Origin of the sequence: Lewinella sp. W8 (assembly GCF_004375085.3) — a bacterium.
In the GTDB taxonomy this organism is placed as follows: domain Bacteria; phylum Bacteroidota; class Bacteroidia; order Chitinophagales; family Saprospiraceae; genus Neolewinella.
In genome coordinates this window covers 57102-172444 of record NZ_SNAQ03000004.1, presented here as the reverse complement: position 1 = coordinate 172444, position 115343 = coordinate 57102, and the positions used below count along the sequence as shown (strand labels likewise).

The window sequence follows — 115343 nt, the reverse complement described above, 5'->3', positions numbered from 1 at the left end:
AAGCATGCAATAAGCGCAGCGCGTGGCTCCTTTGAGTGGCTCACGGGCTCATTACGCTTAGCCTTCTCCTTAGCCTAAGCCTTATTTTCGACCCTTTTCGACCGGCTTGCGGAGCAAGCCTCTTCCGAAGTCTTTTCGATGATTATCTAACGCCTGAATCCTAAAACCTCGCTCCTAAAACCTCGCTCCTAACCCTTACCTTCGGGCCATGTATTCTTCCGAAGACCAACGTCGTTTTTTCACTTCTTCCAAGGCACTCCTCGCGGGTGATATTCCCGCAGGAATGGAGACGCCCAAAACCCTGGTAGAAGGCCTGGGGCAGCTCCTGCGTTACCACGAGTGGCGCTACTACATTCAGGACGATCCCGTGCTGAGTGATTACGAGTACGACCAGCTCTACAAGCAACTGGAGGCGCTGGAAGCGGAGCATCCGGAACTGATTCGTGCCGACAGCCCGACCCAGCGGGTCGGGAGTGACCTCTCCGGTGATTTTCGGAGCGTTCCTCACCTGACGCCCATGCTCTCGCTGGGCAACAGCTACAACGCCGAGGATTTGGGGGAATTTGACCGACAGGTCAAGCGGATGCTCAACATGGACGAAGCCGCCCAATTGGCCTACGCCGTGGAGCCCAAATACGACGGGGGCACTATTGTGCTGGTTTACGAGAACGACCAGCTGGTGCGAGCTGCGACCCGCGGCAACGGTACGCTGGGTGAGGAGATCACCCACAATGCCCGGGTAATCAGATCGATCCCCCTTACCGCGGCTTTTTCCCGGTACGGGCTCTACCGTGTGGAGGTCCGGGGAGAAGTGATTATCCGGAAGGATCGTTTTGCGACGATGAACGCCAAACGGGCCGAGGCGGGGGAAACGCTCTTTGCGAATCCCCGCAATACGGCTACGGGCGGGTTGCGAATGAAGAGTCCGGCCGAAGTGGCGAACCGTCAACTGGAAGCCTTCATATACAGCTTCGGTTACGGCACGGACGAAGCAGGAAATGACGCCGTGCAGGCCCTGGGTACCCACTCCCGGGCACTGGACGTGCTTACCGAGTTAGGGTTCAAGGTCCCCGCCACGGGCTACGAACGGGAGGCATTGCCAAACATCAGCGAAGCGGCAGAGTTTTGCGCTCGCTGGGAGGCCCAACGGGAGGAGTACCCCTACGAGATTGATGGCATGGTGGTCAAGGTCGATGATCTGGTCTTGCAGGAGCGGGCGGGCTATACGAGCCATCACCCCCGTTGGGCTATCGCCTACAAGTTTGCCGCCAAGCAGGCGACCACCATGCTGGAGAACGTCGAGTATCAGGTGGGTAAAATTGGCACGATCACCCCCGTGGCGAAAACCACTCCGGTAGCGCTGGCGGGCGTCATGATCAGCAGCGTCAGCTTGCACAACGAAGACTTCATCCGGGACAAGGACCTGCGACTGGGAGATAAGGTCCTGCTCGAACGGGCCGGCGACGTAATTCCCTACATCGTCAAGCCGCTGGAGGACCTCCGCGACGGTAGCGAGCGGCCCATCGAATGGCCAACCCATTGCCCCATCAACGATACCGAAGAACCCGTAACCCTCGTGCGGGCCGAAGGGGAGGCCGCCTGGCGCTGCCCGGCCTGCGTGTGTGGCGCGCAGAACCTACAGCGAATCATCTTCCACGTGTCGAAGGTGGCCATGGACATCGACGGCATGGGCCGCCGGTACGTGGAGCAGTTTTACGAACTGGGGTGGCTACGCACCATCGTGGACGTCTACCGCCTGCCCTACGAGCAGATCGCGGAGCTGGAGGGCTTCGGAGAAAAGTCGGCCCAGAACCTCCGCAAGTCCGTGGAGGCGGCGAAAAAGAACCCCCTGTGGCGGTTGCTGCACGGTCTGAGCATCCATCACCTGGGGAGCAAGGCCAGCCGCCTGCTGGCCCAGAACGTTGACCACGTGTTGGATCTGGCCGACTGGACGGAAGAGCAATTCACCAACATTAAGGACATTGGCCCAACGGTGACCCAGAACGTCATGGAATACTTCTCCGTGCCCCTGCACCGGGAGCAGCTCCGGGAACTGGAAGCCCTCGGCGTAAACGTACGCCCTACGGATGAGGACCGCCCCGCCGCGGAAGTAACCGAAGGTCCCTTTGTGGGCAAGAGCATGTTGTTCACGGGATCTTTGCAGCAGATGAGCCGGAAGGAAGCCCAGGAACGGGCCAAGGCCGCCGGTGCCCGCATAGTTTCCGCCGTCAGCGGAAAACTGGACATCCTCGTCGTGGGAGAAAAGCCGGGGTCTAAGCTGAAAAAAGCCCAGGCCTTGGGCACGGTGGTGGTGATGACCGAGGAAGAATTCCTCGGCCAGCTGGCTGACTAATTCCTGGCCTTTTCGGAAGGAGGCTGCACCTGCGGTGATCGCCCAAAGTAATTTCCTCCAATAGAAAAGGGGACGAGTTATGACCCTCGTCCCCTTTTTATTTTCGCATTCAATCTACCGGACCACCGCAATGTCTCCCCGGTACAGCAGGGTCGTATTGTCGAGGAACTCCACTTCGATCATGTAGACAAACACGGCGGGGGAAACCGCCTTGCCGTCGTTGCGGGTGCCGTCCCACAACTGGATGCCGTCGAGACAGTTGGGCGGCAGGTTTTCGTTTTCGTAGACCAGTCCTCCCCAGCGGTCAAAGACCTTGACGGAGTTGACGACGCGCACGCCCTGGCAGGCGAAAATGCGGAAGTCTTCGTTGCGCCCGTCACGGTTGGGACTGAAGGCATTCGGAATGTATACGTTGCGGTTGGCGTCGACCTCCACGAAAATGTCGGCGAAGGCCTGGCAGCCATTGGCGTTGGTTACCGTCAGGGTATATTCTTCACTTTCAAAGGGGAAGATGGTGGGGTTGCGGACGGTATCGGAACTCAAAAATTCAGCCGGCGTCCACTGGTAGGTGTAGACGTCGCCGGCGGGACTAATGATCGGGTTGAGTACGGTCAGGCTGTCGCCCAGTTCCACCACGATCTCTTCGGGCAGGTCCACCAAAATCTGGGGGGGCTGATTGACGCTGAAGGTCTGGCTGGCGGGGCACCCGACGCTGTCGAATACCGTCACGACTACCTCGCCGGCAAAGGCGCTGCCGACCTGACCAACCGGGATGCGGAAACCGTCGTTGTTGACCGAGAAGGTAAAGTCTTCGATGCCGTTGGACGTGCCGCCAAAGGCCGTGTCAATCAGCACGGGGGTTAATTCTCCGAAGCAAAGGGGCTCCTCAATGGGCAAAACACTGAAGGTGATGGCCTCGGGTTCCCCGATGGTGTAGCTCAGGCTGTCCTGGCAGCCCTCCACGTCGGTAACAGTGACGCCGTAGGTGCCCGGCTGAAGGTCATTGGCGATGGCCTCGTCAGAGCCGGCTACGTTGCCGGACCAGGTGTAGGGATTGGCCGAAAGCGGGTTATTGTTGACACTGCTGATGAACACGCTGATCCGGCCGTTGGCGTCACCGGCACACTGGACGGTGGGCGTGGTCTGAACGTCATCAATGGACAGCGTCAGCGGATCGGGTTCCATGATCTGGAAGGTCTGCTGTTGCGGAGAACATCCGTTGGCGTCGGTGATGTCCACGGTGAAGCCCGTTCCCGCCGCCAGGCCGGTGATCATGTTATCGGTATCGGTGGAAGCCGACCAGGCGAAGGTATAATTGGCCGTCCCGCCCGTCACTTCCACGGTAGCCGTTCCGTCCATGAGGCCATTACAGCTGACCGGAGTCGTCTGAACGGTTACGGCGAATTCTTCCGGACTCCGGATGGTGTCCCGGAAGGTTTCGGTACAGACACCGTCCGTTACCCGGACGGAAACCGGGCCACGCGTCCGACCCATCACCGTAGATTGCGAGGCGCCGAAGGTCGGGAAGCCGTCGTCCCAGAGGAAGTCAAAGGTGCCGGCCGTGCCGTCGGAAAATTCGGCCTCGAAGGTGGCCGCTCCGTCCGCCGTCATGTCGTCCGGACAGCTCACGTTATCGATCGTAAAGACGCCGGTAATGGCGGGTGGGTCCGTCAGGACGAAGGTGGTGTCGAAGGGGGGCTGACAGCCGTTACCGTCCGTGATGGTTACCGTGTAGCTGCCCGCCTCCAGATTCGTAAAGGCGGGGTTGGTGGTGGGAGCGCCAAAGGGGTCCGTAGACCAAACGTAATTGTAGGTTCCGTCTCCGTTGGGTGTACCGCCGTTGGGATTCAGGAAGATGCTGCCGTTGGCGTCTCCCGGACACTGCGGATCGTTGATCACGAAGGACTCCAGGAAGACGTCACCGGGGCTCACCACCGAGCCCGCACCAAAGACGATACAGGAGTTGGAGGTGATGATCTCCACGGCGTAATCGCCGACCGGGAGGTTGTTTTGGGTGGAAGCACCGTTGGCCACCGGACTACCCAGGGTGCCGTCAGCGTTCAGGCGGTACCAGGTAATTGCCGTAATGGTTTCCCCCTGCGGAGGCGTAGCGACCACAGAGAGCTGCCCGTCAACGTCTCCCGGACAGGAAACGAAACTGGTGTCAATGGGCAGGAAGGTGGCTCCACCGGGGGAGAGTATCTCAAAAGTGTCCCGGGCCGTACAGCCTCTGGCGTCGGTAATGATCAGGACGTAGTTCGTGTCCGCGCTCAGGCCCGTGAGCAGCGCGCCCGGGGTGATGGTGTCCAGGGGCGTGTCGAGGCTGTCGTTCACCCAACGGTATTCATAAGGGGCCGTGCCACCGCTGATGGTGGGCGTAGCGGTACCGTCCATCCCGACCGTACAGGTTTCATTCGTGATGGCGATGTCGTCAATCACCAGCAGGTCGGGTTCAACGACCTGAATGGTGTCCGTGGCTTCACAGCCGGCGGGGTCCTGGTCGCGGAGTACGAGGACGTAAGTTGCCGGACCGAGGTTCGTGAACTCTACGGGAATGCTGATGTCGTTGATCGTCTGGAAGGGAATCACGGCACCGTTATCCAGGTTGATCAGGCTGACCTCGAAGGGCAGGTCCGGTGCCGCTCCGGTGGCGCTTCCGGTAGCCCGTATGATGGCGTCGTTTTCCCCGAAACAGGTGATGGAGTCCAGTCCACTGACGACCTCCAGAATTTTGGTGGCGTTGACCACGAAGTTGGACGTATCCGCGCACCCGCGGGTGTCGGTGACGGTCACGGCGTAGGCGCCGGGCAGGAGATTGGTACGTGCGGAGTTGGCCACCATGTCGTCCTGACCGAGCGTCATGCCCCAGTCGAAAGTGTAGGGGGCCGTTCCGCCGGCAGCGTTGATGGTAATCGACCCATCATCGGATCCGGTACAGGTGGCATCAACCACGGCATCGGCGGGGACGTCGGGCAGGGTGCGTACGGCATCGGGATCGCGCAGGGTTTCCGAGTCCGGTAGGGACGTACAGAGTCCGTTCGGTCCCACTACTTGCACCGTATACGATTGCCCGGGCTGGTTTGCGGGTAGGTTGAAGCGGTTGGGGCCGGAAACGGAATCCGTATCCGACCAGATGAATTCGTAATCGGCCAGTCCCGCTCCGGTCACCTCGCTGCCGTTGACGAAGACCTGCACGGTAAGGGAGCCATCCGTAAATCCTGAACAGCTGGGCCGCTGCACGATCTGTAGGTCAATGCTGAGGTCTAACCCGGAGTTGATCGTTGTCGTATCAATCACGACGTCCCCGTTGGCCGCCGTGGAACGCACGGCGTAAATGCCGTCGGGCAGGCCGTTGAAGGTTGCTTCGGCGGGGTTGCCCAGCCGGGTGATGGCGTTGCCGAAGATGGTTTCGGGCATCTGACCGAGGAGGCGGATTTCAAAGATGTAGGGGTCCGGACCTCCGTTCGCCGAGGCGGTGATGCTTCCGTCGTTTTCACCGAGACAGTTTTCGTCCATGGGCGTCAGGTCCAGGAAGAAGGGTTGGCTGCTCACCACGATGCTGCCCGGAGAGGAAATGGGCGTCTCGGGGGTAACGCCATCGCGGGTAAATTCAAAGGCGGCATTGTCGTCCACCTCCAGGGGGGTCTGATCGCCGATGTTACCGATGACGGTGAAACAGATTTCGAAAACGGTGTCCCCGTCGGGGATGTCTGCGGAAAATCCGATGGGGTTGAAGACGAAGCGTACCCGCCCTTCCGCCAGGGTACCACCACTGCTCACGGGGCCGTTAACGAGCAGGGCGCCGCCGAGCTGGGCGTTCTCCATGGCGATGTTGTTGAACTGCAAGACGGCGGGGTCAAAATTCAGGTCGAACTGGAAACCCTGGATGCTGTTGAAGTTCTCCACCGTTACGGGGACACAGAAGGTTTCCCCGGGTAGCGCGTTCTCGAAGGGGAAGTTGAAGGACAGCGGTTGCTGGCAACCTGCGGGATGGCCCACGAGGATGCCACTACTCATGGCGCCTTCGTTCAGCCCGCAGCTGTTTTCGTCTTCAATCGTAATGCGGTAGGTGCCGGCGGTGGGGACCTGGTACCGTACCAGCGCATCGTGCACAATGTCTTCCGGTGCCGTTTGAATCGTCGCCAACTCGCCGGTCATGGTATTTTCAATGCGGATGGTGTAGCCCGTTCCTCCCCGTAGTTCCGGCGTGCCACCCCGCACGGCAAAGAAGCCATCACAACCGGCGAAACCAAAGCCGTCGTTTACGTCAACGGTCACGGCGTTGAGGTAGGCGACGCTGAAGGTTTGGTCCGTGGATACGTTAACGCACTGCCCCGAGGGGGTGCCTTCGTAGTCGGCTTCTCCGGGAGAATTCAGGTTAGCCGCATCGAAGGTGATGGGCGCGAGGGTCAGGACCACCGGCGAGGGGCTGCCGTCCATGTTGGGGAACAAGGACATGATGGTGGCCGTGGTGATGTCATCACCGCTGTTTTCCACCATGAGGGTGTAATCCCCCATTTCGTAGTTATTCGGCACGGCAATGGCCAGGGTGTCGAAGGGGTCCAGACCGTTATCCGCCACGCAGGGGTCGTTGGCAATGTCCGTCAGGAGTGGGCCGCTGACGGTGGGTGCGCAGCGGTAAAAGGCGTAGCCGATGCCGGGAGTCGTGCTTCCGTCGGGGTCTCCGCCGAGGTCGAAGGATCCGGGAACAATGTCTACGTTAAAACCGTCGCCGGCGCAGAGGAAGATGGTGTCCGGCCGTGCGGCAAAGGGACGAACGTCACTCACCTGAATGTTGTCGCCGAAGCTGTTGCTGCGCATGGCAAAGCCCGAAAACTCATTGATGTCGCCGGCGTCATTACAGTCCATTTTGACGTTAAGGGCCGGCCCGCTACTGGCCTTGGGCAGTTTGACGCTAACGGGTCGTTGGGCGAGCAGGGCCGCCGGAGCTAGCAGAAATAACAAACAAAGGCAGAGGAGGGAAGAACGTAGCAGGGAGCCGTTGTGCATACCGGGCATATTCAGTTCGTGGGATGGTGAGGATTACTTCCTCGAAGGATCACCATGGTTTTTTAAGGACCGCAAAGGTACAGCCTAACGAACGCAGTCACTAGTACTTAAAGTGCGGAGACCGGTGTTAAAAACGGGCCCAGTGGCCGAAATGAGCCGAGGAGTAGCCTGATTGACGCCATCAGATCAGGAGAATTGGGCGCAGACGCGGGTGCCGTGCCAGTGGGACTGGCCGGGTAGGTCGGTAAAATCGATTACCGCCCGGGTGATGCCGGCATCCTGGCTAAGCACGGGGATTCCGCTTCACTGCACCTGCACGTCTGTGCCCATTATCCAACGGTTAGCCGCATAGTCTTATCCGACTGACCAGGCGGACACGCCGCTGCAATTTCCTGAAATCAGCGATCCCGACGAGCGGAACGGAACTCGGGGCCGTGGCGACTACCGCTCGTCACTTTCCAATACGATCGGCCGGGCCGCAGGTGGGTTCGGATGGAATTTACCCTACCGTAGCATCCAACTCCGCGTACAACGGGAAATCCTGCATGAAGCCGTGGACTTCCTGCCGTACCCGGTCCAGCACGCCATCATCAGTGTGGTTCATGATCACTTCGTCGATCCACTCCACCGTCTTGACGCAGTCGGCTTCCTTGAAGCCACGGGTGGTGACGGCGGCCGTACCGATGCGAATGCCGCTGGTGACCATGGCGGACTTTTTGTCGAAGGGTACCATGTTCTTATTCAGGGTGATCTCCGCTTTGCCCAGGGCGGCTTCGGCCTCTTTACCGGTGATGTTCTTGTTGCTCAGATCGATGAGCATGCTGTGGTTGTCCGTTCCGCCGGAAATGATGTGGTAGCCGCGGTCTACGAGTGCCTGGGCCATGGCCTGGGCGTTGGCGATCACCTGCTGTCCGTAGGCTTTCCACTCGGGTTGGAGGCACTCGCCGAAGGCCACGGCCTTGCCGGCAATCACGTGCTCCAGGGGGCCACCCTGCATGCCGGGGAATACCGCGCCGTTGAGGATCCGGCTCATTTTGATGACGGTACCTTTTTTGGTGGTGCGGCCCCAGGGGTTATCAAAGTCCTTGCCCATCATGATGATGCCGCCCCGCGGACCCCGCAGGGTTTTGTGGGTGGTGCTCGTCACGATGTGGCAATGGGGCATGGGGTCGTTCAGGAGTCCGGCGGCGATCAGGCCGGCCGGGTGGGCGATGTCGGCCAGGAGCAGGGCTCCCACTTCGTCGGCAATTTCCCGGAATCGTGCGTAGTCCCAGTCGCGGCTGTAGGCCGAGGCCCCACAGATGATCATTTTGGGTTTCACTTCCTGGGCTTTTTCGGCCACCTTGTCCATGTCGATCCGACCGGTGGCTTCCTCCACCCCGTAAAAGTGGGCGTCAAAGTGCTTGCCGCTGAAGTTGGCCGGATGACCGTGGCTCAGGTGGCCGCCGTGCGCGAGGCTGAAGCCGAGGGTCGCGTCGCCGGGCTTGAGGCACCCCAGAAATACGGCGGCGTTGGCCTGGGCGCCGGAGTGGGGCTGCACGTTGGCGTATTCGGCGCCAAAGAGTTTACAGAGCCGGTCAATGGCGAGCTGCTCCACTTCGTCAACGACCTCACAACCGCCGTAGTAGCGTTTGCCGGGGTAGCCCTCGGCGTACTTGTTGGTCAGGCAGCTACCCACCGCTTCCATCACGGCCAGGGAAGTGAAGTTCTCGGAGGCGATCAGTTCGATGCCATTGCGCTGGCGGTCGAGTTCGCGGTTGATTCGATCAAAAACGGCTGTATCTCTGGCCATGAAAGCAAGTATTTGGGGTGAACGCCGGGAGGCATTGTTAGCAAAGTGCAAAATTACACCATATTGTAAGCAGGACCGCAATTACCCTTAGAGAAAATTTGTTAGACTATCACCATTTTTACGGTCAGTATCGTTTACCTAACCGGTTACTTACTTGCAAACATTAGCTTAGCCCCAGTCGATTTCATGCAGCTACCTTACGTACAGGACGAACAAAAAACGCGCAAAACCGGGCTATCGACCACCCGCTTCGGGAACCTCGCTTGCCCACCTTCGGTCGCCGTCCATCCCTCGGAAATCGCTAGTCGCTTACCCGGATTCCGGTATTCGTTCCCGTTGCTGGTGCTCTTATTGCTGACGCTCTGGACCCCCGCTGACCTGGAAGCCGGCACCCGCCGCTACCGCTGTACCTGGCGCGATGATCCGGCCACCACGATGGTGATCGGTTTCGAGCATTTCTCCGGTGCCGCAGTACGGGTAGTCTACGATACCCAGGACCACGGCCGCAGCTGGCGCGACTACCGCTGGTCGGCCACTCCGGCCCGTACGGTCAACCACGCCGGGATGCGCAATGTCTTCGTTCGCCTCAAGGGACTCCGCCCTGCGACAACCTATAATTTTCTGGTGGTCGACTCCGAAGGAGTGAGCAAGCAGATGAAATTTGAAACCCCACACGCGACCCCCGACCTCCCCCTCAGCATCATCGCGGGGGGCGATAGCCGGAACAACCGCCCCACGGCCCAGGCCGCAAACCGGCTGGTGAGCAAGTTGCGCCCTCATTTCGTGATGTTCGGGGGAGACATGACCAACGGAGACACCGACATGGAATGGCAGCAGTGGCTGGACGACTGGCAGCTTACCATGAGTTACGATGGCCGTCTGACGCCCATCGTCCCCGCCCGGGGCAACCACGAACGTGCCAACGCATCGATTTACAATCTCTTCGACGTCCCCAATCCAGACGTGTACTACGGATTAAACTTTGCCGGTGGTCTTCTGCGGACCTACACCCTCAATACCCTCTTCCCCCCCGGAGGCGATCAACTGTCCTGGCTGAGTCGGGACCTTTCCCGGACGAAGGCGATGTGGAAAATCGCCCAGTACCACCACGCCATGCGCCCCCACACCCTCTCCAAACCCGAGCGGGACGAATTAATTACGCTCTGGGCCACGCAGTTTACGCGCTACGGCATGGACCTGGTCATCGAATCCGATGCGCATACCGTAAAACAAACGTATCCCATCCGGCCGAGCCGGGAACCGGGGTCCAGCCAGGGCTTCATCCGGGACGACCGCCGGGGAACCGTCTACATCGGCGAGGGCTGCTGGGGAGCCCCCCTACGGGCCAATGATGACGACAAAAAATGGACCCGCGCCAGCGGCCGCTTTAATCAGTTCAAATGGATTTGGGTCGGACTGCGGCAAATTCAGGTGCGTACGGTGCGTATCGACCGGTCCATGGGAACGGCCAGTGAGGTTGATCCCATGGCGCGCTTCCGCACGCCTCCCGGCATCTACTACTGGGACGCCGACAACACGGGCGACGTTTTACGGATTCCCCGGCGTCCCGATGACGTTCTGGCCTTTTCCTCCACCTCCAATCCGCCCGGAGGACCCGCGGGCAATACGGTCATTCAGGCCAGTAAAGCCCCGGCCATCCTGCGGCGCGATGCCGCCGGTAGGGTGCGCGTTGGGTTTCAACTTTCCGAAACGGGTCGCCCCGTCATTTTGGTCGTCGACAACAATATGCGATTGCTCTTCAAACAGGAACTATCGATACGCGGACCGGGCCCCTACTCCGAAGTCATTCAGCTACCGACCATGCCGCCGGGGCAACGCCTGGAGCTCATCGTCAAGGGAGCCGGCCAGGTGCTCGGGAAGTACCGGCTGGAGTAGGGATGAGGTGGTTAACCCTTGTAATTGCCTCAAATTATGGTTATTTTTGAGGCAATTACCAAGCTCAATTGCCTCACTGTGTATAATTGGCAGCACAAGGATTGGCGCGTTGGTTCTTACAATCGCGACAAGGTCGTGGAAACACTCAGCCGCACCCCAAAATCTTCGTACTCAAAGTCCCGGAAGCTGGTCACGAATTCCAGCCGGAGTATCCGGAAAATATTGTCGATGGAATAGCCCAGCTCCGTGTAGTTTTCCGATGCCGGTGTGTAGAGGTAGTTGACGAAGAGGTCTTCCTTAAGCCCCATCAAGTGGAGCTTCCAGATGCGGGAGAGGAGGAATTTCCGAAACTGGTAGTGTCCGTAAAATTCCACATATTCCTGCTGGGTGCTGTTCAGGTAATAGGGCAACAGCCGGTAGGAGCCGATGGGGTCCAGGGACGTCAGGGTGATCTCCGAGGTGGCGAAGTGCTTGAAGTCGGGGAAGTCCACGGATGAATTATTCAGGAAGGTACCGCCCCGTACGAGGAGGTCCACGAAGCCCTTGCGGCCCATGGCGAAGCGATGCTCGTAGGCGGCTTCCAGCAGCGTGAAGTCGGCCGTACTGTTCCCGATTTCGGGGATGCCGGACCGGAAACCGAGGCTCACCGTCGGTGCCGAAAGCTCAATTACCTCCTTGCGGCCGTTTTCAATCCGGTACTCGAGGCCTGGCCGCCAGGCCAGACGGAAGTCGACGGTGGCCGCCGGCGCCACCGTGCCCACAATGCCCCGCTCGGCACTGATGGGTAAATTGGGGGCGTAGGGTTCCTCATCCTTCGAGAACCATTGGTTCTCGGCGTTATTCCTCACGGCGCGGCGGTCTTCGTAGGCCAGGCTGAATTCCGTCCGCCAGGCCGGTCCGTAATTTCTGCGGTAGTCAAAACGGCCGTAGGCCCGCTCGTAGAGGCGGATGAAGTTGTTCCCGTTAAAGAGGTTGGCGAAGGTGCTGATCCAGGGGTCGATGGCCGGCTGGTCGTTGAACTGCCGCAGGTACCGTCCCCCACTAAAGCGGAAGCGTTTTTCGGAACCCTTACCGCTGCGGCCGATCCAGGTGTCTACCTCCCAGCTCAGCCGGTCCCAGGCAATCCCGTAGCGGGAGCGCAGCCCGAGCCCGAAACGGTTCTTGTTGGCGATGCCCAGCCGCCCGCCCAGGGTGTAGCCCTCCACGGGGTTGAAGAAGGCGTCCGGCAGGAACTGCCGCCGCCAGGGCGACCGCTTCCGGCGAACCCGACTGGTGTCGATGGCGGTGCTGTCCGGCAGGTTGGCGTCGCCGTCGTTAATCTGCACCCGCACCATGCCCTGCTCTTCCCGCTCCAGCCGCTGAATGCTGTCGGCAATGGCGTAGCCGCGCTTCTCTTCCGCGGTGAGGGGCACCGGGCGGTTGGCCGCCCAGTAGGCCGTGTCAATGACGGCCTTGGCGCTGTCGTTGGTGAGGGTGTAGTTGCTCACCACCTCCGGAGCGTCGGATTCCTTGCGTTCCTGCTTTTCGTATTCCCGCATCAGGCGACGCAGCTCCTTACGCGTCAGCTCTCCACCCTCCGCCAGGGTCTGCTCGTAGCCGGCCACCTGGTTTTCCCGCTTGGTTTTGTTGGCCAGGTCCGGTTGCGTTTTTTCGTCGATTACTTCCACGTATCCACCGAGCTCTTCGTTCAGCTCCAGATTGTAATTACTGACCGTGCTCAGGTAGTGGTACTCAAACCCCACGCCGATGATCTGACCGGCTGCGTCCATCTTGGTCGTAATGGGCATCCAGATGTGCTCCTGCACTTCCGCAAAATTCTGGGCCACGTCAATCTGAAAGCCCAGCTTGTAGGTAGTCAGGTCCAGGCTGTGCAGCGACCAGTCGTCCTGTACGATGTAAACGTAGCCCTCAAAGACGTCCTCCCCGCGACTCCGGGGAATCACCCGGATTTTATTGATGAGCTCATCCTGGTCGACGAAGACCCCCTCGTGTTCAAAGCGGTAGTAGCCGAAAGATTTCGGAGAGAGTGGACTGACGATCTCGTCGGCAATCATGGGTTCGTAGAAGGAAGCAAATACGTAGGGCGCCGCGTCGAAGGTCTCTTCGCCGATCTTGTAGACGGACACCACGTCCTGCTTGAAGGTGTTGGGGCGCTCGTAGGTGATCTTGCTGGTGCTTTCGGTGGTAAAGGGACGCCCCACGAAGGCGTCGATTTCCTCGCGGTCTTCCTTGTCGGCCATCATCCGGAGGAGTCCGGGGATTTTGTTGACCTTCCCCGTTCCTTTGATGTAGACCTCCGCGTCGTAGCGCTCGATCTGGTTGCGGTGGTAGTCGGCCTTTGCGATGGCCCGCCGGATGACGCTGTAGCTCAGGTCTTCCCCGCTACTCAGAATTTCAACCTGCTGGAGGTCCAGGGCCTCGGGTTGGAGGGCGACGTCCAGACGGCCGGTGGAGGGGTAGACGGTTTTGACCACCGCCTGGTAGCCGAGGAACTGAAAGATGACCCGGTTGGCTCCTCCGGACAGGCGCAGCTGATACTGCCCCTCGGCGTTACTGGCGGTACCGCTCTTCGTGGTCTCCACGTAAATCGAGGCGAAGGGCAGGGGCTCCCCGGTCTGGGCGTCGGTAATGGTGCCCGTCAGCGTTTGGGCGTGGACGCAGGTGCAGAGGGCCAGGGCAAGGAGCAGGGTAAGGCAGCGGATCATGCGGGAAGGGGTTTTCGGACGGTAAAACTAGTTCGTAAGCGGTTTGTGCGGCGAAGGTTTAACGGTTCTTTATAAGAATGATCGACACGGCCCGACAAAGGTTGCCAAAACGTCCGCCAATTAAGGGCTGCCCGTCATAATTCGCGGGCAAATTTTTGTGGAAAAGAACGGGAATGATTCCCGGGCTCTGCGGGATCGGCTACCTTTGCCACCCCCAATTGATTGTCCGTGATTTACCAGCTCAGCCATCCCGGTGGCCCCCTCCGGGGACGCGTTGCCCTGACGGGCTCCAAATCCATCGCCAACCGTGCGCTCATCATTCGCGCCCTGACGGAGGGCGGTTTCCCCATCCACCGCCTGGCGGCGGCCGACGACACGGTACGCCTGGAGCGTCTCCTGGCTTCCGACGACGATACCCTGGACGCCGGCCCGGCCGGCACGACCTTCCGCTTCCTGACGGGCTTCCTCTGCCGGCGGCCGGGCCGCCAGCTGCTTACCGGCAGCCAGCGGATGAAGGAACGGCCCATCGGAATTCTGGTGGATGCCCTGCGACAACTCGGGGCCGACATCACCTACGCCGAAAAGGAAGGCTACCCGCCCCTCTACATCGGAGAGAGCGCCCTCGATGCGGCCAGTGAGCTGAGCATCGCCGCCGACACCAGCAGTCAGTACATCTCCTGCCTCCTGATGCTGGCACCAACGCTGCCCAACGGATTGCGGTTGCGGTTGGAAGGGGACATCGTCAGTCTTCCCTACATCAAAATGACCCTCTCCCTCATGGCCTACTTCGGGGTGAGCCATCACTGGGAAGAGCAAACGATCGTGGTGCCCCCCCAGGCCTACCGGGGAAGGGCGTTTACCGTGGAGGCCGACTGGTCGGCCGCCAGCTATTACTACAGCCTGGCGGCGATCGCTCCCGAAGCGGACTTGCAGGTGGACGGACTGTTCGCCGAAAGCGTACAGGGAGACTCCGTTGTGGCTAAGTTATACGAACGCTTCGGGGTGCAAACCACCTACAACGACGGTGGCGTACGGATCACCAAAGCGGCGGCTACGCCGCCACCGCCCCTCTTTGAGCAGGATTTCGTGGAGTGCCCCGATATCGCCCAAACCCTCATGGCCACCTGTGCCGCCCAGGGCGTACAGGGGCTCTACAGCGGCCTGCAGACCCTCTTCATTAAGGAGACGGACCGCGTGAAGGCCATGAAAACCGAGCTGGGTAAGCTCGGCGTAGCCCTCTACAAAATTCCCATGAAGCTGAGCGACGGTAGCGGTCTGCAGTACTTCGGGCAGGACGAAAAAGCCAACTTTTCCCTCGGCACCCCCACCTTCGCTACCTACCATGACCACCGGATGGCCATGGCCCTGGCCCCGCTGGCCCTCCTGCACCCGGTACGCATCGAAGACCCCATGGTCGTCGGCAAGAGCTATCCGGATTTTTATCACGACCTGGAATCACTGGGCTTCGTGGTGGAGAAAGTGGAGTAGACATACTTTAGCGGGACCAGGTCGACCCTAGCAGGGCTTAATCTTCTGATCAGGCGGAAACTTCGAGGTTGCCGAAATAGCTAAATTTTGCGGTAGCGCCGGATTTATCCGGCGAAGGGGCTGAGTCCACGGCTGAAGCCGTCGCTACTGAATTTGTTGGTGCCTCCAGTTAATGGTGGGTTGGTTTCCCTGCGAGCTTGCCCTGCATGGAAGCTTATATAATTAGGGAACTATTAGATCTCTTCCTTCTTTCTTCTTCCTTCTCTCCACTGCATCCCGGCAGAGCACGAGGATTCCGTTTCACTGCACCTGCGGTGATCGTCTGAAAAATAGCGGTCATACTGAAAAGAAAACCCTGCCGGATCTCTGAGCGTCCGGATGGGCGAGGACGCGAAGAAAGCCACTTGCTAATCATGCTGCCATTTGCGGTAGCGCCGGATTTATCCGGCGAAGGGGCTGAGTCAACGGCTGAAGCCGTCGCTACTGAATTTGTTGGTGCCTCCAGTTAACGGCGGGTTGGTTTCCCTGCGAACTTGCCCTGCATGGAAGCTTATATAATTAGGGAACTATTAGATCTCTTCCTTCTTTCTTCTTCCTTCTCTCCACTGCATCCCGGCAGAGCACGAGGATTCCGTTTCACTGCACCTGCGGTGATCGTCTGAAAAATAGCGGTCATACTGAAAAGAAAACCCTGCCGGATCTCTGAGCGTCCGGATGGGCGAGGACGCGAAGAAAGCCACTTGCTAATCATGCTGCCATTTGCGGTAGCGCCGGATTTATCCGGCGAAGGGGCTGAGTCAACGGCTGAAGCCGTCGCTACTGAATTTGTTGGTGCCTCCAGTTAACGGCGGGTTGGTTTCCCTGCGAACTTGCCCTGCATGGAAGCTTATATAATTAGGGAACTATTAGATCTCTTCCTTCTTTCTTCTTCCTTCTCTCCACTGCATCCCGGCAGAGCACGAGGATTCCGTTTCACTGCACCTGCGCTCCGTCGCAATCTTTAAAGCATCGACGACCCCGACGAGCCAACGGAAGTCGGGAGTGTCTTCCTGCGGTGAATTTTCCGGAAAAACCTCAAGTCGGGAAAAATTGGACAGCCACCGGGAAGAATGGGTCGGAAGATCGCGGGCGTCTGCCCCCAACTTTGCCAGGTCACCGAAAGCAAGTGACTTCAATTAATCATCCATAAAAATTTAATCATGGCAAATTTTCAAGTTCCCACCCGCAACGACGTCAGCACGGACAATCAGCAAATTTTTGACCAGCTCGAAAAGGGGCTGGGATTCGTGCCCAATCTATACGCCACCTTCGCCTACTCCGATCGGGCGCTGGGAAGCTACCTGGCCCTGCAGAACGCCAAGAGCAGCCTGAAGGCGAAAGAAAGAGAAATTATCAATCTGGTGGTGAGTCAGGTAAATGAATGTGCTTACTGTCTGGCGGCCCATACGGCGCTCGGAAAGATGAACGGCTTCACGGACGAACAGATACTGGAACTCCGGGAAGGCCACGCCTCCTTTAATCCCAAATTTGACGCGCTGGCCCGTTTTGCCAAAGCAGTGACGCTGGAGCGTGGCAAACCCAATCCGCAGGTGATCGATGAGTTGCTGGCCGCCGGCTACACCAAAGAAAATCTCGTTGACGCCATCGTGGTCGTTGGCGATAAGATCATTTCCAATTTCCTGCACGGCGTAACCCAGATTCCCGTTGATTTTCCCGCGGCCCCCGAATTAGCGGAGGCGACGGTCTAGTCTCTTTCCCGAAAAACCAAAGAAGGGTTTAAGTGGTACGGCCCCCGGCGACGTCAGTTGACCGGGGGCTTTTCCGTGCGGGCCGTATCTTGGCGGCCATGGCGAGCAGGCCCAAAAAAGTGCACGAAGAACGAGACGTCTGGGAGGTCGGTGACCTCCGGATTCCCGTCAAAATTATCACCGAGCGGGGGCGCTACGGTACGCGGGCGTCGGTTACCTCGCGGGCGCTCATCATTCGGGTGCCGGCCGCGCTGCGGCCGGGTGACCGGAGCGGGCAAATCCGCAAGATGCTGGACTGGGCGCGGGGCGTCCTGCGGGATAAGCCCGAAGCCTTCGCGCACTTCAAGACTGCCGCTTTGGCGGAGAACTACCGGTTTGCGCTGCGGGGCAAATCTTACCGCATCCGGCTGGAAACTCACGGAGCCCGTAGCCACCGCATCAAGGTGACGGGCGAGGAGGAGTTGTTGGTGAAGGTCAATGCAGACGACGACCGGTTGCGGTCGGGGCAGCTGCTGCCGCGGCTGCTGGCCAAACATTTCGGGAAGCAGTATTTACCGATGATCAGCGAGCGGGTACATACCCTCAACCGGGAGCACTTTCGTCGGCCCATCAACTCCGTTAAGCTCTCGGACACTTATTCCCGCTGGGGAAGTTGTTCGGTCAAGGGAAACATCAATCTGGCTACCCGATTGCTGCTGGCTCCGGATCCGGTCCTGGATGCGGTCATCGTCCACGAACTGGCGCATCTGGTGGAGCATAACCACTCGCCCCGCTTCTGGGCGGAGGTGTCACGGGTGCTGCCCAATTACCGGGAATACGACGCCTGGCTAAGAGAGCACGGCAAGGAATTGGTGTTTCGTCCGGAGCCGGTGTAGTTTTGTCGCTCATTTCTCCCAGCCACTATGCGCATTATTACCTTTTTCGCCCTACTCCTCGTCATCACCAGTTGCATCGCCCCCAAGAAGCTGAAGGAGGCTTCCGCCCGCTACGAACGGGCGCTGGACGCCCGGGACAGCATCATGAGCCTGCAATCGGACAGCATCCTCACCCTGGCCCTCGCGCTGGAGCGTATTCGCGGAGGGAACGATATGTTGTTGCTTACCCAGGATAAGCTGCAGGCAAAAATCATGGAACAGGACGACGCCCTGGAGGCGCTGCAGGGAAACCTGAACTCCACCAGCTCCCAGATGAGACGGCAGATGGCGGACCTGCGCGAGGAGCTCGAAGGTTCCGAAGAGAAGTACCGGCAATTATTACAGGATCAGGGTGCCCTGATCAAGAATTTCCAGGAAACCGGCCTGCGGGCCGGGCGCGTCATCACGGATTCACTCGACGGTAAAATTCCCGACGCCAGTTTTTACTTTACCGAACGGGCGGGAGAGTTCATTATGAGCATTCAAGAGGATTTGCTGTTTGCGCCCCGCTCCGTGGACCGCCTGACGCCCGCCGCCGAATACGTGTTAGAGGCCGTTATGGGAGCGTTGAATGACGATCCGCTCCTCAAGTTAACGGTGGTCGGACATACGGATAACCAGCCAAGTCCACGGCGTAACACCAACAACTGGGAGTACGCTGCCCTGCGGGCCACCCACATCGCCAACGAACTGGCCCAGACGTACTACCTGAGCCCCAACCGGGTGATCGCCGCCAGCCACGGAGAATATGGTCCTACCTCCAGCAACGCTACCGAAGAGGGACGCAAGAAAAATCGTCGGATCGACTTTATCTTCCGCAACAGCATCAGTACCCTCATCCGGGAATTAGAGCGGTTGGGTAAGGAAAAATAATGTACTTTATTTGGTTATTTTAAGGGTTTTAATAAACTTTTTGATAATAATATCGTATATTTAGTTACCTTTCAGCCCGCTTGGGTTATCTAAACAGCAGGGGGGAATCCTCCACGAAAATTATTCCCATGATCGACCAGATTGACGTCACCAAAGTTCTCTTCCTGGATATAGAAACGGTGAGTGGGCGGGCCACTTATGAGGACCTGGACGAAACCTTTCAGTATCTGTGGGCGCTGAAGGCGCCCGGAGCCATGCGCCGCTTCGGAGAAGAGATGACGGAAGAAGAAATTGCCGCGAGCTACGAAGACCGGGCCGCAATTTTTGCGGAGTTCGGTAAGATCGTCTGTATCTCCGTTGGGGCGGTATACCGGGATAAAGATAAGCGGCTGAAAATCCGGTTGAAGTCCTTCGCCGACCGCGATGAAGCCACCCTTTTAAAGGGCTTTTCGGCCATGCTGGACCAATATTACGGCGACGTAAACCGGCAGTTCATCTGTGGCCATAACATCAAGGAGTTCGACGTGCCCTACATGTGCCGGCGTCTGGTGACCAACCAGCTTCCCCTGCCCAAGATGCTGGACATCGCCGGGAAAAAACCCTGGGAAACCAAGCACCTGCTGGACACCATGGAGCTCTGGAAATTTGGCGACCGTAAGTCCTATACCTCCCTCAAAGTACTGGCGGCGGTGCTGGGCTTCCCCAGTCCGAAGGACGATATCGACGGCAGCGAAGTGGGACGGGTGTTCTGGCAAGAAGATGATCTCGACCGGATCGCCCATTACTGCGAGAAGGACGTTCTGGCCACGGCACAGCTTTTTTTCCGCTACCAGCGCAAACCGCTGCTGGAAGAAGACCAGGTGCAGGTGGCTTCGTAGCCCTTACGTTCGGTTCTGAGATCCGGATTTATTCCTACCCTTATTCTCCCTTTTTGCCGTAGACCCCCGGGTCAACTTCGCTGACGTCCATTTGGTCGAAGGACTCCCAACTCGCGTCGGGCGTGAGGGCCTTGCGGTAGGCGAGGTGTACGCGGTGGACGTCGGTGTTCATTTGGCGGCAGGTGTCGACCATGACCTTGTTGTGGCCGCGGATGGTGGCCATATCCACGTAGCGATAGGTTCGGGAAGTGTGCTTGTTGCCGCTGTGAAACATGGCGCTCACCATGAGGGGGTAGACCCCCATGCGTTGGTAGTCCTGAGCGATGCCAAAGGCAATGCCCTTACAATTACGGGGCTGCTTCTGGAACTTCAATCGGTAGAGAAAGCGGGGGAGTTCCAGCCAGTTCATTTTACCCTTCATTCCGGGCAGGAAGCAGTTTAAATCGGGAATGAGCCCCGCGAGGCCGATGGGCCGGTCTTCCTTGTTGTAGGCCAGGCAGGTCAGATGCGGGTCCATGATGGGCTTCATCTGCTGGAAAGTGGGGTAGATGTCGTCGCCCGTCAGGGGCTTGAAGTAGGGCCAGTGATTAAAGGCGGCATTGTACGCCTGGGCGAAGTGATCCGCTCCCTCCCGCAGGTTATCCTTGGTGATTTGCTTCGTGTACAGCCCGTAGCGTTCTCCCACGCGTTCGGCGAGTTTTTTCAGGCGATCGCCGGGGAATTCGGCGACTACTCCACGCATGGTCAGGCACTGCTCGTGGGGGCGGTAGCCCCGCCCCTCAAAGTAGGCCTGGTAATAGGGAGGGTTGTAGGTCTCCTGATAAATGGGCCGGTACCAGCCCCGCACGAGGAGGCCCCAAAATTTATCCCGCTCTCCGAAGTTGATGGGGCCGTCCACGGCTTCCATACCCGCTTCCCGCAACCAGTTTTCGGCGGCGTCAAAGAGCAGGCCGGCCACTTCTTCGGATTCAATGGATTCGAAAAAGCCGATGCCCCCCACGGGGAGGTCCAGTTCTTCGTTGCGGGCCTTATCGATAAAGGCGGCAATACGGCCCACGGGAGTACCTTCCCGCAGGACCACCCATTTACGCAGATTATCTCCGTCAAAGGCTGCATTCTTTTCGCTCAGAATTCCTTCGATGTCTCCGCGAAGCGGATACACGTACTGGGGGTTGTTCCGGTAGACCTCGTCGAGGACGGCGTGCCACTGGCCCCAATCGGTCGATGCGCGTAGTTCGTATTTTGCCATGGCCGGCAAAGATAGCGCCTCATGGCAGAACCTACCCGGGGAGAGTGCGGTTCCCAGAGTACGTTACCAAAATTTGGGAACAACGCATAAAAACATAGCTTAACCAGCAACCAGCAACCAGCAACCAGCAACCAGCAACCAGCATGAAGAATCTCTTTCAGGAATTCAAAAAGTTTGCCGTCAAGGGTAACATGATCGACCTTGCCATCGGCGTCATCATCGGGGCATCGTTTAATAAGATCATTGATGTCCTCGTAAAAAAGATCATTACGCCTCCTCTGGGCTTTCTCACCTCCGGGACGGAAATGTCTCAGTGGGAATGGGTGATCAAAGCCCCCGTGGTGGCGGAGGACGGCACGGTGACGGACCCGGGAGTCGTTATCGGCTTTGGCTACCTGCTGGAAGCCATGATTGATTTCTTCCTGGTCGCCTTTACGCTCTTTGTGGTCATCCGGTTTATCAACAGCCTCAAGGATAAGGCTGAGGATGAAGGAAACAAGGAAGTACCCACCCCGAAGGACATTCAGCTGTTGTCCGAAATTCGGGATGAAATGAAGAAGATGAACGGTGGGGAAGCTACCGCTGGCTAGTGTTTTTGTCGCGGTAGAGGTTACGGTCCAGAAACAGTAAGATCAGGAACAACACCAACCCCACGATCAGGTAGGGAGAAATTGTCACGGAGGTTTCGAACCCCTCGCCGTGGCTACCGATAATTCTTTTCGTGGCGGGGAGGCTTTGAAAAAGTCCGATCATGACCAGTATTGTGGTCACTACCCAAGCTATATGGAATGGCGTCTTCGGGAAGTTCATTGTTGCTGAGGCTTAGTTCCGGCGCCCAACCAGGTTCAAATAGTAGTAATTCACCGCATCCGAATTGGCCTCGATGATGTCCAGATACTGATCCTTGTTCAGGTGGGCGAACTGAATGTTGTAGGTGTCGAGCTTCTGCTTACTGAGCTTTTTTTCTTCGAAAAGGACGCCATTTCCCGAATTGACGTACAGCAGGTTGGGACGCCGGGAATTGCCGACGACGATGTCCACGTCTCCGTCCAGATCAAAGTCACCCACGTCCAGGCTGTAGGTGTTGCGACGGGAGGTGCCGAGATCGATGACTCGCTGGAAGCTCAGGTTAGGCCCTCCGAAACAAATCTGGTTGCGGCTCGATAAGTTGCCCGTAATGATGTCCGGATAACCGTCTCCGTTGAGGTCCGCTACGGCAATTGAGCGGGTGTCGTCGTCACCGGAGCCGAAGGGAATCTTCTTGCCGAATTCCATCCCCTCGTTCAGGTAGATATAATTCTGTTGTTGGTTGCGGTTCCCCACAATGAGGTCCACGTCGCCGTCCTGGTCCACGTCGTAGCAGATGATCTGTAGGGTGGCATCATTCTTTTCCCCGAAGTAGCGGACGTCCTCAAAGTTCCCCGCGCCGTCGTTCAGGCAGATTTCATTCTCAAAGAAGCGGTTACAGACGATGATGTCCGTGTCTCCGTCCCCGTCAACGTCCCCCAGGGTGAGGTTGCGGGTGTTGGAATACGGCGCGCCAAAGGTGCCGTATTCCTCAAATTGTCCGCTACCGTTATTGCGGAACAGGCGGTTGGGCGCCGTGTCGTTGCCCACGGCGATGTCTAGGTCGCCGTCGCCGTCAAAGTCACTCAGTTTGGCGGCGTAGCTGGTGGAGGAGTATATCCCGAGATCATAGGAAACCCGAAACCGCCCGTTACCGGCGTTCAGGTAAATTTCGTTCTGTCCGGGCCAGTGGCGCCCGTTGGTAACGACCACGTCCTGGTCTCCGTCACCGTCGAGGTCGCCGGCGTTGATGGCCGCCGATTTTTCTTCCCCCAGACCAAAATTGAAGGCCCGGGCATTGTGGGCGAACAGGCCCTTAATCTGACCCGGAAGGGCCGCGGCAGAGAACAGGAGGGTAAAAAACAAAAGCGCTTTCATGGGTAGGTTGGGTTTCCCTTGAAAGGTATTCATTTTTTTTTGACGGAGCGGGTGCCGTGACCATCCGGAAGGGCCAGGAAGGTCCGAAAGTAGCCGGGGAGAAGCCTCCCAGGCGAGCATGATTTTCCCGTAGTGTGACCGATTACATCCAGTCAAATTCCCCCGGAGCGGAACCGGCATCGGGGTGCGGGCCCTGCCCGTGCGGCCGGGCAAAATCCCAGTCGTAGCTGCCCAGCTGGGCGATTCCCGCACTGAGCAGGTCGATGCAGTTTGCCACGTCCTGCTGGTGGGCCATCTCCGTGCTCTGGTGCATATTGCGCAACGGAATCGATATGGCACCTGCGATCGCGCCCTTCTGACCATAGCGCTGCAGCGCGGCGGTGTCCGTTCCTCCGGCGGGCAACAATTCCAGCTGGGTCTTAATGTTTTCCTTGGCCGCTACCTCCTTGAGGTAATTGACCATCCGGTAGTCGGAAATGACGCTGCCGTCCAGCACCTTGATGGCCGCCCCTTCGCCGAGGTTGGTGACGGACTCGTGGGCGCTGGATCCGGGCACGTCGTAGGCGATGGTGACGTCCAGGCCGAAACCAAAATCGGGGTCGATGTGGCCCACGCTGCCCATGGCGCCCCGCAGGCCCACCTCTTCCTGCACCGTGAAGGTGGCGTAGAGATCGTAGGGGAGCTCCTGCTCTTTCAACTTACGCATGGTCTCCAGGAGGATGAAGACCGAAATGCGGTTGTCGAGGGATTTACTCGTCACGCAGTGCCCGATCTCAATCATCTCCCGTTCCCGGGTGATGGGGTCTCCCACGGCCACCAGTTTTTCGACTTCCGACCGGGGCAGGCCGAGATCAACGAAATATTCGTTGAGGGGAACGACCTGCTTGCGTTCCTCCGGCTTCATGATGTGGATGGGCTTGCACCCCAGTACCCCAATCAGGTCCCGACGCCCATGCACGATCACCCGTTGAGCGGTCAGCGTCTTGGGGTCGAATCCTCCCAGCGGGAGGAAACGGAGAAAGCCCTTCTCGTCAATGTGGTTGACGATGAAACCGATTTCGTCCATGTGCGCAGCCACCATGACGCGCTTGGGCTGCTTACCCTTCATGACGGCAATGACGTTGCCCATGTTGTCCACCGAAACCTCATCGGCCAGTGGACGTACTTCCCGGAGTACGAGATCACGAATTCTGCGCTCAAAGCCGGAAACACCCGGCGCTTCGCAAATGGCCTTCAGTAAGGGGAGGTTCAACATAGGTAGCCTGCACTTTTGGAGGCCTAAAAGTACGGTCTCTGGACAAAAACTGGTCGTTCCCTGCGGGAATGCTTCCCGTGGGGTGATTATTTAACCATCTTTTTTCTCCGGCCATCCCCTTTCTCCGCGGTATTCATCCGCCCTGGGTCGGGGTTTAACGTATTGCTCCTTGTGTAGACCATGTCTTCAACTTACTTTTGGACTGCTCCATGAAGAAACCTATACAAGTTTGATATGGGTTCTCATTTCACCTGTTCGATTTTCTGAGGCAGGTACTTTCCAGAAATAAGTTGGCCCATCATCAAATGGTCGTCACTACCCAGTGACGGTCTTTAGGTTTTTTCGTCTGCAGGAGTAACTGTCTTACGGCGTAGTGTCCGCATTGTCATCTCATATTTCCCAAAACTAAAGTGGAAGCTTGCTTCCATTCGCTTTTTGAATAACACTACGCAACAACATGAAAACTCTCTTTACCGCCCTCTTCCTGTTGGGAGGAGTGGCCGCCTACGGGCAAACTACGGTGACGCTCACCGAAGACCTGGTGCTATCCGAAACCCTGGTCATTTCTGAAGACACGAATTACGAAGGAAACGGCTTTAAGATTATCTGTGAAGGCTGCCTTCCCGCCATTCGGGTGATCAACGGCGCCAAAGCCTCCTTCAAGGACGTGATCTTTCCCCGCAACTACGCCAAGTGGCTACAGGTAGACGTCGGTGCCGGGAGCGAAGCTTCCTGGAACAGTCGGCGGATGATCGGATTTATCCGCGCCGGAGAGAATGAGTAAGGTTCCCCCGCCGGAGGCGGGTCAGAACCAGTAGCCCAGGTTAAAGTACAGCTGCCCCCCGGTGTTTCCGTGGGCGTAGGTCAACTCCACGGGCCCCAGTGGGGAGTCGAGCCCGTAGGTGAAGCGTCCGGCGCCGAGCCAGGCGCGGCTCACGGAGCTGGGCAGGTCTTCATCTTTACCCAGGCGTGCCCCCCGGCCGCCCAGGGTAAAGTGGTGCCCTCCACCCAGGTGCAGGCGCAGGAAGAGCTCTCCCAGGAGCAGGAAATTGCCGGAAGCTTCCCCCAGGTCAAGACTGGGGAATGGCCGGAAGTTGTTCATCAGATTCCGGTTGTTACTGCCCAGGTAATACCGGAAGGGGAGGGCCGACTCGTCCAGAAAGCCCCCCGCGGCCAGCTCCAGCCCAAAGCTGGTGTTGGCCCCGGCGGGAAACAGGAAGAGGGCCTCCAGGTCACCGTTGTAGGCCCAGGGGGAATCGCTCTCTAAACGACGGATCGCCCGCGCCTCGGCGTTAATGCTGAAACCCCGCATGGGAAAGTTTTTGTCGTTCAGCTTGTCGTAGAGGAAGTATAAGCGGGGAGCAAAGTAGAACTCGTTACTCAGGTCAAAGAGGCTCGAGGAGTCGACCCGTGCCAGTTGGTCAGACAGCGTCTGGTAGTACTTCATTTCGGCCGCAACCCCCGTGAAGGAGTTCTCCGTTTGGCGGAAATCCCAGTACAGCTCTCCGGAGAGGTCGGAAAAGCGGAAGTCAAGCTGGTCAATGATGAGCCCCGCCGGGCCACCCATGGTTTCGGGGATGTCAAAGCCGACGTCGGCAAAGTGCAGTTGACTGCGCACTCCGAAGGCCGAGCCATCTACGCGATCTACCCGGAACTCCGCGCGGTACCGGAAACGGCTGCCGCCAATCAGGTCGATGGTGGCGATGGTATTGTCAATGATGAGGTCGCTGGCCCGGAGCCCCACCAACAGGTTGGCACGATATTCCTGATCGTAGTGCAACCCGATCCGGAGGCGCTGACCAAACTCCGGACGCCGCGTAAACTGAAGCGTGAGGTCGACTTCCCCGTCGCTTGATCCCGGCAGGGGCTCCCAGTCATAGTCAATGTTGGCGTAACGCCCCGTGGCGTAAAGGGCCACCAGGTCTTCGCGGAACTCCTCCCAGCTGATCCGGCCGGGGAGCTTGCCGTTGAAAAAGGCCAGAATTTGCCGGCGACTGAGGTCCACGTTCCCCTCGATCTTAACGGTTTGAGCGTTCAGGTATTCGGGGAATTGTACCGCCGAAGTGTCGGGTTGTGGCCGTGGGGCCCCTTGTTTTTGGGCGACGGCGCGCAGGGTGCCGAGTTGTTCCCGTGCGGCCGCGCGGCCGGCCTCCATGATGGCGTCGATGGCTTCAAAGCTGAGTTGTGAAAAATCCCCCAATTCCGGTTTGATGTCGATATCCGTCGTAGCGTATTGCTCCAGGTTCCTCCGGGTCGCCTGAAAAAAGGCGATCTGGAGCAGGAGTTTGTCCAGAGAGTTGATCTCTTCGGCCAGATAGGGGTCCTGCTCCACGGTAATGCCGATGATGTAATCCATCCCCTTGGCTTTCACCTCCTCGGCGGGATAATTGTTGGAGACGCCCCCGTCCGTCATGACGATACCGTCAATTTTGTAGGGGGTGATGATGCCCGGCAGGGCGGCACTGGCCCGCATGGCTTCGGCCAGCCTTCCGCTTTCCAGCACCACGGCGTTGCCGGTTTCAATGTCCGTGCCAATGGCCAGGTAGGGAATGGGCAGCTTGCTGAAATCCTTGACGTCGTTGACGTGGGCCGTCCAGTGGCTGAACAGGTCGTGAATCCGCTGCCCGTCGGAGAGCGCCGTGGGTAATTGCAGACTGAAGTCTCTCATGGAGAGGTCCACCAGATAATGATCGTTGTAGAGCTTGTCGTAAATCTTCTGGTTGTCCCGGCCAACCGCATCCTGGAGTTCTTCCATGATGTTGGTGGACCGGAGCATTTCTTCCAGTTGGTGGGCACTGTAGCCCGCAGCGTAAAGTCCACCGATGATGGACCCCATGCTGGTGCCGCCGATGTAGTCAACCCGGACGCCCGCTTCCTCCAGTACCTGAAGGGCACCGATGTGGGCGTAGCCGCGAGCTCCACCTCCACTGAGTACGAGGCCCACTTTCAGGTCTTCTTCCTGGGCGGAAAGGGATAGGGAGAAAAGGAGGATGAATAGTACGGTGAGCGTGCGCAAGGTCAATGTTGTTATGGCGGGTTGGCCGGTAAAATTAGGGCAATCAGCTTTAGGGTTTCGCATGGAAGCCTGCCCCGATGATTATCGTCTGCGGGGAGGGCGAAAATTGGGTGCCTGTCCCCTACCTTTAACCCATGGCTTTACGCACCTTGATTTGTCTGATCGTCCTCCTGTTGCCGGCAATCGCCGCGGCGGATTGCGGACCCTACTTTGGATTTTACGGATATCAGTTTCTCAACCCTAAGGTGGTTGATTATGACAGCAGACTGGCCCCCTTTTTCCTGGCTTTCGGGGATACCTATGAGGGGGAGGCCGTGAGTGCAGCGGCCGTTCAGTTGGAAGATAATCTGGCCGAATGGCACGAACGCTACTGTGAACAGGTAGACCTGCTGGACATTCAAAACCTGATCTACGGGAATACCGAAAACCGGCTACAGCGGCTGCTGCGACTCATCGGGCAGCCCCAGGCACGAACGGCCGACCTTCCCCCCAACCTGCGCGCGAACTCCTTCGCGCAGCACCTTTTACGGCATAAGTGCGATGAGGTCGTGGAATACCTGCTCTTCGCCAAACGCTGCGAACCACTGGTCAGCTCCGATGCCCTGGCCTTTACCACGGACAATACCCGTCGGGAAGACATGGAGCGTCTGATCGATGACGGACTTGATCGATTCAAAACGCTTAAAAGCCATTACGTGCGGTTGCGCTATGCCTTTCAGATTATTCGGTTGGCGCATTATCTGAAGGAATACGATTACGTCATCGAATTGTACAATTATCTGATGCCCAAAATTGAGGCGGAGGAAAGCATCATTTATGACTGGATTGAAGGACACCGGGCGGGAGCCCTTCAGGCCAAAGGAGAGTATGCGCAGTCGGCCTACCTTTTCAGCCGGGTCTTCGAACGTTGCCCCAGCAAGCGGGAGAGCGCCTATCTGAGTTTCCGAATCCGGACGGATCAACAATGGAAAGATGCTTTACTACTTTGCGAAAGCGATCATGAGCGGGCCATGATGCACGTCCTGCGGGCCCAGAATAGCAAGGCCCAGCTGGTGGAGGAGATGCGGTCCATTTACCGGTATGACCCCCAGAATGCGGCCCTGACTCCGCTGCTGATGCGGGAGCTGCTGGAACTGGAACGTGACTTGCTCGGCCTGGATTTCAACCCTTACCGTCAGCGTAATGAGCAGGCGTTCGGGCGCCCCCGGCGGGGGGTAACCTCCCGGGTAGTGGCCCTGCAGGAATTCATCAACGAGGTGATTCGGGACGGCAAAAGTGGGAATAAGGACTTCTGGATGTTCGCCCGCGGAGTCGTCGAGTTACTGGCCGGTGACTATTTCTACGCGGAAGAAACCTTCGAAGATCTTCGGGTCATGACCGAGAACGACAGTATCGTCAAGCAACTCGATATTCTCGATGAGGTACTCCATGTCCTGGCCCTCAACCGGATCAGTGATTCCATCGAAGTTTACTACTATCAGTTACTGCGGCAGAATTCCCTAAGGAGACAGTATCCGGATTTGCGGTCGCTGGTCAACGATAAACTGGAAGCCGTTTACCGGCAGAAGGGAGCAACCGGGAAAGCTGCGCTTCTACAGTATGGTTTTGACGCCCTGCGGATCAACCCCCAGCTTCCGCAGATACAGGAGCTGGAAAGTATGGCGGACTCCATACTGGGTAATAGCTTTGATCGCTTACTGCTGGCGGAGCGGGTGGGCCCTAATGCAGAGGATGACATTAACGACCTTCTGGGAACCTATTACCTTCAGCAGGGGCAGTGGGAAACCGCCCTGGAGATTTTTCGGCGGGTTCCCACCGCCCGGAGAGATACCTACGGGACCTACGCTCCCTTCGTTAAGCAGTTCAATGACCGGGTCAATTTCCGGCCCTCCGCTACGGCTACGGAATACAATAAGGTCGATTTGCTGGAGCGGTTGCTGGAACTGGAGGAAGAGGCCCGGGGGACGACCAACGATACCCTGGCCGCCAGGAACTACTTCAATATTGGTCTGGCCCTGTACAACATGAGCTACTTCAGTTATAACTGGAGGATGGCGGATTACTTCCGGTCGGGGAGTAGTATGCAACAGCTCCAGCGGAGCCGTCGGAACGGTAACTTCGTGTTTTCGCACCCGGAAGCGCCGCTGGGCAACCGCGAAGACATGAACATGGAGCGGGCCCGCTACTACTTCGAGCGGGCACTTACGCGGGCCCCTAACCGGGAAGCCGCGGCGGAGGCCGTCTTTTTTGCGGCCAAAACGGAGCGCAACCAGCACTACACTACCGCACCCCCCGGGGCTACGCGACCCTTCCGCTATTTTCAGCTGCTCAGGACCAACTATGCGGGCACTCGTTTCTACCAGAAGGCCATTGCTGAATGCCGCACCTTCGCCTGGTACGTTGACCAGTAAACAATAGCACGGAAGGATATTTAGGGGGCTTACCCGTTCTCCGGAGCCGGCTCCGGTAGGGTCACCAGGATTTCCTCTACCCGGCGGTTCGTCATGGCCATGACCTTGAACCGGTATTCCCCGCACTCGATTTCTTCTTCGGGCTGGGGGAATTGTCCGAGCATTTCCAGCAGCAGGCCCGCCAGGGATTCTGCTTCTCCTTTGACGTCGTCAAAGGTATTGGTGGGCAGATCCAGTACCCGACAAACATCGCCCAGTAGTGTTTTACCGTCGAAGATGTAGTTCAGGTTGTCAATGCGCTGATAGATGATGTCGTCTCCTTCGTCAAACTCATCCTGGATGTCTCCGATGACTTCTTCGAGAATGTCTTCCAGCGTTACTACGCCTTCCGTCCCACCGTATTCGTCGACGACAATCGCCATGTGCATTTTCTCCTGCTGAAACTCCCGAAGCAAATCGTTGATCTTCTTGTTGCCCGGCACGTAGAGGACTTCAGTTCTCACCAGTTTTTGCCATTCAAAATCGGGTGGTTCGTGGCGGTGGCCCAGCAGATCCTTGACGTACAGTAGGCCCTTGACCTGGTCAAAGTCTTCTTCAAAAACCGGAATTCGGCTATAACTGCTTTCCCGGATGACGGTGAGCAACTCCGGGTATCCGATTTTCTGGTCTACGGCAATGACGTCTCCCCGCGACCGCATGATCTGGCGTACGGTGACGTTGCTGAACTGGACGATGCGTTTCAGGATGCCGACGTCCTGGGGGCCTTCCTCTCCGTGATCCTCACTGCTCACGGTTAGCTCAATGGCTTCGTCAATTTCTTCCTGGCTTGCCGTAATGCCGTCCTGACTGTGATTCTCCAGTCGTCGTTCCACCACGCCGGCTCCCCGAACCAACAGAAAGGCCAGGGGGCGAAAACACCAGAGCAAAAACTTCAGTGGCCGAGCCATTTGTAGCGCCAGTTTCAACCGGTTATAGCGGGCGTAAACTTTCGGGGCGACCTCGCCGAAAAGCACCAACAGGAAGGTGGCGGCAAGTACCGTGATCAAAAAGCTGATGCCTTGAGCCATGCCATCCTCGCTGATGAACTGCAGGAAGGGCAGCGTATCCCGGATGTTGGTGGCCCAGGTGATGAACACCTCGTTGGGGAATGCCCGGCGAATGATGAAGTCCGACAACAGGACGATGGCAATATTGATCAGGTTGTTGGCGATCAAAATGGTCGCCAATAACATTCGGGGCATGTTGCGGAGCTGCAGTAGCTCGCGAGCCGAGGAAGAGTCGTTCCCCTCCAGTTCCTCATAATCGTTAGGCGTGAGGGAAAAGAAGGCGACTTCAGATCCGGAGACGAGTCCGGATAGAAACAGCAATATCATCACCCCTCCCACACCGAGGCTGATCTCCAGGAGGGCGTTGAGTAAAAGGCCGGTGATTTGAAAAACTAGTAGTGGTTCAGCTATGGTCAAAGAGCACTAAGTACTGATCGATACAAAGATAGGGTGAAGGCCTTTAGTAGCCGTCACCCTATCCCGAAACAATTGATGCTTACCCTTAGAAGGGCAGGTCGTCGTCATCTCCACCGGCCGGTGGAGTGGGGGTGTCATCGCCGGAAGATGATGCCTCTGCCTTGGGGGCCGGAGCCGACATCGTCGGGGCGGGTTCTTCGTTCGGGAAGTAGTTTCCACCACCACCGCCATTCGATTGACGACTGCTGAGCATACGGAAATAACTCCCCACTACTTCTGTGGTTTTGCGGGGATTGCCGTCTTTGTCCTGCCACTTGCGGTGGGTGAGTTTGCCTTCCAGGTACACCAGACTGCCCTTCTTCAAATATTCCTGTGCCCGCTCGGCTAAGCTGCGCCAAACGACAACGTCATGCCATTCGGTTTGCTCCTGCCATTCCCCGTTGCGGTCCCGGTAGTTTTCCGAGGTGGCCAGGCCGAATTTAGCGACCATCGCGCCGCTTTCCAGGGTTCTTACTTCGGGGTCGGCGCCCAGACGGCCGACCAGGGTTATCTTGTTTACCATGATCTCTTAAATTTTGTGGTTAGAACAAATCTAAATGTAGCCTATTCTCCGATAAGAACCTAGTAATCACCCTCGGGAAGGCCATTTTGGCCAACATTTTGTAGTTAATCAGTTGATGGGCCTTCAAAGCTGTTGGTAAGTCAGCAGCACTGAATTCATGGAACACCGCGATAATGGTTTGGTGGGTTAACTGCTGTTTGTAGGGGGGGCTGCTGCGTAAGAATTGAAGTTCCCGGGCGGGAATGGAGCCGGGCCAGTCCGGGTGAACCGCCAGGTCACTTGCCTGAAGAATAGGCCCTGTGGTTTCAATTAAGGGGAATTCATACAGGCCCCGCCAGATGTCCTTTTCTTCCCTTCTCCTGATCAGGCAGCGGTCACCTTGGTCCCGCAGCACGAGGTAATGAAAGTGGCGGGTGGTGCGCTTCAGGGTTTTCCGTTTTACGGGTAACTCATAAACGGTTCCGGCCGAACGTGCGCCACAGGAGAAGGCGAGGGGGCACTGAGTACAGTAAGCACGTTTGGGCGTACAAACGGTTGCCCCGAAGTCCATAATGGCCTGATTAAACTTTCTCGCGGATGCACTACCCAGTGCTGCTTCCACCAGCTCTTTGAAGTACCTTTTACCCGCACCGTCATCGATGGGCTGAAAGGAATTGGTGTAGCGGGCCAGAATCCGAAAAACGTTACCGTCCAGGACGGGGGTCGGCAGATCGAAGGCGAATGACCCGATGGCCGCTGCGGTGTAGTCTCCAACGCCGGGCAATGCCCTCAACCCATTGTAGTCACGGGGAAATTCGCCACCAAGCTCCTGGCTTACCATCCTGGCAGCCTTGAGGAGATTGCGTGCTCGGGAGTAGTACCCCAGGCCTTCCCATAGTTTCATCACCTCATCGTCGGGGGCCGCGGCCAGGTCCTGGACCGTAGGGTATGCGGCTACGAAGCGGTTATAGTAGGGCAGGCCCTGCTCCACCCTGGTTTGTTGCAATATGACTTCGCTCAGCCATATTCGGTAGGGGTCCCGGATGCCTTTCCAGGGCATGGGGCGGTCCTCCGGATTGTGCCACTTCAGCAAGGCCGTTCGAAAAATTGACCAACTAATGTCCATGATCCATAAATAAAAAATCCGCCGCAGAAGGTTCTGCGGCGGAAGGTAAGATTTTTGCGGGCAGTGATAGTTTACTAGCCTCAAGAAGATGGGGGGGCAATATCCTTTAAGACTTACTGTTCCCGCAACTTACCATATTGTCTTGCAATCTGTGATTTGAGATCTTTACGGGCAAAGAAAATCCGACTTTTCACCGTTCCCAGTGGAAGGTCAAGGTGATCCGCAATTTCCTGGTACTTGAAGCCCTGGTAGTGCATCAGGAATGGCACCCGCGTACTGTCATCCAGTGACTCGATCATCTCGGTGAGCTCCTTGATGAGAATGTTACTGTCTGCATCGTTTTCGATGGTATTACGACCAGAATTGATGTAATACAGATTATCCGTATTGTCCATGATCGTATTGGCTTTAACCTTCTTACGATAGTTGTTGATGAAGATGTTCTTCATGATGGTAAAAAGCCATGCTTTCAAATTTGTGCCAGGACGAAATTTATCGCGGTTAGTCATGGCACGGAAGGCCGTTTCCTGGTATAAATCTTTAGCATCCTCTGAATTTTTCGTCAGATTATAGGCGAAAGAGTGGAGCAGCGTGGATAGCCGGTCAAATTCTTTAAAAAACTCAGATTGGGACATGGCAATTTGGTTGTGGGTGGTTTTTTTTGTTGAACCAAAATTAGGTAAAAGTTAGATGTTTGACAAGCCCCTGGGCAAAAGTTGGTCCATTTTTATTCACACTCCTGTTCTTTTTTTGCACAAATCCTTCGTAAATGCCTGTTTTTCAACACTGGTCTTCCGGACGACGAAAGGAAAATGATTTTTTATTTTTCAGTAAAAAATGAAAATAAAGACGTTTTGTCTAAGGTTTTGGCCCCTTTTGGGGGGAAATAGTTAAACAAAAGAGTGCATTTCCCCGTCTGCGGGCACTTATACCCGCCTTTTTCCTCAACAATATGTTTGCGGGCGCACTACTTTGTCCTTAAGTACGCAGACCGACATTTATACCCTGATTTCACCCCCCTTTTGTCCAATCAGGGTGGTTGGGTGCCGGGTGATGGAAGATTTTCCGGGCGTCAGCGCTGGGCGGTAGCCACAAAGTACATGGCAGCCCCAAAGAAAATGATGTTGGGCATCCACATGCCGAGGTACACGGGCAAATTAGCGTCCGTGCTGATGGTAGAGGCAAACTGGCTCAGGAAAACGAAAAGTGCGCCGATGAGAATCCCCAGGGCAAGCTGAATACCCATACCCCCACGGACTTTTCGCCCCGCCACCGAAACGCCGATCAGGGTGAGGATGAAGATGGTGAAAGGCTGCGAAGACCTTCGAGCCAGTTCGATCTCGTATCGCCTGACGTTCCCGGCCCCCCGGGCCCGCTGCTGCTGGATGAATTTTATGAGCTGTGGGGTGCTCAGGGCGGTCCGCCTTTCCCGGAAATCAAAAAAATCTGCCGGCTTCAGGTTGAGCACGGTATCGAGGCTACTCCGACTGCCCCCAATGATCAGCTCCTCGTCGTCGCCGTCAAAGTTTCGGATTTCGTAATTATTGAGCCTCCAGCGTGCGGTGTCTCCCGGAATGTATTCTGCCGTCCTGGCCTTGGTCAGACTGACCAGCTTATTGTCGACAATGTGTTCGATCCGGAAATTTCGTGCCGAACTGTCCCGCTTGCTGTAGTGGGTCATGAACACCTTGGTGTTTGGGGCCACAAACATGTGTACGTTGGCGGTTTTGCCGTCGTCTTTATTCCGGCCGAAGTACACCCGTTCCAGTTCCGTGCGGTGGGCATTGCCGATCGGGATCAGGAAGTTAACGCCGATCACGTACAGAATCGACAAAAAACCGGCGGTGACCAGATAAGGACGTAGCAGCCGCCGGAAGCTGACCCCGGCGTTCAGGATGCTGATGATCTCGGAGTTGTTGGCCATCCTGCCCGTAAAAAAGATCACGGCAATCAGGGTAAGCATTGGCCAGAGCAGCCCCAGGATAAACAGGAGGAAGGTCGGGAAGTACTCGAAGGCAATCTCGTACTTGGTGATGTCCGATTCAATGAATCGTTCTACCTTTTCACTGAAGTCAATGATCAGGCTCACCATCGAGAAGATCAGCACCGTAAAGAAAAAGGTGCGTAAAAACTTCCCGATGATGTACCAATCCAGTTTTTTCAGCATGCGTCCCGCGGGCTTGTTTGCTTATTGCTTAACGATGCGACGGACGGCTCCGTCCACTCGCAGCAAATAAACGCCCCCGGGAAGTTGACTGGTATCTACCGTAGCCGTACCGGTTTGTGACGGAATACGCTGGACACTGAGCGCACGACCGTTGAGGTCAAACAAGATCACGGATAAGGTCCGTGCCTCTTCGGTATCCCAGCGAACGTTCAGCTGGTCGTTGACCGGGTTCGGGAAAACACGTAGGCTGGCGGCCAGCGGATTCCGTTCTTCGTTGCTCACCACGGCGTCTTCCGTAATCAGAATGTCGTGGTAGGTTACCGGAAGGTAACCACCATCGGGCGTGGTAACCACGAAGCCAAAGTCGTCGTTTACCGCTACCTCGTCGGTGTTCTCGTAGAAGAGACCGTTGCCGTTGATGTCGGACTGGTCAAAGGTATCGCCCACCCGTAGGGTTCTGCCGTAGAGGGTCAGGAACCCAGCTTCCGGCAGTGCGGTCAGCGTATAAAGGACGTCGCCACTGGAGAAGACCGAACTTTCTACCCGCAGCTTGTCTTTGGCAATGCTGTTACGACCCAGCGGGGGAACTTCCGTAACGGAACTGTTCACAATGGAGGGGGGTACGGAGTTGATGTCCGCACAGAATTCAACGGACCAACTTTCCAGCTGACCGGCCGAACCTCCCGTCTCACTCACCTCAACGGAAAGCACCCAGGTGCCGAAGGTATCTTCTCCGTTAAAGTCGGCCAGGGAGCCAACGGGTACGAAGACCCGCTGGTCATCGGGTGGGCAAACGATGTCTCGCGGAGCATCATCGTCAAAACCAAGGTCGATGGCGTTGGTCGAAAAACAGTTCTCCAGGTAAAGTACGACGCTGGTGCCCGCGGGGCTGGTCAGGGTCAGGGTAACCTTCGATGCGAAGTTGTAGCGCATCTTGATGTTCGGAATGTTGAGGTCACTGATGGAGCCCTGCTGGTCGACGAACACGGAAGATTCCCGGGTGAAGGAGGGGCCGGTACCCGGAAGGGCAATCGGAGTGTCTTCCCCCGAGTAGGTAATACACTGACTGTTTACCGTGCGGAAACTGGCGGGATCCGTCCACTCGGCGGGGCCACAGTCATTGACCGGGCGAATGCGCCAGTAGTAGAGCGTATTGGGCTCAAAGAATTCAACGGGAGTATATTCCGTTTCCGTTAATCCGGAGGCCACTTCAAAAATGGAGGCCTCCACGAAGTTTGGCCGAGTGGCGATCTGGATTTCGTAGCTGTCGGCGTTGACGGCGTCCGTCCAGTCAAAGTCCGTAGAAAGAATAATGCCGCTGGTGCCTTCCGCCGGCGCGGTGAAGGCCAGGTCACTGAAGTCGTTGTCGGTAACGTCCAGTACGATGATCCGCCGAGCGGTGTCGAGCCCGGGCGTAACGGCCAGGACGGTCAGTTCAAGGGTGCCATCGAAGCGGACCTCGCTGAGGTCAACCCCCAGCGTAGTATTGTCTCCGGGATTGATGACGTCATTGGAGAAGGTCGTCAGTAGCCCGTCGGGCATTCCGGTGGTGTCTACCGAAAGGGAAATGGGCGCGGAAAATCCGAGCACACTTCCCGAGCTGAAGTCAAAGGAAAGCTGATCGGGAAGACATACTTGCTCATAACGGTCGCTAGCCTCCAGCGTAAAGGTGGGAAGGCTGGCACCGGTGATGGTGAAATCCGTTTCGTTGACGTTCAGGAAAATGTTGTCGGCGGCCTTCACCATAATCCGTGCGGCGTCGGTTAGGATGCCTTCGGGGATGGTGACGAAGGCCCGTCCGTTGTTGGCGACACCCCTGGCAAGCGTGTCGGAGTAGGTGAAGCCACCGTCCTGGGAGAGGTAAATGTCTACCTGCCGGCAGTTGACCGGAGCTTTGTCGGTGTTCGCTACGTCCCAGGTGACTTCCTGGTGGTCACCGGTCTCCCAGACGGGATCGACGGGATCGTTAACCACGAAGGGACCGGCGGTTTCCTCGGCGAAGAAATGCATGGTTTCCCAATCTACGCCCCCCGCTTCGGGGTTGTTGTCCCGGGCCACCAGCCGGAAGGTCAGGTCACGGCTGTAGGTCGGCAGGACCTCCTGCAGGCTACTGATGTTATTGACGATGCGGTCGATGCGGGGGAAATACCGCACGTTGCCGTCGGGAGAAGGCGGCACGGACCGGAAAAGCGGTGCGTTGCCGGAGGGGTCACGAATGTCTACGGCGGGACCGAGGTCAAACTGCTCCCAGTTGTAGGTGAGCTCGTCGTCGTTGGCGTCCGTTGCGGTTCCGCTCAGGACAAAGGGCGTACTGATGGGGATGAAGAAGTCTTCTGCATAGTCCAGTTCCACGTCGGGGGTGAAGTTATCCGTCTCCACGATCGTGGCACAGGCCCGGGCACCGGTGACCCGGGTGAAGGTGAGAAACTGTTGCAGACTGCCCACGTGGTAGTAAGAATCGTCCGCGCCGATATTTTGGTTGCCACACGCGCCGGCGTAAGACATGATGGTGGTGCCGGAGCCGGGCTCAAAGGCCGCACCGCCAGCCCGCTGGCCTTCGCTGCCGGGGCAGTTGTTCCAGCTGTGGGACACCGCAAACTGGTGCGCTACTTCGTGCGACATGATGCGCAGGGCAGCACCGACTACGGAACCGCCAACGCAGGTAACTCCCCGGGTCTTTCCACCCGTACAGGCGTTGCCACTCACTACACCGCCAACGTCCGTACAACGGGAAGTGAAGATGTGTCCGAGGTCGTAGGCTTCCGGCGGAATGTTGGCATCGTTAAAGGCCGGCAATACCTGCCCCAGGAGTGCACCACCCGTATTGGCGTTGCTGTAGGGGTCGTTGTCCGGATCAAGAAAAATGACGTTGAGGGTGGCGTCCAGAAGGTTCATCCGGATGCCAACCTCGTTTTCAAAGATGCCGTTGATGGTGGATACGGCCGTGTTGAAGGCCTCCAGAACGTCGAGCGTGTCTCCGCCCACCCGCTGGGCGAATTCACCCGTACAGGTCATCACCAGATCGTAAATCCGAAGTTCCCGGGGATCATTGCCCGCTTTGAGGGGAAGCTCGGCACCTGCGACCTCGCCATGATCCAGCATGTCCGGATCAAGCTCCAGGTCCTCCAGGCCGGTACCCTGGTGATCGTCGTACCCACAAGACAGGGGAGCTCCCTCCGTGCTCAGCTGCCGGAGGTAGTCGGTGTGCTTGATGACGCGATACTGTTGGTCGCTACCCGCTTCGTCGGGCTCAATGACGTAGTATCCGTTGGGACCACGAAGGACGGCCGACATGCCGCTGGGGCCCACCGAAATACGCCCTCCACCCCAGGGGCCGGCCACCTTGTAGCTGTTGATTTCGGGGTAGCGTTCCTGGATCGAACGGCCAATGAGCGGACTGTTGACCACCTCAAACTCCGCAAAAGTGCCCGTGGGCAGGGGCAGGACCAGGCGCTGTCCGTGCTTGGCGCCGGAAAATTCCCGGGGAGCGCGTTTGAGCGTGGACAGAAACTGCCGTTGGTCGAGTTCAACCGTCCGTTCCTCGGCGCCGGAAGTTGGCGAGCTGATAAATTGGAACGAAGAATTTTGTGCGGAAAGCAGCAACCCACCGCAGCAGGCGATGAGAGTGAAGAGTAGTCGTGTCATTAGTCTTGATGATATATCGAACGCAAAGATAACATTAGCAACCTCCCTAAGTATCGAGCCCCGCAGCCGAATAATGTCGGCTGCGGGGCGGGAGATAAATAATTGTCCGGGGAGATCGGGACGTAAACCCTAGTACTTCGCCGAGCGGGATCCCGGTAAACTCCGCTTAATGAAATCCCGTACGTCCTGATTGGCGTTCTTCAGGTCTTCCCGACGCAGGTACATCATGTGGCCGGAGTAGTAGCCCTTGAAGCTCAGCCGATCCTTCATCCGGCCACTGGGATCCAGGTGCCACATATTGTACTTCGCGTCGTAGTAGTTCGTCGCTCCGTCGAAATAGCCGGACTGAATCATCACGTTCAGGTAGGGGTTTTCGGCCATGGCCTGGCGCAGATTCGGGCCGGTACGGTCACCACTGCGGTCCCAGGGACGTACGGGGCCGAACATATTGTACTGGAGGTCCGTCTTGAAGCCCAGTTCCTCGCGCAGGTAATAGTTGATGGCGGGAGTGAAGGAGTGCAGCCAGCTGGTGAGTTCGCTGTTGTAGTCGGGGCGTTCTCCGGCGGCCCTTCCGTCAATACCCTTGTAGCGGGAGTCCAGTCGGCCAACGGTGAAGTTGCCGTCCTCGTCGCCCCGCAGAAGGTTCTTCCAGAAGTAACTGGTGGAAGGCATGAGGTTATTGTCCAGCCATTCCTGGGCGTCCAGGCCGGAATAGCGCGCCGCGGCTTCGGCGATTTGCTGGCGGTCGGCATCCGACAGCATGGCACCGGCGGCCAGGGCGGGGAGGAGTTTATCCCGGGTGAAGGCCTCTACTTCGGGCAGCATGTCCACGAGGTCTTTGCCCTGTAAATCTGCCGGTAATTTATTGTGGTACCAGGCCGCGGCGGCAAAGTAGGGGAGGCGGTTGGCGGCCTTCACGATGCCGTTGCGCTCAATACCGATGTCGGTGGGGGAGACCAGGATCACTCCGTTGAGGTACATCCAGCGCGCCTCCTGCAGTTCCAGCGCCAGGCCGGACACCCGGGTGGTACCGTAGCTCTCTCCGATCAGGAATTTGGGCGAACGCCAACGGTTTTTGCGGCTGACGAAGTTACTCAGCCAGTCGGCCAGGTACTGAATGTCCTGGTTGACGCCGAAAAACATTTCCCGCTTGGCGCCTTCCACCATGCGGCTGAAGCCGGTGTTGACGGGGTTGACGTACACGATGTCGGAGACGTCCAGCACCGAATAGGGGTTGTCGCTGACGCCGTAGGGCTGAACGGGGTAGCCCTCGTCGTCAATGTTGAGCACCTTGGGGCCCGTGTAGGCCAGGTGCATCCACACCGAGCCCGAACCGGGACCGCCGTTAAACGAAATCAGCAGGGGACGGTTGGGGTCGTTGACGCCGGTACGCTTATAGTAGGTGTAGTGCAGGCCGGCCACAACCATGCCCTTATCGTCGTACACGGGTTGCACCCCGATTTCGGCCACGTAGTTGACGGTCTGGCCACCAATCTTGACGCTGTGTTCGCTGGTCTGGGCCATGTCCATGTTCAGCTCGCGGTTCAGCTCCTGGGCGTGGACGCAGGTGCTAAGAATTGCCAGCAGGGCAATGATCATCAGGGGAATTCGCATTTGGTTGTGCTTTTTGGTTGTTGCGGCAAGATAAGAGCTTGTTTGGATTTTGGTCATCTGGCCGAATTTGAGAATTTTTTAGTGGTAGCGAGGCGGGAAAACCGGAGTTTAGCAGCGCTAAATGAGGATTTTTCCAACGAAACTAGCGCTAAAAAAGGCCAAATGGAGGTCGATTATTAAATTTCAAACAAGCTCTAAGCAGTGGCCGCGACCCAATGGGCGCCTCCTAAAATTCGGTCCGCAGCGGTCTGGCTTATTAGGTTATCTTATGCCTGCTCTTTGTCCCAACCGCTTATGCCCAACAATTCTCCCCCACTCATCATCCGCCTGGACGGCACCGAAATTGCGGTGCCCGAACTGGATGCTTGCCTCCGGGAGCTCGTCCGCCGCGCCGACCTTGCCGGACTGGCCGTGATGGTCCTCGACCGGGAAGGGGTTTGCTTCCGCCGGGCCTACGGCCAGGCCAACGCCGAGACCGGCGAAGCGCTGCGCACCGACCACCTCTTCTACGGGGCTTCCCTGAGTAAGTCCGTCTTCGGTTACCTGGTGGCCCGCCTGGTGCAGGAAGGTGTGCTGGAGCTGGATCGCCCCCTGCAATCCTACCTGGACGTCCCGATTCCCGAACTCCCGGCGGAGAAAGAGTGGCAGCACTATCGGGACCTAGCCGGAGACGATCGCTACCGTCAGCTTACGCCAAGAATGTGCCTGGCGCACACCACGGGTTTCCCCAACTGGCGCTTCCTCGTCGATGAGGGGCGGGAGCCTACGGGGAAGCTCTACTTCAAATGGGCGCCCGGTCAGCGCTACGGATATTCCGGCGAAGGCATGCTGCTCCTCCAGCGCGTAATCGAACGTACGACGGGCGGGGAACTGGAATCCCTGGCCCGGGAAATCGTCTTCGATCCGCTCCAAATGACCATGAGCAGTTACGTCTGGCGGGACCATTTCGCGGGCAAATACTGCCACGGTCATACCGCTGACGGAACGGTGCTGAAGAAAAAGATTCGCCACCGGGCCGGTGCCGCCGGTTCCCTGGAAACCACTCCGGAAGATTACGCCAGGTTTATGCGGCACGTTATGAAGCTTACCCGGGCCGGGCACCCCCTCACGGAGGTGCTCTTCCAGCCCAACGTGCGGATTCGCTCGCGGATGCAGTTCGGGCCGTTGGCCCGGGAAGACGATCGCTCGCTCGAAGCCATTGACTTAAGGTACACGCTGGGGTGGGGAAGACTGAGCAGCCCCCACGGCTTTGGGTACTTCAAGGAGGGGCACGATCACGGCTTTCAGCATTATTCCATCATCTATCCCCAAGCCGCCAAAGGCCTGCTGCTGATGAGCAACAGCGACCGGGCGGAAGGAATTTTCAAATACGTGCTGGAAGCGGCCATCGGCGACGTCTACACCCCCTGGCAGTGGGAAAACTACGTGCCCTTTGACCGGCCCGAGACTGGACTGCTCCCCCCGGAATGACCGTACCTTCGCAAAAAAAGCAATGATCGTTAAACTCGCCGAGGGAGATTTGAAAACCAGGTTCGGCACCTTTCAGGAGGCCCTGTACTACGACGGACAGAAAGAAAGCATCGCCCTTTTTCTCGGAGATTTGCGGGGGAGAACCGACGTGCTCTGTCGGGTACACTCCTCCTGCATCTTCGGCCACTACTTCAACAGCATCGAATGTGACTGCCAGGAACAACTGGACGTATCCCAGCAGCTCATCGCCCGGGCGGGAGCGGGAATCATCATCCTGCTGGACCAGGAAGGGAAGGGAAACGGACACTTTGCCCTGCTCAACAGCGTCGCCCATAAACGCCTGGGCGAGGCCCAGGCAGACGCCTACGAAGCCGTGGGCTTCCGGCGCGACGCCAGGGACTTTGCGGCGGCCGGAAAAATCCTGCGGGACCTGGGCGTCGCTTCCGTGATCATGCTGACCAACAACCCCCAAAAGGTAAACACCCTGGTGGAGCAGGGAATCCGGGTCACCGGTAGCCAGGAGATCAAATTGCCGTAGTCCACTAGGGATAGGCTGTTCCGTGAATTAACCCTCTGGCCATCAAGTCATTGAATTTACTAGTAGCGGCAAGGCATGTGTGGGATGGCATTAGCGTTATACCCCTTCTAGAAGCTATAATTTGTCCCGTAATATTTAAGTCCAAATTTTCTGGGTTCTGGGGTTCTTGAAAATCTTGATCACCTGAAAGGCGAAATCATCCACCCTAGGGGTAAATGCCTGGTGTCGCCTTTCCCCGAAAGGCGACCACTCCATCAAAGAAGGAAGAATTGTACAAGATCGATTGGCCTCATTCTTTCACGGAAGGTCCTTTAGTTATCCCAGTCTGATTCGGTTTCCTTTCGGTGAAAGGAAACACCACCTGCCTCCAATCATTTGACATTTCCTTAAGTGGGAGTCAAGATAAGTCTGTAGTCTGTCAGACTACTGGCCACAAACCTAAAGGTGAAAAAGGTATTCGTGGGGCACAGAGTACAAAGCATACTACGGCCGTAACTCTACGCCACGGTAAGGGTTATAACTTTGTGCTAACTGACACATGCCTTGCCGCTACCATTTGCCCCTCTGAACTGCCGCGATTCCGCAGGAATCGCTGATGAAATCTCACGGAACAGCCTACCACTAGGGAGCCTCCTAACCCTCCTGATCTTCTTCTTCCTGGATCCGCTTGTAGCGACCAAACCCGGTAAGGGTAAGCACGGAACCAATGAACAGCATGCCGTAGGCTTTCGGATAGGCCAGCCCCTGGATCAACTCGTACAGACCGAGTTGAATACCCATGATGCCCACCAGCCCAAAGCAGACCATCGTCACCTGTTCTTTAGTTCTCACCAAGGGTAAACGTGCCCAATTTGTTGGGCGTTGCCCGGGCCGGCAGAAAAACTTACCGTTTGGGGCCATGGCCACTGGCTCAACCACCGGTCTTACGGGAGCCTACTTCCGCGGCGTAATCCTGATCCGGACGGACTTACTGATCGGCGTATTGCTTCCCCGTGCGGTGCGGGTGATGGGCACCAGTGGGTTGGCCTCCGGGAAATAAGTGGCCACGTTACCGCGCGGAATCGGGTAGGGGACAACCTGGAATAACGGAGCCTCCCGCACCTCACCGTCGTATTCACTGCTCAGGTCCACCAGGTCGGTAGCCTTGAGCCCCGCTTCGGCCATGTCGTCCGCGTTCATCATCACCACCCGGCGCTCCTGCAGGATGCCCCGGTACCGGTCGTCCATTCCGTAAATGGTGGTATTGTACTGGTCGTGGCTCCGGACGGTCATCATCAGGTACTCCCCGGCGGCCAGGTCCTGGTGTTGCATAGTGCTGACGTTAAACTGGGCTTTCCCGTCGGCAGTATCGAACTGGCGGTTGCGCGGACCGTTGGGGAGGTAAAATCCGCCGGGTTCCCGTACCCGCTCGTTGTAGCGCTCAAAGCCGGGGACGGTCGCCTCGATGGCGTCCCGGATGTGGTCGTAGTTGGCGATCATGCGTTCCCAGTTGACCGTACTCCGGTCCCCGAGGGTCGCCCTGGCGACCCCGGCAATGATGGCGCATTCACTGCGCAGCTGCTCGCTCGCGGGGTTTAGTACACCTTTGCTCATCTGCACGACCCCCATCGAGTTTTCGCAGCTGACGAACTGCTCTCCTTCTTCTTGTTGATCGACCTCGGTTCGCCCCAGGCAGGGAAGGATCAGGGCCTCTTTACCGTGCACGACGTGACTGCGGTTGGGCTTGGTGGAAATGTGTACCGTCAGGGAGCACTGCCGCAGTCCCTCCGCGGTGTAGACCGTGTCGGGGGTAGCGGAGAGAAAATTGCCGCCCAGGGCAAAGAATACCCGGGCGCGGCCTTCGGTCATCGCCTTGATGCTGTCTACGGTGTCGTGGCCCTTCTCCATTGGGGGCTCGAAGTTAAATTCCTTGCGCAGGCTTTCGGCGAAGGCCGGTTTCAGGATTTCCCAGACGCCCACCGTCCGGTCGCCCTGCACGTTGCTATGGCCCCGCACCGGACAGATGCCGGCACCCTGCTTACCGATGCTGCCCTTGCAGAGCAACAGGTTGACCATTTCTTTGATGACGTCCACGCTGTTTTCGTGCTGGGTCAGGCCCATGGCGTAGCAAATCACGATCCGTTCGGAGGTGGCGATCAGCTCCGCGGCCCGCCCCGCTTCCTCGGCGTTGATGCCGCTTTTTCGCAGGCATTGTGCGGCGTCGGTGGCGTCCAACATGGTGGTCCAGGCGTCGTATCCCGCCGTGTATTCTTCGATGAATTCCCGGTCAAATACGCTGCCGGGTGTGGCGCGTTCCCGGTCCAGTAGCATTTTGCAGATTGCCCGTATGAGGGCGAGGTCTTCGTTGATTTTTACCTGGAGGAACAAATCCGAAATGGCCGTTCCCCCGGTGGCAATTTTGAGCGGACGCTGCGGGTTGGTGAATTTATGCAGGAAGGCTTCGGGCAGGGGGTTGATGCCGATGATCTTCCCGCCGTTTTCCTTGCACTTCTCCAGGGCCGTCAGCATCCGCGGATGGTTGGTGCCGGGATTTTGCCCGACGCAGATGATCAGGTCGGCGTCGTGAATGTCCTGCAGGGTGACCGATCCTTTGCCCAGGCCGAGACTTTCGGACAGGGCCGTCCCGGTGCTTTCGTGGCACATATTGGAGCAGTCGGGCAGGTTGTTGGTGCCGTATTGCCGCACGAAAAGTTGGTAGAGGAAGGCAGCTTCGTTACTCGCCCGGCCGGAGGTGTAAAAGATGGCCTCATCCGGAGAAGACAGCGCGTTGAGGTGGCGTCCGATTATCTGAAAGGCGTCCTCCCAGCTGATCGGGGTGTAGTGTTGGGCGCCGGGGCGCAGGTGCATGGGATGCGTGATGCGGCCAGACTTCCCCAGTTCATAATCCGTCAGCTCACCGAGGGCATCAATGGAATGCTCCGCAAAAAACTCCGGAGTGGCCCGGCGTTTGGTGGCTTCCTCCGCGATGGCCTTCACGCCGTTCTCGCAGTACTCGGCCATCGGGGTGCGGTGCCCGTCGGGATCGGGCCAGGCGCAGCCCGGGCAGTCGAAGCCCCCCTTCTGATTGAGCTTGGCCAGCGTCTTTAGTCCGTCGCCGTAATGCATGTATTCGTTGACATGGATGGCCGAATAGCGCAGGGCGGTAAGTCCGGCGGTGTTTTCGCTGCGCTCCTGTAGTCGCAGGTCGCTCAGTCGTTCCGGGGTGAGTTCGTTTGGCATGACGGTGAAGTTAGGGTTGCCCTAAAGAACGGGTTTTCGACGGAGTTGGCAACCTCGGTGATCTCCGTCTCCTTACGACAGGAGCGGGCCGTCAATGTTCAGCCTTAAGGAAATTTAGATATCCTTATTTTCCCAGTACCCGGGTGGCCTCCTGGCGTACGGCTTGTTGGGCCAGTGCGATGGCATCCTGCGGCTGCCGGCTGCTCATGAGTCGGAGGCGATCCACGATCTGCGGAGCGGATTCGGCCCCCTCGGCGGCCCGGACGATGAGCTGACTGACGTTGTCGCGGGCCTGGTTGACGACGGACCAGAGGGCGTCGCTCACGTAAATCTGCTGGGTGACGTTATACTCGAATTCTTCCCGGATGCCGAGCAGCAGCGAGGCAGTGTATTCCTTGGCGGTGATGCCCGCCGCCGGGGGCTGGCGCAACAACAAATTGGGCACCGCAATTCTTTCCAGCATCAGCGTCAGGCGTTCACAGGCCTGCAGCCGAAGGGCACTCAGATTTTCTTTTTCCGCGCCGCTGACGGCTGCCGGCCGGGCCATTTCCCCCACGGCTTCGAGGGTTTTGTCCAGCTTGTCCAGGCTTTCCTTAAGCCAGTAGGCCAGTACGCCGGCAAAGATCATCAGGGCAAGAATCAGCAGGAGAGCGGTGGTTAATTCCATCAGGTTCTGTTTGGCTAAGGCAACCATGTTGGTGCCCCCGTTGTTTATCGGACAACAAAGGTAATTGTAGTATTTTTACCCCGTTAAATTTAAGCCATGAGCGCTGACGTTAAGCCAACTACCTCCACTTCCCCCATCAAGATTACGGACTCTGCACTGGAGCAACTCTCCAGCCTGCGCCAGGAACTCGGCGTAGGGGACGATCATTTCCTCCGGGTGGGTGTTCGCGGCGGCGGATGTTCGGGCTTTGAATATCAGCTGGGCTTTGACCTCCCCGAAGACGATGACCAAACCTTTATGGTGGGAGACGAAAAAGTATTGATGAAGGCCGGTCACGCCCTTTACCTCATCGGGATGGAAATTGACTGGGCCACCGGACTGGATAACCGGGGCTTTACCTTCAACAACCCCAACGCCACGGAAACCTGTGGCTGTGGGTCTTCCTTCAGCGCCTAAGCCGCGCAACGTGTCTGATCTTCCTTCGGGTCAATTGCTTCCCGCACCAATCTCCTGGCGCCGGGACATACCCCTGTACTACAACAAGACCGCCGCCGAATACCGGGCGGACGTTTACGAACGCTACGATGAACTGGTGAGTCGGCAGATGGCCCTTCACCTGACCGACGAGCTTCGGGGAGACTACCCCTTTCAACCGGTACTGGATTACGTACTGCGACAGCTGCCGGACCAGGACCGGGCGGCCCTGACGGACGTGGGCTGCAGCCTCGGGCGGATTGCGGCGGAAATCGCCCAACGCAAACCGGGGTGGGACGTATACGGACTTGACTTCAGCTACCAGATGCTCCGGCACGCCCACGACTACTGGAAAAAGGGCGTGACGCTCACGCCGCATTTGGCGCGGTATGGCTGGGAAAACCCCTCGTTGAGCGGTCCGCAGGTAACTAATCTGCATTTTGCCCTGGCCTCGGGCCAGGATCTTCCCTTCGCCGACGAAACACTCGACGTAGTCATCAATACCTTCCTGCTGGACCGCCTGCCCAATCCCGCCCGCGGGCTGGCGGAGTGGCGGCGGGTGCTCCGCCCCGGCGGAAAACTCATCATGGTTACCCCGCTCAATTTTTTATCCCCCGACGGCTGGCGCAACTGGAACCCGCCGGTAAAACTACTGGAGCACTTGCTCCAGCAGGGATGGACGCTGGAAGATTGGGTCGACCCTCTGGAAGTGAGGGAGCCCATGGACGAGCGCGGCAATGCCGTAGTCTGGCAAACGGTGGCCGGTGTCTTTACCAAAGATGGGCAATGAAACGGCTGGTTAAGGGGATACTGATCAGGCCATAAAGTTCAGGGTTAAACCATGAGCGGGACCCACGGTAATACCGAAATCCCCGAGGGAACGTAACTTTCCGTCAGTATCTACTTACCCCACGGCATGTTGACCCTACGTAATCGAGCCTTAAGCATTCTGGTGTTATCGGCGGTTTTCTTTCTTACCGCCTGTGGTGGCCCCCGGTCCGTTGCCGGTCCCGAAGCGGAATCCCTTTCCTACAAACAGCTCATCCAGCAGGCGGAGGCGGAAGAGCAGGCCGGGCGTTTTGGGGTGGCTGCGGAATATTACCGCTCCGCCTATTCCCTTAAGCCCCGTAACCAGGCCATCCTTTACCGGGCGGCGGAACTGTTCACCCAGGTCAAGGATTACCGGAAGGCGGCAGAAGCGTTCCAGTTCATGGAAAAGGACGCCGATGACTATCCGCTGCTGGGCCTGCAGTTTGGGCGGGCGCTGAAGCAGGACGGCCGCTACGAAGCGGCCCAACGGGAGTTGGCCCTCTTCCTGGAAACCTACAACGGAGCCGATCGGCCAATCGTCTCCGAAATCGTGCGAAACGAACTGGCGGGCATCCGACTGGCGCAGGAAAGCATCGGTCGGCCAGCGACGGTGGACATTGACCGGCCGGGCCGGGGGATCAATACCGGAGCCGATGAGATCGGTCCGGTGGCCGTGGCGGGCGATCAACTGTTCTTCACCAGTACGGCTGGTGGGCAGAGCCGCCTGTACCAGAGCCGGTACGAGGCCCGGCAGTGGACGAAGGCCACCGTGCCACCGGGTTTCCCGGTGATTGCGGAAGGGGAATTCGGGACGGGAAGCATCAGCCCCGACGGGCGGGTGTTTTACTTCACCATCTGCAGTGGCCTCACGGGCGAAGACGCTACGAACCGCTGCGAAATTTTCCGGGGGGAACGTACCACCAACGGTAACTGGACCCAACCGGAAGCGCTGCCCAGTCCCATCAATTTAGCCGGAGCAAACAATGCCTTCCCCCACGTGACCTTCGAGGATGGTCGGGAGCTTTTGTTCTTCAGCAGCGACCGCGAAGGCGGGCGGGGAGGTATGGACCTTTACCTGACTTCCCGGCAATTGAACACCAACGTCGGTGGTTTTTCGCCACCTACGAATCTGGGGCCCGTCGTCAATACGGTCAGTAACGAAGTCAGTCCCTTCTATGCGGTGGAGGAGCAAACCCTCTATTTCTCGAGTGACGGTCATCCGGGTTTTGGCGGACTGGACGTTTTTATTACCCGCGGCAGTGGCACCCGCTGGAGCCAGCCGGAGAACCCGGGGCAGCCCATCAATTCATCGGCGGATGACGCGGGGCTCACCATCGACGAGACCACGGGCGTTGGTTACCTGAACAGTAATCGGACCTACGCGGGGGGTAAGGAATCCACCCGGGAGAACGATATTTTTTCCCTCAACTTCCGGGCCGGTCGCGCACGGCTCAAGGCCACCATTTACGATAACACTACCGGAATGGAACTGGGGGGCGCGGAGGTCAGTTTACTGGAGTTAACCGACGGGCGGACCCAGCTGCTGGAAAAGCGGGTGTTTCCCACGGGGGTGTACACGTATGATCTGCGCCCCGGGCGCAGGTACCGGGTGGAAATCCGCCGGGAGGGCTATCAGGGGGTGGAATACGCGGTGGAGACCAGCACCACGGGCTCCTCGCTGTACGGACAGCCCGTTTTCTTGCGGCGGTCCTCCCAGATTCCTGCGCCCCCGGTTCCCGAGCAGCCCGTGCGGCCCTCCGTTCCGAATACATCCCCAACCACATCGCCTGAACCCACGTCCCCGGCACCTGCGCCCGCGCCAACTGTATTGCCCCTCAGCTACCGGATTCAGGTAAGCGCCCAACGGAATTTTCGGGAGGAAGACGCAAAGTATGATCCCATTCGGAAGATCGGAGCCATTCGGGCCGAAGCCATTCCGAACAGTACGCTCAAACGCATTACCGTGGGGGACTATCCCTCGGAATCAGCGGCCAAAAGCGCCCTGCGGAAGATTCGGGCCGGCGGATTCCCCTCCGCCTTTGCGGTGCTCTACCGGAACGGCCGTCGGGAGGGGCAGGTCAACTTATGAGCCCCCCGAATGGTTTTCCAGAGAAAAATCATGAGCAAGAAACAGCAAACCTCCTTCCGCGACCTGATCAACGGGGAAACGCCGGTATTAATTGATTTTTTCGCTACCTGGTGCGGCCCCTGCCACGCTTATTCTCCCATTCTGCAGCAACTCAAAAGCGATGAAGGGGACGATCTGCGACTGGTGAAAATTGACGTCGATCAGAACGAGGCCATCTGTCAGAAACTGGGCGTTACGGCGATGCCCACCACGATGATTTTTCAGCGCGGAGAACTCAAGTATCGGGCTGCGGGTGTGCAAAGCCTGGGCACCCTGAAGGCAGAGTTGGACAAGCTTCGGGCCTAAGCCTTTAGGGTAGTTGCCGGATGTTGGATCGGGCGCAATTTTTTTGGTGATGAAGCGACTAAAATTTTGCAAGTCGCGTTCCTTACATAAATTGCGGCAGTCTATATGAACGCATCCCTTAGTCCAATTGCCATTTTGGGGATCATTGCGGGGTACTTTGCCGTCCTCATTCTGGTCTCTTACTTCACCAGTCGTCGCGACAGCGATAACGCCGCGTTTTTCCTCGCGGGTCGCAAGTCGCCGTGGCCGCTGGTGGCCATCGGTATGATTGGGGCCAGTCTTTCCGGGGTGACCTTCATCAGTGTTCCCGGAGCGGTGGGGGCGGGAGGCGTCAACCAGGCGTTTAGCTACATGCAGGTGGTTTTGGGCTACTTGCTGGGCTATCTGTTCATCGCCCTCGTGTTACTGCCCCTTTATTATCGACTGGGGCTGACGAGTATTTATGAGTATCTGCGGGAGCGCATCGGTCCACAATCCTACAAAGTCGGCGCCTTTTACTTTCTGCTTTCCCGGACCATCGGGGCGTCCTTTCGCCTCTTTCTGGTGGCCATCGTCCTGCAGGAGTTCGTTACCGGGCCACTGGGTATTCCCTTTGCCGTGACGGTAGCCAGCGCCATTGTGCTGATCTGGCTGTATACCTTTAACGGAGGGATTAAAACCATTGTCTATACCGACGCCCTGCAAACGGTTTGTATGCTGCTGGCGGCCGGACTCACGGTCTATTACGTGGGGCAGGCCCTGGAAACGGACCTCAGCGGAATGGTCAGTCTGATTCAGAATAGTGAGTACGGGCAAATGTTCTTTTTTGAGGGAGGGTGGACGGACCCCAATAACTTCTTCAAGCAGTTCCTGAGTGGTGCCCTGATTACCATCGTGATGACGGGACTGGACCAGGACATGATGCAGAAGAACCTGAGCATGCCCAACTTCCGCGACGCCCAGAAGAACATGGCGACCTTCAGCATCGTACTGATTTTTGCCAATCTGCTCTTTCTGGCCCTGGGGGCGCTGCTGTACATCTACGCGGCCAACGTGGGCCTGGAAATTCCGTCCGCTTCGGATCAGCTGTACCCCACGGTTGCTCTCCGGCACCTTCCTCCCGCTGCGGGGATCGTGTTTGTCCTCGGACTGATCGCGGCGGCTTACTCGAGTGCCGACAGCGCCCTGACGGCCCTGACTACCTCCTTCTGCGTTGACTTTCTGGGGATGCGGGAAGAGGAAGTGACCGGTGACGGTGAAGCAGATGCTGCCCGGGCTTTAGATAATCGACGCAAGCGACTGCTGGTACACGTCGGGTTTTCGGTCTTGTTGTTTTCGGTCATTATGGCCTTTAGCCTGATTGGTGACCGGGCGGTGATTAACAGCCTGTTCAAGGCTGCCGGATACACTTATGGCCCGCTTTTGGGGCTTTTTGCCTTCGGATTGTTTACCCGGCTCCGGGTACGGGAACAGGTACGGATTGGAAACTTCGAGCTGCCGGCCCTGCTGTTGGTCTGCCTGGCCGCCCCCATCATTTCCATGCTGGTAGATTTTTATTCTGAGCAGTTACTCCGGGGCTTTCAGTTTGGTTTCCTGATCCTCGCCTTCAACGGCTTACTTACCTTCCTGGGCCTGCTGCTGTTGAGTGACTTCAGTGAGCTGGGTACTCCTGAACCACCAAAGGAGGACGCAGCCTAGTGCGTCTCCCTTAGCCAGTGGAGGTTGGGGGATATGAGGGACTGGATTTCGTGGTTACGTTGCCCGAAGGTGGAGCTTTAGTCGTCAGATTTAACCAGATTTTCCGGTTCGGTTCCGGTAATATCCCACGCTAGCCGTCGGCATTAAGTTGGGTAAATCCTTTGTTTAGGGAGTTCCTGAACGTGTATCTTGCGCGCCCTAACAGAAAGTATACCAAAATGAGCCAAGTTCGCGCGGCCATCACTGGGGTTTTCGGCTACCTGCCGGATTATATCCTGACCAACGATGAACTCGCCACCATTGTAGACACAAACGATGAGTGGATCACGACCAGAACCGGAATCAAGACCCGCCACATCCTGAAGGGAGAGGAGCAGGGTACTTCCGTCATGGTAGCAGAAGCCATTAAGGGGCTGCTAAAAAAGACCAATACTGCTCCGGAAGACGTAGAGTTAGTGATCTGTGCCACGGTCACCGGAGATGCCATCTTTCCCGACACCGCAAACATTGCTGCTTACAAGGCGGGCCTGACCAACTCCTTCGGCTTTGACGTCAACGCGGCCTGTAGTGGCTTTTTGTACGCCCTGACGGTGGGGGCCAAGATGGTTGAAGGTGGAAAGCACAAAAAGGTAATCGTAGTTGGGGCAGACAAGATGTCTTCCATTATTGATTACACGGACCGGACGACCTGCGTAATCTTCGGCGATGGCTGCGGAGCGGTAATGCTGGAGCCCACCACCGAAGACACGGGGATCATTGACTACCAGCACCACGCAGACGGTAGTGGTGAAAAGTTTCTGTACCTGGTTGCGGGAGGCTCCCGTAAGCCCGCCACGGTTGACACCGTAATGGCCCGCGAGCACTTCGTACGCCAGAACGGCCGGCCGGTCTTTAAGGCGGCCGTAACCGGCATGACGGACGTGGTGCAAAAGGTGATGGCCCGCAACGGCCTGGACAACGATAGCCTGGATTGGCTGGTTCCCCATCAGGCGAACATCCGGATCATCCAGACCATCAGCAAGATGGTTGACTTTCCTTTGGACAAGGTGATGATCAACATTGAGAAGTACGGTAACACCACCGCCGGGACACTTCCCCTTTGTTTGTGGGATTATGAATCCCAGCTTAAGAAGGGTGATGATATTATCCTCACGGCCTTCGGAGGAGGATTTACCTGGGGGGCGCTTTACCTGAAGTGGGCCTACGACGGAAGTGCGGTAGGAAAATAAAATTTGTCGCGTGTAAGTATTGTTGAAAATGGGCCGAATTCCGTTCCTTTGGGGTGTAGAATAGCCTGATTTTCACAGAATCTGCCGAAAGTGAGCTTTTAGGGGAACAATTTGTGCTTGCTTTGTTATAAGTAGTGAAGCGCAGCGTTCTATGCCGCGATTCGACCAATACCAACGACTTCAAAGTGGCTTAACCCCTAATGAGCAGCGAAGAACTCAAACGAAGTGGACTGTTAGAGCAATACGTACTCGGACTTACGGACCGGGACGAAAGCAATCTCATCATGAGAATGGCGGAGGAGCACCCTCACATCAAGCAGGAAATTGCCCGGCTGGAGGCAGAAATGAGTGCCTACGCGGAAGCCAAGAACATCTTACCTCCCGCCCGGGGGCGGAAGACCCGCCACCAGGAAGAGTACGACAACCTCGATCACGAAGTGATCATGGCCATGACCGAGCGGAACCATACGCTTACCATCTGGCGGTACGCGCTTTCGGCGGCTTGTTTTCTCTTATTACTCCTGTCGGGGTACCTGTTTCGGTCCAACCAGCTTAATCATAGCGAACTGGTCAAAGAGCGCGCGCTCCACGCCCAGGACGAGAATACTCACCAGATTGCCCTCCAGCATTTGGAAGAAGGCGCACTGGACTGGGCTACGCTACAAACCTTACGGAAGGACGCCAAGGTCGGGCACCTTCAGGTGCACCACTTTCCCAACCGAAAGACCGTGTTGATTGACCTGTCGGATTTCAATCCCCCAGCCGACGGACACGCTTATTTCATTGTGATGGGCAGCGGACGGGAAGTCATTCCCGCGCTTGAAATCACCCACGAAGGGCAGCATACATTGTATCCCCTGGAACTGGATGGGGGCAACGACACGTTGCGGGTTTTTCACTGGCCGATTGGCCAGCCGGTGCTGCCGGCGGTACCCTCTGAGGACCTGGTGGCGGAGGCGCAATTCGTCATCAACGAGTAGCGACAAACGCACGGGGCGAACCTCCCCAAAGGTTAAGCTGGAATAAATTTTCGGCTAAATTATTTACGCCCTTGGAAAAGTGTATTGACTTTCAGTACATTGAGGGCCTTCCCATGGACAAGATCGTCAACTGTCACTTTTTAATCTACGTACCACATGACAATCTTGTATGCCTTCCTGGTAGCTTGTGCAATTGCTGGTGGACTGTGTTTGTCCTCCGCTATCCTAGATGGAGCTCGCTACTATTAAGGGGAATATTCGGATAATCAGACGGCCAAATCCTGAAGTACACCCATTTATTCTGAATTGACCCCGTTGTAGAATTAGTCTGAGTTTCGAAAAAAATCTTCCCGCTTCGGCCACTTGCGAACGCAAGTGGCCGTCTTTTTTTGGTAGGGAACGCCGAATTGGATCATCTTCCCCGCCATGATATACGCCCATTGGCGGTTGCGGCCTGGATGTTTCTGAGCATTTTTCGACTTGCCAAGGCCCAAAACCCTAATTTAGAGGGGTGCATATCCTATCTTTAGCCACCTCAATTTAGCTTCCCGACGCTTTGCAGTCACTAGTTCCCTTATTCATTCAGCAGCGCGTAGAATCCGAAAAATGGTCGGGTTCACTTAAGGGCTTTACGCTCAATATTGACCTGTCGGGCTTCACGGTACTCACTCAATCCCTGATGAACCAGGGCCTGAGCGGTGCCGAAAGGCTTTCCATGATTCTGAATGAGGTATTCGAACCACTCGTAGGTTTGATGTACGATCGTGGGGGATTTATCCCCTACTTTGCCGGCGACGCCTTTACGGCCATCTTCCCCCTGGAAATTAACCGTAAACACGCCCTCCACCTGTTGCGGACCGCCGACGAAGCCCGGGCCCTGTTCAAAGACCGGGAGCAGCAGTTTGACGATCAGTTTTCCATTGCGGTAAAGGCCGGTCTGGCGGCCGGAAACGTGAACTACGGCATCGTGGGGGAAGAACTCAAGGCGTTTTACTTTCGGGGGGAAGCCATCAACAGTGCCGCCAATTGTCAGATGCTGGCTGACGAACAGGAAATACTGATTGACGAACTGATGCACACCCTGCTAGAAGGGCGGGGAATGGTGTTGGAAGAAGTCAAACATACCGCCTACCGCGTGGTTTCGGACATCCCCCGGCTGGACCCGAAAGAAGTTCAGGTTCAGCGGCAGTTCACGGGGGAGGAGAACGAAGGTATGGGAGAGCAGTTCCTCCCGGCGGCCGTCCTGCGCTACGACCTTCCCGGGGAGTTCCGTACCGTGGTGAGTACCTTCATTTCCTTCGATCAGGTAAATACCCACGAAGAATTAGATCGGTTTGCTTCCATCATCCTGCAGCATGTGCAGGATTTTGGCGGGTACTTCAAGGAAGTCGACTACGGTGATAAAGGATCCCTGATGGTGGTCTTTTTCGGCGCTCCCGTTTCTTACGAAAACAACTCTGCCCGGGCGATGGAATTTGCCCTGACCATCCAGGAGAAACTGGATGTGCTCCGGGAAGACGGCGACGCCAACTTCCGTTGCCGGATCGGGATGACCGTGGGGACCGCCTATACGGGCTTCATCGGTGGGGAAGAACGCCGGCAGTACGCCTGCGTCGGTAACCACGTAAACCTTGCGGCCCGCATCATGAGCAATGCTGACTGGCAGGAAATTCTGGTGGATGGCGAGCTGGCAAAGACGGCCCAGTTTCGCTTCCGGCTAAAGGGTAACATTCAGTACAAGGGGATACCGGACGCCGTGCCCACCTTCACCCTGAACGGGAGACGACAAACCCTGGGGAAACCCAACTATGGTGGGGACCTCATTGGCCGTGACCGGGAAATTGAGGAAATGGTCAAATTTGCTTCGCCGCTGTTTTCCGGAGACCGCGCGGGGATCATTTACGTCGTGGGGGAAGCCGGAATCGGTAAGAGCCGCCTGACGCATGAGGTAAAACGGCAGCTAGACGAACGGCAAACCATCAACTGGCTGCTCGGAAGTTCGGACCAGATTCTGCGCAAGGCCTTCAATCCCTTCGTATACCTGCTGCGGCGCATGTTCCGCCAGAGCATCGACCTGGGAAGTACCCAGAACCTGAGGCGATTTCAGTTCCGCCTCAGCCAGATCAAACAATCTTTGCGTCGTACGGACCACGAACAGGTTGAAGACGTTCTGCAGGAACTCGACCGTACGGAATCGGTACTGACGGCCCTGCTGGGTATCACCTTACCCGGCTCCCTCTGGACCCAACTGGACGCTCAGGGCCGTTACCAGAACACCGTGGCGGCGATCGTTAATTTGCTCGTTGCGGAGTGCATGATCTCCCCCACGGTACTGGAACTGGAGGATATTCACTGGATCGACGAAGATAGCGTGATGGTCGTACGGGAATTGATTCGCAGAACCCAAAGCCTTCCCCTGCTGATCATCGCCACGGCGCGTCGCTACGACGACGGAGAGCAACCGCGGCTCATCAATGAGTTTGCCCGGAGCCAAATGGGGCTCAAGGAGATTTCGCTGGAGATCACGGCCCTCACGACGGAAGCGGTGCGCCGGATGGCGGAAACCACCCTGGGAGACACCATCGCGGATGATTGCCTCGAAACCCTGCTGAGCGCTACCAACAGCAATCCTTTCTACCTGGAGCAGATTTTGGCGTACTTCCGGGAGAATGATCTCCTGGTCAGGAACCGGTCGGGGGAACTGAGCATCAGTGACGAAAGCATCAAGCTGTCCACCAGCATTACGTCCATCCTGACGGCGAGAATTGACCGGCTTTCGGACATGGTGCGGGAAACCGTGAAGGCCGCGGCGGTCATCGGGCGGGAGTTTGAAGTGCCGGTGCTGTCGGAGGTCATGCGGCAGGAGTCGGGCTACGACGATACGGAGGAGATCATGGTACTACTGCGGGAACAGATTGCCGCCGCCGAGCGCGGCCAGATCTGGAGCGCCATGAATGAACTGCGTTATATTTTCCGACACAGCCTGTTGCGGGAAGCCGTGTACGGCATGCAGCTCACCACCCGCCTCCAGCAACTGCACAAGCAGATTGCCCACGCCATCGAAAAGCTCTACGGAGAAAGCATTGAGGAACGGTACGTCGATCTGGCTTTCCACTACGAGCAATCCGGAGACAAGGATAAAACGATTGAGTACCTGGGCAAAGCTGCCAATTTTGCCCGAGCCAATTACCAGAACCAGCAGGCGCTGGATCTCTACGAGCGCCTCATCGAGAAGATCAGTCAGCAGTCGGACCAGGAAGTAACCGTCAATACCCACATCAATCGCGGGAAAGTGCTGGAGATCGTCGGCAGGTGGGAAGAAGCCCAGGAAGCCTACGAACAGGCCCAGGATCTGGCCAAGTCCAGCCGCGACATCATCCTGCTGGGACGGGCCAACAACCACCTGGGGCGCCTCCACACGCTGAAGGGCGACTACGAGAAGGCCATGGACTACCTCACCGTGGCGGCGGGCCTCTTTGAGTCGGTAGACGATATTTTCGGCCTGGCCAAGTCCTACAGTAGCATGGGTAACCTGTACTTCCGAACGGCCCACTACCAAAAGGCGCTCACCTACTACCAAAAATCGCTAGACGATGGCTTCAGCCAGGCGGGAACCTCCAGTGCGGCGGAAACCATCAGTCACCTCGGGCTCACCTACATGAACCTCGGGCGCTACGCCGAAGCCATTCGGGTAGTGGAAGAGCAAATTCCTCGCCACGAGATCAACCACGACAGCATGGGGCTGGCCAGTCTGTACACCAACCTCGGGATTATTTACTTCGAGAGCGGTGGCTACGAAAAGGCGATGGAAAACCACCGGCGGGGACTGGCCCTGGCCGAAGAGTTGGGCAATAAGCGCCTCCAGGCCATCGGCCTGGGGAGTATGGGCAGTGTCTACGAGCGCCAGAGCCACTACGAGCTTGCCCTGGAGTATTTTGAGCGGGACCTGGAAATTTGCCAGGAACTGGGAGACCGGCAGGGCCTTGCGGTGGTAGAAGGGCTAATCGGTGACATCAACAGCGTGGTCGGCAACTTCACCAAGGCCATTCAGCACCTGGATCGCAGTCTCCGGATCAGCCGCGAGCTGGGCTACCGGAAGGGAGTGGCCAAGGCCGTCAATACGCTGGGGGATATCTACTACCTGCAGGGGCAACACGACGTATCTCTGCGCAATTACAACCAGGCCATCGAGATCGCCCGGGGCACCAATAATCGTTTGGTACTGGCCTCCAGCCTGGAAGAAAAGGGCCGGGTGTTACTGGCGGATGGTCAACTGGAAGAACTGCGGGCCGTGGAAAGCGAGGCTCTGGCGCTGGCCGAAGAGCTCGGAAACCCGGACCTGCTGTTTGGCGCGCGCCTGCTGCACGCGCGCTACCTGGCGGCCCACAATCCGGCCAAGATCGAAGATGCACTTCACATCATTGAGGAACTACTTTCCGAAGAAGACATCACCCTGGAGCAACGCGCGGATGCCCTGCTGGGGCGTTACCGCATCAGCGGCGGCTTCGATAAGGAAGCCAAGCAGGAGGCCCTGGATATGTACGCCAAACTATACGAGAAGACCCCAAAATTCATCTACAACTACTACCTGGAAATGCTGCGGGAAGACCGGGTGGTGGATTAAGTGGAGACGGTCCCGCTGGCCCGTCGGTGTTTCCGATAAACAACTGATTACATGTTTGTTTTAACGGATAAAAGACAAAGCAACAAATTACATTAAATATGGATTTTCAGAATACATGGATGGATTTTCGTAAGGTCTTGTTATCACTTTCTACCTTATTATTTGCCTTAAACATCAATGCTCAAATTATAAATGGAAATTTTGATGAGTGGGTAATTATTGATACCGCAGAAACCTACCTGGATTTAATTGGATGGAAAACTACAAATCATAACATCTTTGGCGGATTTAAGAATGTTTCGGTTGAAAAACTTAACCTCGATAGTGCTAATTGTCAAGTTGTTATTGAAAGCAAGCAAGGTACCTTTGACGCTCTAATTTCTGGTTCGATAAGCCAAGAAATATCCTCTGATAATTTATCCTCTATTCGCTACAAGTTTAAATGTGATAGCTTGGCAGGGTTGGGGTATTGTTTGGTTAACATTACCAGTGAAGATATGAGTATGATCTTTACCGATACAATCCGAAATACTTCGGATTCGCTTATATCAAGAGAAGTAATTATTGATTCAGGAGTCATTGGCGATAGCGAAAAGGTTAATATCTATTTTGAAGCATATGGATACGTTTTTGGGCTGTCTCCCGAAATGATGGCTTATTCAGTGTTTGTTCTTGATGACGTATCCGCCGATTACATGACCAATACTCACGCACCAATTAATGATGAAGATATAAAAGTATTCCCTAATCCATCCGGTGGTTTGTTACGTATCGATTACCCCGATAATCAATCTTTAAATACAATACAAATTATCGATCTAAATGGAAAAGTTCTAGCTTCCTACAGTGGAGACACAAGAGAAATTGATGTTAGAAATTTCAGTAGCGGGCATTATATTTTGAGACTTATTAAGGAGGGCAGAGGCTTAATAGCAAGAAAATTCATTATTAAGTAGCCGCCCCTGAAAAACATATCGAGGCTCATTTAAGTATTTGACAACCAGTTTATATTTTGGGCCTGTTGCCATTGTTGAGATATTAGTTTCCCGCCAAAAACGGCCGTGGAGAGAGGTGGAGTTGCGTTTACTTTTCCCCTCGATCAATGTTTTCTATACTTGAATGGGGGATCTATGCCATTTCCTAGGATCCGGCTCAGCCGTGGACTGAGAGAGAGGGCTTAAAGAAGTGGTCAACAAGCAATCGCAAGCCTCAGTAATTCGTCTTCACTGGGAAAAATCATCGTGGAACATTAAAAACACTAGAGCGGTACCGGGTTTACCCCGATACCGCTCTCTAGACTTTACACGATCATTCCGGATAGACCCCCTGTATGGTGAACGCAAAATCCTGGAGGCATCGCGTTGATGTTTGATGGCGGTTAGGTCACCGATCAAACGAGATTCATTCTCCCGCCTAGTTGCCGCCGCCCAGGATGAGGGGAAGTCCCCCGCCTTCACCGCCGACGACGATGACCTTGGAATTGGGCGACTGCGCCAGTTCGAGGGTGGCTTCAATGCCCTTATCCTGCAGAATCTTGTCCGAAAGGGAGGCATTCAGGATGCGGTTGGCGTCCGCCTTGGCCTGCGCCTCGATGAGGCGACGCTCGGCTTCCTGGGTCTCCCGCTGAAGAATGTACTCGTACTTCAGCGCCGACTGCTCGGCCTCCAGTTTCTCTTCGATGGCCATCCGGACTTTGTCCGGCAGTTCGATGTCGCGGATCAGGATGGCCCGCAGGTCGATGAAGTTTTCGCTCAGCTTGCTGGACAGGTCTTCCGTGATGAGGGTCTGTACCTCGTCGCGCTTGGTGGAGTACAACTCTTCGGGCGTAAACTTACCGATGACCTGACGGACGCTGGACCGGACTTCCGGGCGGATGAGCCGCGTCATGTAATCCCGGCCGAAGGTCTCGTGAATCTCGCCGATCTGGCCGTAGTTCGGCCGGATACGGGCGGTGACGTCCACCTTAATGTTCAGGCCGTTGCTGGAGAGCACCTCCATTTCTTCCTCTAGTTGTTGCTCCCGTACCTCGTAGACGTACATGGTGTTCCAGGGGGCAACGATGTGGAAGCCGGGCTGGTAGATATTCTCCTTGTCTAGGCCACCACCGAAGCGGTAGAAGAGCACGCCCCGTTCACCGGCGTCGATGGTTACGAAGGTGGCGTTGCTGAAGATGATCAGGGCAATCAGGATAATGAACCCGAAAATGCCCAGGGTCATAAATTTTTTCTGTGTCATTTTTGCTTATTCCGTTAGCTAGGTCAAGGTAACAAATAAAGACGTGCCCGGATGCACGGCCGACCCAAACTTCGACGGAAGGATGACGGACAACGACGGATGAAGGGTGCCCGGGCTAACTCAGTCGGCCATCAGGACCACGGTACCCGAGGCCTCCTGTCGTTCGCCAGTCGTCAGCTCGTAGGTGGCCACCCACACGTAGGCCGACACGGGCGCACGCTGGCCGTTGAGAAATCCGTCCCAGCCGCGCTGGGTGATGTTTGGCAGGAAGTTGTAGTCTTCCCAGAGCAGTTGCCCCCAACGGGAGAACACCTGAAAGGACAGGATGGTGGCTACCTGTTGGTCGTTGGCGAAGACGGACACGAAATCGTTTTTCCCGTCGCCGTTCGGAGAAAATGCCGTGGGTACGTACAGGGGCACCCGCCCGTCTACGGCTACGAAGGTGACGAGACTGTCCGTACAACCATATATATCGTCAATGGCCAGACTGATGGGCTGGCTACGCGGAGCGGCCAGCACCGGCTGCGGACAGCTGGCGCAGTCAAAATATTCGGCGGGGTGCCAGCGGTAGGCGGCAATCTGGTCCGTAGGGACGAGGTAATCCGGCACCACCTCCACGGAGCCGGCCACTTCCTGGGGAATGAAGGTCGGCAGGCGTGCGGAGCGCGGGCTCGCCCGGGGATAAAAGAAGTCGGGCTGTTCGAACTCGCAGCCCGCGGCGTCCCGGATGCGGAGCCGGTAGTAGGCACCGTCCTGCAGCCGGTCGAAGTCCTCGGCGGGCCAGTAATCCTGGCCGTTGATGCTGTACTCGTAAGGCGGCCGGCCGCCGGCCGCCGTGAGCCGGAGCGGCGGCCGACGAATCTCAAGGCAGTTGATCGCTACCCCCATGAGTGGATCGGGCGCCCGGAGTTCCAGTTCGCGTTCGTCAAAACACCCCAGCCCATCCGTAACGCGGAGGGAATAGGTGCCCGCAGCCAGGTCGGTGGCCAGTAAGCTGTCCGGGCTGACCCCGGTCCAGGAATAGGTGTAGGGCCCCTCCGTGGGCAGGTGGGTGACTTCGATGCGACCATCTTCCGTGTCGGCGCAGCTGGGGTTGGTGAGCCGGGGGTTGATGGTGGGTTCGTAGAAATCGGCCCGGATGACTTCGTTGACGGGCGTCCGGCAGGCGCCGTCCTGCACGGAAATGATGCGGTAGTTGCCGCCCCGGGTGATGGGCCAGGTGCGCCGCCCGGCGCCGGCAAAGGACTGGGTCTCGATCGGGCCGTTGTTCAACTGGTAGGTGACCTCGATGTTGCCGTTGCCCACCAGGTCCAGGGTGATGGACTGCGGCTCGTTACGGCAGGCAGTCAGGTCCTGCGGGGGGAGGGTCAGCTCGGGGGGCGCACTGCTGAAGGTGGGGATGGTCCGGGTGACGTTCTGCCCGCAGGCGTCCGTCACGTCCAGCCGGATCGAGTTGGGTAGGGGAGGCGTCAGTTCGGGGGACGTTTCCGTACTGCCGAAACTCCAGTTATAGCGCAGCGGCGGCACGCCGCCGGTGACGGCGGGTTGCAGGCGCACGTTCTGATCCGGGCAGAAGTAGGCCTCGTCCAGCCCCACCACCAGGGGCTCCGGCTCGGTGATGACGAGTTCAATGGAGTCGGTGTAGCAGGCGCAGGGGATGTCCAGCACCAGCCAGAGGCTCTCGGGGCCCTCGACGGTCCCGTCGGCTCGCGCGGAGACCGATATTTCGGCAAAATTCTGTCCCGCCGGGATGGTCACCTGCCCGGTGCCGGCCGTGAAGTCATCGCCGGAGACGGCCACGGAGGTGCTGCCGACGCGGTAGGCGATCGTTTGGTCCAGATCCGGATTGCTGTCTTCCCCCCGCTGCACGCGCAGGGTAGTAGGGGCACAACCCTCATAAACAATCAGGGCGCTGGAATCGGGGCTTTCTCCCTCCAGGCTGACGCTGCCACCCAGGTCAAAACTCCCGGCTTCGAGAAATACGGCGGAATCCAGGTCGGGGTCCTGCACGTCACCAACCACGAGGCGAATGTGGTAGGTGGCGCAGGTTTGCAGGTTGATGGTGGCCGTCAGGATCACCGTCTGCCCGTCGTATTCGATCGTGGCGAAGCGGGGCCCCGGCTCGGAATTGCCGCCACAGCCCGCGACGTCCCGGACGGAGGGCGACTCATTGTCCAGGTAAAAGGAAGCGTTGCGGCTGAAGTTGACGTTGTTGATGCTGACGGGCTGGTTGGTGCCCGGCACGAGGGCCAGGTTGATGGCTCCGTTGCTGAAGGGGCCGTTGATGCCCGGGCCGCTGATGAAGAAACCGAAAATGTCGTTGAAGGGATCGTTGACGAATTCGCAGTACTCTTCGGAGGCGAAAACGTAGCGGAAGGTTACCGTGGGTTGCAGAGGAATGAAGTCGAACTCGATCCCGCTGGGGTCGAAGATGTTGCCGGTGGAGGCCAGGCTCAGGTCGGGATCGTCCTGCCGCCCCTGGAGCTGGGTGGATATATTCGTGGCGGAGTTCGGTCCGGCGGCATCCCGGATGTCGCCCGTAGACAGGATGATGCCACGGTCGAAGCCCACAATATTGGAGGGCCCGCTAAAGAAGCCGATCCCGTCCGGATTGCTGCCGATGGGCTGAATGTTGAAGATCGTTTCGCAGTTACCGGACGCAAAGACGTCCCGGACCAGCTCCTCGGCGGTCAGGTCGGCGTCCAGTTCCAGGGTAGGGGAGTCGGTTTGGGCGGTAACCAGGAGGGGGAATACCAGCAATGTGAACAACATCCAACGCATCGAAAGCACTATCGTTTTTGGGAAAGGGGCACTCGTTCAGGATAATTCAGGGAGAAAAAAAGCGGGAATTCGTAAAAATTAAGGGGGTGGTTTAGGTGCGGGGGCGGGGCGAGGGTCCCGAGTTCCGTAACCCTCGTCGGGATCGCTGATTTTTAAAAAATGCAGCGGTCCCGAGTTCCGTAATCCTCGTCGGGATCGCTGATTTTTAAAAAATGCAGCGGCGTGCGGGTGCCGGGGACGTTGGTGAGGGCCGTGTGGAGAGCAGAAAAACCCGGTCTCTACGTGGCCCAACCAAAAATTTTTGCACCTGCGACCTCGCCAAAAAAATGTTTTTACCCGCCGGAGAACAAAAAATGCAGCCGTCGAGCGGCCAGAAAACGGGAAAAAAGGGAGAATGAAGGTTAAATCTTGGGCAAAAATACATTCATCTCAATGGTGAACATATAAATTTTATTGTGATCGGAGGCAATTGACTAAATTTACGGAATAATCTCACGCGCGTGCCTTCTTCTCGATCACGCTGGATCATTTTCTCAAAACCTGTTCTATGCTGAAGCACTTTTACTCCGGCCTATTGCTTTCTGTTTTTTTTGCTCTGACGACCCAAACTGCTCTTGCTCAAACTCCCTCCTCCACCGGCACCCGTTCCTGCCAGGATGATTCCGAGATCAGCGTTGCGTTTACTGGTGAAACAGAAATCGCCACTTGTACCGACGATGAGGTCATGGACCGCATCCGGTTTCAGGTTGTCCCCTTCCGCCAGGCGTTCGCCTACGTCGTCGTGGACGCCAACGACATCATCCTCTCCATTGACTTCAGCAACCGGATCAACTTTGATCTGCTCCCTCCCGGCCAACTCCGGGTCTACGCCTTTTCTACCTACGGAAGGATCACGGCCGACGTAGGGGACGTTTTCTCTACCGCCACCTTATCCACTCCCTGTTTTGGCCTGACGACCAATTTCGTCAGCGTCAATAACGGACAAACCGGGGAGGCGACCATCGCCACCGACACCGGTGAAGAAGAAATTACGGTGTGCCCCGGCGACGGGGAGCCGGACATCGTCAACGTGACCTCCACGACGACGAGCACGAATACCGCCTTCGTCGTTACCGACGAAGCCGGGGTAATCCTGGACCTCAACGACACCGGCGCGATTGACTTCGACGGTGCCGGCGCGGGCGTTTGCCGCATCTACGCCTTTGGCTACGAGGGCGACCTACCCGTCACCATCGGTGATAACGTTTCCGCACTCGTCGGTCTCGGCACCTGCGGCGGCGGCCTTTCCCCCAACTTTATCACCGTAACCCGCCTGGAGATCAAGGGCGGTACGGTGTCGACTACCGAAGGAGAATCCATCGTGCGGGTGTGCCCCAACGATGATATTCCCGACGTCGTCAGCTTCATGACCACCGGCAACGTCGGATCGAACAGCGGCTACATCATCACCGATGAGGCCAACGTGATCATCGGTCTGCCCACCGGCAACAGCGAGGACTTCAACGAGGCTCCGGTCGGCATCTGCCGCGTCTGGGCCGTCTCCTACGAAGGAGAACTTACCGCCACCATCGGAGAACCCGTCTCCGGTGCGGTACTGGCCACCAGCTGTTTTGCGCTCTCCTCCAACTTCGTGGAGGTCCGCCGGGAAATCCCTGAGGGGGGCACCATCGCCACCGTGGACGGAGAAACGGAAGTCCTGACCTGCCCCGGTGACGGCAACGCCGACATCGTGGACGTAGTGGCCACCGGCGCGACGGGCGGCGACCTGGTCTACCTGCTGACCGACGACAACAACAATATTCTCGGCTTCTCCGAAGAACCCAGCTTTGACCTCGACGGCGCCCCCGAGGGCACCTGCCGCATCTGGACCCTTTCTTACCAGGGTAACCTCACCTTCGAAATCGGCGACAACGCCGCCACGACGGACCTGTCCGACAACTGCTTCGCCCTGAGTGACAACTTCGTTACCGTGGTGCGCATCGTTCCCGTGGGGGGCACGGTGGCTACGGCTGACGGGGAAACCTCCGTGCGGGTCTGCCCGGGCGACAACAATGCCGACATCGTAGAGGCCGTACTGACCGGCTCCGTCGGCGGCGAGGTGGTCTACCTGGTCACCGACGAAAACAACGTGGTGCTGACGATTTCCGAATCGGCAACCTTTGACCTCGACGATTCTCCCGTTGGCAACTGCCGCATCTGGGCCCTGACCTACCAGGGTAACCTCACCGTAAGCGAGGGCGATAATGCCGGAGAAGTTGACCTGGCCGACGATTGTTTTGCCCTCAGTGACAACTTCATTGCCGTTGAGCGCATCACCCCCGTGGGCGGCACGGTGGCTACGGTAGACGGTGAAGACGAAGTCCTCATCTGTCCCGGCGACGGCAACGCCGACATCGTGGAAGTCGTCGTGGACGGCGCTTCCGGAGGTGATCAGATTTTCGTGATCACCGACGACAATAACCTGATTCTCGACTCTTCGGAGAGCCCCATGATCGATCTGGACGGCGCTCCCGAAGGCACCTGCCGCATCTGGAACCTCACCTACCAGGGCAACCTGATCTTCAGCCCCGGTGGCCTGATCACCTCCCTGGCGCTGGCCGACGACTGCTTCTCCCTCAGCTCCAACTTCGTAACCGTGGTGCGGGAAATCCCCCGCGGTGGTACCATCGCCACGGTGGACGGAGAAACTGAAGTACGCACCTGCCCCGGCGACGGTAATGCCGACGTAATTGAGGTGGTGGCTACCGGCAACAGTGGTGGCGAGTTGGTCTACCTCCTGACCGATGAGAACAACATCATTCAAGACTTCTCCAATACGCCCAGCTTCGACCTGGAGTCCCTGGGCGTTGGCGTTTCCCGCATCTGGGCTCTGACCTACCAGGGCAGCCTCATCTTTGCTCCGGGCGACAATGCCGGCGAAGTTGATCTGGCCGACGATTGCTTTGCCCTCAGCGATAACTTCGTCACCGTAGTCCGGGCGGTACCCGCCGGAGGAACGGTGGCTACCGTCGACGGAGAAACCGAACTGTTCACCTGTCCGGGTGATGGCGTAGCCGACGTGTATGACTTCGTCAGCACCGGAGCGGACGCGACCAACTTCATCTTCGTAATCACCGACGCGGAGAACAACATTCTGGACGTTTCCACGGACGGCACCATTGACTTTGAAGGTGCCGGAGTCGGCGTGTGCCGCGTATGGGGCCTGGCCTACGAAGGCGAGCTGCTGGCGGAAGTTGGCGACAACGCGGCCGGCACCCCGCTGGCCACCGGTTGCTTTGCCCTCAGTGATAATTTCGTGACCGTCCGCCGGGAAGAACCTACCGGAGGTACGGTGCGTCTGGAAAGCGGCGCGACCGCTACGACCCTGTGTCCCGGTGACGGGATCGCGGACATCCTGACGTTCGTGTCCACCGGCGCTACGGCAACGAATGAGTTTGCCTTCATCATCACGGACGAAAACGGCGTGGTGATCAGCCTGCCCGCCAGCGGCACCATCGACTTTGAAGACGCCCCCGTTGGCCTCTGCCGCGTCTACGGCCTCAGCTACTCGGGAGATGTCCTCCTCAACGAGGGCGACAACATCAACGAGGTACAGCTGGCCACGGAGTGTGCGGCCCTGTCCGACAATTTCGTTACCGTAGACCGCATTGAGGCGACCACGGGTCCCATCAGTCTGGAAGACGGTGGCCTGGAGGCCCTGATCTGCCCCGGCGACCTGATTCCCGATCCGCTGTTTTTTGACTCTACGGGCACCAGCCTGGAGCGCTTCAACTACATCGTGACGGATACGAATAATGTCCTGATCCAGGTGGCCTTCACCGACCGGATCAACTTCGAAACCTTCCCCGAAGGCGTCTGCCGCGTATGGGGACTGGGCTACAACGGACTGATCTCGGCCAACCCGGGTGACGTGGCCGGCGTCGACCAACTGGCCACGGAGTGTGCGGCCCTGTCCGAGAACTTCGTTACGGTCGTCAAAGAAATTCCCGACGGCGGTGAAGTAAGCCTGGCGGACGGGACGAACGAAATTACCGTTTGCCCCATGGACGGCGTGCCGGATCTGGTGGAAGTAGTTTCTACCGATGCGGTGGGGGCCCGCTTCATTTACGTAGTGACGACCTCCGAGAACATCATCCTGACCGTATCCGAAGAGAACACGTTCAATTTCGACGAAGCCGTCGAAGGCCGTTGCCGCATCTGGGGCTTGTCCTACCAGGGCACCCTGACGGCCGGCCCCGGAGACGATGCCACGGCGGTTGACCTGGCCACCGGCTGCTTCGACCTCAGCGATAACTTCGTGACCGTGATTCGGGAAGAAGTGATGGGCGGCACGGTCAGCCTGAACAATGGCGCCACGCAAACGGCTACCTGTCCGGGTGACGGAGTGGCGGACGTATTGCGCTTCCGCAGTGAGGGCGCTACCGGCCCCAGCTACACCTACGTCATCACGGACGAGAATAACGTCATTCTCGATTTCCCCGCCGACGACTCCTTCGATTTTGAGGGTGCGGGCGTGGGCGTCTGCCGGGTGTGGGGACTGGCCTTCGCCGGTGATCCGCTGGCCCTGGTCGGCGACACGGCCTCCACGGCCCAGCTGGCCACGGGCTGTTTCTCCCTCAGTGAGAACTTCGTGACCGTCATTCGGGAAATTCCCGTGGGTGGTAGCGTGAGCCTCGACGATGGCACCAACGTTATTGACGTTTGTTCAGGAGACGACGAAGCCGATGAACTGGTGTTTACCACCACCTCGCCTTCCCAGAACTACGTTTACCTCATTACCCAGGAGGGCTTTGCGTTGCAGCCGATTGAGGGGAACTCCTTTGACTTCAACAACGCCCTTTCCGGCACCTACGAAGTTTACGGTCTGGCCTACACGGGAGATCTGAGCATCATCCCCGGGCAGGACATCTTCAACGAAGATTTGGCGACCAGCTGCTTTGAACTCAGCGATACGTCCATCACCATCAACGTGACGCAGGTGGATGGTGGCGAAATCACCGCGGAGAACGGGGCGACTGAGGTTTACCTCTGCCCCGACAACCTCGAAGACGGCTTCGTCTCCTTCTTCTCCAACAGCGTCGTACAGGATACGAACTACGTCTACGTGATCGCCACGGCGACCGACGTGATTCTGAACGTCATGGACAGCGCTTCCTTTGACTTTGGTCCGCTTCCCCTGATGGAACTGAGAGTCTATGCTATCAGCTACACCGGAGACCTCCTGGCCGGTCCGGGAACCTCCATCCTGTTCAGCCAGTTGGCCACGGGCTGCGTGAGCGTTTCCAATTTCGTGACCATCTTTAACGATAACCCCGAAGCGGGAGAAATCAGCTTCGTGGACGTACCACCCACCAACGTGTCCTGCTCCGTTGACGGCGACGGCACCATCGCGGTGGCGACCACCAGCACCAGCGTGGCGGGTTACGCCATTCTGGTTACCGACGAAAACAACATCATCCAGCTGATCGCTACGGACCCCAATGAGGTGGACCTCGGCAGCCTTCCGGAAGGCGACTATCGCGTCTGGGGACTCTCCTACACCGGAAACATCATCGCTCAGGTGGGTGACGATGCGGCGGTGGTGGCCCTGGCCGATAACTGTTATGAATTGACCTCCGACTTCCTGACCGTCCGTCAGGGAGGAAGCATTACGGCGGGTAGCCTGAGTGTGGTAGGGGCCGACAGTGATACGCTTAGCTTCTGTATTCCCGCCGGCAATAATCCGATTGTGCTGGTGGAAGCCAGTGTTTCGGCGGCCAATTACCGTTACGTCGTTACCGACGAAAACGGCGGCGTACTGGTGGCGAACCTGCCCAGCGGAATCATTCCCTTCACGGCCTTCCCCGCGGGAACTTACCGGATTTACGGCACCAACATCACCGGACAACCGACCATCTCCTTCGGGCAGAACATTGAAACGGCCTTCCTGAGTACGGAGTGTTACGCTATCTCCAGCAACTTCATCACGGTCACCAAATCCGACCCCGACGGCGGTATGGTCACCACCGAGGATGGAATGACGGAGGTAACCGTGGAAATTGACCGGAGTGGGGAAGAACCTACGGCCGTGCTGTCCTTCATCTCTACGGCCAGCATGGACGATGAGTATCTCTACGTGGTCACCGATGAGGAAAACGTGATCCTGGGCACTTCCGCCGACGGAACGGTAGACTTCGGTCCCGCCGGCCCCGGCGTTTGCCGGGTGTGGGGACTGGCCTACACCGGAAACGTGACGGCCATGGTTGGCGATGACGCCGACGACACCGTCCTTACCGACGGTTGCTTTGCGCTCAGCGACAACTTCGTAACCGTCACCCGTGCGGAAATGATGGAAATCGGGGGCGGCGTCTTCCAGGATCACCTCCAGGATGACGTGAGAAGTTCCGTCTCCCTGACGGCTTACCCCAACCCCGTTTCCGGAGGAGAGGTCATGCTCACGCTCGAAAGCGACCTGCCACTGCCCCGGGGTACGGTGTCGGTTCGCGACCTTAACGGACGTTCCTACGACGTACAGCCACTGCCCGGAGGTACGACTTCCGCGCAGCTTCGCCTGGACATCAGCACCCTCCCCGCCGGCATGTACTTTGCCCAGTTCCAGACGGAGCAGGGCATCCGTTCCGTGCGGTTCATGAAGCGGTAAATACAGGCGTAAATAAGGATTGGTGAAACGGGGCCAGAGGACATCTCTGGCCCCGTTTTCAACTATTCCCGGGACTGAATCCTTTATTGGACATGCGCATTCTTCTCTTGTCAATCGTGGCCATCCTCTTCGTGGGCATGCTGTTCGTCAATCTCTACTTTCGGGCAAAGGTCCTGAAGGCCTACCGGGTGTTGGTCAGGAACCGGGTAGAATTCACGGCGGGGCAAATTTTCAGTAGTCGGAAAATTGAGGAGGAAATTATCCCCAGTTATCCCGACCAGGAAAGCGCCATCCGCGATTTCAGCAACAACCTGAGGCGCAGTATCTCCATGACTACGGTGCTGCTGGCGCTGATCACCCTGTTCGGGGGCATTCTCATGTGGTACCGGTTTGAGTAATCCCGGACGCTTTAAACCATCTGCTGGAGTTAGCTGAAGTGGCCTTTGGCCGGAGGCAGGTGCCAGGTTGTTGGGGGTGGCAAAGAATCGGGCTTCGCCGGGCATTTTCCGTTGCGGGAAAGTACATGCCAGGAAATTGTACTACATTTATTCCGTAGACACTCAACTCTTTAGCGTAAGCATGTTTTTTAATCGCCCACGAAAAGTGGCGGTGGTAATCCCTCAGATAGCAATTGATTTAATGTTTCGACTGCAGTTAGTGGTTCTCCTCGTTGCGTTCCTGCCTGCTTCCTTCCTCCTTGCGGGGAATCTGGACAGCCTGCAGCGGGCCTATGCCGTGGCCGAAGGGGAGAAAAAGTATAAGCTGCTGGAGGCAATCTTTATCGAAGATTATCGGGTCGTAACCATCGAAGAACTGAAACAGGGCGCCGCAGAAGCGGAGCAACTGGGCTTTCACGAAATGCACGGGAGTCTATTGTCTGACGTAGGCTTTTACTACAATTACCTCGGTAAGTTCTCCGAAGCCGTACCCTACCATCTGGAGGGGATGAAAATCCTCAAGGAGTACAGTACGCCGAAAATCTGTTTTAACAGTACGCTTGGCTTGTTTGATGCCGTAGTCTACACTCAAGAGTATGACCTGGCGCTGGAATACGGGCTTTATCTTGATAGTTTATCCAAAGTGCTGGACACACCCTACGCCCGTTTTGAATCGATCTACACCTTAGGCTGCCTGTATCAGGAAATGCAAAACTGGGACGAAGCGAAGCGTTATTTCAACAGTGCTCTTACTTTTCCGGATACCGTCAGCTATGATTACGGGGTTGTTCAGTACTTACTGGGAACTATACACCTTCATGATGATAAGTTGGATAGCGCCCTATTGCTGAACCAACGGGCCGTTGACCCATACCGCAAAAAAGAGTTGGGGGAGGATTTTCCCCATCACCTTCCCCTGGCGATCTATAATCTGGCGGAGGTCCACTATGCCCTGAAGAATTACGAGCAGGTAATCTCTCTGGTGGAGGAAGCCCTTCCACTGGTTTGGTCGGGAGATCCCTATACCTTGTCTTCTCTGATCGGTATGGCCACCAAGGCGGAATTGGCGTTGGGGCAGGTCGATCAGGCCCGGGAATCGCTGTTGTCCATGGCTCCCCTGATGGCTGAACTTGAAGATTTGGATAGCTGGACGGTTTATTACCAACTACAGCGCGACCTCGCCCGGGCCGAAGGCAACCATCCACAAGCCTGGCATTACGATAGCCTGCACACGATTTTCGAGGATAGCCTGTACTACAACGAGCGGGAAATCGCTCAGTTGGGCGTAATGGCACAGTACGAAGTGCGTAAGCGGGAGGAACAAATTTCCTTGCTACAGACAGTAAACCGCAGGCAAAAGGAAGTGATCACCCTGGGGATTGTGTCCGCCCTGCTGATGATTTTTGGGGGCTTATTGTACTACCGGCAATCCCAGTACAAGTCCTACCATAAAATTGCCCTACTGGAACAAAAGAAGGCCGCGGAAGTAGAGGTTGCCGAGCTCAAGGCGCAGCAAAATGTGGAGAAACTGGAATACATGGCCCGTACGCTAAGTTCCAACACTACCTATTTGCGACAGAAGAATCAGGTGCTGGCCGGTTTGCGGGAGGAGATCCTTGCTCTGACCAAAAAACAACAACGAAATGGGGAGTTGAAGGACCTTCAGGCCATTGTCCGGAAGATTGACCAGAGCATGGAAATGGACAGCGACTGGAAAGACTTCAAAAAGCACTTTGAGATGGTTCACCCGAACTTTTTCTCCCGAATCATCCAGCACTATAAGGTTAGCAATAACGATCTCCGGTTGCTGGCCTACCTGAAAATGAACTTGGCCAATAAGGAAGTCGCGAGGTTGATGAACATCACCCCCCAGAGCGTACTCACCGCAAAGTATCGGTTGAAGAAAAAGCTCGGCATCCCAAAGGGGGACGATCTAATGGAATTCGTCCAGTCCTTTTAAAATTAAACTAAGGTTGGGGTTTACGGGTGGAACGAAGCGGAGTCCTCGCGCGCTGCCGTTGGGGCGACCCTCAGCGTAAAAAAGAAAACCCGCAAGCGGAGCTTGCGGGTCCTTGGAAAATGATGTTGTTCATAGTCTTCGAAACTAAAGTTGTAGAACTCTTCTCAGAATAAAAACAAAGAATTCTAGGTTCCCGTGTGCGGGGAACTAGAGTTAATAAGCGTTAGTGTTGTTGATGGAAATTAATGTGTTGTTCAAAGTGTAAAGTCTCTCTCTAATTACATTCTCAAATGTCGTTAATCTTGGCCGGAATACCAATAGACCTACCCTAGACATTTTGAAAAAGAGTATAGACAAACCATAGACAAGCCTAGGTTTTACTAGGGGTTCAGCCTTAACAGCCACCACAATCGGGACAACAAGCCCTCAAATTGGACAGATTAGCAAAAAACAATTATCTCCCGAGGTGGACGAGCAGCACACTGACGTCTGCGGGGCTTACGCCACTTATCCGGCTGGCCTGCCCGATGGTCCTCGGTTGTAGCTCATTAAGCTTCTGCCGCGCTTCTTTGCTGAGGCTGGTCAGTTGGGAGTAGTCGAAATCGGCGCCGAGGCGAATCCCTTCCAGGCGGTTCATTTTTTCAACCGCCGCCTTTTCTCTTTCGATGTAACCTTCGTACTTGGCCGTGACCTCCGCCAGGTTTTGGGTTTCGGCGTCGTGATCGGCCAGCAGGGCGGCAAAATCCGGTAGGGCCGCGGCGAGTCCCGACAGGGAAACACCGGGACGGGTGATTACGGAGTCCAGCTTCACGCCTTGCTTCAGGGCGGCGGAACCGATGCTTTCCAGGAAACCATTCAGCTGGTCCGGGCTAACGCTGTAATTGGCTAGTGCCCGCCGAATGGCGCTGACGCCCGCTTGCTTTTCTTCTACCCTTTCCATCCGGGCTTCCATGCCGTGCACCCCAAGTTTTTGGGCCAGGGGGCTGAGGCGTAGATCCGCGTCATCCTGCCGGAGGAGGATGCGGTATTCTGCCCGGCTGGTGAACATCCGGTAGGGTTCCTTCGTGCCCTTGTTGATAAGGTCATCGATGAGCACCCCGATGTAGGCTTCGCTACGCTTCAGTACGAAGGGTTCCCGTTCCTGCACGGCAAGGGCCGCGTTGAAGCCGGCCATCATACCCTGGCATCCCGCCTCCTCGTAACCGGTCGTGCCGTTGATCTGCCCGGCGAAGAAAAGCCTGGGCACCAGGCGGGTCTCCAGGGTGGCAGCCAGCTGGGTTGGAGGGAAGAAGTCGTACTCGATGGCGTAGCCCGGGCGGAACATTTTCATGTTCTCGAAACCCGCAATTTTTCGGAGCGCCTTATACTGTACGTCTTCCGGAAGGGAAGAACTGAAGCCATTGACGTAAATCTCGCAGGTGTCGCGGCCTTCCGGTTCCACGAACAACTGGTGACGGTCACGGCCGGCGAATCGGTCGATCTTGTCCTCGATGCTGGGGCAGTAGCGTGGCCCGAGGCCACGAATTCTACCGTTAAACATTGGGCTCCGGTCAAAGCCCTCCTTCAGGGTGTCGTGAACGTCCTGACTGGTGTAGGTGATGTAACAAGGCAGCTGGTTTTCCAGGGCCGGGGTTTCGGTATAGCTGAACCGCCCGGGATCGTCGTCACCGTGCTGGATCTCCATTTTGCTGTAGTCGAGGGTACGCCCGTCAAGGCGTGCCGGCGTACCCGTTTTCATGCGGCCGCTCTCGAAGCCGAGTGCAACGAGCTGTTCGGTCAGTCCTCCGGCCGCGCGTTCTCCGGCCCGGCCACCACCAAATTGCTTTTCACCGATGTGAATTTTCCCGTTCAGGAAAGTTCCGTTGGTGAGCACGACGGCCTTCGCGGGGATTTCCAGGCCCAGGCCGGTGTACACACCCGCCGCCCGACCGTCCTTGATGATTACACCGGTAATCATTTCCTGCCAGAAATCAACGTTGGGGTGGGCTTCCAGCTTGGCCCGCCAGTTGAGGGCGAAGGCCATGCGGTCACTTTGCGCCCGCGGGCTCCACATGGCGGGACCTTTACTCTTGTTGAGCAACCGGAACTGGACCATGGTTTCGTCGGTCACGATTCCAGAGTATCCCCCAAGGGCGTCAATCTCACGTACGATCTGTCCCTTACCGACGCCGCCCATGGCGGGGTTGCAGCTCATCTGAGCGATGGTCTGCATATTCATGGTGGCGAGCATAACTTTTGCTCCCAGGTTAGCGGCCGCAATGGCTGCCTCACATCCGGCGTGGCCGGCACCAACAACGATCACATCGTAAGTAGGAAACATAACGAAAGGACTTAAAAAAATAACCCGGAAAACCATCCCGTGAAATCGGATCAGGTTCAGGATCAATGAGTTTAACTAACGCATTCAGGGGCCGCAAAGTTACGGGATTAATTTTTTTGAAACCTGGGAACAAGCGTTGGGGAAATCCGTCAGCGTATCAGGGGACTGCCATTTCCTTCTTGCGGGTATTTAGCGTGCGGCTTACGGAAAATCAGGCCATTTTCAGCTCACGGGTATCCGGCTTAGGCAGGATCAGAATCTTGGACCGACCACGTTGACTGGCGGATGCACAGTAAGCGTGGTGGAAATGTTATATCCCCGGTCGTTTTCGACTATTTCCGTGTAAAATGCCCCTTACCTTCCCCGTATGATGCTCATTCCCCAACGTCTGTTTCAAAGTGATGACGTCCGCGTACTCCTGCGGGACGGAAATAATTGCGTGCTGCATAAATCACTTGCTGAAGACGTGATCGGCCGGGAGGCCTACGTCGCCAACCACGTGGTCAGTATGGTTTTGGCGGGCGAGCAAACCATCAGGACTTACGATGATGCAGTGATTACCGTTCGGACGGGAGAGATGGTAGTGCTTCCCCGTGGCGTATACTACGTCACCGATTTAAGGGCAAAGGATGGTCGTTTTCGGAGCCTGCTTTTCTACTTTGATGAAGAAGTAATACATCGCTTTCTCGCCGGAGTGAGGGTGGCGGAGGTCAGTCGGGCTTCTGCACCCGACCATCTCAAAATCCGGCAGTCGGAAGCGATCAAACACTTCGCAGAGGCAACCCTTAAGGTTTACGGCGAAGGTTCCCTCGGGAAGGAGTTGTTGCCGCTGAAGCTACAGGAGTTGATGCACCTGATCGCTCCGGCGGGGGGCGAACGTGCCTTCGTAGAATTCCTCTTTCGGCTTACGCTGCCGAAGCGGAGAAACCTGAAGACCTTCATGGAGCACAACTACCAGAAGCCCCTCAAGGTGGAAGACTACGCTTACCTTACGGGAAGGTCTCCGAGCAGTTTTCGTCGGGATTTCCGCGAATACTTTGGCACTACCCCGAACAAGTGGTTGCGTAAGCAGCGGCTACGGACCGCCAAGATGATGTTGGATCAAAGGGACTTAAGCGTTACGGAATTGTCCTACGCGGTGGGGTACGACAACATTTCCTACTTCATCCGGGAGTTCCGTAAGATGACGGGCTTATCCCCAAAGCAGTATATGCTACACCGCCGGGGAGAGCAGTTTACCGATTTTGATGCATGAGTGATACCCCTGGTTGATTTGTGCTAGTTTCCCGTGAGGGTGGGCCATTTCTTTGTCGAAACTAAAATAAACGTACGATGAAGATTGCCTTTATCGGCCTCGGGATCATGGGTTCCCGCATGGCCGCAAACCTAACGAAAAGTGACGCTGAGGTAGTCGTCTGGAACCGGACGCTTTCCGCCGCTACTCCCCTGAAGTCTCGGGGAGCCACCGTCGCAGCATCCCTTGCCGAGGCGGTAGGGGAGGCAGACCTGGTTTTTTCCATGTTGTCTACTCCGGAAGTGGTGGCGGAATGTTTCTTTGGGGCCGACGGGGCGTTGTCAAAAATGCACTCCGGTTCCCTGTGGGTAGATTGCACGACGGTAAATCCTGGCTTTAGTCGGAAAGCGGCCGCGGAGGCCAAAGCTTTCGGGGTTCAATTTTTTGATGCTCCGGTAGCGGGCAGTAAACCTCAGGCGGAGGGCGCACAACTAGCTTTTTTTGTGGGCGCCACGGAGGAAGCAATTGTCCCCATGCGCCCCTACCTCGATACCATGGGCGCGAAGGTGATTCCCTTCGGGGAGGTTGGAAAAGGGGCTTCCTTCAAGATGCTGGTCAACATTATGCTGGCCCAGTCGATGATCATTTTCTCGGAGGCCGTATTGCTGGGGGAGCGACTGGGGTTAGCCAGGGAGTTTTTGCTCGACGTGCTTCCGGGATTGGTGGTCTCCGCTCCCTTCACGAAGTTTAAGGCGGAGATGATTCGGCAGGAGAACTACGAGGTGCAGTTCCCGCTGGAATGGATGTTGAAGGACCTTCATCTGGCGAGTGTTACGGCCTACGGTGCGAAGCAACCCGTCTTTATGGCGAATCTGGCGAAGGAAATGTTTGCGGCGGCCGACAAAGAGGGGCTGGGGCGCCTTGACTTCTCCGCCATTCACCAATACCTGGCGAGGAGAGAAGGGTAGGCTTGGGTGTGGCCCCCAATCAAAAAAGCGCTTACCCCCCATCGGGAGCAAGCGCTTTTGGTTTAGTCTCTGGTTACCCTCAGGCTTCTACCTTCTGGGCATCCTTGGCGGAGCCCTTCCCGTTGCTTTCGGCCGGGGCGGGTTCCTCTTCTAGTCCCATCAGGCGGGCCTTGATCTTGTTTTCAATTTCTTCGGCCACCTCGGGGTTGTCCAGCATGAACTGCTTGGCGGCTTCCCGGCCCTGGGCGATTTTAGCGTCGCCGTAGGCGTACCAGGCGCCAGATTTCTTGATGATGTCCTGGTCTACTCCGAGGTCAACGATCTCTCCCGTTTTGGAGATGCCCTCGCCGTACATGATGTCGAATTCGGCAATCCGGAAGGGGGGCGCCAGCTTGTTTTTGGCCACCTTCACCTTGACGTGATTTCCGATCACGTTGCCCTCCTTGTCCTTGATGGCGGCACCGGAGCGACGGATGTCAAGGCGCATGGAAGCATAGAACTTCAGGGCGTTACCACCGGTGGTGGTTTCGGGATTACCGAACATAACGCCGATTTTTTCCCGAAGCTGGTTGATGAATACACAGCAACAACCGGTTTTGCCGATGGTGCCGGTCAGCTTCCGCATGGCCTGGGACATGAGGCGTGCCTGAAGACCCATTTTGCTGTCACCCATTTCACCTTCGATCTCTGCGCGGGGCACGAGTGCGGCAACGGAGTCCACAACGAGAATGTCGATGGCGCCGGAGCGGATGAGGTTCTCGGCAATTTCCAGGGCCTGCTCACCATTGTCGGGCTGGCTGATCAGGAGATTGTCGGTGTCTACTCCTAGGCTCTGGGCGTAGAAACGGTCGAAGGCGTGTTCCGCATCCACGATGGCGGCGATACCGCCCCGTTTCTGGCATTCGGCAATGGCGTGGATGGCCAGGGTCGTTTTACCGGAGGATTCCGGACCATAAATCTCAATGATCCTTCCTTTTGGGAGGCCGCCGATGCCGAGGGCTACGTCCAGGCCAAGGGATCCGGTGGGGATGGCTTCAACGTTGGCCGTTTGACTCTCGCCGAGGCGCATAATGGTGCCTTTCCCGTAGGCCTTGTCCAGACGATCAATCGTCATTTGTAGCGCCTTCAGTTTTGCGGCGGTGTCTTTATTATCTGCCATTTTTCTGCTGTTTTGAAGAAACTGCTTTTGTTTTGCTATGTCACAAATATAAACAGATTTGCATTGCGGGGCAACAAGATGTCAATAAAAAAACAAAATATTTTCCACTTTATGCAGATAAAGGCTAATTTATAATCAATATGGTTATTGTTTTTGTTTGAAAAGTGCCGTTTTGCGGCCAGTGACGGGAGATGAGGAGGGTTAGGGCCTAAAAATGACCCTAAAATTTCGTCCTTCCACCGGGGCACAATCTTGCGCTTGCGGGATGAACCGGATACATTGCTCTTACCGACCTCCGCTGCACCTGCACGCCGTTGCCCAAGGCTAGTCGCACAAGTACCGGCTGAGCCGAGTATTCCGCTTCGCTGCACACGCCGTTGCATTTCCTTAGAAATCAAGGGTCCCGACGAGCTTTGTGGAACTCGGGGCCGTTGCCCAAGTATGATCCCTGATCGGAACAGTGGATTTTACCACCCCCAGATCCCCGCTTAGTGACTGCGCTCCAACCGGGAAAAAAGGTCGGAGGAGAAAACCCTCGGTCCGTACGGTTGTTGTTTCCGCTTTACACTTCCCGTTATGCTTGCTAAACGAATTATTCCCTGTTTGGACATCAAGGACGGTCGTACCGTCAAGGGCGTCAACTTTGTCAACCTTCGCGACGCCGGGGATCCGGTGGAACTGGGGGCAAAATACAGTCAGGCCGGTGCGGACGAGCTGGTGTTCCTGGACATCACCGCGACCCACGAGCGCCGCCGGACCCTGGCCGAACTGGCGCGGGACATTGCGCGTCACCTGAACATACCCTTCACCATCGGTGGGGGCATTCGGGAACTGGCCGACGTGGACGTGCTGCTCAACGCCGGTGCGGATAAGGTGAGCATCAACTCGGCGGCGGTCCGTCGGCCGGAATTGATCGATGAGCTGGCCTACGCTTTTGGCAATCAATTCGTGGTGGTGGCCATTGACGCCAAGGAGGTGGACGGGGAATGGTACGTCCACCTGAACGGCGGCCGCATTCCTACGGAATACAAACTCTACGACTGGGCGAGGGAAGCGCAGGAGCGGGGTGCCGGAGAAATCCTGTTTACCAGTATGGACCACGACGGCACCAAGGCCGGCTTCGCTAACGATGCTCTGGCCAAAATGAGTGAGTTGCTGGATATCCCCGTCATCGCCAGCGGTGGTGCGGGAAACAAGGAGCATTTTGCCGAGGTGTTTACGGCCGGAAAGGCGGACGCCGGACTGGCGGCCAGTATCTTCCACTTCGGAGAAGTCGAAATCAAAGACCTCAAAGACTATCTGGCCGCACGCGACATTCCGGTACGGCCAGTAGCCTAATTATAGCGTGGGATATTTTTCTTCCCAAAATCTTCCAGGCTACCTTTGCGGCCCCTAACCAGAAATCATGAACGAATTATCTCCCGAACAACTCGCCTTTGACCAAGCCGCTAACGGCTTACTGCCCGCCATCGTGCAGGACGCTAAAACGCGTACCGTACTGATGCAGGGCTACATGAACCGCGAAGCGTTGGACGTGACCCTGCAAAAAGGATTGGTGACTTTCTTCAGCCGGAGTAAGCAGCGACTGTGGACCAAAGGGGAAAGCAGTGGTAATGTGCTCCAGCTCGTCAGCGTTCATCCCGATTGCGATCAGGATAGCCTGCTGATACTGGCGAACCCCGCCGGACCTACCTGCCATACCGGAGACGATACCTGCTGGGGCGAAGATAACCGGGGGGATTTCCTTGACCACCTGGAGCGGACCATCCAGCACCGTCGGGATAATCCCAGTGAGCAGAGCTACACCAGTAAACTACTCGCCCGGGGCATCAATAAGGTCGCCCAGAAGGTGGGGGAAGAAGCGGTGGAACTGGTCATCGAAGCCAAGGACGATAACCGGGACCTGTTCCTGGGGGAAGCTGCGGATTTAATGTACCACTATATCGTATTGCTGGCGGCAAAGGGCTATACCCTGGAAGACGTGCGGGAAGTGCTGCGGGGAAGGCATAAGTAGTTTGTTGGTCTGTTAGTTCGTTAGTCTTTTAGTCTGTTAGTCTGTTAGTCTTTTAGTCTGTTGGTCTTTTAGTTTGTTGGTCTTTTAGTTTGTTGGTTCGTTAGTCGGTTAGTTCATTGGGTGGTTGGGGTGCAACCAAGGATGGGGATGGAAACGTTGTTTGAGTACACATAAATCAATACGCCATGACGCTAGAAGAGCGCATCACTACGGATATGAAGACGGCCATGAAGGCCAAGGACAAAACCAGTCTGCGGGGCATCCGTGCCATTAAGAGTGCCCTACTCCTGCAGAAGACGGATGGATCCGGCACGGTGCTGGACGAGGCGGGGGAAATTGCCCTGTTGCAGAAACTGGTGAAGAGCCGTCAGGATAGCCTGGATATCTACACGAAGCAGAACCGGGAGGATCTGGCGCAGACGGAGCGGGAGGAGATCGAGGTGATCAGCCGCTACCTGCCCCAGCAACTCAGCGAGGAGGAGCTGGGGGCTTTGGTCGATGGCGTGATCGCCAAGACCGGTGCCAGTTCCATGCGGGATATGGGTAAAGTGATGGGGATGGCCAATAAGGAGGCCGCCGGCCGGGCCGATGGAAAAACCATCGCTGCCATGGTTAAGCAGAAACTGGGATAATCCCCCACAAACATCCATAACTTAGCCCCCTGCGAAATGAATTCGGAGGGGGCTTCTTTTTTTCTGCGGGGTGTTCGTGCGTTCATACTGATGGAATCTTGTACATTTAGTGCACTGCTAATCCACCGAGAGTATCACACGCATTATGGGAGAAGAAAAAGTAAACATTCCAACGGAAGCGGATCGCGCGAATTTTACCCGTAGTTTGTTGCAAGACGTTCAGGCGCTGGACCACATGCTGAAAAATGATTGGTTTGAAACCGACACCATTCGCATTGGCGCGGAGCAGGAGATGTGCCTGGTCGATAAGAAGACCCTGAAGCCCACGCCCAAAAATATGAATGTGCTCAAGCGGCTGAAGGATTACAACTGGGCCACCACCGAAATTGCCAGGTTTAACCTGGAGTGCAATCTCTCTCCGCAAGAATTCACCGGGAAGGCCCTGAGTATTATGGAAGCCGAGAACCGGGAACAGCTGAAACTGGTGGCGGCGGCGGCAAAAAGCAGTAGTGCCCAGGTGGTGCTTACCGGTATCCTGCCGACCCTGCGTAAGTTCGACCTCGACATCGTAAACCTAACCCCCAAGCCCCGTTACCTGGCCCTGATTGAAGCCATTACCGCCCAACTAAAGAATGACCGGGGCTTTGAGCTGCGCCTGCAGGGCATTGACGAGCTGTTCATCCGGCACGACAGTCCGCTGATGGAGGCCTGCAACACCAGTTATCAGGTGCACCTTCAGGTGACGCCGGACACTTTTGCCCCCCTGTATAACATCGCTCAGGCCATTGCGGCACCCATTCTGGCCATTTCGGCCAACAGTCCGCTGGTTTTCGGAAAGCGGTTGTGGCACGAAAGTCGGATCGCCCTCTTTCAGCAAGCGCTTGACGTGCGGGCCACCCAGGACCATATGCGGCAACCCGAGCCACGGGTCAGCTTCGGTACCAACTGGCTGGATGAGAGCATCATGGAAATTTACAAGGAAGACATTGCCCGATTCCGGGTACTGCTGGGTACGGCGGTGGAAGAAGACAGCATGGCCATGGTGGGCCAGCGGAAGGTGCCTAAACTCAAGGCCCTGCAAATCCATAACGGAACGGTCTACCGCTGGAACCGCCCCTGCTACGGCATCAGCAGCAACGGGATGCCTCACCTGCGGATCGAAAACCGGGTGTTGCCGGCCGGTCCGACCGTGCTTGACCAGATCTCCAACGCGGCCTTCTGGTTGGGTACCATGATGGGCATGGCCCACGAATACCGCGACGTTCGGGAGCACATGAGCTTTGCCGACGCCAAAGATAACTTCGTCAAGGCGGCTAAATTTGGCATCGACACCAACTTTACCTGGTTCAATAACCGCAAGGTGAGTTGCTGCGAACTCATTCTGGAGGAACTGTTGCCCCTGGCCAGAAGCGGACTGAAAAGCCGCGGCATCGACGCGGAAGACATTGACCGTTACCTCGGCGTCATTGAAGAACGCGCTACGGCCAAGCGAACTGGTGCCAGATGGTTATTGCAATCCTTTACCGAGCTTTCGAATGAGGTGAACCAGGACGAAAGCGTGACCATCATCACCTCGGCGATGATCCAGAACCAAATGTCGGCCAAACCCGTACATTCCTGGCCCCTGCCGAAGGCCGTTGATTTGAAAAATTACCGGCCGGTGGGCCTCCGGGTCGAGGAATTCATGGAGACCGACCTCTTTACCGTGTACGAAAACGACCTGCTGGAACTGGTGGGCGACGTCATGGATTGGCGCAAACTCCGCTACCTGCCCGTTGAAAATGACAAGGGGCATCTGGTGGGCCTCATCACCACCCGGAAATTGCTGCGCTACTACATCCGCAGAGACCGGGCCAATAGCCCGGAATCCAAGTACGTCTCCGTAAAGGATTTGATGATCAAGGATCCGAAAACGATCACTCCGCACACCACCATCAAGGAGGCCATGCACGTGATGCGCTCCAACAAAATCGGATGCCTTCCGGTCGTGAAGAACGATGAGCTGGTGGGGATCATCACGGAGATGGACTTCCTGCGGGTATCCGGCCGACTGATTGAGCGACTGAAATAGACGTACTTTAGCGGACCTCGATAACCCACTACCCAAAAGTCCGTGTCCGAAAAGAAAGCCTGGTACGCCCGTATTCCTTCGCCCCTCATCATGCTTTTCCTGATCGTGGTCGCCGTGGCGATCATGACCTATCTCCTACCCGCCGGCCACTACGAGAGGGTAGAGGTGAACGGCCGGATGCGCGTGGTGCCGGGAAGTTTTTCCGAGGTCCCCTCCACCCCCATCAGCTTTTTTAATTTATTCCGGGCCTTTCCGGAGGGGTACAAGGTGGCCACGCCGGTGATCTTCATTTGTCTGGCCAGTGCGCTGATGTTTTCCATCCTGGAAAAAACCCACACCATTGAAAATGCGGTGGGCCGCCTGGTGCATAAACTGGGCGACCGGCACGCCGAATGGCTGCTGGTGCTGCTGACCTTCGTGTACGGAATTCTGGGGATCATGGTGGGCTACGAGAACAATATCGCCACCATCCCCATTGCCGCCGTCGTGGTGCTGGCGCTGGGCGGAGACCTGGTACTGGCCGCCGGGGTGAGCGTGGGGGGCATGACCGTAGCCTTCGGCCTTTCGCCCATCAATCCCTACACCGTGGGCATCGGGCACGACATCGCCGAATTGCCGCTGTTCAGCGGCTGGTGGCTGCGGACCATCCTCTGCTTCGGGGCCCTGACCATCACGGCCCTGTATAATCTACGTTATTACCGACGACTTCAGGCCGACCCGGCATCCGGCATCGGGCGGGGCCTGGATCAGTCCGGCATGAAGCTCTCCAAACCGCTGGAGGAATATCGGCTGTCTGGCCGTAACTGGTGGCTGTTGGGGGTGTTTCTGGCGGGTTTGGGCTGGGTGCTCTACGGAGTGTTTACCTACCACTGGTTCATCAACGATATTTCGGCGGTGTTCCTCATCGTGATGGTCGTCTGTGCGCTGACCAGCGGCCTGACGGGCCGCGAGGTGACCGCCGCCGGGATGGGTGCCGTGGCCCAGATGGCGCCGGCTACCTTCATCATCGGTATGGCCGCCACGGTGAAGGTGCTCATGGAGCAGGGGCAAATTCAGGATACCATCAGCTTCGGCATGGCCGAAGCCCTCCGCGGACTACCGAGCTACGCGTCGGCCATCGGGATGTCCATCGGACAAAGCGGCCTGAACCTGCTCATTCCCTCCGGCAGCGGCCAGGCCCTGGCCACCCTTCCGGTGATGATCCCCCTCGGGGAAGCCCTCGGGCTCTCCCGGCAGATTTCCATCCTCGCCTTTCAGGTCGGAGACGGGGTAACCAACCTGTTCAACCCCTCCCTGGGTGGCCTCATTGCGATGCTGTCGCTCTGCCGGGTACCCTTCGACCGCTGGCTGCGCTTCGCGCTGCCCCTGACGGGCATCATCCTGGTCTGGGCCTGGCTGGGGCTGATGCTGGCCGTGGCGGTGGGGTATAGTTGAGGGGGAAGGATGGAATTAGTGAAGGATTGAAGGAATGAATGGCGGAGGGATTGAATGATGGAGGGATTGAATGGTCGAAGCAGGAAGTAGCGCTCCTCGGCGCTGTCGAGCAAAGCGAGCTGCGGCCAGCAGCGACGAGGAGCGGGTTTTACCGCAGCGTCAAGGCATGTGTGGGATGGCATAGGGTTATACCCCTTCCAGAAACTATGGCTTATTCTGTAATAATTAAGTCCAAATTCTCTAAGTCCTGTGCTTCTTGAAAATCATAATCACCTGAAAGTCGAAATCATCCACCCTAGGGGTAAATGCCTGGTGTCGCCTTTCCCCGAAAGGCGACCACTCCATCAAAGTAGGAAGGATTGTACAAGATCGATTGGCCACATTCTTTCGCGGAAGGTCCTTTAGTTATCCCAGGCTGATTCGGTTTCCTTTCGGGGAAAGGAAACACCACCTGCCTCCAATTATTTGATATTTCCTTAATTGGGAGTCAAGATCAGTCTGTAGTCTGTCAGACTACTGGCCACAAACCTAAAGGTGAAAAAAGATATTCGTGGGGCACAGATTACAAAGCATAGAACGGCCGTAACTCTACGCCATTGTAAGGGTTACAACTTTGCGCTAACCCACACATGCCTTGACGCTACGGATCACCCTTACGAACGAGCGCGATTACGACGAAATCGCTGGACAGATTTCCGGTCGCCCGCCCAGGCGTGACGCAGGAGCTGACTGGTCGGCCGACCTAATCTTCTCCACTGAATCGATGCATCGGATGCCCCCTCGCTGCGCTCGGGAGGCATCCGATGAACGCATTTTTCTGGAAACAAAGGGTCCTTTTCTTACCCCAACTTTCTACCGCCCGATTATCTTTCCTCAGCCTCGCCAAAATAATTGGACAGCATGACTGAAATATTCAATCCTTCAATCATTCTCTCCTTAATCATTGCACCTGCGCCCCGCGCCCAAAAAGGAAATCATTGCTCCTGAGTCCTAAACTACATGGCGGCCTTCAGATGCTGTTGTCCCTCCTTTGGGTGTGGCAATATGTTCAGTTATGGTACTTCTATAACTACACTGACATGATCTACGTTTTCATGTACCCGGACTGGGCACTCTACCTGCTCGTTTCAGTGGGCATTCTCGGGTTTTGGGTTGGCCTGCGTGTCTTCTTGGGAAAGGAAGGTATTAGGGCCGGGTATCTACGCATCCTCGGATTACTGGTATTTGGATTAATCGCCGACGTGATTTCAGTTTGGTGAGGAGCTTCCAACCTAACTTGAAGAACGAGAGGAACCGGAGGTTGAAACGGTCGTCGGCCGAAATGCGAGGCACGAGTGGGGGGGAGTCTGCCGCCCGGGTTAGGAAATTGAAGGGAAGAGTCAGAGTACTGGAGCTCTTCGTAGCCGTCGAACACCGCGAACTGCTCCGAATCCCTGTACATGAACGGTTAATTACCAGTTCATTTCAGTAGCGATGGCTTTAGCCGTTGACTCAATCTTTTTGCCGAATAGATTCGGCGCTACGGAATCATCAGAGTCCTTTACGAAAACCTCAATTCCGGTCGGCCGACCAGTCAGCTCCTGCGTCACGCCTGGGCGGACGACCTAATCCTCAGCCTCCCTAATCCTCTCCACTGAATCGATGCATCGGATGACCCCTCGCTGCGCTCGGGAGGCATCCGATGAACGTATTTTTCTGGAAACAAAGGGTCCTTTTCTTACCCCAATTTTCCACCATCCGATTATTTTTCCTCAGCCTCAGTCACAGCCCTTTATCCTGGATTCTACCCGACGACCGGCTTGCGGGAGCAAGCCTTTTCCTGACCGAAATATTCAATCCTTCAATCATTCTCTCCTTCCGTCCTTAATCATTGCACCCGCACGTCGTTGCATTTTCTTAAAAATCAACGATCCCGACGAGCTGAACGGAACTCGGGGCCGCTGCATTCTTTTAATAATTAGCGATCCCGACGAGGGTTACGAAACTCGGGGCCGTTGCCCCGCTACAGCTCAATCACCTTCCGCCGTAGCTCGAAGTTTTTGCCCAGGTATACTTTTCGGACCATCTCGTCGGCGGCGAGTTCTTCGGCGGTGCCCGCCTTGAGGATGTTGCCCTCGAACATCAGGTAGGCCCGGTCGGTGATGGAGAGGGTTTCCTGTACGTTGTGGTCCGTGATCAGGATGCCGATGTTCTTGGTTTTGAGTTTGGCCACAATGTACTGGATGTCCTCCACCGCAATGGGGTCGATGCCCGCGAAGGGTTCGTCGAGCAGGATGAATTTGGGGTCCGTGGCGAGGGCCCGGGCGATTTCCGTCCGCCGGCGTTCCCCGCCGGAGAGGGTGTCGCCGTGACTTTTGCGCACCTTGTGCAGGCTGAATTCATCGATGAGGCTTTCGAGCTTATCTCGCTGTTCGGCTTTGGAGAGGTCGGTCATTTCGAGCACCGCGGAGATGTTATCCTCGACGCTCAATTTGCGGAATACGGAAGCTTCCTGGGGCAGGTAGCCGATGCCGAGCTGCGCCCGTTTGTACATCGGCAGTTGGGTGATGTCTTCGTTGTCCAGAAAAACCTGTCCTTCGTTGGGCTTGATGAAGCCTACCGTCATGTAGAAGGTGGTGGTTTTTCCGGCCCCGTTGGGGCCGAGCAGTCCGACGATCTCTCCCCGGTCTACGTGCAGGGAGACGCCCTTGACTACCGTTCGACTACCGTATTTTTTGATGAGCTCTTCGCTGCGGAGGCGCATGGTGGATGGTTTATTCTTGGAAAGGAAGCATCGTGACAACGATCTCCCGGGGGGTATTGTCCCGGATGACCGTCACCTTTAACTGATCCCCAACTTTTGCCAGACCGATAATCTCGGTCATTTCGGGTAAATCATTGACCTGACGGTCGTCTACTTTAACGACCAGGTCGCCGACCTGTAGTCCGGCGGCTTCGGCGGAGCCGCCCGCAAAGATAGCATCGATCAGTACGCCCTGCGTCTGGTTTTTGAGGCGCATCCGGCGAATGTCGGCCGGAGTGAGGGTGGAAATTTCCACGCCGAGGTAGGCCCGGCGGTAGGCGCCAAATTCGATGATGTCGTCGGCGATCCGTTGCACGAGGTTCACCGGAATGGCGAAGCTGTAGCCCTGGAAGCGTCCGGTCTGGGAAGCGATGGCGGTATTGATACCGACGAGTTTTCCCTCGGCGGTCACCAGCGGGCCGCCGGAATTACCGGGGTTGACGGCCGCATCCGTTTGCAGGAAACTTTCGATGGCGTCCAGGTCGGGTAGCAGACTCAGGTTGCGCCCCTTGGCGCTGATGATGCCCGCCGTTACCGTGCTGGTCAGGCCGAGGGGGTTGCCGACGGCCAGTACCCAGGCCCCGGGTTCAACGGCGTCGCTGTCCGCCAGGGGTAAATAGGGGAAGTTGTCTCCTTCAATCTTGAGGACGGCCAGGTCGGATTTGGGGTCTTCGCCGATCAGGCTGGCGGGGTACCGCCGCCGGTCGGTGGTGGTCACGGTGATCTGGTTGGCCCCGGCAACGACGTGGTAATTGGTCACGATGTACCCGTTGGAGGTGTAAATGACGCCGGAGCCTTCCCCGCCGGAGAGGTCCGCATCCCGCCGTTGGCGACCGAAGAGGGCCTTGACCGTTTCCCGACCGTCACCGTCCGCCCGGGCCGTAATGTGGACGACGGTTTTGGTGGCCAGACGGGCGGCGGAGCGCAGGTCCACGGGTTCCGGGTAATGCCGGAGCTGTCCCGCTCCGGGAGCCAGGTTAACCAGTTTTGGGCGGGGAGCATCGTCCGGCAGGAGGCCGATGGCCCCGCCGAGCCGCTGCTCCAGCAGCAGGACGGTGGCTCCGGCGGCCAGCAGGCCACCGAGCAGGGCCGCAAGCAGTAAGCGATAAAATGGCTGCATAGACATTATAATAAGGATGCGGTCGGGCGAACTTCCGTTGTGCGGAAGCAACCAGCAACCGCTGCAACATATGAACAACGTGACAATCGTAACGGGGTTGTATCCGGATGGCAGGAGGGATAATGAGGTTCCGGTCCGGCGCAGAAGAAAGCACCCCATTCCCGGGCTACCTTACCGCGAACCATCCGTTCGCTTTCGTCCCCATTAGCCACCGTAATAATGACCTCGATTGCGGCCCGGTGACGGTATTTTGCACAACTAACGTAATTTTGTCAGCGTTTACCACCCGGCAAGCGGCAGCAGCGGCTGCCGATCCCGTACGTTATCCTGATCACTGATTCCCTGATATACCGGAGCATTGACCCCCCAAGACTTACACGACATTCTGCAACCGGAGACTCCCCTGGAAGCCGCTTTCCTGGAGGATGAGGAATTTTGTCGTGGGCTGGTGTGGGGATTGCCCCGCTACGGGCATCCGGAGGGAACGATCTGGCGGCACATCCTGGAGGTCAACGAAAACATTGACCGCATGGACATTTCCTGCGACGAGCGCCGCCACCTCCGGATCGTAAGCTGGGTGCACGACACCTTTAAGCACATTGAAGACAAGGGCAACCCCCGGGACTGGACCAAGCACCACGCCGTCTACGCCCGGAAATTTCTGGAACGCTACCTGGACGATGAGTGGCTACTCAACCTCGTGGAACTACACGACGAAGCCTATTACTGTTGGCGACTGGCGCATTTGTACGACCGGCCGCAGGAAAGCGCGGAACGGCTGAACGAGCTGCGCCGGCGGATGGGGGACTACTGGCAGCTGTACTACCTCTTCTTTAAGTGCGATACCTGCACGGGAGACAAAAACCCGGCTCCCCTCAACTGGTTCGAAAAAACGATGACCGACATTGAGATTGTGGAGATTGCCGACCGCCAGTCCTGGTGCAATTGATATCTTTACGGCATGGCTATCAGCCTCCAGAAAACGCTGCTCATCCTCACGCTGGCCTACGCCGGGTTCGTGCTTTTTGCCCACCTGGACGATCATCAGCTGGAAATCTATGACGAGGCGCGCCGGGGCGTAAACGCCCTGGAAATGGCGCGGGGAGAAAGCCACCTGCTGGTGCCGACCTACGCCGGCGAACCCGACCACTGGGGCACCAAGCCCCCCCTCCTGGTCTGGTGCCAGGCCTTCTGGATAAAAATTCTGGGACCGGGCGAATTGCCGGTTCGCCTGCCCGCCGCGCTGGCTACACTGAGTTTGTGTGTACTCATGATCTGGTGGACCGCCCGCGACTGGGGCAGCCCCTACATCGGTGCCCTGGCTTCGCTGGTGCTGCTCAGTAACTGGCAGTTCATGGGTAACCACGGTGCCCGGTCCGGCGACTTCGACGCCCTGCTGCTGCTCTTCCTGTTTTTACAGGTTATGGGTAGCTACCGCTGGATCAAAACCAACGACCTCCGCTGGCTGGGCGTGGCGGCCCTGGGCGTGTTGCTGGCGGGGTGGACCAAGGGCGTCGCCGGGGGCTTCGTCTTGCCCGCCATCGGACTATGGATGCTCCTCCTGCCGGAAGGGCGCCAGCAGCTCCTGCGGCCGTGGGTCTACCTGGGCTTTGGCCTGGCCATCCTCGGGGTGCTGTCCTACTACTTCATGCGAAATAACATTGACCAGGGTTACTTCGAACTGGTGCGGGGCAACGAACTCGGGGGGCGTTTCTCAGAGGCGACGGAGGGGCACCAACAACCGTGGTATTTTTATTTTCAGAGCTTACTGTTTGATCGGGCTGCGGGTCATCTGTATCCATTGCTTCTTCCCGCCATCGCAATCGGGTTATTCACCAAAAAATTGCGAGAGGTGACTTTGTTGTCCGCTTTGGCGGGTGTAGTTTCCCTTCTGGTGGTGTCGGTAGCTGCCACCAAACTATACTGGTACCAGGGGCCAACCTTACCCTTCTTCAGTCTTTTGGTCGGGATGTTGCTTTTTGAAGTTGCTCAGATGATTCGCCGGCATTTTAAAGGAGCATCCGGACGAGTGGTGACAGTAACTTTTCTGGCGGGATTCCTGATTTTTCCAATGGTACTGATCATTGATCGGGTACTGGACCCTCGGGAACACGTTGAAACCCCCTTGCGAAAAGCTCCCTTCAGAGATTTCATCCGAGACCCAATGGTTGAGCCGCCCTTTACGATATCCATCAGGAACTACAACCCCAACGCCCGCTTCTACGCGGAGACCGCCGGGAATGAAATCGCCATTAAATCCATCAAAAGTCTGAGTCCGCCGGTAGTCGCTACTACCCGGGAAGCAGGTGTGTTTAAGGTGGATGAAAGGGTAGTTATTTGTTCTTCAGAAACCTGGGAATACCTTTTTGACCGCTTTGAAGTGAAGGAGATTTACCAATCGGGAGCCTGCAAGCTGGTCAAACTAACGAAGGCCCGTGAGGCCGCGTTAAATTAGAATCGGTCTAAATAAAATCCTGAGCTTTATCTATCCTTATCTTCCTTGGGTTGATTATTTAATTTCCGTAATTTTGCGGCATTATTCTGAGACCACATCCTGACGGCTGTGAACCTCAGTACGTTTTTCGACCTTTAGAAGGTCAACCTCAATGTTGATAACGCAAGCCCGCGTATGAAATCTTTCCAAAGACCGGCAGGCCTCCTGTCCTTGCTGATGCTGGCCGCCATTACGCTTCAATCACAAGCTGACGTCGGTGGTAGCAACCTGGTGTTCTACGGTATCACTGCTCTTGCCCTTTTGATCTTTTTCTTCATGATTGTCAGCGTAGCGGACAACTTCATGGTGATTGAGTCAAAGGCTAAAGGCATCGATACGGATGAAACCAACATGGGACTTTTCCCCCGTCTCAGCGATTTGTTTTCCGCCAAAAAGGCCGACTACCTGGAGAACGAGCACGTCGTTACCCTGAAGAAGGGCTACGACATCCCCCTGGAAGGCGAGCCCGCCGGATCCGTGGATGACACGCTCAACGTGACGCGCTTTGCGGTGAACCCACCCGACTACTACGGCCTCATGCCCATCCCCAAGATGGAAGTAGAGGTTGGTGATGCGGTGAAGGCCGGAGACGTCATCTTCTTCGACAAGAAACTGAACCGCATCAAGTTTGCGGCTCCCGTGAGTGGCGAGGTCATTGCGATCAACCGCGGCCTCAAGCGCTCCATCGCCGAGGTGGTTATCCTGGCCGACAAGGAGCAGACCAGTCGCAAGTACGACCTGCCCGCCGCCGACGCCAGCCGCGCGGACCTGGTCGACTTCCTCCTGGACAGCGGCGCCTGGCCGGTATTCCGTCAGCGTCCCTACAACGTGGTGGCCGATCCCGACGTTGTACCCCGCGATATTTTCGTCTCTACCTTCAGCACGGCGCCCCTGGCCGCCGACCTGAAGCTGTCCATCGCCGGCCGCGAGGAAGAATTCCAGACCGGTATCGACGTTCTGAACCGCCTGACGGACGGTCTGGTGTACCTCGGCCTTGACGGCCGTGAGCCCGCCCCCACGGCCTTCTCCGCCGTGGCCAACGCCGAAAAGCGCTACTTCCGTGGCGCCCACCCCGCCGGGAACGTCGGCGTACAGATTCACCACATTCACCCCGCCGGACCCGGTGAAAACACGGTCTGGACCGTGGACGTCAACGGTGTCCTCCTCCTGGGGGAACTCTTCAAGAACGGTCGGTACTCCACCGAGCGGGTGATCGCCCTCAGCGGCGCGCCCCTCAGCCAGCCCCGCCACGTGCGCACCCACGCCGGTGCCAACCTGGGGGAACTGCTGCAGGACGACAGCCTGACGGACAACGTTCGCATCCTGAGCGGGGACGTCCTCACCGGCACCCAGAAGGGTAGTGAAGGCTTCCTGGAATTCTACCGGAGCCAGGTGACGGTGCTGGAAGAAGGCAACGAAGCCGAAATTTTCGGCTGGCTCCTGCCCCTGAAGCCCCGGGCTTCCATCTCTCCCACCATCCCGACCCTGAGCAAGTTCGAGGCCACGACCAATACCCACGGGGAGAAGCGTGCCTTCGTGGTCAACAACGACTACGAGCAGGTGATGCCCATGGACATTTACACCCAGCAGCTGATGAAGTCCATCATGGTCAACGACTTTGAAAGCATGGAGGGACTCGGTATCTACGAACTGGTAGAAGAGGACGTAGCGCTGGCGGAATTCGCCTGCGTGTCCAAGCAACCGCTTCAGCAAATCCTCCGCGAGGGACTTAACACCATGCGCGAGCAGGGGTAAACTATCTAAAGAACCAGCTTCCGCTTCCCGGAAGCTTCAGCTAGAATAGCAATATGAAAGCACTACACGATTTCGTCAAAAAGTTCGAACCGGACCACAGCAACAAGCTGGCCCACACGACCTACGACGCTTTCTACACCTTCCTCTTCCAACCCGATACGGTAACCAAAGGAGGTGTGCACATCACGGACGGGATGGACCTCAAGCGGCTCATGGTACACGTTGTACTGGCGCTGCAGCTCCTCTACGTTTTCGGCACCTGGAACATCGGCCACCAGCACTTTGTCGCGCTGGGGCAGTACAACGGTTTTCTGGAAGGCTTTCACCTCAAGATCATCTACGGTCTGATTCAGATCCTGCCCATCTTCGTGGTTACCCACGTCGTTGGTCTGGGCATTGAATTCATCTACGCGGCCCGCAAGGGCCACTCGGTCGAGGAAGGCTTCCTCGTTTCCGGTGCCCTGATCCCCCTGATCATGCCCCCCGATATTCCCCTGGTCTGGCTGGCGGTAAGCATCATCTTTGCCGTAGTCCTGGGTAAGGAAGCCTTCGGTGGAACGGGGATGAACATCTGGAACGTCGCCCTGCTGGCGCGGGTCTTCATCTTCTTCGCTTACCCGACCACCATCTCCGGTGACGAGGTATGGGTAGCGGGAATCGTGAAGGAAGGAACGGAATTCTACGGTGCTACCTACGGTTGGGCCCACGGCTTCTTTGACTGGATCTTCTCCGGCCTCGGCTGGAGCACCTTCGGGGAAGGCGGCATGGCCGTTGCCGACGGATGGACGGGCGCCACGCCCCTCGGCCTGGCGGCCAAGGGCGGCTGGGACGCCGTCACCCAGTACTACACCGAGAGCCAGATTTTCTGGGGTAACATCCCCGGTTCCATCGGCGAATCCAGCGCTCCCCTGATCATCATCGGGATGATCTTCCTGATGGTCACCCGCATTGCCGACTACCGCGTCATCGTGGGTGGACTCATCGGCTTCATGGTCGGCGCCCTGATGCTGAACGCCATCGCGCCGCCGGTACTGACGGACGACACTCCCGGAATTTTCCAGTTCATGGCCATCCACCCGTTGCGGCAGATGATCATGGGTAGCTTCCTGTTTGCGATCACCTTCATGGCCACCGACCCGGTTTCCAGCGCCGATACGCCGACCGGAAAGTGGATCTACGGTTTCCTGATCGCCTTCATCGGAATCATTATCCGGGTGCTTAACCCGGCTTACCCCGAGGGCTGGATGCTTTCCATCCTGCTCATGAACACTTTCGCTCCGCTGATCGACCACTACGTCTACCAGGCCAACGTCAAGCGGCGCGTAAAGCGCACGGCCGCCATGGCCAAGCAGCGCGACGAGCTGATCACGAAGCGGATCGAAAACCCCGAAATCGTTAGTCCCTCCAACGTATAAAAGGGAATTGTCCGCCAGCGGTCGGCCAAACGTGGCCCGACAATGGACACTTTCCCGCGCTTTCTTGTTTTATAAGGCCACGATTCTACGAACCCATTAAAGTTCATCGGGATCAAGGCAATCAAGAGCATGCGACGGCGCGCAGGTGCCAGGTTAACAAGGAATGAATGATTGAATGTCTGAAGGATGGAATGACTGAATAATTCGATCCTTCAATAATTCGCTCCTTCAATCCATAATCACTGCACCCGCGCTTCGTCGCAATTGATTTAATTCGACGATCCCGACGAGTTGCGGAACTCGGGACCGTCGCCCAATTCAAGCCAATTATGAGTACGAAATACATCTATACTTTCGGATTGATCATGACGGTCGTCGTGGCCCTCGTGCTTGCCGGATTTAAAACCCTGACGGCGGACGTTGCTGCCCGCAACGAAGATATCTTCAACAAGCGTCAGATCCTGGCCGCCATCGCCACCCCCATGGCCGAGGCCGGGCAGGACGTCGATGCCCTCTCCGATGAAGCCGTACTGGAACTGTTCGACAACCAGGTGGAACAGACCGTGATCAACGCCGAGGGCGAGATCATTGAAGGGACCATGGCCATTGAGGTGGACATGGAACAGGAGAAGAAGAAGGACGAAGCCGATCGTCTTTACCCCCTCTACACCGTCAACCTCGACGGCAGCAACTACTACATCATGAGTGTGCGGGGCAACGGACTGTGGGACGCCATCTGGGGCAACATCGCCCTGGAGGACGACCTGAATACGGTTGCCGGGGTAAGCTTTGACCACGCCGGTGAAACCCCCGGTCTGGGTGCCGAAATCAAGGATAACCAGAGCTGGAAAAACCAGTTCGAGGGTCGGAAAATCTACGACGACGCCGGAGACTTTGTGTCCATCGTTGTCCGCAAGGGAGGCGCCCGGAACCCCGAGCACGAAGTGGACGGCCTGAGCGGCGCCACGGTTACCGCCGACGGCGTAACGAAAATGTTGTACACCGGTCTTAAAGCCTACGAGCCTTTCCTCCAGGATATCGATAAGGCCTCCGGAATGAACCTCAAATAAAAAGCCCGCCACCGCCCGGCGATAATTATAGCAAATCATGGCAGAATCCACCGAAATCAAAACCGGCGTAACGACTACGCAAGAAAAGGAGCCCCTGTTCGGCAAGAAGGAACGGATCTTGATCACCGACCCCTTGCTGGACAACAACCCCATCACCATTCAGGTACTGGGCGTTTGTTCTGCGCTGGCCGTAACCTCTCTGGTCTACCCATCCCTGGTGATGTCGGTGGCCGTAGTATTCGTTTGTGCTTTTTCCAGCCTGTTTACTTCCCTGCTGCGGAACACCATCCCGAAGGCCGTGCGCCTGATCGTGCAGCTGGTAATCATTGCCACCCTGGTAACGATCGTAAACGAGGCGCTCAAGGCGCTGAACTACCCCATTTACAAGCAGCTTTCCGTCTACATCGGACTGATCATCACCAACTGTATCGTGATGGGACGCCTGGAGGCTTTCGCCATGGCCAACAAGCCCTGGCGTTCGTTCCTCGACGGACTGGGCAACGGACTGGGCTACGGACTGATCCTGGTGGCCGTCGGATTCGTGCGGGAGCTTTTCGGTAAGGGTAGCCTCTTCGCCGGTAGCCCCATCGAGTGGAAAATCATCGGCCCCTCCGCCGAGTACACCATCAACACCATGAGTGAAGGTCTGGGTGGAACGCTGTTCGGGTGGTACGCCAACAATAACCTGATGGTACTTCCCGCGGCGGCCATGTTCGTCATTGCCGTTTTCATCTGGATTCAGCGCGCCTGGAACCCGAAGTTGGTAGACGCCAGCTAAACCGACCGATTAGTCCTTTCTCAACTTAAAAAATTCCTCCCCCATGGGCGAGTACATTAATATCTTCATCAAGTCGGCCTTCATTGAAAACATGGTGCTGGCTTACTTCCTCGGGATGTGTTCCTACCTGGCGGTTTCCAAGACCCTTTCCACGGCTTTTGGTCTGGGCATGGCGGTCATCTTCGTACTCGGCATCACGATGCCGATCAACTGGCTCATTAACGAGTACCTGCTGGTAAGCTTCGAGCTGGAATTCCTGCGGTTCATCATCTTCATTGCCGTAATTGCTTCTACCGTACAGTTGGTGGAAATGGTGGTGGAGAAATTCAGTCCCGGCCTCTACGCCGCGCTGGGTATCTTCCTTCCCCTGATCACGGTAAACTGCGCCATCCTCGGGGGTAGCCTCTTCATGGTTACCCGGGAGTATGACCTCGGAGAATCCATTGCCTTCGGTCTCGGTGGTGGTTTCGGTTGGTTCCTGGCCATCATCGCCATTGCCGCCATCCGGGAGCGGATTCGCTACAGCAACGTTCCTCCCGCCCTGCGCGGCCTTGGTATGGCCTTCCTGCTTACCGGACTGATGGGCGTGGCCTTCCTGAGCCTCACGGGTATCGATCCCGCCGTATTTGCGGGCTGGAGCGGCACCGGAGAATAAGATTTCCGGCCCGTGGCCGGAAAATGACACAAAACAATAAACCGCCGGTATGAAAACCGGCTTATACATAAAAACAGACCCTCATGACTACCATTATTGCAGCGGTTGTGGTCTTTACCATTGTCGTGCTGGCGCTCATCACGATGTTGCTGGTGGCCCGCAAGCGACTTGTGCCCCAGGGCGAGGTGAAAATCATCGTGAACGGTGACTCCGAGAACCCCCTGATGGTTCAGCCCGGAGCCTCACTGCTTTCCGCCCTTTCCGACAAGAGTGTATTCCTGCCCTCCGCCTGTGGTGGTGGTGGTACCTGTGCGATGTGTGAATGTCACATCACCGCCGGTGGCGGTGACGTACTGCCCACGGAGCTCAATCACCTTACGCGCCGGGAAGTAGCCGAGCACAAGCGTCTGGCCTGCCAGGTGAAGGTGCGTCAGGACATGGAAATCCAGATCCCCGAAGAAATCTTCGGAATCAAGAAGTGGGATTGTACCGTAAAGTCAAACTACAACGTAGCGACCTTCATCAAGGAGTTCGTCGTGGAGCTTCCGGAAGGAGAAACCCTGGACTTCGAATCTGGCGGTTACATCCAGATCGACGTGCCCAAGATTGAGGTGGACTTCAAGAACTTCAACATCGACGCTCACCCCGAGCACCACGACAAGATGGACAAATTCCAGCCCGCCTGGGATCAGTTCAATATGTGGGAGCTCAAGATGAAAAACGACGAGGAGCAGTTCCGCGCCTACTCCATGGCCAACCACCCGGCCGAGGGTAACATCATCATGCTGAACATCCGGATCGCTACGCCTCCCTTCGACCGTAAGAAAGGAGGATGGATGGACGTCAACCCCGGTGTTTGTTCCAGCTACGTCTTCGACCAGACGCCCGGTGATAAGGTAACGATCTCCGGTCCCTACGGTGAGTTCTTCATCAAGCCCACCGACAAGGAGATGGTCTACATTGGTGGTGGTGCCGGTATGGCCCCGCTGCGTAGCCACATCTTCCACCTCTTCCACACCATGAAGACGGACCGTAAGGTGAGCTACTGGTACGGTGGCCGCTCCAAGGCGGAACTCTTCTACACGGATCACTTCCGTAAGATCGAGGAGGAATTCCCGAACTTCAGCTACCACATCGCCCTGAGTGAGCCCCTGGAAGAAGACAATTGGGACGGCATGACCGGCTTCATCCACCAGGCAGTACTCGACAACTACCTCAAGGATCACCCCGAGCCAGAGGAAATTGAATACTACCTCTGCGGACCTCCGCTGATGCTGCAGGCCGTGCAGAACATGCTGGACGAACTCGGCGTACCCGAAGAAAACATTGCCTTTGACGACTTCGGAAGCTAATCCGAAGCCGGCCACGAATACCAAAGCCCCGATCGCGTTTGCGGTCGGGGCTTCGTGTTTCGGGCGGGAAGTGTAACCATGGCGTATTTTTAGGGTAGACCATGATGCGAGGAGGCCCTGAGGTCAATCCATAAGGTTGTTTGGGTCCTCGAAGCGTCCACGATACAAGCGCTTGGCGCTTGGTTATTGGTCCTTTGGGTCAAGCGCTAACTACTTAAAATCTACCTACCCATGGATCGAAGAGTATTCCTGAAAACGGCCGGCCTCGGCACCCTGGCGCTGGGCGCCAGTGGGTTTGCCCCCGCAGCCCCCACGCATTTACTCAGTCTGAGTTTTGATGATGGCTTCCGCAAATCATTCCACCGGGCGGCGGACATTCACGAGGGGCACGGCTTACGGGCCTGCCTGAACGTTATCGCTTCGGGGCATCTGCCCTCCTTCAAACAAGTAGATGAGTGGATTCGGCCGGAACTGATGGGGAGCTTTGACGACTGGAACGACCTCAAAAAGCGGGGGCACGAGATCATGCCGCACAGCTGGAAACACCTGAACCTCGCCAAGCAGAAACCCCGCAAGGCCCAGAAGCTGATCATGAAGTGCCTGGACTACTTCGAAGAGCACCTTCGGGGTTACCGCAACGAGGAAGCGGTCTTCAACTTCCCCTTCAATGCCTCCACGCCGGCCCTGGAAGAATTTTTGCTGGAACGGGTTTTGGCCGTTCGTTCCCGGATGCGCTACCAACAGCTCTACACGGAACCGATGCCCGGCAAAGAAACCGACCACTACCTGGTGTGTGCGGCCAACGGACCGGATAACATTGATGCCTGGGTGGAAACTACCGTGCAGGAGTTCCTCAACGCCCCGGGCGGATGGCTCATCCTGAACGTTCACGGCCTGGACGAAGAAGGCTGGGGACCCATGACGGCGGATTATCTGGACGACCTCCTCGGCAGATTGGTGAAGATGCCGGGCCTGGAAATCCTGCCCGTAGGAAAAGCCATGATGAAATATACCGGAGCCTAACTGGCCTTCATACAAGTGCACCCCCTCCCACACTAACTGACCAAAAGACCAACGAACTAACAGACCAACAGACCAAAAGACCAACGAACTAACAGACCAACAGACCAAAAGACTAACGAACTAACGAACTAACGAACTAACAGACCAACTCAGTCTTCACACAAATACTCCACCTCACTCCGTCCTTCCGGCCGCAGGTATTTTTTGATCACCCGGTTAATGTCTTCCACGGTGAGGGAAAGGTAGCGGTCCAGCTCGGTGTTGATCAGTTCCGGCTGACCCAAGGCGGCGTAAAAGGCCAGCTCCCCCGCGCGGTTGTTGACGCTGATGGTCTTGAAGTGGTTGTGGTGCTCCAGACGGTTAATCACCTTGGTCAGTTCTTTTTTGGATATACCCCGTTCCACCATTTCGTCTACGACGTCGAAAAGTGCCTGGCGCGCCTCCCGGTAGTCGACGTCTTCGGCCGGTCGGGCGTCGATCAGGATCCCCCCGGAGTCGAGGTTGTCCGTCAGCCCGCAGCTTACTTCGGCGAAGAGTTCGCTGTCGCGCATCAGGCGGCGGTAGAGTAGGGAGGAGCGCCCGCTGCCCAGCAGGAAGCTCAGGATATCGATGGCCGGGAAGTCGGGGTGGAGCCTTCCCGGGGTGCGGTAATTGAGGTAAATGACCGGACTGGGGACGTCCGCCACCACGGTTTTCTTGCGTGGGCTCAGCTGCGGCGGTTCTTCCGGGAGGGGCGGACGGTCGTGGCTGCCGTCCGTGCGGGGAATATCTCCGAACCAGAAATCGATCCGTTCCCGAATACTTTTGGGGTCGAAGCCGCCGGCGATGCTCAGCACGGCGTTGTCCGGGCGGTAGTAGCGGTAGTAGAAGTCCTTTACGTCTTCCAGGGTCGCCTGTTCGATGTGCTCAAACCGCTCCCCGATGACTGGCCAGCGGTAGGGGTGGACGGTGTAAACGAGATCGTTCAGGTGGTGGTAGAGGTCACCGTAGGGTTCTTCCAGACAGGTCTCCTTAAACTCCTCAACGACCACTTTTTTCTGCACGGCCAGGGACTGCTCGCTGAAGTTCAGCTGCCGCATCCGGTCGCTTTCCAGCCAGAGGGCGGTTTCCATATTGGCCGCCGGTAGGATGTCGTAGTAAAGGGTGTGATCGGAACCCGTGACGGCGTTGTTTTCGCCGCCCGCCAGCTGGAGGGCATCGTCAAAATTTGGCACGTTGGCCGAACCGGCAAACATGAGGTGCTCAAACAAATGGGCGAATCCCGTACGCTCTGGCGGGTCGTTGCGACTCCCTACCTTATAGAGCACGTTGACGGCTACGGCCGTGCGTTTCGGGTCGTGGTGCAGCACCACGCGAAGGCCATTGTCAAGGATGTAAGTATCGTAGGAAATCAAGAAAATTAGGATTTTATAGGGGATGCCCGCCAAAGGAAACCCGGATGGCATCTGATTAGTTGCCGCAAGCCTCCCACTATGTCGTCTTCACCCTTCCGCTTTCTCGTAGCTGGCTGGATTTTGCTTTCGGCTTGTGGCAACACGAGTCCCCGCATCGTGCTGGCGGAACTCGACTACGCGGAGGTGGCCAACACTACGGGCTGGCAGCTGCGCATCTACGGCGACGGCAGCGCCAGCCTGAGCCACGAACAGCTTCCCGCCCATCACCTCCACTACCCGGTGGGCTCCTTTTCGGCCCGCCCGGCCCGGCGTATCGTGGCCAAATGCCGCCAGCAATTGATCAGTCCGGTCTGTACTTCCATCCGCTTCTATAACTCGGCGGTCCATGAGGTAGAAGACTGCCCCTGCGCCTCGGGCAACTGGGCCAACGAAGTCATGGAACAGGCCATCGCGGACATGCAGTTGGCGATTGACGCAGGTGCCAGCGAACGCAGTTGTCGCATGCTGCTCCGGCAGTGGTTAGCGGCTCGGTAGGGAAGGATTGAGGGATTGAATGAATGAAGGATTGAATGAATGAAGGACTGAATGGTCGTCGGCCGAAACGCGAGGCACGAGCAGGTTCGTCCGCCGACCGGGGTGTTTTTACCCTCTCCCCAAGCCCTCTCCGGAGGAGAGGGGCTTTCAAAACGCAATGCGTTTTTTTGCCACGAATTTTTCCTAATAGCTTTCGAGGGTTTTAGGATATGAATCGCTGATTCTACTAAACCGTAATTAGCTACTTCCAGAACTGCCACCATCTCTTACCGTTAGGTTTCCTTTCATCCTGGGGCAATTCCTTTTCCGTTTCCCACGGACCACTGATAAAGGAATCCCAAGTAGTTGCTAGTACACTCATGTGATCCTCTGATCCTTCGAGATCATAAATGTAGACAGTCTCCTCGCCATTGAGTTTGATGAAATACCTGTGCTCACCACCGTCAGATCCAATGTAAAACCTAGCAGAACCTGGCTTGGTATATTTATTGGCATTGATAATTGCTTCCTCCCCGTAAGTCAAGCTCAGTACCTCAATTGATGGAGCAACGGGAAACGGATAATTGAGCATGGTATCAACGTAAAATTGTGGGAGGGTAATCCCAAGCTGGCGTTCTATCCGGGCAATACTTTCAGCATTCATGGGCTGGTCGTTTTTCTGCTACCACTTAACCCCGTACTGTTTCTTCACCTCCTGAATTTCCTGGTAGGACAGCGATTGCCCCAGGTGCACCCGGGAGCCCTGCAGGAATTCCTTGAAGGGGACGCCGTATTCCAGCAGGTGTTCACATACGGTCTTGAGAGATCGTTGGTGATACTGAAAACCGTATTTGAACTCCCGCCCGCCGTAAGTGAAGAGGATGGTCGACTGCCGGGGGCCGGCGGCGGGCCAGCCGTCGAGGACGGCGTAGATTTTGAGGTCGCGCATCTCCCCGTAGCCGAAGCGCCGCAGCGGCTTACCGCCGCTGCGGTCCATGATGATCAGCTGGGAGTCGGTGAAGTCCAGTTGCCCGATGTGTTTGTACTGCTTTTGGGAGGGGGTGGTTTTGTCCATCCGATCGGTCCAGCGGCCGATGAGGTCCTGCAGGGGGTTGGCGTAGGGGGAGGCCTCCAGAAACGCCCGCCAGCGCAGCGGGCGCTGAGCAAACTTTGGGACCGGTTGTTTTTCCCCGGCCCGGTCAATCTCGGTGCGGAGTAGGGAGGGCATGCGGCAAAGGTAAGGGGCCGAAAGTTTGGAACGTACGCATTACTACGGCCTTCAGGACCAACCCGGCACCTGCGCGATCGCGCCCTCGTGCTCTGCCGGTGATCACACCAAAGGAACTTTTACCCGTTGGGAAGGCATTATTGGCCCAGCACCTATTTCCTAACCCAATCATTCCGCAATGACCAAGCAAGAATACCGCAACCTCCGGGAGCAATTCGACAAGGATCTGGCGCTGCGGGAATACTACCTGCGCCAGTACTACGAACGGGAATACCGCCAGTTCGTCTTCATGGGCACCCACGCGCAGCGGGAAAGCATGCTGGCGCAGTGGAAGGCCGCCAACGAAGACCGGATCAAGCTGCAGCTGGAAGACGCCCGGCGCGAGCTGGAACTCCAGTACTTCGGCCCCGAGGGTCTGAAGGAAGAGACGCCGGCACCGGAATCCGTCACCCTTGCCGCAGTCCCCAAAACTCCGGTCGTCGAACCCGGCCTCGGGGAGCGCCTCCGGAAGGCGTACCTGACCCTGTTCTGGTAAACCTGGCCATGGTCGAGACGTTTCACGTCGAGCCTTCTTTGCCCCTCGATGCGGAGCGTCTCGACCTTCCTGGCCAGGCTCCGATTTCGATTGATTTATTCAGTCGGCCCGTAGCTTATCCCGGATAAAGCTAACTTTGCGGCCAGCTACGGGTTACATAAGACGGACCTCCTTTTACCAAAAAGCAGACCGCCCAAACAAGCTCTAAAAGACTAACGGACCAACAGTCTAACAGACCAACCGTCTAACGAACCAATAGTCTAAAGAACCAGTACCACAGACCTTATGGATATTGTTGCCATTGTAGGCCGGCCCAACGTAGGCAAATCGACGCTCTTCAACCGACTGATCGGCGAGAAGCAGAGTATCGTGGACGATATGAGCGGGGTGACCCGCGACCGGCAGTACGGTCAGTCCAACTGGAACGGCAAAGAATTTGCGGTGGTGGATACCGGCGGGTTCGTCCGCAACAGCGACGACGTCTTCGAGGCCGCCATCCGCGACCAGGTGGAGATCGCCATCGACGAGGCGACGGTGATCCTGTTTATGGTGGACGTCTCTACCGGCCTGACCGACCTCGACGAGCAGGTCGCGCGCATGCTCCGCAAAACGAAAAAGCCCGTCGTGCTGGCCGTCAATAAGGTGGATAACCACCAGCGGCAGCTGGAGGCCAACGAATTTTGGTCCCTCGGTTTTGAGGAAACCTTCTTCCTCAGCTCCGTGACCGGCTCCGGTACCGGAGACCTGCTGGACGCCGTGGTGGAGCACGTGCAAAACCACGAGGAGGAGGAATCGTCCATTCCTCAGTTTGCGATCGTCGGCCAGCCAAACGCCGGGAAATCGAGCTTCGTCAACGCCCTCCTCGGAGAGGAGCGCAACATCGTGACCGACATCGCCGGCACCACCCGCGACAGCATCAATAGCTACTACAACAAGTTCGGTAAGGAATTCAACCTGATCGATACCGCGGGCATCCGCAAGAAGAATAAGGTCTACGAGAACCTGGAATTTTACTCCGTGATGCGGGCCATCCGTGCCATCGAAAAGGCCGACGTTTGCGTACTGCTGATTGACGCTACGGACGGTGTGGAATCCCAGGACCTGGCCATCTTCCGCATCGCCCAGAAGCGCAACAAGGGCATCGTCATTGCGATCAACAAGTGGGACCTGGTGCAGGACAAGGAGACCAATACGGCCCGCGACTACGAGGAAAAGGTGCGGAAGCGGTTCGCGCCCTTCAGCGACCTGCCGGTCGTCTTCATGAGCGTGACGGAGAAACAACGGATCATGAAGACGGTGGACGAAGCCCTGCGGGTGTACGAAAACCGCACCCGCCGCATTCCCACTTCCCGTCTCAACGAGGTGCTGCAGAAGTCGATGGAGCGCTACCGTCCGCCAAGCTACCGGGGGCGCGAGATCAAGATCAAGTACGTGACCCAGCTGCCGATTGCCTATCCCGCCTTCGCCTTTTACTGCAACCACCCGCAGCACGTCAAGGAGAGCTACAAAAACTACCTGGAGAACCAGATCCGGGAGCATTTTGACTTCACCGGAGTGCCCATTTCCATTTTCTTCCGCCAAAAATAGGGTGAGCTCCGATGACCTTTGCTGAACGCGTACTGGATTTCCACTTCCGCTACCTGCAGCCCGACTGGAAGCTGCCGGCCGGGGTGGACCTGATCTACCCCTTCGGAGCGCCGGAGACCCAGGCGGCGATGACGGCCTTCTACGATAAATACTTCTCGGACGAGCGGGAACGCATCTTCGTGCTGGGCATCAATCCCGGGCGCTTTGGCGCCGGGGTGACGGGGGTGCCCTTCACCGGTCCCAAAAAGCTGCGGGAAGATTGCGGCATCGAACACCCCTTCACCTCCCGGGCGGAGCTCTCCGCCGATTTCATCTATCGCTGGATCAATGCAGTCGGTGGTCCCGAAGCCTTTTACGAGGATTTTTACATCACGTCGGTGTGCCCCTTAGGCTTCACCCGGGACGGGAAAAACTACAATTACTACGACAGCAAAAAACTGGAGCGGGCCGTCTTGCCCCACATCGTTGACAACCTGAACACCCAACTGGGTTTCGGGTCGCGGCGGGAGTTTGGGCTCTGCCTTGGGGAGGGCAAGAATTATAAATTTTTGCGGGCCCTCAACGAGGAACACGGCTGGTTCGGGGAAGTGATTCCGCTGGCCCATCCGCGCTACGTCATGCAGTACAAGCGCAAGCAGCTGGACGATTACCTCGACAATTTCGTGGGAGCCACCCACCGGGCTTTGGCGGGGAAATAGTGAAGTGCTCTTTTTCTTTAGTGACTCTCCAAAAAATGTAACGACCGGCTTGCGGTAGGTAAGCACATTGATTTTTCATAATGATAGCATCGTGTTGCGAAGTTTTTTTACCGGTGAAGAAGCTCTAGATTTCGTAACATCGGGCGGTAGTTGGATCTCCTTCATGGGGTGAAAAATGAAAAGTCTATGTTGCAATCTAGAGCAAGCCCTTTCCGGAAAGATGTTCTGCTACGGGAATGGCTCGGCGTGGAACGCCTCGACCGGTTTTGGGTGCGTTCGCTTGGGACCTCGAAGCGTGCAACAAGCGCAGCGCGTTGCTCCTTTGAGGGTCCCCGCCGGCTTTATTTTTTACCATGACGAAGGAGCTTTAGATGCCGTAACATCGGGCGGGAGCTGGAACTCCTTCATGGGGTGAAAAATGAAAAGTTTATGTTGCTACCTAGAGCAAGCCGGGTCTGGATTGATTTCCTTAGCCTTAGCCTTAGCCGTCGGTCCCGAGATTCGTAACTCGTCGGGATCGTCGAATTGATTCAATTGCGACGTAGCGCGGGTGCCGGGTAATCGGCAAAGAGCCGTGCCTACTTGACCCGAAAGCGGTTGCGGAGCAGGAGATAGATGATGGGCCCAAAGAGGGGGAGTAACAAAATGGCGTAAACTACACCGTTCCCTAATCCGGCCTGGTTGCGCTCGGCGAGATCCCGGCGGGCGATGCGCATGATGGGCCAGTAGATGGCGAAGGCAATGATCAGGATCAGCAGTAAAATGAGGGTGTCACGCATAAGGCTCGGAGATAAATGGGTTCTTTTGTGGTCTTCTGCGGGGAAATGGCCGCTTTGGTTCCTCCGGTATGGGGAGCCCGCCCGGCCTGACAACCAGTCGGAAGGGGTTAGGAGAGGAGGAAGCGCATTTTACCGCAGGAGGTTACCGGTAGAAATGCGTTCTGGCCCAAAAAGATGCACCGGACCAGAGATAATCCGGCCCGGCGCGAAACTATACCGGAGTTTAAATACAGGAGTAGTTTGAAGGGCCTCCTTAGTTGGCGTCCGTGATGCGGCCGCCGTCGGTAGTGGTTACGTCCAGTTCCGGCTGGCCGCGGAAAAACAGATCGCCGCCGTCAGAAACCCGGCCGGTTAGTAGGTCTGAAACCGAAACGCTGACGTCCGCCCCGTCGCTGATGCGCACTTCGCAACGGGTGGCCATCAGGTCGAAGGCATTGATGTCACCGGCATCCGAACAGACGATGTCCAGCGTCTCGGCGGTGCCCGCCAGCGTTACGTCTCCGCCGTCGTGTACTTCCAGGCGCAGGTCCGTCAGGGCATCAAAGCCGGTGGCGGTGGCGTCGGCACCGTCGGTTACCCGCAGGAAATCCAGGTTGGGGATGACGATGTCTACGCTGACCTCAATATTACGGTAGTTACCGTTGCGGAGGCCGACTTCCAGCACGCCGTTCCTGACCTCGGTCAGGACGCGGTCTGCGATGTTGTCGTTGACGGTAAGGGCAAGATCCTGCTCCGCGCCGAAGGTGATGGTGGCGATGGTGCCGTCGCTGATGCGCACGCCCGAAAAAGCGTCCACGCTCCGGGTTTCGGTGACGAAGGTGTCGGAGCCGACGAAGGTTTCGTTATCGACGCAGGCGGTCCAACTAAGCAGCAGCAATCCGAGCAGGGTGAATAGGGAAAAGCGGTTCATGTAGCGTTTAGGTTGGTGGGTTTGTTCTCCTTAAAGGACGGCGAAGGGGTTTGGTGGTTGCACTGGGGAAGGCGGAGGAGAAGGAAGAATGAAGACGGAGGCGAAGGAGAAGGCTTGCTCCGCAAGCCGGTCGTCAAGGCTAAGGCTGAGGAGAACATAGAAGGAAGACGGAAGAATAAAGAAGGAAGAACATCATCCGGTCGTCCGCCCAGGCGTCCCGGCAAAGCCGAGGACTGGCTGGTCGGCCGACCTTCGAGAAAACACTCTAGTTTCAGTAGCGCCGGATTTATCCGGCGAAAGGCTTACGTTAGCGGCTAAAGCCATCGCTACGGAAACTTCCTTGTTGGGGCGGGCATTGACGCTCCCGAGACGACGACCATTCACCACTCCCTTGCCGGCAGCATCCCCAGTACGGTCATCACCAGGTAGTGAGGGGCCAGGAGTACATCAAAAACCATGGCCCTACCCACGGACGTGGCACCTGCGCGCTTGCGCCCTCGTGCTCTGCCGGGGGGCTCGCCAATAAATGGTTGCTCCGTCTTTCCATGAAACGGACTTTGTACGGCCGTCAGGACGAGGGGCAGGCGCAAAAAATAGGCCGCCAGCGCCACGAGCCACCAGCTGGAAAAGAGCCCCCAGAGCCCGAGCAGAAAGAAGAGACCGTGGCTAAGGCCGAGGAGGGTGAGCAGGAGCTGGTGCTCCGGCCGGTAGCGGTGCCCGGCCGACTGGTGCCGTCGTTTTTGTCGCCAGTAGGCGCGCCAGCTGGTCTTAGGGAGACTCCACGTCCAGGCGGAAGCATCGGTGACGGTGGCGGTACGATCCGCCCGCGCCATCTGATTAACGAGCAGGTCGTCGTCGCCGCCGGGGAGGTCAGCGTGGCGGGCAAAGCCGCCGGCCCGCTCGAAGAGCGACTTGCGGTAGGCCAGGTTCCGCCCCACCCCCATGTAGGGCACGCCCATCCGGGCAAAGCCCAGGTACTGCAGGGCCACGTAAACGGACTCAAACGTCTGCCAGTGATGGAGAAGGCCGCCCCCGGTCTTGCGGTAGAGGGAAACGCCCAGGGCCAGTTCGGTGGTTTCGCCGAGGGCACCGGCCATGTGGGTGGCCCACTGGTCGGTGGCGGGAAGGCAGTCCGCGTCGGTCAGCAGCACCCGCTCGTGCCTGGCGGCCCGGATGCCCCGGCTGAGGGCGTCCTTCTTACCCGGTCGGGTGGGGCCGGCGGGGAGGTAACGGAGCCGGGCGTCCGCCCGCGCCAGTCGCCGGACGATGGCCGCCGAATCGTCGGTGGAATTATCGTCTACGGCAAGGATCTCAAAATCCGGGTGGGCCTGCCGGAGGATGGCCGACAGGCAGGCCTCCAGGTGCTGCGCCTCGTTGCGGAAGCAAACGATGATGCTGACGGGAGGTGGATTGACTGCGGAGCCGGGGGAAGACGGTGGCCGGAAAGCTGGGCGCAGGATAAGTCCCCAGGCCAGCAACTGGACCAGGGTGACGAGCAGGAAGAGGGCCACTAAATGTTGCTAACGTAGTCGTTCCATTCGGGGTGGCGCTCCAGGTAGCCGGCGGCAAAGGGGCAGTAAACGAGCACCTTCAGTTGCTTTTCCTTGGCGTACTTCATGGCCGCTTCCACCAGGGAGCTCCCGATGCCCTGCCCCGCCAGTTCTTCCGGAACCTCCGTGTGGACGAGCGCGATGCGCGATTTACCCAGGCGGTATTCCAGCTTGGAAACCAGGGAACCACTGTGGTATTCGAACTGAAAATCTTCGGTGTTATTGATGACTTGGTCGGTGTAATCGGCCATGGAAGGAGGGTCTAAAGAGAGGAACAATGGGTTTCCGGAGGGGTAAGAAAGGGTTTTTTGGGTTAACCATGCAAACCTCACGGACTTCTTACCGTCGCCGGCGCTTTCCCGCAGGTGGGAGGAACGACCAGGCTTAGCTCATTCTTGTGCCTTAAAGCACTTTTCGTAGCCGGGCAACGGGTAGCCCCAGTTGCTCACGGTATTTGGCCACGGTGCGGCGGGCGATGTCATAGCCTGCCTCGGCAAGCGCCTTTTGGAGTTTACCGTCCGCCAGGGGTTTGCGCTTGTCTTCGTTCTCGATGATTTCGCGCAGTACATTCTTGATTTGGGTGGTGCTGACTTCCTCGCCTTCCTGGTTGGTCATCCCTTCGCTGAAGAATTCCCGCAGGGAGTGAGTGCCGAAATCGGTCTGGATGAATTTGGAATTGACCACCCGGCTGATGGTGCTGATGTCCAGTTCCGTGACGGCGGCGATGTCCTTGAGGATCATGGGGCGGAGCGCCTTCAGGTCGCCGGTGCGGAAGAAGGCCTCCTGGTAGCGGAGGATGGCGTGCATGACGCTGTAGAGGGTCTGTTGCCGCTGCTGAATGGCCTCGATGAACCAGTTGGCGGATTCGATATTTTGCCGGATGAAACCCGCCGCCTGCTTCTGGGCCACGCTGAGCTTGCCGGCCTCTTTCTGCTTGCGGCGGTATTCGGCCAGCATCTCCTGGTAGTGGTCGTTGATCTTCAGGTCCGGGGCGTTGCGGGCGGTAAGCGTCAGGCGGAATTCGCCTTCCTGCTCGGTGAGCAGAAAGTCGGGCACTACGACCCGGGCGGCGCGGCCGCCGGCCGCGCCCGTCAACCCGCTGGCGGGCTTGGGGTTCAGGCGGAGGATTTCCCCGAGGGCATCCCGGAGTTCGTCTTCGTCCACCCCAAGGCGGTCCCGCAGCTTGTCGTAGTGCTTTTTGGAAAAGGACTCGAAGTGATCACGGATGATGCGCTGGGCGAGCACCAGGTCGGCGAAGGCCATGTCGTCGAGGTCTTCGCCGTTGTCCACCTTCTGGTTCAGTTGCAGCAGGAGGCATTCCCGCAGGTCGCGGGCCGCCAGGCCCGCGGGTTCCAGCTCCTGCACGATGGTGAGCACTTCCAGGACCTGCTTGGTCGTGACGTCGAGGTGATGGTTGATCAGCAGATCGTCGGCAATGGCGCTGGGCGTCCGCTGTAAGTAACCGTCGTCGTCGAGGTTACCGATGATCTGCCGGGCAATGAGCCGCTCGACGGGGGTATTGAATTCGAGGTTGGCCAGTTGGGCCTCCAGGTGCTCAAAGAAGGTGGACTCATCGGCGGTGTAGCTCCCCGGAGCCTCGTAGTCGTCCTCACTGCTGCCGGAGTTCTGATAGCTGCCGGGATCATCTTCGAGGTACTGCCGGAAGTAGTCTTCTTCCATGTCGAACTTGTCCTCGCTGCCGCCGTCGTTCTCGGATTCTCCCCGTTCGGAGGGGAGGTCTTCGGGACGGGCCTCTTCCAGCGTGGGGTTGCTCTCCAGTTCTTCCTTGATTCGCTGTTCCAACTCCATCACGGGCAGCTGCATCAGCTGCATCAGCTGAATTTGCCGGGGACTGAGCGTCTGCTGCTGCGTTTGTTTTAGCGACTGGCCGAGCATGGGTTGTAAATGAATTTCACCAAACCTTACAATCTCCCTTCCCATTTGGTTCGGGCGGGGAGAAAGAGTAAGGCACTTGTACCCAAAAGAAACGATTTTTCTTCAGAGCAGGGCGACAAATCGTATATTAGTACGTCATCCTATCGGTAGTAGATAGTACCCATCAGATTTTCCCCCTGAGCTTTACAATTTTTCCCCCATGACCATCACTACACCCTTTAGCATTTTATTGGTATGTCTGGGCAACATTTGTCGTAGCCCCCTGGCCGAGGGGCTCCTGCGCAACGCCGCCCAGCGCAAAGACATCGACCTCACCATTTCCTCCGGGGGAACCGGAGGCTGGCACGTCGGTAACCCGCCGGACCCCCGCAGTCAGGCGGTAGCGGCCGCCCACGGCCTGGACATCAGCCAGCAACGGGCCCATCAGGTCAGCGTACACGACCTGAAACAGTACGACCTCATCCTGGCCATGGACCGCAACAACCTGCGGGACCTGAAGGCCCTGGCCCAAAACGACGCCCAGCGACAAAAAATTCACCTGTTTCTGGAGTTCGCCGGACTGGAAGATTCCGACGGACCGGACGTCTTTGACCCCTACTGGGATGATTCCGGTTTCGCGGGTGTCTATGAGTTGATCGCCCGGGCTGCGGACCGGATCGTTGACCGGTTGACCGGAAATTGAGGAGGCAAACTTTACTCCATTCTGCACAAGATGCAGCATTTTGATATCGCAAACCCCAAAAACAGTAGGCCCACGGTATGTCGTGAGCCTACTGAGCAGACCTACTCCGGTATTCAGATATGGGGTTTTGTGGGGTTTACGGCCTATTCTTCCAGGAGGGCCAGGGGGTCCATGGGGACGTCGTCCTTGAGCACTTCGTAGTGAAGGTGGGGGCCCATGGATTTACCGGTGTTGCCTACGGCAGCAATTTTCTGCCCCTGCGTAACCTCTTCCCCCCGAATCACGTCGTGTTGGTGGAGGTGGGAATAAACGGTGACGTAACCATCGTCGTGGAGAATGCGTACGCAGATACCGTAGTCGCCATTCTCACCGGCGAAGACCACCTTCCCGTTGGCGGTAGCCACCACCGGAGTGCCAATGTCGGCCTTGAGGTCAATACCCGTGTGGAGCCTTTTCTGCTTGAAGATGGGGTGCATCCGCATCCCAAACGTGGAGGTAAGGGTCTTGTCCGGGTTCTTCAGGTCAACGCCCGGTATGGGACTGCCGGTGGGCGGCTCAAAAACGAAGGCTTCTTCCAGAAGGTACTCGTTTTCCAGGAGGAAGGACACCTCGTCCCGCTCCATGGGGGCATCGGGAGGAAGGGAGAAGGGAGAAAGAAAGACCAGGCCGGCCATGGCGGCGGCCGTGGCGGTAAAGCGAACGAGCATAGGTTTCAGTTTGGTGGTGATGAGGATATTGGTTTGTAATTTTTTCAGGTGACGGATCGGCCAGGAGTGCAGGCAATCCGGTAGGGCGGTTTCGAAATCCTGCCCCCTTTCCATCCGTTCCTCGATGGCGCAGCAGAGGTGGTCCAGTAGTTCCTCACGCAGGGGGGCTTTGATGCCGGCCATGGCCAGGTGAGCCTGGACCGCAGCAACCTGTTTTTCGGTAAGTATGGGCATATCACTCGGGTTGTAGGTCCAGTAACTGGCGCATGGTGAGGAGAAAGCGGCGGAATTCTTCCCGTCGGTCGGCAGCGGCGGCCCTGCCTGCTTCGGTGATGCGGTAGTAGCGGCGGGCACGGCCGTTGACGGTCTCCGTTTCGGTGACGAGCATCCCGTCTTTAACCAGCTTGTGCAGCAGGGGGTAAAGCGCGCCCTCGGTCAGCTTGTACTGCCCCGCACTCATGTCCTCCACGAGCTTGCTCATTTGGTAGCCGTACATGCGCCCCTCCCGGTCCAGGAGCCGCAAAACGACCGTACGGAGGGTTCCCTTGATGAGTTCTTTTGAATACATAAGGCAATGATACATCTAAAATAGAGGTATTGGCAAGTTTAGTTCCAATCTTAACATTTCTGCGGCGCAACGGGCGGGGCGTCGGGGAGCAGGTGCTGAGACTATCTTCGAGGAGCATTGCAGGTTTGTTGCCCCAGTCAGGCGCGGACTCCGGTTGCTTTCGTCGTCTTACCGGCAACGTCGGTCTATTCCTGACGGCGGGCTTAAAGTATTTTTCGTTTTCGGGCGTCTTCCGGGTAGTATGCAGGATCTGACGCCCGGTATCTGGGACGACATCTACGGGAATTACGCCGACGAACTGGCGGCCTTCGTGCGGGCGCGGCTGTCCGCCGAAGCGGCGGAGGACGTCCTGCAGGAGGTCTGGACGGCCCTGAGCAATACGCTGCGGGAGGAGACCATCACCCAGCCCCGGGCCTGGTTATACCGGGTGACCCGCAACCGGATTACCGACGTGCTGCGGGCGCAGGCCCGAAGGCCTGCCTTTACCGACCTCACTCCGGAAAATGCGGACCCCGACTATACCGACCCCGGCGAGGCGATGGACAGTGATTACTGGCAGGAGGAAATCGAGGAGGCCCTGTCCGTACTGCCAGAAGCCCAGCGGGAGGTATTCGTGCGCAACGAAATGGAGGGAGAAACGCTGCGCGAAATCGCCGAAGACCTCGGCGTACCCCTCAAGACGGTCATCTCACGCAAGGGCTACGCGCGCAAGCGCCTGCAGGACCTGCTCCGGGAGGTGTACGAGGAGTATTTCGGTTGGAGCCAGGAAGGATTTGAAGATTAGGATCGTGCATCGGGAGCGAATACCGGCCATTTTGCTCACTTCTGCGGCTCCCGCTGGAAAACAATGCACCTGCGCTTTGTCGCCAAGACAATCACTTAAATTATCTGAGAAATAAATGTCCCTGGTCGCAGTATCTTAGGCCCATGCGGGAAACCGATTTCATCAAAAAGAACCGGAAAAAGTGGAAGCAGTACGAGCGGGCGCTTGAGCACGAAAAGCAGGACCCCGAACTGCTGCGGCAGCTCTACATCCACACCATTGATGACCTGTCGTATTCCCGGACCTATTACCCCAACCGTTCCGTACGGGTCTACCTGAACGGGTTGGCACAGCGCACCTTTCTGCAGATTTATCGCGGTCGCCGGGGAGAGACCTCCCGCTTTTTCACTTTCTGGACGGACGAGCTGCCCCGGGTGGTATTTGCCCGTCGGCGGGCCCTGGGGTTGGCGTTGATCGTCTTCGTGCTGGCCATGCTCATTGGCGTCATCAGTTACCGCATTGACCCCGCTTTTGCGGAACTCATCATGGGGGAGTACTATATGGACATGACCCGGGCGAACATTGAAAGTGGAGACCCGATGGCGGTCTACAAACAGACGGCACCCTTCGAGATGTCGCTGGCCATCACGATGAACAACATCATGGTGGCCTTTCTCACCTTCATTGCCGGGGCCTTTTTTGCCGTGGGGACCATCGTTCAGCTGCTCCGAAACGGCATCATGCTGGGGGTCTTTCAGTATTTCTTCTACGATCAGGGCATCTTTCAGGAAAGCTTCCTCACCATCTGGATTCACGGGGCCATCGAAATCAGCAGCATCGTGATTGCCGGCGGGGCCGGACTAGTCATGGGCAGCGGCCTGGTCTTTCCCGGCACCCTTTCCCGGCTGCAGGCCTTCAAGGATTCGGCCCGGGACGGACTGAAGATCATGCTGGGAACCGTCCCGCTCTTCGTCATGGCGGGTTTCATCGAGGGATACCTAACCCGGCACACGGAATTGCCGGACGCCATTCGCCTACTGTTCATCATTCTCTGTTTTGCCTTCGTGCTGTGGTACTACGTGTTCTACCCCCGGCGCGTGGCGGCCCGGCCGCCCATGGAAGAATTTGGCGCCGCCCGCCGGGCGGCCAACCCCGAGGGAGAGCTGCCCCTGAAAATGATCCGCACCTCCGGCGAGAACCTCACCGATACCTTCAGCATCCTGCGCCGCAATATCGGAGCGGTCATGGGCGGACTGGCACTGATCGCCCTCGCCTTCGTCTTTTTCTCCTTCACTTTCTTCAACGGAGAATCCGTAAACCGCTACGTATTCACCTCCGACTTCATCATCGGCGACCTGATCAACGCCAACGAACTGCTGAGCACCTTCTCCCGCGACCGGTCCATTTTTTACCTGCTGCTGGTCGCCGGAGGTTTCTACGGGCTGTTGCGATTGGCCTATACCGTCTTCTGGAAATCCACCGATTTCATCATCTTGCCGGCCAGCTGGCGATCCGAACTGTTTCTCTACCTGGGCTGCCTGGGCATCGCCCTGTGCTTCGCCTTCAACGGAACCTGGACCGGACTGGCGGTTTTTCTCCTGTTCCCCTTCCTGATGACCTACGCCTACGCCGGCTACGTGGGGCAGGCAAGCTTCCGGGAGACCTTCCAGTTCGTGTACACCAATCTGGTGGCCAGCTACAGCAATTTCCTGCTGGTCATGCTCATGGCCATCCCCTGCATCTGGCTCATTGATACGACGGTGGGTGGACTCATCTTCACCTTCCTGGACTGGGTCTTCTACGCCGATAATTACGCCATTGATAACCTCAACGTGATTCTGCAGACCTTCACCTACCACTTCCTCTTCGGGCTGATCGTCATCATTTGGGGCATCTCCTTCGCCCTCAACTTTTACAACCTACGGGAAATCGAGCGGGCCGACGGCCTCCTGGAGGCCATCGATCAGGTGGGTACCAAGCGCAGAATCAGGGGGATGGAATTGGAGTAGGAGGAAAACACGTTTGGCAGCGAAAGGTACCGGTAGGCACTTTTCGGTTAGTATAAAATTTTAACCCTTGGTATTTACTCAATAAATTGCTTTTTGGCATTAGGTGGAGTTGTGATGTGGAAGTCTACTCATCACTGATTTTGGATTAAGACAGTCATTTTTTCTGCTATGCGAGTTTGGTACTTTTGTCGGCCAAAAGTACCGCAAAAGCCCTCCGTCTAAATTGCCGGCTTCACGGGCTCACGGCACTTTTGGCGCCTACGAAATTGAAACTCGCTGCACGCTGCTTTTTTCAAAGAACACCCATCGATTGTCGACTCCTTGTTTTTCAAGTAATCACCAAGTATTAGCTCAAACACCAATTCCGCTTCACGGCCCAAAAGCACCGCTCCCCCTACCAGCAATTAAGGCCGGGAAAAAGACTTCTCTCGTTGCGGTGTTAGCTTAAAGTATTTACTACCACCCAGCTTTCCTAGTGGTTTGTTCCGGACTTTCCCTGCTATCCGCCCTTGGAAAAGGTACAACTCTACACCATTCCAACTAGGTCTATCCGCCTGCCGTGAACCCCGCTACAGTTCTTCAGATACGGCATAGCCATCTAAATTGACCTCTCCTAATTGTGGGCTCAAAAAATTTATCGCACCTGCCCCTGCCCCACGGCCCGCCATTTGTAGCTGGTGAGGGCGGCGAGGCCCATCGGGCCGCGGGCGTGCAGCTTCTGGGTGCTGATGCCAATTTCCGCGCCCAGCTCAAACTGGCCACCGTCGGTGAAGGCGGTGCTGGCGTTCACGTACACCACCGCCGCGTCAATTTCCCGCAGGTAGCGCTGCTGGTGCGCCGGATCGTCCGAGACGATGGTTTCACTGTGTCCGCTGCCGTAGTGGTTGACGTGGTCGATGGCCTGGTCGATGGAAGATACCGTCTTGACCGACATGGCCATGCTGAGGAATTCGGTCCCGAAGCTGTCTTCGTCGGCGAGAAAAAG

General features: G+C 57.1%; 82 protein-coding genes (1 of these 82 only partly in view). 47 read left to right on the top strand and 35 right to left on the bottom strand.

The features are described 5' to 3' along the window. The first annotated feature begins 208 nt into the window (after positions 1–208). Positions 209–2353, top strand: coding sequence for an NAD-dependent DNA ligase LigA (gene ligA, locus E1J53_RS06620; protein ID WP_134271007.1), 2145 nt, complete (start codon positions 209–211; stop codon positions 2351–2353). A gap of 114 nt (positions 2354–2467) precedes the next feature. Here the strand turns inward: ligA and E1J53_RS06615 are convergent, their stop codons facing one another. After that, on the bottom strand, positions 2468–7363 hold the full coding sequence (locus E1J53_RS06615; protein WP_173021386.1) for a gliding motility-associated C-terminal domain-containing protein: 4896 nt from the start codon (positions 7361–7363) through the stop codon (positions 2468–2470). A gap of 499 nt (positions 7364–7862) precedes the next feature. Further along, entirely contained in the window at positions 7863–9155 is a 1293-nt protein-coding gene (glyA, locus tag E1J53_RS06610) for a serine hydroxymethyltransferase (RefSeq protein ID WP_134271009.1), read from the bottom strand. A gap of 186 nt (positions 9156–9341) precedes the next feature. Here glyA and E1J53_RS06605 point away from each other — a divergent pair, with 186 nt between their 5' ends. Then, on the top strand, positions 9342–11051 hold the full coding sequence (locus E1J53_RS06605) for a metallophosphoesterase (RefSeq protein ID WP_134271010.1): 1710 nt from the start codon (positions 9342–9344) through the stop codon (positions 11049–11051). Positions 11052–11167: 116 nt separating this feature from the next. Here the strand turns inward: E1J53_RS06605 and E1J53_RS06600 are convergent, their stop codons facing one another. Next, the gene (locus E1J53_RS06600) at positions 11168–13756 is read right to left on the bottom strand and encodes a DUF5686 and carboxypeptidase regulatory-like domain-containing protein (protein WP_134271011.1); all 2589 of its coding nucleotides are present in this window, start codon (positions 13754–13756) and stop codon (positions 11168–11170) included. A 228-nt stretch (positions 13757–13984) separates the two neighbouring features. Here E1J53_RS06600 and E1J53_RS06595 point away from each other — a divergent pair, with 228 nt between their 5' ends. From E1J53_RS06595 to E1J53_RS06575, 5 genes are all read left to right on the top strand, one after another. Continuing rightward, a complete protein-coding gene (locus E1J53_RS06595) occupies positions 13985–15244 on the top strand; it encodes a 3-phosphoshikimate 1-carboxyvinyltransferase (RefSeq protein WP_368671734.1) in 1260 nt (419 codons plus the stop codon). 1199 nt (positions 15245–16443) lie between these two features. Beyond that, positions 16444–16992, top strand: coding sequence for a carboxymuconolactone decarboxylase family protein (locus E1J53_RS06590; RefSeq protein ID WP_134271012.1), 549 nt, complete (start codon positions 16444–16446; stop codon positions 16990–16992). Between the two features lie 98 nt (positions 16993–17090). After that, complete coding sequence (locus tag E1J53_RS06585; protein ID WP_134271013.1) at positions 17091–17867, top strand: M48 family metallopeptidase; 777 nt, start codon at positions 17091–17093, stop codon at positions 17865–17867. Between the two features lie 27 nt (positions 17868–17894). Beyond that, positions 17895–18779 carry an OmpA family protein gene (locus E1J53_RS06580; RefSeq protein ID WP_134271014.1) on the top strand — a complete coding sequence of 295 codons (885 nt, stop codon included), beginning with the start codon at positions 17895–17897 and terminating at the stop codon, positions 18777–18779. 128 nt (positions 18780–18907) lie between these two features. Next, a complete protein-coding gene (locus E1J53_RS06575; RefSeq protein ID WP_134271015.1) occupies positions 18908–19657 on the top strand; it encodes a ribonuclease H-like domain-containing protein in 750 nt (249 codons plus the stop codon). 40 nt (positions 19658–19697) lie between these two features. Here the strand turns inward: E1J53_RS06575 and E1J53_RS06570 are convergent, their stop codons facing one another. Beyond that, positions 19698–20906, bottom strand: coding sequence for a hypothetical protein (locus tag E1J53_RS06570; RefSeq protein ID WP_134271016.1), 1209 nt, complete (start codon positions 20904–20906; stop codon positions 19698–19700). A 143-nt stretch (positions 20907–21049) separates the two neighbouring features. On the opposite strand from E1J53_RS06570, the gene mscL reads away from it, so the two are divergent. Beyond that, positions 21050–21496 carry a large conductance mechanosensitive channel protein MscL gene (mscL, locus tag E1J53_RS06565; RefSeq protein WP_134271017.1) on the top strand — a complete coding sequence of 149 codons (447 nt, stop codon included), beginning with the start codon at positions 21050–21052 and terminating at the stop codon, positions 21494–21496. Here mscL and E1J53_RS06560 read toward each other — a convergent pair. The 3 genes from E1J53_RS06560 to E1J53_RS06550 form a co-directional block, all read right to left on the bottom strand. Then, positions 21483–21659 (bottom strand): hypothetical protein, encoded by a 177-nt coding sequence (locus E1J53_RS06560; protein WP_154640148.1) that lies wholly within the window; start codon positions 21657–21659, stop codon positions 21483–21485. The genes mscL and E1J53_RS06560 overlap by 14 nt on opposite strands. Before the next feature lie 69 nt (positions 21660–21728). Continuing rightward, the gene (locus E1J53_RS06555) at positions 21729–22850 is read right to left on the bottom strand and encodes a VCBS repeat-containing protein (protein ID WP_216650017.1); all 1122 of its coding nucleotides are present in this window, start codon (positions 22848–22850) and stop codon (positions 21729–21731) included. A 142-nt stretch (positions 22851–22992) separates the two neighbouring features. Continuing rightward, positions 22993–24105 (bottom strand): M42 family metallopeptidase, encoded by a 1113-nt coding sequence (locus E1J53_RS06550; RefSeq protein ID WP_134271018.1) that lies wholly within the window; start codon positions 24103–24105, stop codon positions 22993–22995. Positions 24106–24562: 457 nt separating this feature from the next. On the opposite strand from E1J53_RS06550, the gene E1J53_RS06545 reads away from it, so the two are divergent. Further along, a complete protein-coding gene (locus tag E1J53_RS06545; RefSeq protein WP_134271019.1) occupies positions 24563–24889 on the top strand; it encodes a hypothetical protein in 327 nt (108 codons plus the stop codon). A 21-nt stretch (positions 24890–24910) separates the two neighbouring features. Here E1J53_RS06545 and E1J53_RS06540 read toward each other — a convergent pair whose 3' ends face one another. Continuing rightward, entirely contained in the window at positions 24911–27121 is a 2211-nt protein-coding gene (locus E1J53_RS06540; RefSeq protein WP_173021385.1) for a patatin-like phospholipase family protein, read from the bottom strand. Positions 27122–27255: 134 nt separating this feature from the next. Between E1J53_RS06540 and E1J53_RS06535 the strand changes: the two genes are divergently transcribed. After that, the gene (locus E1J53_RS06535) at positions 27256–29532 is read left to right on the top strand and encodes a hypothetical protein (protein WP_134271021.1); all 2277 of its coding nucleotides are present in this window, start codon (positions 27256–27258) and stop codon (positions 29530–29532) included. A 29-nt stretch (positions 29533–29561) separates the two neighbouring features. Here the strand turns inward: E1J53_RS06535 and gldE are convergent, their stop codons facing one another. From gldE to E1J53_RS06500, 7 genes are all read right to left on the bottom strand, one after another. Beyond that, the gene (gldE, locus tag E1J53_RS06530; protein WP_253930903.1) at positions 29562–30995 is read right to left on the bottom strand and encodes a gliding motility-associated protein GldE; all 1434 of its coding nucleotides are present in this window, start codon (positions 30993–30995) and stop codon (positions 29562–29564) included. 85 nt (positions 30996–31080) lie between these two features. Next, complete coding sequence (locus E1J53_RS06525; protein WP_134271022.1) at positions 31081–31557, bottom strand: single-stranded DNA-binding protein; 477 nt, start codon at positions 31555–31557, stop codon at positions 31081–31083. A gap of 19 nt (positions 31558–31576) precedes the next feature. Next, complete coding sequence (gene mutY, locus E1J53_RS06520; protein ID WP_134271023.1) at positions 31577–32662, bottom strand: A/G-specific adenine glycosylase; 1086 nt, start codon at positions 32660–32662, stop codon at positions 31577–31579. A gap of 113 nt (positions 32663–32775) precedes the next feature. Then, positions 32776–33297, bottom strand: coding sequence for an RNA polymerase sigma factor (locus tag E1J53_RS06515; protein WP_134271024.1), 522 nt, complete (start codon positions 33295–33297; stop codon positions 32776–32778). Positions 33298–33734: 437 nt separating this feature from the next. Continuing rightward, positions 33735–34829, bottom strand: coding sequence for an LptF/LptG family permease (locus E1J53_RS06510; RefSeq protein WP_134271025.1), 1095 nt, complete (start codon positions 34827–34829; stop codon positions 33735–33737). A gap of 21 nt (positions 34830–34850) precedes the next feature. Beyond that, positions 34851–38474, bottom strand: a complete 3624-nt coding sequence (locus E1J53_RS06505) for a reprolysin-like metallopeptidase (protein ID WP_134271026.1) — start codon at positions 38472–38474, stop codon at positions 34851–34853. A 129-nt stretch (positions 38475–38603) separates the two neighbouring features. Beyond that, positions 38604–40088, bottom strand: a complete 1485-nt coding sequence (locus E1J53_RS06500) for a S10 family peptidase (RefSeq protein WP_134271027.1) — start codon at positions 40086–40088, stop codon at positions 38604–38606. A gap of 279 nt (positions 40089–40367) precedes the next feature. On the opposite strand from E1J53_RS06500, the gene E1J53_RS06495 reads away from it, so the two are divergent. Together E1J53_RS06495 and E1J53_RS06490 are read left to right on the top strand one after the other, a co-directional pair. Beyond that, positions 40368–41558, top strand: coding sequence for a serine hydrolase (locus E1J53_RS06495; protein WP_134271028.1), 1191 nt, complete (start codon positions 40368–40370; stop codon positions 41556–41558). A gap of 22 nt (positions 41559–41580) precedes the next feature. Further along, the gene (locus tag E1J53_RS06490) at positions 41581–42096 is read left to right on the top strand and encodes a GTP cyclohydrolase (RefSeq protein WP_134271029.1); all 516 of its coding nucleotides are present in this window, start codon (positions 41581–41583) and stop codon (positions 42094–42096) included. A 633-nt stretch (positions 42097–42729) separates the two neighbouring features. Here the strand turns inward: E1J53_RS06490 and E1J53_RS06485 are convergent. From E1J53_RS06485 to E1J53_RS06475, 3 genes are all read right to left on the bottom strand, one after another. After that, entirely contained in the window at positions 42730–42927 is a 198-nt protein-coding gene (locus E1J53_RS06485) for a hypothetical protein (RefSeq protein ID WP_134271030.1), read from the bottom strand. 102 nt (positions 42928–43029) lie between these two features. Then, positions 43030–45315, bottom strand: coding sequence for an FdhF/YdeP family oxidoreductase (locus E1J53_RS06480; protein ID WP_134271031.1), 2286 nt, complete (start codon positions 45313–45315; stop codon positions 43030–43032). Positions 45316–45439: 124 nt separating this feature from the next. After that, positions 45440–45982: a hypothetical protein gene (locus E1J53_RS06475; protein ID WP_134271032.1), complete on the bottom strand. Its 543-nt coding sequence runs from the start codon at positions 45980–45982 to the stop codon at positions 45440–45442. Positions 45983–46078: 96 nt separating this feature from the next. Between E1J53_RS06475 and E1J53_RS06470 the strand changes: the two genes are divergently transcribed. The 9 genes from E1J53_RS06470 (at position 46079) to E1J53_RS06430 (ending at position 59166) form a co-directional block, all read left to right on the top strand. After that, a complete protein-coding gene (locus E1J53_RS06470; RefSeq protein ID WP_134271033.1) occupies positions 46079–46438 on the top strand; it encodes an iron-sulfur cluster assembly accessory protein in 360 nt (119 codons plus the stop codon). A 10-nt stretch (positions 46439–46448) separates the two neighbouring features. Then, the gene (locus tag E1J53_RS06465) at positions 46449–47246 is read left to right on the top strand and encodes a class I SAM-dependent methyltransferase (RefSeq protein WP_134271034.1); all 798 of its coding nucleotides are present in this window, start codon (positions 46449–46451) and stop codon (positions 47244–47246) included. A 126-nt stretch (positions 47247–47372) separates the two neighbouring features. Next, the gene (locus E1J53_RS06460; RefSeq protein ID WP_134271035.1) at positions 47373–49355 is read left to right on the top strand and encodes a hypothetical protein; all 1983 of its coding nucleotides are present in this window, start codon (positions 47373–47375) and stop codon (positions 49353–49355) included. Positions 49356–49385: 30 nt separating this feature from the next. Continuing rightward, the gene (locus E1J53_RS06455; RefSeq protein ID WP_134271036.1) at positions 49386–49700 is read left to right on the top strand and encodes a co-chaperone YbbN; all 315 of its coding nucleotides are present in this window, start codon (positions 49386–49388) and stop codon (positions 49698–49700) included. A gap of 105 nt (positions 49701–49805) precedes the next feature. Beyond that, entirely contained in the window at positions 49806–51377 is a 1572-nt protein-coding gene (locus E1J53_RS06450) for a sodium:solute symporter (protein WP_134271037.1), read from the top strand. A 218-nt stretch (positions 51378–51595) separates the two neighbouring features. Continuing rightward, a complete protein-coding gene (locus tag E1J53_RS06445; protein WP_134271038.1) occupies positions 51596–52606 on the top strand; it encodes a beta-ketoacyl-ACP synthase III in 1011 nt (336 codons plus the stop codon). Positions 52607–52806: 200 nt separating this feature from the next. Further along, the gene (locus tag E1J53_RS06440; RefSeq protein ID WP_134271039.1) at positions 52807–53586 is read left to right on the top strand and encodes a hypothetical protein; all 780 of its coding nucleotides are present in this window, start codon (positions 52807–52809) and stop codon (positions 53584–53586) included. A 556-nt stretch (positions 53587–54142) separates the two neighbouring features. Beyond that, positions 54143–58210 (top strand): tetratricopeptide repeat protein, encoded by a 4068-nt coding sequence (locus E1J53_RS06435; RefSeq protein WP_134271040.1) that lies wholly within the window; start codon positions 54143–54145, stop codon positions 58208–58210. Between the two features lie 98 nt (positions 58211–58308). Continuing rightward, complete coding sequence (locus E1J53_RS06430; protein ID WP_134271041.1) at positions 58309–59166, top strand: T9SS type A sorting domain-containing protein; 858 nt, start codon at positions 58309–58311, stop codon at positions 59164–59166. Positions 59167–59623: 457 nt separating this feature from the next. Here E1J53_RS06430 and E1J53_RS06425 read toward each other — a convergent pair whose 3' ends face one another. Both E1J53_RS06425 and E1J53_RS06420 read right to left on the bottom strand, forming a co-directional pair. Next, positions 59624–60445 carry a prohibitin family protein gene (locus E1J53_RS06425; RefSeq protein ID WP_134271042.1) on the bottom strand — a complete coding sequence of 274 codons (822 nt, stop codon included), beginning with the start codon at positions 60443–60445 and terminating at the stop codon, positions 59624–59626. Positions 60446–60565: 120 nt separating this feature from the next. Beyond that, a complete protein-coding gene (locus E1J53_RS06420; RefSeq protein ID WP_134271043.1) occupies positions 60566–63226 on the bottom strand; it encodes a choice-of-anchor L domain-containing protein in 2661 nt (886 codons plus the stop codon). 547 nt (positions 63227–63773) lie between these two features. Here E1J53_RS06420 and E1J53_RS06415 point away from each other — a divergent pair. The 3 genes from E1J53_RS06415 (at position 63774) to E1J53_RS06405 (ending at position 72263) form a co-directional block, all read left to right on the top strand. Further along, entirely contained in the window at positions 63774–69866 is a 6093-nt protein-coding gene (locus E1J53_RS06415; protein WP_134271044.1) for a T9SS type A sorting domain-containing protein, read from the top strand. A 92-nt stretch (positions 69867–69958) separates the two neighbouring features. Beyond that, complete coding sequence (locus E1J53_RS06410; protein WP_134271045.1) at positions 69959–70264, top strand: hypothetical protein; 306 nt, start codon at positions 69959–69961, stop codon at positions 70262–70264. Between the two features lie 241 nt (positions 70265–70505). After that, a complete protein-coding gene (locus E1J53_RS06405; RefSeq protein ID WP_134271046.1) occupies positions 70506–72263 on the top strand; it encodes a tetratricopeptide repeat protein in 1758 nt (585 codons plus the stop codon). 454 nt (positions 72264–72717) lie between these two features. On the opposite strand, the gene mnmG is transcribed toward E1J53_RS06405, so the two are convergent. Beyond that, positions 72718–74583, bottom strand: coding sequence for a tRNA uridine-5-carboxymethylaminomethyl(34) synthesis enzyme MnmG (gene mnmG, locus E1J53_RS06400; RefSeq protein ID WP_134271047.1), 1866 nt, complete (start codon positions 74581–74583; stop codon positions 72718–72720). A gap of 367 nt (positions 74584–74950) precedes the next feature. On the opposite strand from mnmG, the gene E1J53_RS06395 reads away from it, so the two are divergent. Together E1J53_RS06395 and E1J53_RS06390 are read left to right on the top strand one after the other, a co-directional pair. After that, a complete protein-coding gene (locus tag E1J53_RS06395; RefSeq protein WP_134271049.1) occupies positions 74951–75838 on the top strand; it encodes an AraC family transcriptional regulator in 888 nt (295 codons plus the stop codon). 77 nt (positions 75839–75915) lie between these two features. Next, the gene (locus E1J53_RS06390) at positions 75916–76785 is read left to right on the top strand and encodes an NAD(P)-dependent oxidoreductase (RefSeq protein WP_134271051.1); all 870 of its coding nucleotides are present in this window, start codon (positions 75916–75918) and stop codon (positions 76783–76785) included. A 79-nt stretch (positions 76786–76864) separates the two neighbouring features. Here the strand turns inward: E1J53_RS06390 and recA are convergent, their stop codons facing one another. Beyond that, positions 76865–77944 carry a recombinase RecA gene (gene recA / locus E1J53_RS06385; protein ID WP_134271053.1) on the bottom strand — a complete coding sequence of 360 codons (1080 nt, stop codon included), beginning with the start codon at positions 77942–77944 and terminating at the stop codon, positions 76865–76867. 576 nt (positions 77945–78520) lie between these two features. Between recA and hisF the strand changes: the two genes are divergently transcribed. The 5 genes from hisF (at position 78521) to E1J53_RS06360 (ending at position 84095) form a co-directional block, all read left to right on the top strand. Next, the gene (gene hisF / locus E1J53_RS06380) at positions 78521–79282 is read left to right on the top strand and encodes an imidazole glycerol phosphate synthase subunit HisF (protein WP_134271054.1); all 762 of its coding nucleotides are present in this window, start codon (positions 78521–78523) and stop codon (positions 79280–79282) included. 67 nt (positions 79283–79349) lie between these two features. Beyond that, positions 79350–79958: a bifunctional phosphoribosyl-AMP cyclohydrolase/phosphoribosyl-ATP diphosphatase HisIE gene (gene hisIE / locus E1J53_RS06375; RefSeq protein WP_134271056.1), complete on the top strand. Its 609-nt coding sequence runs from the start codon at positions 79350–79352 to the stop codon at positions 79956–79958. Positions 79959–80143: 185 nt separating this feature from the next. Further along, positions 80144–80590: a GatB/YqeY domain-containing protein gene (locus E1J53_RS06370; RefSeq protein ID WP_134271057.1), complete on the top strand. Its 447-nt coding sequence runs from the start codon at positions 80144–80146 to the stop codon at positions 80588–80590. 205 nt (positions 80591–80795) lie between these two features. Next, a complete protein-coding gene (locus E1J53_RS06365; protein WP_253930894.1) occupies positions 80796–82661 on the top strand; it encodes a CBS domain-containing protein in 1866 nt (621 codons plus the stop codon). 42 nt (positions 82662–82703) lie between these two features. Beyond that, entirely contained in the window at positions 82704–84095 is a 1392-nt protein-coding gene (locus tag E1J53_RS06360; RefSeq protein WP_368671733.1) for a YfcC family protein, read from the top strand. Between the two features lie 2002 nt (positions 84096–86097). Here the strand turns inward: E1J53_RS06360 and lptB are convergent. Both lptB and E1J53_RS06350 read right to left on the bottom strand, forming a co-directional pair. Further along, positions 86098–86838 carry an LPS export ABC transporter ATP-binding protein gene (gene lptB / locus E1J53_RS06355; RefSeq protein WP_134271060.1) on the bottom strand — a complete coding sequence of 247 codons (741 nt, stop codon included), beginning with the start codon at positions 86836–86838 and terminating at the stop codon, positions 86098–86100. Positions 86839–86848: 10 nt separating this feature from the next. Then, positions 86849–87997: a S1C family serine protease gene (locus E1J53_RS06350; RefSeq protein ID WP_134271061.1), complete on the bottom strand. Its 1149-nt coding sequence runs from the start codon at positions 87995–87997 to the stop codon at positions 86849–86851. A gap of 358 nt (positions 87998–88355) precedes the next feature. Here E1J53_RS06350 and E1J53_RS06345 point away from each other — a divergent pair, with 358 nt between their 5' ends. The 9 genes from E1J53_RS06345 to E1J53_RS06305 all read left to right on the top strand — a co-directional run bounded on the left by E1J53_RS06345 (position 88356) and on the right by E1J53_RS06305 (position 98539). After that, entirely contained in the window at positions 88356–88946 is a 591-nt protein-coding gene (locus E1J53_RS06345; RefSeq protein WP_134271062.1) for a hypothetical protein, read from the top strand. A 12-nt stretch (positions 88947–88958) separates the two neighbouring features. Then, complete coding sequence (locus tag E1J53_RS06340) at positions 88959–90452, top strand: glycosyltransferase family 39 protein (protein ID WP_134271063.1); 1494 nt, start codon at positions 88959–88961, stop codon at positions 90450–90452. Positions 90453–90626: 174 nt separating this feature from the next. Further along, entirely contained in the window at positions 90627–92246 is a 1620-nt protein-coding gene (locus E1J53_RS06335) for a Na(+)-translocating NADH-quinone reductase subunit A (protein WP_134271065.1), read from the top strand. A 53-nt stretch (positions 92247–92299) separates the two neighbouring features. Next, positions 92300–93661 (top strand): NADH:ubiquinone reductase (Na(+)-transporting) subunit B, encoded by a 1362-nt coding sequence (locus E1J53_RS06330; protein WP_134271067.1) that lies wholly within the window; start codon positions 92300–92302, stop codon positions 93659–93661. A gap of 329 nt (positions 93662–93990) precedes the next feature. Beyond that, positions 93991–94731: an NADH:ubiquinone reductase (Na(+)-transporting) subunit C gene (gene nqrC, locus E1J53_RS06325; RefSeq protein ID WP_134271068.1), complete on the top strand. Its 741-nt coding sequence runs from the start codon at positions 93991–93993 to the stop codon at positions 94729–94731. 37 nt (positions 94732–94768) lie between these two features. Further along, positions 94769–95509, top strand: a complete 741-nt coding sequence (locus E1J53_RS06320; protein ID WP_134271069.1) for an NADH:ubiquinone reductase (Na(+)-transporting) subunit D — start codon at positions 94769–94771, stop codon at positions 95507–95509. Between the two features lie 43 nt (positions 95510–95552). After that, a complete protein-coding gene (gene nqrE / locus E1J53_RS06315) occupies positions 95553–96164 on the top strand; it encodes an NADH:ubiquinone reductase (Na(+)-transporting) subunit E (protein WP_134271071.1) in 612 nt (203 codons plus the stop codon). Positions 96165–96247: 83 nt separating this feature from the next. Beyond that, positions 96248–97516: an NADH:ubiquinone reductase (Na(+)-transporting) subunit F gene (nqrF, locus tag E1J53_RS06310; RefSeq protein ID WP_134271073.1), complete on the top strand. Its 1269-nt coding sequence runs from the start codon at positions 96248–96250 to the stop codon at positions 97514–97516. A 231-nt stretch (positions 97517–97747) separates the two neighbouring features. Beyond that, complete coding sequence (locus E1J53_RS06305; RefSeq protein WP_134271074.1) at positions 97748–98539, top strand: polysaccharide deacetylase family protein; 792 nt, start codon at positions 97748–97750, stop codon at positions 98537–98539. 149 nt (positions 98540–98688) lie between these two features. On the opposite strand, the gene E1J53_RS06300 is transcribed toward E1J53_RS06305, so the two are convergent. Continuing rightward, positions 98689–99933 (bottom strand): pitrilysin family protein, encoded by a 1245-nt coding sequence (locus E1J53_RS06300; RefSeq protein ID WP_173021384.1) that lies wholly within the window; start codon positions 99931–99933, stop codon positions 98689–98691. Between the two features lie 78 nt (positions 99934–100011). Between E1J53_RS06300 and E1J53_RS06295 the strand changes: the two genes are divergently transcribed. Next, positions 100012–100467: a hypothetical protein gene (locus tag E1J53_RS06295; RefSeq protein WP_134271077.1), complete on the top strand. Its 456-nt coding sequence runs from the start codon at positions 100012–100014 to the stop codon at positions 100465–100467. Between the two features lie 241 nt (positions 100468–100708). On the opposite strand, the gene E1J53_RS06290 is transcribed toward E1J53_RS06295, so the two are convergent. Together E1J53_RS06290 and E1J53_RS06285 are read right to left on the bottom strand one after the other, a co-directional pair. Next, positions 100709–101110, bottom strand: coding sequence for an SMI1/KNR4 family protein (locus E1J53_RS06290; protein WP_134271079.1), 402 nt, complete (start codon positions 101108–101110; stop codon positions 100709–100711). An 18-nt stretch (positions 101111–101128) separates the two neighbouring features. Next, the gene (locus tag E1J53_RS06285) at positions 101129–101674 is read right to left on the bottom strand and encodes a hypothetical protein (protein ID WP_134271080.1); all 546 of its coding nucleotides are present in this window, start codon (positions 101672–101674) and stop codon (positions 101129–101131) included. A 178-nt stretch (positions 101675–101852) separates the two neighbouring features. Between E1J53_RS06285 and E1J53_RS06280 the strand changes: the two genes are divergently transcribed. The 3 genes from E1J53_RS06280 (at position 101853) to E1J53_RS06270 (ending at position 104494) form a co-directional block, all read left to right on the top strand. Further along, positions 101853–102209, top strand: coding sequence for a hypothetical protein (locus tag E1J53_RS06280; protein ID WP_134271082.1), 357 nt, complete (start codon positions 101853–101855; stop codon positions 102207–102209). 285 nt (positions 102210–102494) lie between these two features. Further along, the gene (gene der / locus E1J53_RS06275; protein ID WP_134271083.1) at positions 102495–103796 is read left to right on the top strand and encodes a ribosome biogenesis GTPase Der; all 1302 of its coding nucleotides are present in this window, start codon (positions 102495–102497) and stop codon (positions 103794–103796) included. Between the two features lie 11 nt (positions 103797–103807). After that, positions 103808–104494, top strand: coding sequence for a uracil-DNA glycosylase family protein (locus E1J53_RS06270; RefSeq protein ID WP_134271084.1), 687 nt, complete (start codon positions 103808–103810; stop codon positions 104492–104494). A gap of 578 nt (positions 104495–105072) precedes the next feature. On the opposite strand, the gene E1J53_RS06265 is transcribed toward E1J53_RS06270, so the two are convergent. From E1J53_RS06265 to rpoN, 5 genes are all read right to left on the bottom strand, one after another. Next, a complete protein-coding gene (locus tag E1J53_RS06265; protein ID WP_134271086.1) occupies positions 105073–105273 on the bottom strand; it encodes a hypothetical protein in 201 nt (66 codons plus the stop codon). 253 nt (positions 105274–105526) lie between these two features. After that, positions 105527–106183 (bottom strand): DUF2807 domain-containing protein, encoded by a 657-nt coding sequence (locus tag E1J53_RS06260; RefSeq protein WP_134271087.1) that lies wholly within the window; start codon positions 106181–106183, stop codon positions 105527–105529. A 380-nt stretch (positions 106184–106563) separates the two neighbouring features. Then, positions 106564–107694 (bottom strand): glycosyltransferase, encoded by a 1131-nt coding sequence (locus tag E1J53_RS06255; RefSeq protein WP_134271089.1) that lies wholly within the window; start codon positions 107692–107694, stop codon positions 106564–106566. Next, positions 107694–107984 carry a GNAT family N-acetyltransferase gene (locus E1J53_RS06250; protein WP_134271090.1) on the bottom strand — a complete coding sequence of 97 codons (291 nt, stop codon included), beginning with the start codon at positions 107982–107984 and terminating at the stop codon, positions 107694–107696. The genes E1J53_RS06255 and E1J53_RS06250 overlap by 1 nt, the downstream gene beginning before the upstream one ends. Positions 107985–108135: 151 nt before the next feature. Next, positions 108136–109629: an RNA polymerase factor sigma-54 gene (gene rpoN, locus E1J53_RS06245; protein ID WP_134271092.1), complete on the bottom strand. Its 1494-nt coding sequence runs from the start codon at positions 109627–109629 to the stop codon at positions 108136–108138. A gap of 199 nt (positions 109630–109828) precedes the next feature. Here rpoN and E1J53_RS06240 point away from each other — a divergent pair, with 199 nt between their 5' ends. After that, complete coding sequence (locus E1J53_RS06240; protein WP_134271093.1) at positions 109829–110311, top strand: low molecular weight protein-tyrosine-phosphatase; 483 nt, start codon at positions 109829–109831, stop codon at positions 110309–110311. Positions 110312–110454: 143 nt separating this feature from the next. On the opposite strand, the gene E1J53_RS06235 is transcribed toward E1J53_RS06240, so the two are convergent. Together E1J53_RS06235 and E1J53_RS06230 are read right to left on the bottom strand one after the other, a co-directional pair. Next, positions 110455–111252: a M23 family metallopeptidase gene (locus E1J53_RS06235; protein ID WP_134271095.1), complete on the bottom strand. Its 798-nt coding sequence runs from the start codon at positions 111250–111252 to the stop codon at positions 110455–110457. Position 111253: 1 nt separating this feature from the next. Next, on the bottom strand, positions 111254–111586 hold the full coding sequence (locus E1J53_RS06230) for a PadR family transcriptional regulator (protein ID WP_134271097.1): 333 nt from the start codon (positions 111584–111586) through the stop codon (positions 111254–111256). Between the two features lie 241 nt (positions 111587–111827). On the opposite strand from E1J53_RS06230, the gene E1J53_RS06225 reads away from it, so the two are divergent. Together E1J53_RS06225 and E1J53_RS06220 are read left to right on the top strand one after the other, a co-directional pair. Beyond that, the gene (locus E1J53_RS06225; RefSeq protein WP_134271098.1) at positions 111828–112370 is read left to right on the top strand and encodes an RNA polymerase sigma factor; all 543 of its coding nucleotides are present in this window, start codon (positions 111828–111830) and stop codon (positions 112368–112370) included. A 143-nt stretch (positions 112371–112513) separates the two neighbouring features. Beyond that, the gene (locus tag E1J53_RS06220) at positions 112514–114358 is read left to right on the top strand and encodes a stage II sporulation protein M (protein WP_134271099.1); all 1845 of its coding nucleotides are present in this window, start codon (positions 112514–112516) and stop codon (positions 114356–114358) included. A gap of 634 nt (positions 114359–114992) precedes the next feature. On the opposite strand, the gene E1J53_RS06215 is transcribed toward E1J53_RS06220, so the two are convergent. Continuing rightward, a protein-coding gene (locus E1J53_RS06215; RefSeq protein ID WP_134271100.1) for a glutamate-5-semialdehyde dehydrogenase crosses the window boundary here: on the bottom strand, positions 114993–115343 show its end. 918 nt of this gene lie beyond the right edge of the window; 351 of the gene's 1269 nt are visible here — the last part of the coding sequence; its start codon lies beyond the right edge, outside the window; its stop codon occupies positions 114993–114995.

What these genes read in the sequence shown, in the direction of transcription:
- ligA (WP_134271007.1), top strand. Translation starts at nt 209, where the DNA reads ATGTATTCTTCCGAAGACCAACGTCGTTTTTTCACTTCTTCCAAGGCA.
- E1J53_RS06615 (WP_173021386.1), bottom strand. Translation starts at nt 7,363, where the DNA reads ATGCACAACGGCTCCCTGCTACGTTCTTCCCTCCTCTGCCTTTGTTTG.
- glyA (WP_134271009.1), bottom strand. Translation starts at nt 9,155, where the DNA reads ATGGCCAGAGATACAGCCGTTTTTGATCGAATCAACCGCGAACTCGAC.
- E1J53_RS06605 (WP_134271010.1), top strand. Translation starts at nt 9,342, where the DNA reads ATGCAGCTACCTTACGTACAGGACGAACAAAAAACGCGCAAAACCGGG.
- E1J53_RS06600 (WP_134271011.1), bottom strand. Translation starts at nt 13,756, where the DNA reads ATGATCCGCTGCCTTACCCTGCTCCTTGCCCTGGCCCTCTGCACCTGC.
- E1J53_RS06590 (WP_134271012.1), top strand. Translation starts at nt 16,444, where the DNA reads ATGGCAAATTTTCAAGTTCCCACCCGCAACGACGTCAGCACGGACAAT.
- E1J53_RS06585 (WP_134271013.1), top strand. Translation starts at nt 17,091, where the DNA reads ATGGCGAGCAGGCCCAAAAAAGTGCACGAAGAACGAGACGTCTGGGAG.
- E1J53_RS06580 (WP_134271014.1), top strand. Translation starts at nt 17,895, where the DNA reads ATGCGCATTATTACCTTTTTCGCCCTACTCCTCGTCATCACCAGTTGC.
- E1J53_RS06575 (WP_134271015.1), top strand. Translation starts at nt 18,908, where the DNA reads ATGATCGACCAGATTGACGTCACCAAAGTTCTCTTCCTGGATATAGAA.
- E1J53_RS06570 (WP_134271016.1), bottom strand. Translation starts at nt 20,906, where the DNA reads ATGGCAAAATACGAACTACGCGCATCGACCGATTGGGGCCAGTGGCAC.
- mscL (WP_134271017.1), top strand. Translation starts at nt 21,050, where the DNA reads ATGAAGAATCTCTTTCAGGAATTCAAAAAGTTTGCCGTCAAGGGTAAC.
- E1J53_RS06560 (WP_154640148.1), bottom strand. Translation starts at nt 21,659, where the DNA reads ATGATCGGACTTTTTCAAAGCCTCCCCGCCACGAAAAGAATTATCGGT.
- E1J53_RS06555 (WP_216650017.1), bottom strand. Translation starts at nt 22,850, where the DNA reads ATGAAAGCGCTTTTGTTTTTTACCCTCCTGTTCTCTGCCGCGGCCCTT.
- E1J53_RS06550 (WP_134271018.1), bottom strand. Translation starts at nt 24,105, where the DNA reads ATGTTGAACCTCCCCTTACTGAAGGCCATTTGCGAAGCGCCGGGTGTT.
- E1J53_RS06545 (WP_134271019.1), top strand. Translation starts at nt 24,563, where the DNA reads ATGAAAACTCTCTTTACCGCCCTCTTCCTGTTGGGAGGAGTGGCCGCC.
- E1J53_RS06535 (WP_134271021.1), top strand. Translation starts at nt 27,256, where the DNA reads ATGGCTTTACGCACCTTGATTTGTCTGATCGTCCTCCTGTTGCCGGCA.
- E1J53_RS06525 (WP_134271022.1), bottom strand. Translation starts at nt 31,557, where the DNA reads ATGGTAAACAAGATAACCCTGGTCGGCCGTCTGGGCGCCGACCCCGAA.
- mutY (WP_134271023.1), bottom strand. Translation starts at nt 32,662, where the DNA reads ATGGACATTAGTTGGTCAATTTTTCGAACGGCCTTGCTGAAGTGGCAC.
- E1J53_RS06515 (WP_134271024.1), bottom strand. Translation starts at nt 33,297, where the DNA reads ATGTCCCAATCTGAGTTTTTTAAAGAATTTGACCGGCTATCCACGCTG.
- E1J53_RS06510 (WP_134271025.1), bottom strand. Translation starts at nt 34,829, where the DNA reads ATGCTGAAAAAACTGGATTGGTACATCATCGGGAAGTTTTTACGCACC.
- E1J53_RS06505 (WP_134271026.1), bottom strand. Translation starts at nt 38,474, where the DNA reads ATGACACGACTACTCTTCACTCTCATCGCCTGCTGCGGTGGGTTGCTG.
- E1J53_RS06500 (WP_134271027.1), bottom strand. Translation starts at nt 40,088, where the DNA reads ATGCGAATTCCCCTGATGATCATTGCCCTGCTGGCAATTCTTAGCACC.
- E1J53_RS06490 (WP_134271029.1), top strand. Translation starts at nt 41,581, where the DNA reads ATGATCGTTAAACTCGCCGAGGGAGATTTGAAAACCAGGTTCGGCACC.
- E1J53_RS06480 (WP_134271031.1), bottom strand. Translation starts at nt 45,315, where the DNA reads ATGCCAAACGAACTCACCCCGGAACGACTGAGCGACCTGCGACTACAG.
- E1J53_RS06475 (WP_134271032.1), bottom strand. Translation starts at nt 45,982, where the DNA reads ATGGAATTAACCACCGCTCTCCTGCTGATTCTTGCCCTGATGATCTTT.
- E1J53_RS06470 (WP_134271033.1), top strand. Translation starts at nt 46,079, where the DNA reads ATGAGCGCTGACGTTAAGCCAACTACCTCCACTTCCCCCATCAAGATT.
- E1J53_RS06460 (WP_134271035.1), top strand. Translation starts at nt 47,373, where the DNA reads ATGTTGACCCTACGTAATCGAGCCTTAAGCATTCTGGTGTTATCGGCG.
- E1J53_RS06455 (WP_134271036.1), top strand. Translation starts at nt 49,386, where the DNA reads ATGAGCAAGAAACAGCAAACCTCCTTCCGCGACCTGATCAACGGGGAA.
- E1J53_RS06450 (WP_134271037.1), top strand. Translation starts at nt 49,806, where the DNA reads ATGAACGCATCCCTTAGTCCAATTGCCATTTTGGGGATCATTGCGGGG.
- E1J53_RS06445 (WP_134271038.1), top strand. Translation starts at nt 51,596, where the DNA reads ATGAGCCAAGTTCGCGCGGCCATCACTGGGGTTTTCGGCTACCTGCCG.
- E1J53_RS06440 (WP_134271039.1), top strand. Translation starts at nt 52,807, where the DNA reads ATGAGCAGCGAAGAACTCAAACGAAGTGGACTGTTAGAGCAATACGTA.
- E1J53_RS06430 (WP_134271041.1), top strand. Translation starts at nt 58,309, where the DNA reads ATGGATTTTCAGAATACATGGATGGATTTTCGTAAGGTCTTGTTATCA.
- E1J53_RS06425 (WP_134271042.1), bottom strand. Translation starts at nt 60,445, where the DNA reads ATGACACAGAAAAAATTTATGACCCTGGGCATTTTCGGGTTCATTATC.
- E1J53_RS06420 (WP_134271043.1), bottom strand. Translation starts at nt 63,226, where the DNA reads ATGCGTTGGATGTTGTTCACATTGCTGGTATTCCCCCTCCTGGTTACC.
- E1J53_RS06415 (WP_134271044.1), top strand. Translation starts at nt 63,774, where the DNA reads ATGCTGAAGCACTTTTACTCCGGCCTATTGCTTTCTGTTTTTTTTGCT.
- E1J53_RS06410 (WP_134271045.1), top strand. Translation starts at nt 69,959, where the DNA reads ATGCGCATTCTTCTCTTGTCAATCGTGGCCATCCTCTTCGTGGGCATG.
- E1J53_RS06405 (WP_134271046.1), top strand. Translation starts at nt 70,506, where the DNA reads ATGTTTCGACTGCAGTTAGTGGTTCTCCTCGTTGCGTTCCTGCCTGCT.
- mnmG (WP_134271047.1), bottom strand. Translation starts at nt 74,583, where the DNA reads ATGTTTCCTACTTACGATGTGATCGTTGTTGGTGCCGGCCACGCCGGA.
- E1J53_RS06395 (WP_134271049.1), top strand. Translation starts at nt 74,951, where the DNA reads ATGATGCTCATTCCCCAACGTCTGTTTCAAAGTGATGACGTCCGCGTA.
- E1J53_RS06390 (WP_134271051.1), top strand. Translation starts at nt 75,916, where the DNA reads ATGAAGATTGCCTTTATCGGCCTCGGGATCATGGGTTCCCGCATGGCC.
- recA (WP_134271053.1), bottom strand. Translation starts at nt 77,944, where the DNA reads ATGGCAGATAATAAAGACACCGCCGCAAAACTGAAGGCGCTACAAATG.
- hisF (WP_134271054.1), top strand. Translation starts at nt 78,521, where the DNA reads ATGCTTGCTAAACGAATTATTCCCTGTTTGGACATCAAGGACGGTCGT.
- hisIE (WP_134271056.1), top strand. Translation starts at nt 79,350, where the DNA reads ATGAACGAATTATCTCCCGAACAACTCGCCTTTGACCAAGCCGCTAAC.
- E1J53_RS06370 (WP_134271057.1), top strand. Translation starts at nt 80,144, where the DNA reads ATGACGCTAGAAGAGCGCATCACTACGGATATGAAGACGGCCATGAAG.
- lptB (WP_134271060.1), bottom strand. Translation starts at nt 86,838, where the DNA reads ATGCGCCTCCGCAGCGAAGAGCTCATCAAAAAATACGGTAGTCGAACG.
- E1J53_RS06350 (WP_134271061.1), bottom strand. Translation starts at nt 87,997, where the DNA reads ATGCAGCCATTTTATCGCTTACTGCTTGCGGCCCTGCTCGGTGGCCTG.
- E1J53_RS06340 (WP_134271063.1), top strand. Translation starts at nt 88,959, where the DNA reads ATGGCTATCAGCCTCCAGAAAACGCTGCTCATCCTCACGCTGGCCTAC.
- E1J53_RS06335 (WP_134271065.1), top strand. Translation starts at nt 90,627, where the DNA reads ATGAAATCTTTCCAAAGACCGGCAGGCCTCCTGTCCTTGCTGATGCTG.
- E1J53_RS06330 (WP_134271067.1), top strand. Translation starts at nt 92,300, where the DNA reads ATGAAAGCACTACACGATTTCGTCAAAAAGTTCGAACCGGACCACAGC.
- nqrC (WP_134271068.1), top strand. Translation starts at nt 93,991, where the DNA reads ATGAGTACGAAATACATCTATACTTTCGGATTGATCATGACGGTCGTC.
- E1J53_RS06320 (WP_134271069.1), top strand. Translation starts at nt 94,769, where the DNA reads ATGGCAGAATCCACCGAAATCAAAACCGGCGTAACGACTACGCAAGAA.
- nqrE (WP_134271071.1), top strand. Translation starts at nt 95,553, where the DNA reads ATGGGCGAGTACATTAATATCTTCATCAAGTCGGCCTTCATTGAAAAC.
- nqrF (WP_134271073.1), top strand. Translation starts at nt 96,248, where the DNA reads ATGACTACCATTATTGCAGCGGTTGTGGTCTTTACCATTGTCGTGCTG.
- E1J53_RS06305 (WP_134271074.1), top strand. Translation starts at nt 97,748, where the DNA reads ATGGATCGAAGAGTATTCCTGAAAACGGCCGGCCTCGGCACCCTGGCG.
- E1J53_RS06295 (WP_134271077.1), top strand. Translation starts at nt 100,012, where the DNA reads ATGTCGTCTTCACCCTTCCGCTTTCTCGTAGCTGGCTGGATTTTGCTT.
- E1J53_RS06290 (WP_134271079.1), bottom strand. Translation starts at nt 101,110, where the DNA reads ATGAATGCTGAAAGTATTGCCCGGATAGAACGCCAGCTTGGGATTACC.
- E1J53_RS06285 (WP_134271080.1), bottom strand. Translation starts at nt 101,674, where the DNA reads ATGCCCTCCCTACTCCGCACCGAGATTGACCGGGCCGGGGAAAAACAA.
- E1J53_RS06280 (WP_134271082.1), top strand. Translation starts at nt 101,853, where the DNA reads ATGACCAAGCAAGAATACCGCAACCTCCGGGAGCAATTCGACAAGGAT.
- der (WP_134271083.1), top strand. Translation starts at nt 102,495, where the DNA reads ATGGATATTGTTGCCATTGTAGGCCGGCCCAACGTAGGCAAATCGACG.
- E1J53_RS06270 (WP_134271084.1), top strand. Translation starts at nt 103,808, where the DNA reads ATGACCTTTGCTGAACGCGTACTGGATTTCCACTTCCGCTACCTGCAG.
- E1J53_RS06265 (WP_134271086.1), bottom strand. Translation starts at nt 105,273, where the DNA reads ATGCGTGACACCCTCATTTTACTGCTGATCCTGATCATTGCCTTCGCC.
- E1J53_RS06260 (WP_134271087.1), bottom strand. Translation starts at nt 106,183, where the DNA reads ATGAACCGCTTTTCCCTATTCACCCTGCTCGGATTGCTGCTGCTTAGT.
- E1J53_RS06250 (WP_134271090.1), bottom strand. Translation starts at nt 107,984, where the DNA reads ATGGCCGATTACACCGACCAAGTCATCAATAACACCGAAGATTTTCAG.
- rpoN (WP_134271092.1), bottom strand. Translation starts at nt 109,629, where the DNA reads ATGCTCGGCCAGTCGCTAAAACAAACGCAGCAGCAGACGCTCAGTCCC.
- E1J53_RS06240 (WP_134271093.1), top strand. Translation starts at nt 109,829, where the DNA reads ATGACCATCACTACACCCTTTAGCATTTTATTGGTATGTCTGGGCAAC.
- E1J53_RS06235 (WP_134271095.1), bottom strand. Translation starts at nt 111,252, where the DNA reads ATGCCCATACTTACCGAAAAACAGGTTGCTGCGGTCCAGGCTCACCTG.
- E1J53_RS06230 (WP_134271097.1), bottom strand. Translation starts at nt 111,586, where the DNA reads ATGTATTCAAAAGAACTCATCAAGGGAACCCTCCGTACGGTCGTTTTG.
- E1J53_RS06225 (WP_134271098.1), top strand. Translation starts at nt 111,828, where the DNA reads ATGCAGGATCTGACGCCCGGTATCTGGGACGACATCTACGGGAATTAC.
- E1J53_RS06220 (WP_134271099.1), top strand. Translation starts at nt 112,514, where the DNA reads ATGCGGGAAACCGATTTCATCAAAAAGAACCGGAAAAAGTGGAAGCAG.